Origin of the sequence: Paenibacillus terricola (assembly GCF_014779765.1) — a bacterium.
Classification (GTDB): domain Bacteria; phylum Bacillota; class Bacilli; order Paenibacillales; family Paenibacillaceae; genus Paenibacillus_T; species Paenibacillus_T terricola.
The window spans coordinates 1441786-1557128 of sequence record NZ_JACXZA010000001.1 but is presented as its reverse complement, the minus strand read 5'-3'; the positions used below and the strand labels follow the sequence as shown (position 1 = coordinate 1557128).

Below are 115343 nucleotides of genomic sequence, written 5' to 3'. Positions count from 1 at the left end.
TCATTGGTCATATTTGGTCTTCTATCGCTTCATGTGCTATAATGACAGGCAATTCTACTACCTGATTGCCGGAGGAAATTCATGCTTACTTTTGAACAAAAGTTGTCGATTATCGAGTCATTCCCACAACTGCAGCGTAATGATGTATCGCTGGGACGCATTAATTTCCAATACGAAGAAAGTGTCTATGATCGAAAAAATATCGTCTACCATCTTCACCCGAACGGAAATGGTTTCGTCTATGCCGGACTTCTGAACGATCCGCGCAAAGATGCCAAAGGGCTCGTCAACATTCGTGACCTCGATGCCGATGAGCTGCATGCGCTGCTCTCCCAGTCGATCGCATCGCTGAGCGAGTTGACGGATTCGCCTGAAGCGCTCGCCATCACGCCGAAGCCGCCTAAGAAGCCGAAGGAAGAGCCGGCTGCAACTGAACTGGATGCGCCGGATTCCTTGCAGCAGCTGTGGCAGGATAAGAAAGGCAATACGCTCGTCCTTCGCTACGAAGATGATGCAGAGCTGTGGTATATCTGGGCACTGGATGCGCTGGACTGTGCGTTCGAGACTGAAGCAGAATCGGTTGAGTATCTGACCGAGGAAGGCTTCCGCCGCGTCAAATAATAAGTTAGGGGTTGTCCCTTACGGTTCTATGAACCGTAGGAGACAACCCCTTGTTTGTTCGAAGCGAGTTGTACCCGCTTCCTATCCTAATAATACGTTGGCAATACGCAGACCGGCTGCGAAATCGACAAGCTGTTGCCTGTAAACGTCAGCTCGCCGCTGTCCCGATTGACGCGGAACACCGCGATGTTATTCGTGTCGCGATTAGCAGCAAGCAGATGGCTGCCGCTAGGTGTCAGAGCGAAGTGGCGCGGATGGCCGCCTTCGACCGAAATATATTGAATCGTCGACAGCTTGCCCGTTGCTGCATCAATCGCATACACAACGATGCTGTCGTGGCCGCGGTTCGAGCCGTAGACGAAACGTCCATCCTTCGAGACCGTGATCTCTGCGCAGGTGTTCTCGCCTTCAAAACCTTCAGGCGGCAGTGTCGACAGCGTCTGGATCTCAGTCAGAGCACCATTATCTGCATGATAGGTGAAAGCTGTTACCGTCGAATCCACTTCGTTGATGACATAAGCATAAGGAGCTGTCGGGTGGAATGCGATATGGCGCGGGCCGCCGCCCGGGTGAATAACCGTCTCGCCTTGCGGCACAAGCTTCTTCGCATCGCGATCGATCGAATAAATACGGATCCGATCAAGTCCAAGGTCCTGCACGTATAGGTATTTGCCGTCTGGGCTGAACATCGACGAGTGCGGATGCGGACGATCTTGACGTTCAGGATGAACGCTGCTGCCTGCATGCTGCTGCACATCAAGCTGCTCGCCAATACGACCATCTTCCGTTAGGGCGCTGAGGCCAACCATGCCGCCATGGTAGCTTGCTACCGTTATGTACTCACTATTGGCATCCCGTTGGATGTGGCAAGTAGGTGCACTTACTGTAAATTCGCGGTTCAGCTGTGTAAGCGAACCGTCCGCTGGCGAGATTGCGTATGCGACAGCCTCACCATTTTTGCTGCCATCGGCATTCTTGCCTTCCGTAATGGCGTAGAGACGATTACGAGCTGCATCAACGTTTAAGAACGTCGGATTCTTCAAGCCGCTGTAGCCATGCAGCTGAGTAAGCTGCTCCGAGCTTTCATCGAATTGAAGCACGTATACACCATTCGAATCCGCCTCTGCGTACGAGCCGACGAACACGAGCAGTCTGGATTGTTCATTCGTCATTATGTATTCTCCTCCTAATCCCTTAAAGCCAGTTAACTCTTATCTTCCTGATTATATAAGGAGACTCCATAAGAAACAAATGAAAGCGTGCGAAAGCTTCAATGTTTATACCCGTCATGATATGATAAGACGCGTATGAAACGGAGTCCAATTAACAGCTTTTAGGAGAGTTCAACGATTATGTCTAACAGCGATAATAAAGATACAGCTGCACGTTCTGTGAGAGTTCAACTTATTCTGGACGTTGGCGGTGTGCTTTTGTCAAATCTGACACCAACGTTCTGGACACAGCTTGTTGAACGTACTGGTGTGGATTATTCTGAAATCCGTTCACGATACAAAAGCGAAGTTCGCGATGACCTGTGGTCAGGCGCCGTAGAAGAACCGCAGTTCTGGAAGTGGATGAACCAATACTGCCCTTCTCTTACGGAGGAAGATGGTCGTACCATGATTATGGACAACCTCGTGCCGCTGCCTTCGCTGGAGCGGCTCGTACAATGGAAACAGCTCGCTGACTTACATATCCTGAGCAATCATCGGACAGAATGGCTGGATCCGAAGCTTGCCGATTACGCCCAGCATTTCACGAGCATGACGGTATCAAGCCGCGCCGGCTCCTTCAAACCGAATGTGAGCATCTATCAGCACGCAGTTGCTGCAATCGGCGACGCGGAAGGTCCGATTCTGTTCATTGATGATTCTGCGAATAATCTCCAGCAAGCCGAGTCTCTTGGCTGGTCTGTATTGCTTGCCGATCAAGCCGGCGAATGGATGGACAAAGTCGAATCCACTATGCAACATTTACTCGAAAATTATAAATCAGAATGACTTTGAACTCCGTTCAAAGATCCTGATGTCAGGAGGAGTAAAATGAACGACTATCGGAACCCCCGTAAATATACGATGACGTTCCTCATGACTGGCGTCGTATGCGCCGCATTGTTGTCTGGCTGCGGGAGCAGCGACAGCAAACATGCAGGTGAAGCTGTTGATGGAACAAAGGCAAGTCAACCCACTGAAACGCATGCTGGGCATGTACATACGGAGACGACGCAGCTTGCTAACGGCGATGTTCAGGAAACGACAGCATCGTTAGACGTACTCCCTTCTTTCCTCGATGGACAGTCGGAGAAAGTAGTGCTCGCCTATCAAGCAGCTGCGATTACGCGTGACACGCTTGCATGGATTCCATGCTATTGCGGCTGCGGCGGCAGTGCTGGACATGAAAGCAACTTGAACTGCTTCATTGCCGAAGTCAATGAAGATGGTTCCGTTGTCTGGGATGACCACGGGACGCGCTGTGATGTATGCGTGAATACCGTGCTGCAGACTGTTCAGATGAAGCAGGAAGGTAAGTCCGTGAAGGAGATTCGCACAGCTATCGATGATGCATACCGAGTCGGGTATGCGAAGCCGACGGCTACGCCGATGCCTGCGTAAGATTTTTCTACCCACCCAAACCCTCCCTGCAAGGGAGGGCCCCCAGGGTTTCCAACCCCGGGACCCCGGAAAGACTGGTCTATGTACAGTTGAGCATCTCCTCGCTTACGTCCCTGCGGGACACGCTTTACGTGCGAGGAATCTAGGAGTGGTTGGGCACGTGCATACTTGTTCGATGAGACCCATCAGGCGAGCTTATACCCGCTTTCGTCCCTGTGGGACACGCTCTCCTTTTCTGCTGATGATTTACTATTTGCTATGAGTGATAAGTTCCAACATGCGGCGCTTTCTCCTGTCCTACCCCCCCCCCCCAAACTCTCAAGAGCTCTACCCACCCAAACCCTCCCTGCAAGGGAGGGCCCCCGGGGTTTCCAACCCCGGGACCCCGGAAGGACTGGTCTATGTACGGTTGAGCGTATGCTCGCTTTCGTCCCTGCGGGACACGCTTTACGTATGCGGGTTCTAAGAATGGTTGTGCAATTGCCTACGTGTTCGTTGAGACCCATCATGCGAGCTTTTACCCGCTTTCGTCCCTGTGGGACACGCTCTCCTTTTCTGCTGACAAGTTACTTCAGGATAATTGGTGATAATGATAAACAAAAGCCTCCAGCTTGCTGCTCTACTTCAGAGCGAGCGGCACACTGGAGGCTTATTTAATGGTTGTGATGGTGGCGATTTCGGTATATTTGCTGCATTTGGAAAAGTAGCGGTTACAACCGTTGCAACCAAACGCCATACGGTATGCGGAATTTACGATGTTGGATCAAGCGTTTGACGAGTCAGTACTGGTCCGCTTCGGCTTCTGTTGCCTCGGCTTGACCGTGGACGGATGCGCTGCTCATCATCCGATAGTAGGCGCCTTGCTGCTCCAATAGCTGCTCGTGGCTGCCATGCTCGACGATATGGCCTTTATCGATGACCATGATTGTGTCTGCATCTCGAATGGTGTTCAGACGATGCGCAATAATGAAGCTCGTGCGGCCTTCCATCAACTTGGCCATCGCCTCTTGGATATGCAGCTCGGTACGCGTATCGATGGAACTCGTCGCTTCGTCCAAGATGAGCATCGAAGGCTTCGCCAGCATGACGCGCGCGATCGCGAGGAGCTGTCGTTGGCCTTGGCTCAAGTTGCCGCCGTTCTCGCTTAGCATTGTGTCGTACTTGTTCGGCAGTCGCTGGATGAACGGGTCAGCATTCGCGAGCTTCGCCGCTTCTCTCATCTCTGCATCGGTCGCGTCAGGGTTGCCATACTTTAGATTGTCACGAATGGTGCCCGTGAACAAATACGTATCCTGCAGGACGACGCCGAAGCTTCGGCGCAGGCTATCGCGCGTATATTGATCGATCTCGATCCCATCGATCGTGATTTTGCCTGCTGTAGGATCATAGAAGCGCGTCAGCAGCTGAATGATGGTCGTTTTGCCAGCACCCGTTGGACCAATGATCGCCGTAGAGCTTCCCGCTGGCGCGACGAAATTGATGTCTTTAATAATCGGTTCATCAGCCTTGTAGCCGAACTTAACATGCTCGAACTCCACTCGTCCCGCCGGACTATTCATCTCCACCGCTTGCGGGGAATTGGCTGGCTCCTCTTTCTCGTCCAACGCCTCGAATACCCGCTCAGCACCGGCAAGACCCGATTGCAGCACGTTATACGTTGCAGCCAGATCGTTCAGCGGCCGCACGAATTGGCGTGAATACGTAATGAAGCTGGCGATGACACCGACGGACAACATCCCTTTGACGCCAAGAATACCGCCTACAATAGCGACAGACGCGAACCCGATATTACTAATAACGCTAAGGAGCGGCATGAGCAGACCGGACCATACCTGCGCTTTGTAGCTCGTCTCCCGCAGCTTATCGTTAATTTCATTGAATTCTTCAATCGCACGCTGCTCCTGGTTGAACGCCTGCACGACTTGGACGCCAGAGATCGTCTCCTCGATATGCCCATTCAGCGCTCCGAGCTGCGTCTGCTGTGCTTTGAACAGATCTCTCGTTCTTCGTGTAATCATGCGAGTTAGCGTATAGACGAGCGGTACGGTGATGAGACTAGCCAGCGTCAGCGTCGGGCTGAGCACAAGCATCATGACGAGCGAGCCGCCAATGCCGAGTATGCCCGACATGAGCTGCGTCGTCGATTGCGAGATCGTATTGCTAACGTTGTCAATGTCGTTGGACAAACGACTCATCACATCACCATGACGGCGGCTGTCAAAATACGCAAGCGGCAGCTGCTGCAATTTCTCGTACAGCGTCCTTCTAAGCCGGACCACAATACGCTGCGCAACGCCCGCCATCCAGCGGCCTTGCACGAAGCCAAGACAAGCATCGGTTACATATGCAACCGCCATCGCGATCAAGAAATATCGCAGCAGATCGAAGTCGACGCTGCCGCCTTTCATCGTATCGATAGCGCGGCCGATCCAATAAGGGGTTAAGAGTCCGATCGCTGCAGAGATAATGACAAAACAGAAGATGAACGACAATCGCAATCGTTCAGGACCAACGAAGCTCCAAAGCCTACGAAGTACGCCGAACGCATTCTTGGGCTTGCCTCCTGGCCCCCGTCCTCTGCCAGCGAAGGCTCCGCCTGGAGGACGATGGCCACCCATCGGCATCACAACAGGTTCCGTCTTATTCGAATCAGATCGATTGGGCTGCTGCGGCATGCTGATCGGCCTCCTTCCCATACTGCGAACGATAAATTTCACGATACACTTCGCACTCTCGCATCAATTGGCCATGATCGCCAACGGCAACTAATTGGCCGTTATCCATCACAAGGATGCGATCTGCATCCATTACCGATGTAATCCGCTGCGCAATAAGAAGCGTTGTTACCTGTGCGCCAAGCGCCTTAAGCGATCCTTTGATGCGAGCCTCGGTCAGCACATCCAATGCGCTTGTAGAGTCGTCGAGAATTAATATTTCCGGCTTGCGAACCAGCGCCCTTGCAATAGACAGACGCTGCTTCTGTCCGCCGGAGAAATTGACGCCGCCCTGTCCAACAAGCGAGTCGTAGCCATTAGGCAGTGCCCGAATGAAGTCATCGGCTGCAGCAATTCGAGCTGCTTCAATGATCTGCTCTTCGGTCGCTTCCTCGTTGCCCCAGCGGATATTGTCCTTCACCGAACCCGTGAAGAGTACAGCCTGCTGCGGGACAATCGCGATTCGACTGCGTAATGATGTCGGATCAACTAATGCAACATTATGTCCGAGGACGGACACTGTTCCTCCCGTTGCGTCATAGAAACGCGGAATGAGGCTGACAAGCGTACTTTTGCCAGAGCCGGTAGATCCGATAATGCCAATCGTCTCTCCTTGTTTGCAATGGAAGGACAAATGATGAAGCACCTTCTCGCCAGCCACACCATCGTAGGAGAAGGAAACATTATCGAATTGAATGCAGAAGCCTTCGCGAGCGGCATCTGCTGCTCGTTCATTAGACATAACCGAGCCGCTTGGACGCTCATCCTGCTGGAAAACGCTTACGATTCGAGTCGTTGACGACTTCGCTCGCACGAACATATTGAATACCATTGTGATCGTCATAAGCGAGAACAGTATTTGGAGCATGTAGTTGATGAACGCAACGACATGGCCGGCCTGCATGTGGCCGCCGTCGATCCGAACGCCACCAATCCACAGAATGACGATAATGCCGATGTTCACCGTCAATGCGATGAGCGGGTTGAAGATCGCCATGGCCTTCATCGCATTCTCATTGGCCGAGCGATAGGAATCGTTAGCCGCCTCGAACTTCTGCGCTTCATCCTCGTACCGGTTGAAAGCTTTGACAACACGAATGCCGGACAAGAAATCCCTCGTATAACCATTGAGACGATCAAGCGACTGCTGAACACGTGCGAACCTCGGGAAACCAATTCGAAGATTGAGCACGATCAGAAACGCAACAATCGGTACAACAGCGAGCAGAATGACCGACATCGGCGGGTTAAGCCTTATTGCCATAATGACGGCACCGATGCCGAGCAAAGGCGCTTTGACGAATATACGCATTAAACCGTTCACAAAGTTCTGGATTTGCGTCACGTCGTTCGTCAGCCTCGTAATAAGCGAAGCTCGATCAAGCTTGTCGATAGCTGAGAAAGCAAGCGATTGGACTTTACGATACAGATCGGCTCGAAGCTCGGCCCCGAACTGCTGGGAGACACGGCTGGAGACGAGATTGCGAGTCGCCGCTGCGCCAGCGCCAAGCGCAGTTATCAACAGCATAATTGCGCCGTTGCGATATACCACATCTAGATCGCCAGCAACGACGCCTTGGTCGATAATCTTGGCGAGCATCGCCGGCTGCAGCAGGTCGCACAACGCCTCGAGCATCAGGAACACGATCGAAACAATGAAGCCTTTGCCATATCGCGCCCGATATTTGCGTAATAAATACATCCGATTCCTCCATTCTGAGCAAGCCTGCCACCGTATTATACAAAACCTAAACATCCGCGATGATTATAATGCAAACGTTAAGGAGCCACAACCCGTCCTTCAATAGGCAATCCACACCATTTAGGTGTAAAATGCACAAAACGGTCGGAAATCCCGACCGTTTTGCCCTATTATGCCTCTATTTGCGTTTTTCTACAATTACATAACTGTAACTGTAATAATGTCTCCGTCTCTCGCTTGTAACAGAAGGACATCGCCATCTTGTCCAGGCTCGTAAGCACTGCCGTTAAGCTGGAGCTTCCAACCGTTCTCGCCTTTCAAACAGAACGTTCCCGATTGCGTAAAACGCAGCTCCGCTTGTGCCAGACGGCTGTCCGACCAAGCGAGATCAACTTCTGCACCGCCGCGAACGCGTAGTCCCGTCACTTTGCCGGACGGCCATGCGCTAGGCAGCGCAGGCAGCAAACGGATCAGTCCTGCATGCGATTGGAGCAGCATCTCTGCTACGGCAGACGTGCCGCCGAAGTTCGCATCGATCTGGAACGGCGGATGATCGCCGAACAAGTTCGGATGGATCGACTTCGCAAGCAGCCCAGCCAGATTCGAATAAGCTTCCTCCGCGTCGAACAATCGCGCCCAGAAGTGAATGATCCATGCACGGCTCCAGCCTGTGTGGCCGCCGCCATGCGCCAGACGGCGATCGAGCGTTCGGCGTGCCGCTTCGGCCAGCACTGGGGTACCGTCAGGCGTAATCGCGTCGCCTGGATGCAGAGCGAACAGGTGCGAGATATGGCGATGGCCTGGTTCTGGCTCTTCATATTCTTCAGACCATTCCATCAGCGTACCGTTGCTTGCGATCCCCTGCTCTGGCATATGGGCAAGGCGATCGCGCAGCTCGTCCGCAATCGGATCATCAAGTCCGAGCGTATCAATCGACGTCAGACATGCCTCGAACAACATCCGGATCATCTGCGTATCCATCGAAGGACCAACGCATAGCGCCCCTTCATTGCCGTTCGGCAGACGATAGCTGTTCTCCGGCGAGACGGACGGTGCCGTTACCCATCGGCCTTGCGGATCCTGTACCATGAAATCCAAGAAGAACTCAGCGGACTCACGCATAGCCGGATAAGCGCGATCGCGAAGGAACGCTTTATCTCCACTGTACAGATAATGCTCCCACATGTGCAGCATCAGCCAAGCGCCGCCCATTGGCCAGAACATCGCAGGCAGCCAAGTCGATACAATCGCTGTATCCGCCCACAGATTGCTCGCATGGTGAACGCAGAAGCCTCTTGCCCCATACATGACTTTCGCGGTATGACGGCCGTTCTCGATAAGCTTATCTGTATAATCGAACAGCGGCTCATGGCATTCTGCAAGGTTCGTCACCTCTGCCGGCCAGTAGTTCATCTGAATATTAATGTTCGTATGATAATCCGATTCCCACGGCGGCGTCAGAAACTCGTTCCATACGCCCTGCAGGTTCGCCGGCAGACTGCCTCGTCTCGAGCTCGAGATGAGGAGGTAGCGTCCATATTGGAAGAAGAGCGAGATAAAGCCAGGATCCTCTTCACCATCGCGGAAGCGAGCGATACGCTCATCCGTCGGCAGCTTGCTAAGCTCTTCATTTGTATTGGCAACACCGTTCAATTCCAAGCTGACGCGGTTGAACAAAGCGCCATGCGCCTCGATATGATCGCGGCGTACAGCTTCGTAACCTTTTGATATAACAGCATTAATAACTGCAGCGCTTGCTGCAACTGGATCAGCTTGATTGTAAGTCGTCGCAGCTGCAACGTAGATGACAGCTGCATCGGCGCCTTTAACCGTGACGCGATTACCTTCTGCCGAGACTTCCCCGCCTACCGCTTCTACACGGAGCAATGCTGCGTAACGTACGCCATCATCTCCGCATTGGCCTGTCATAAGTACGCCATTCGTGCCTTGTGGTGCTGCGTTCCATGCTTCCAGCCGGCTCAAGTCTGCCACGAACGAAATCGAGCCTGAGCGATCTGCCGATAGACGATATGCAATGACAGCATCCGGTCCGCTCACGAACGATTCACGTTTGTATTGTACGCCGCCAGCCGTATAACCGACTGCCGCAAGACCTGTCGCCAAATCCAGTGCACGCGAATATGTACCCGCTTCCGGCGCATCGCCTTCAATGCTGAGCATAAGCTCGCCAAGCGTCTGATAAGGTCCCATGCCATCTGGTATGGACGTCATCGTACGGAAAGCAAGCTCCTGCGCTTTCTCCGGTTCGCCTGCGAACAACAGACGACGGATTTCTGGCAAATTCGGGAGCGCTTCCAAATTATCACGTTTCTGCGGGCCGCCAAGCCACACCGACTCTTCATTTAATTGAATGCGTTCTGCATCCGGACGACCGAACACCATCGCGCCAAGCTTGCCATTACCGATCGGGAATGCTTCCACCCACTGATCGGCAGGCTTCGTATACCATAAAGTTGTATTATTCATAATGAAGTTGTCTCCTCTACTTTGAGATACCGATAACTCTTCTAACTATAACATAGCTGTACAGGGGTGAAAAGCCGATTCCTGCATCGCTTAGAACATATATTGTGTATAGAATCCCTGTCTTCCAAACTGGTGGCTGTTCATAAGACAACCCATCTATTCATCACATTCAAGGGTTCGATCATTATACAGCTGGCTTAGCCTCCATCAACAATTCCACAGGCGGCGAAAGTTGATCGTCGGCTTTTATTATCTCTGCTCGGGGAGCATCCGACTGAATAAATACAAATTCGTAAGTGTCTAGCGAATTGTTGTCTCCAGGGATTGCACTGAATATCAGCTGGTAAGTCCCCTCATGAAGGTTTACTCCTTTACGATCAGCTATACTCGCGATTTCAATCCCACTAGTACCTACTTCAAAAGGCAACCTAATGATCCTGCTAGCATTTTCATTTAGCTCAATCGTGTCTGAAATCTTAACTACTACCTTGCATTCCGGTTCATCCGTTAATGTCCCGAAGGAGACAGAGGTAGCTCTCCATGCAAAACCTTGATTATAGTGCGTTTCGTTCCAATCATTGAAATCTTCGTGCGGTAAGATCACGGCGATGGTTGTATAAAGGATGCCCAAACGAAATTCTGCTATCTCCACGTCGAGTCACTCTCCGATCTCTATTTTCAAACCACTACTGTCTACTGTCATTCTCTGGATTAACTTCAATCATCATATAAGAATTGAACCTTCATTCATATGGTAATAACAGGTAAGTTTTACATAAACAGCAAAAAGACCGCCATCCTCCTGGACGAACAGGTAGAAAAGGCGATCTTTCTGAATTGCGGTTTGTTAGCAGACTAAGCGATATTGTTGTGCCGTTCTCGGTTTCATTCCATTGCGATCAAATTATATCGACGATTACATGAATCATTCACATTATCAATGCGCGAATGCTGCGATACGATTGCTGGTTTAAGTCCAAGGATCTTTCTTTTTCGGCTGGCGCTTGATTTTATTCTGCACCTTCGGCAGGTGGCGCATGCTTCTCATCATTGGCCCTTTGCACATCGGACAAGGTTGGCCTTCGCTGCCGAATTCTTCTCGGACCCACGCTTTGCATTCCGGGTTTTTGCACTTGTAGATTTTCGTCGGGATTAGTTCGGGTTTTGATTCCTGTTCATCAGACATGGTTCAAGCTCCTTCTGTATTCATTAACCCGACTATTATAGCCCCTCCCCGATTGAAAAATACAGTAACGACCGACCATAATCTCCAATATCCGACACCGATGGAACGATTGTTTCAAATGGCAGCGCTGCCATGAACCAAACCTTGTCGTTCCAATATCTTTATCTTTAAATGTTATCGTAAATCTAAACAATAAAACCCGAGACATCTTCTTTAAGATGCTCGGGCCTTGAGTATATATGGTACTACTCGAATACTTTCACACGCGTTTCGAGCGGCTGGAACTGCTTCTCATTCGGCTGCATAACCTGTTTGCCGAACGGCATTTGGGCAAGCAGCTTCCATGTTGATGGAATGTTCCATTCCTTCTGTACCGCCTCATCAATCAGCGGCTGATAGTGCTGCAGGGATGCGCCAAGTCCTTCTTGTTCGAATGCGGTCCACACAATATATTGCAGCATACCGGAAGATTGATAAGAATAAGGCTCGAAGGCTGCTGCATAGGATGGGAATTTGCTCTTGAGCTCTTCAACCACGGATTGATCTTCAAAGAACAACACGGTACCATAACCCGCGCTGAAGCCTTTCATGCGGTCTTCAGTTGCTTTGAACGAATCGCCGCCGCCTGTCTTTGCACGAAGAATCTCGGTCGTCAGTTCCCACAGCTTGTCCGAATGCTTGTCGAACAGAACCAGTACACGTGCACTCTGGGAGTTGAAGGCTGATGGGCTATATTTAACAGCCTCTTCAACGATTTGTTGAACGCGCGAATTCGGAATTACTTTCTCTTTGCTAATACCGTATATCGATCTACGATGACGGACTGCGTTAAGGAATTGTTCTGCGCTTGTTGCATTTGTTGTTGACGTTGACATATGCGTTAGCACCACCAGATGAATGTATTTGTAAGACGGACACCTTATAGTGTGCGTCTGGCGAAGTCGCGGGATGCGAGAGAAATGAAACCAGCATTAAGTTGACGTAGGAAATGTGATAATGCTGGCTTCGCCTTAAATAACGTTAGCTGTGCTCGGAAACACTGCGCGCACTCCCACTCTTCGCCATGGAAGGGGAGCTTGGGCGTTACAGCTTTAGATGTGCTGTAACGGCCCTTATGGAAAGACAAGATACTTTGAAAAGACTGATTACTTTTACGAGACTGATACCTTAATACTTACCTTACCTCAACACTTTCTCCATACAATAGAAAGGCTGTATACGTCTCGGGAACATAACTTGGCCGCGGTGTTCGTATCCGAGGCGCTCGTAAAAGGCGACAGCGTGCGGATTGCCGCTGTAGACATCAAGTCGGACCGATTGAATCTGCTGCTTGATGCAGGTTTCATGGACGAAATCCATAAGCCGCTTCGCGATGCCAAGGCGTTGGAACTCCGGGTGTACCGCCAGTCTATGAACGATGAGATACTTCCCGTCGTTCATAGACCAATCGACCGTGGTATATTCATCCATTTCTTGATCATCGAACGAAATGACGCCTGCGATCCGATCATCGACAACCGCAGCGTAAATCGTTTCATTATGAATATCGTCTCGTATGACCTCAATGTTAGGATATTGGTCATCCCATTGATGAATGTTTTGGGCGGATAGGTCCCGTCTGCAAGATGCGAAGATGTTACGTATCGTCTGAATGTCATCATGAAGAGGTTGAATAATAAGCATGGATAACCTCCCATTCTTACAGCGCAGCCCTATACCGACACAGTCCCCGACTGCGGTGGAATTGTTGCTGCTGTGACCGATTTGGCGAGCAGATGGCGGGTAATATCTGCGATGCTGCTCGTTTCACGTGTTCGTATGAGCCAAATAACCGATCGAAGCAGCCATCCTGGCGGCTTTAACAGTTCTTGTCCGAGCAATGTCGTCTCGGCATCTCTGTTCATCGTTAACTTGAAACGATCCACGCTGTCTGCTTGCGACAGACTGACCGCGAAGTGCCAGGCGAAGCTGCGCGCCTTCTTCATACTGAATCGGATAATGACGTCTGTCGCTCTGCCGCCTAAGCGATCAAGCCAACCTATCCAAGGGGAGACAGCAGCAAGATCCCCTTTCACCTCGTCGATAAGCGATGCAAGGATATCGTTGATTTCATTGAAATCATGATGAAGCGGTTCTAGGGCGGCACCTGGACATGTTTCAGCGGCGGCGATGCCGAGATCATAATTAATGTGCGCATTCATGCCGAGAAGCAAATGCTGCAGCACAAGCGGTTCCTGCCGCTGCGCAGCGTCGAAGGCGATGCGCCAGCATAGGCTGCATTTGTCCTTACGGGAATAAGCGTCATAGGCATCCAAGAAGCGGTTGGCAAATCGAACATCAAACCGCTCCATTCGCGGACCATCCTCGAAACGCCCGTTCAAGATCCCTTCCTTCACTTGCGCGGTAACCATTCGATACATCGCTGCGAAGTAACCGATCCGGCTGCCTCTTTCAATCGATGACTGAATAATGGAGTCCAATCTGTCCAGCACTTCGTCAATCGTACGCGCATTGCTCATACTGCCCGTTGACATTGCCGCCATCATCGTCCACCGCCCTTTCCTACACCTCGAATGTTTGAAGTGCCTGAATCCTTTCATTCAAATTATCAATGGTCCACTGGGTATGTTCATCCTGATAGTGACGGTAGGCGCATTCAATCCGAAGCACAAGGGACAGATATAGGTCATACAGCAGCCGGCGTTCCCGCGTATTCGAACTAGCTGAAGGCGATTCGACTCCGTAACCATCAAGGAATGGCGTACGATTCGAAAAGAAGCTAAAGAAATGCTCCATAAGCGGGTCCCCCCACAAAGCGCGTTCGTGATCGATAAGACCGGTAATACGGCCTTCATTCACGAACACATTGCCCTCCCACAGATCCCACAGAACGAGCTTAGGTGCTGTAACCTTATCCAAACATATCGCATGTGATTGCGCAATCGATGCAATCTCTTCGTATGAAAGCGGCAGAGTTATTCCCGCATCAATGCCATCCTGCAGGAGACCGTCGATCATTGCTGTGAACGCTTCTCGCCAATTCGAGCGGTGCGATTGCGGCAAGCCGAAATAACCGAATGATTCACCGGTAATCGTATTGATACGAGCATTGTATGTACCAAGCTCACGCTCAATTACTATCTGCTCTTCTTCGCTCAACTGGTCGCGCAATGTGTTGTAGGGCTTTCCTAGCAATCGCTCTTGAAAAAAGTATCTTCCCGGTACAAGCTCCCGAGAGTCGTCATACCCATAGACAGCAGGTATCGGCACATCCACCCCTGCAGCAAGAATAGTACGCATCGCAGCTATCTCTGCCTCCATCATGTTGACTTCGTATCGCAATGTGCGAACTTCATCTGAAGGCGATACTTTCAATACAACCCCGCGGCCATCATTCAAATCAATGGAATAAGCCGTATTGAACCAGCCGTCACTCAATTCTACCGCTTGCAGCACTTTAGTTCCGCTGCCGAATGTGCGCTTCACCATTTGACCAATAACATCACTAGTCAATCGTGTCTTCGTCACGCTTTCCATAAGACTCCCCCTCCGCCTGTAAACTATTTCCTACGTTAATTTTATTATAGTAATGTAAAGGAAAATAAACTATCATAAATTGGATTAGCTATAGAACGATTCTGATCTTATGTTCGTTATTCTCGTCTGCTGGATGAAAAAACGTACGTTCAGGCAAGCTAATTCTATACATACCTTATAGGGGGAGATATTCTTGCAACGCATTATTCAAGTGGAAGAACGTCCACCGCTGATGACTAGCATCCCGCTCAGTCTACAGCATCTGTTCGCGATGTTCGGTTCAACCGTTCTCGTGCCAGCTTTATTCCATGTCGATGCTTCCACAATTCTGCTCATGAACGGCATCGGCACCCTACTTTACTTGCTTATCTGTAAAGGTAAAATACCTGCCTATCTCGGTTCAAGCTTCGCCTTTATTTCACCTGTGCTTGCCGTATTAAACGATGATACAGCTGCCAACTATCCAAAAGCGCTTGGCGCATTCATCGTAGTCGGGATTATATTTACCTTGTTCGGCATATTGATCAAGTTCACCGGAACCCGCTGGCTGGACATCGTCTTCCCGCCTGCAGCAATGGGCGCAATCGTCGCCGTTATCGGTCTCGAGCTCATTCCTACCGCAGCGTCGATGGCTGGCTGGATCGCGCCAAGCAACACACCCGATTGGACGCCTGACGCCAAATCCATAACAGTATCCGTGGTCACGTTGCTCATCATTATGATCGGTTCCGTTGCTTTCCGCGGGTTTATGAAAATAATTCCGATCCTGACCGGTTTCGTAATCGGTTATTTGTTAGCATGGATCATGGGCATTCCCGATTTCTCGAACGTCTCCACTGCAAGCGTCATTGCTTCACCGACATTCACATGGCCTGAATTTGATTGGGCCGCGATCATCACTATTATGCCGGCAGCATTCGTTGTTATCGCTGAGCATATCGGCCACTTGATCGTGACGGAGAAGATCGTTGACCGTGACCTGACGCGCGACCCTGGCTTGCATCGTTCGCTGCTTGGCAACGGCATCTCGACGATCCTGTCCGGCTTCGTCGGCTCGACTCCGAACACGACCTATGGCGAGAACATCGGCGTCATGACGCTCACGCGCGTCTTCTCGGTATTCGTCATCGGCGGAGCAGCCGTGTTCGCGATTCTGCTCTCGTTCCTCGGCAAGCTATCCGCTATAATCGCGGCTGTTCCGAATGCCGTTCTAGGTGGCGTCTCACTGATGTTGTTCGGTGTAATCGCCGCAGCTGGCATTCGTATGTTGGTTGATACGAAAGTCGATTACGGTAATCCACGCAACATCGCGTTGACAACGATCGTTCTTGTACTCGGCATTAGCGGCACGACGCTGAAGTTCGGCGACTTCGAGTTGAAAGGCATGGTTCTTGCAACCGTCGCTGCCATTATACTCAGCCTGCTTTTCGCGATTTTCGAACAGATCAAGCTGATTCCAAGTGACGAGAAGAATGACGAGAAAAGCTCGAGTCATTAATCAACACAACAAAGCCGAAGCAGCACATCTCATGTGCCGCTTCGGCTTTGTTTACTTATCTGACAGTTTCTCGAACAACCGCTTAAGCATCGTCGCCTCCGCCCAGAGTGGAAGCGGATCGTTCAGTTTCATTTTCCACGACTTATCCGTTAACAATCCTTGCGTATACAGCCACTCCACCGCATCGATCCGCCATTGCGGCGTTCCAGCCGGGTAATCGGCGGTTACGTCTGGCACAGGCGTTGTTGGCGTTGGCACCTCAGGCTCTACTGGAACAGGCGTTTCCGGTACCTCAGCGAGCTGCATCGCTTGACCAATGCCTAATGCAATAGCGTCGCACAGCTTATCAATGACGGTTGGGTTATTGAGAAGCGCAGCATCAATGGCATTGTCAACGAACAGATTCTCAATGAGAATAGCCGGCATCTTCGTCTCGCGAATGACTGCAAAGTTCGCTTCCTTCTTGCCCCTATCGTTCACGCCAACGGTGCTCAGATAGTCCATAATTGCAGCATGCACAACAACTTGCTTCTTACCCGATTCCTTCAACCTTGTGCCCGTATACACATAGGATTCAAAACCTCGACCGCCTGCAGCATTGTGGTGAAGCGCGACAAAATAATCCGCTTTCCAATTGTTCGCCATATCGGCCCGCTCCTGAAGCGGAATGAAGATGTCCGTATCACGAGTCATCTTGACGTCCACGACATACTTCTTGACGAGACGGTCACGTACCTTGAGTGCGATAGCGAGCGCTTTGTCCTTCTCTACGATGCCGAAGCCTTGGGCGCCTGGATCGGTTCCGCCATGCCCGGCATCAAGCACAACGATTGGCCCCGCTGCAACGGGAGTGGTTATGGATGGAATGGAAGCGTACAGCTTCATAATATTTTGCCCATAGCTATCCCCTGCCTGCATCGCCACTGCCAGCGATCCGTACTTCGTCTTATCAAAGCCCGGAACTGCCCACACGCCAGCCAGGTCCTCCCAGTTCTTCGCGGAGCCACGCTTCACGAGCCCGAATCGCGTATCGATTACCGTCTCGCCGGTCGGAACAGGATTGTTGGAGGCATACGCGTACAAATGTTGAATTTGTGCCGTTACCCCTGCCGTTACCGTCGGAAAAGAATTGCCTGCCACGCCGCCTGTCGCACCAATTCCTGCGTAATTGTTCTGTTCCGGCTTCACATCGCCGCCGAATCGGAACCAGTTCGTCTCATGAATCGCCTGCGCGAACGCTACGTCGCCCCGCACCCCATACTTCGCCCCAACGCTAAGGAAAACGGCAGCAATCTCTTCTTTAAACGCGGGATTCACTTTCTTCACGAACTGAACGAGCTCTTCCTTCGTTCGCACACTTGTCCCTAATATTGAATTTCTAGCTGTCGAATCAACACCTGTCGGCATCCGTCATCACCTCTTGCAACTATACTATATTGCTAGAATATGTATGCAAGAGCGTATTCGGAACTACGAATTGGTGCACCGACTGTAAAATTTCAGACAAGCGTGATGGATGGAATGATACTGTTGTGGAACAAGTCGCGAGAGAGGATGCCGCTGCCTCTGCCCGACGGCTTCTTGCGGATCACAACGACAGCGTCCAGCTTCGGTGCAACAATCAAATATTGACCGCCATGCCCATAGGCAAAATAAAACGGACCGCTTGCCTCATCTCCTTCATCCACCCACCAGTGACCGCCGTACTCGCCATATATTCGCGGCTCATAATGCTTAAGCGCCTTATGATGCGATCTTGTCGTCTGCTCTACCCATCCTGTTGAGACAATCGACGTGCCATTCATCTGACCCCTCTGCAAGCAGAGCAAGCCTAACTTCGCAAGGTCCCGCGAACCAAGATGGAGGCCTGTGCCGCCTTCATTAATGCCATTGTTCGAGCTCCAAGCTGCATGACGAATCGCAAGCGGCTCGAATAGTCGAGTTGAGGCGTACTGCATCGCACTTTCCCCAGTCGCTTGGGTCAGAATCGCAGATAGCATATGCGAACCCCCGCTGTTGTAACAGAACACTTTGCCAGGATCATGAAGCATAGGAACGCCAGCTGAATAGGCAACCCAATCTTCGCTCTGACGCATCTCGCGATATGGCTTATCGAAATCAGCCCACTCTAAGCCAGCAGTCATCGTTAACAGATGACCAACCGTTATTTGATGAATTCGCGGGTCTTCCGATCGTTGCAAAGGTTCGATCCATTGGACAGCAGGTTCATCCCATCCACGCAGCAGCCCTTCATCCGCAGCAATTCCGATCAAAAGCGACAATACGCTCTTCGTACAGGAAAAAAGCGGCTCAACACGATCTTCGCCAAGGTCATGCCATTCCCACGCAAGGGCGCCGTCTTTCACCAGAACGATGCTCTTCATACCGAGTGAACGGAATGATCGGGAAGTCCGATGCAGACGTTCATGATCTATATTGGCTTCTGTCGCGCTCACGATAGGCAGAATCGTGCTGTCTGCATCCGTATATTCTGTTCGAGTTACTAACATCGTGTCCGTCTGCCTCCTCGCGGCTTTCTCATGCTTGAATTATTCTTCTTATCTTACCACTATAAAACCGATTGCCGCTGAATACCGGCCATATAGGCACGAATCATATAGAGGAAGCTTTCATCCCGGTCGACCGCCATATTGAAGCCTCCACTCAAGATCAGCGAAGTATAGCCGTGCAGAAGGCTGCGAAATCCCCTTACTGCATGGATAAGATCAGCTTCATCTGCTGATGGAAGAAAAGGCCGAAGCCCGTTCGAGACAAGGTCCACCAGCTCAGCGGCCTTCTGCTGGATCTCTTCAGAATGCTCTCTCGCGTTGATATTGATTGTTGCTTCATACAAACCTGGATGCTCTATAGCATACTTTGCATAGGCAATCGCCAATGCAGGGATAGCACCGGACTCCGGCTGTTTTTGTTTCGAGACTGCTTCATGCATTACCGCTTGCAAGCCTTGCAAGCCGAGCAGCGTCAGCTTATTCCGAATCTCCGGCAATCCATTAACATGATTGTACAAGGATGGCGGGCGAACGTTCAATTGCTTCGCCAGAGTGGCAAGTGTAACCGATTGGAGCCCCGTCTCATTCGCAATCGATGCCGCAGCCTGCATAATCCTGGCATCATCTAATCCGACCCTTGGGCTCATGATCCGATTCTCCCTTGTGCAGATGCTGCGCTTGGGAGCGCTTGTTCAGCCGCTTGGATCGCAGCTGCCATTGCTTGTGCGGGCTGATGCATCAATGCGCCATGGCCAACGGCCAGCACCTCAGGCTGCAGCGCGAGCAGCCGCTTCGCGCTTGCTACTGCTTCTTCTTTGCTCCATGTCGCCATGGCTGGGAATGGGAATCGCAGCTGCATTTTACCCGCTACCGCTATACCACCTTTAGTCTGCATTGCATCGCCAGCGATCAATATGCGGCTGCTCTCCTGCCACAACGCGATATGTCCAGGTGTATGTCCCGGTGTAGGGATTACCGTTAACGAGCCTACTTTATCGCCTGGCTGGAGATCAACGTCAGGAGTCGTGCGGATTGTGCCAGGTTTCGGCACGCTGCCTTTGATCGGCTGCTGCGGTTCATTCGAATCCAATGAGCGATCACCGCGCAAGAGCCGTGCGTCACGAGCAGAGATGTACACTTTCGCAGCTGGAAGCTGCTGCTTGAGTAAATCAAGAGCGCCAATATGGTCGCCATGCGCATGCGTTAACACAATGCGAGTAATTGGTTTGCCTATCTCTGTTGCTGCCTGCTGAATATGTTTCGCGCTGAAGCCCATCGCACAATCGATTAGTGTAAGTCCGTCCTCTTCCTCCAACAGATAGCAGTTCATTGGCATGAGATAAGGCAAGAAAGTCAGCTGCGTCAGAGCGCCAGTTGTCGTTGTTTTCATATCGTTATCCTCCCTCGATTCAGAAAACTAATACCATTAGTTTTATTATAACTAATACCATTAGTTTTGACAATAGGTGTTTGCCGGATTTTTCTTGGGGGCTTGTACGCGGAAAAACAAAAAGCCGCATCATCATGCGATGCGACTTCAGGAAAACTTCATTCGTCCCCTCTTCTCGTACATCTTCGTCCTACCTACATTATTTCGTATGCTTTAGGAACGAATATCCTTCATTTCTTGCTTCTATATCCGTGAGGATTCGGTCCTTATGAGTATTAATATAATTGGTCACTGTCGCTTTCCACCATGCGTCTTCATACGGATGGGACATCAGCGTTCTAGACTCCTTGATCAGTTCCTGAACGGGAACGGACCGTATTGAACCATTAAATGATTTGGAAGGATCGGGCAGGTTAATTTCCTCTACTTGCAAATCTTTAACTGGGTGATTCGGTATGCTTGCCTTACCTTGAAGCACCTCGTGCTGCAAGGAGGAATACGTGACGTCAACACTCTGGAAAGCATTATCTAATAGAATAATAGGAACGACTCTTTCGGCTGCATGGAAGGCCCCCATCCTAGAGTTGGCGGATTTGATATCAAGCGAAGCGAACGCATCAATGATGCGTTGGCGAATCGCGCGGAAATCGTTAACTGCCTGTTCACGCTGCGCATGAGTTGTTGCGGATTCCACCTTGTTCGCGTAGGTATTCAACTCCGTTGCGATCATGCTAAGTTCCAATACACCATCGATTTTCTTTCCGGTTTGTTTAATCACTTCAGCGGCTGCCTTGATCTGATTCTGCACACGTTCGGTAAGGATCTGGGTTTGTTCGCGATCGAGCTCGACCAAATTCAGCAACCCTGATGCCGCCTGATTCGGTGCATTCGCTACTGTTAGCAGCGCCTTGGCTGCGGCTCGGAACTGTTCGGCGGATTCGTGACGCATGGCCTGCAAGTTATAAGGCTTGTCGCTGTCGCCGCCTTGTTGGATGATCTGCCGTCCGCGCTGGAGAGACTCATTCGCCGCTTTCACGGTAGCGTGGCGAGTCTGGTGATAAAGCCCTTTAGCGGCATCTTCCTTCGGCCATGCGTTCCATTCGAAGTTGAATGGCTGCGTGGAGCCTCCCGATTGCTGTTCCCAAGCGGCCAACATTTTGTCCCGTAAACGCCTGACGGCTTCTACGGCAACCGCGAATGCCACCCCGAAGAACGGGCTGTTCGAGTGATCCTTGCTGATCTGGCTGTGACTCGGCCCAGCAATTACAGCGTTCGGCGTATCTAGCATTGCCTTAACATGCCGTTCCGCTGCGGCTTTCTTCTCGCCGGTTTTCTCTTTAGCCGTACGTTCATTGTCCGCTAGATACTGGATAAGAGAAGTATCCGCGACCCGCGCATCAAGTCCCTGCGCCTGGACACGCGCTGCTACAGGTTTAAGTACCTGCGAGATGGCATGCCTGATTCTGCGTTGAATCGGAAGTCGTACTTTGTCAGGGATATGGAACGGAAGATGCGTGAACGTGTATATGCCTGCGTATGGAGCATTCAATATGGCATCGATCACCAAATTAGGAACATGGTTCTGGCTAAGATCGTGACGAATGCCCGCAGACAATTCCGTATTGCCTCTCAGCTGACTTTCGGAATCCTTGATCATTGCCAAAGTAAACTTCTTCTGCGCTTCGCGCTCTGCATTGTTGGCCGGCTCCTCTTCCCATCCCTCGCGAAGAAAATGCTCAACCACGCTGGCGATCGATACTTTCGTATCTTCGCCGGTGAAAGTGCCGGTCGTAAGCACCGGGCGCATAGACGGCTTGGCTCCTGGTTTTGATATATTGACCTCTGTTGAGTAGTTAAAGATCTTACGCGCATCGCCTGTCAGCGACGGCAGCAGATTGGCCTGCGTGCTAAGCAGGTGACCGACCGCGATTTCCGCCCAATTGGAATGGGCAAACAAGTCCTGAATGGCATGCATCGCCGCGCCGAAGTGCATCATCCCTTCCGGATTCCTGCCCGTCAAAGCGGCGAGCTCCAACCGTCGCTCAACGTGCAAATTGGTACGCCGAATATGGGCCATGACCCCCGTCTGGTCGGCTGAAAACAACGGTTTTCCAAGAACATTGCCGCTAGGTTCTACCGACTCCTGAAGGGTATCGAAGGCAGCCGGCCGTGTCGTTGGCTGCGCTCCTGTTACGTTAGGGGGTTTAGGCAAGATATCGTCCTGGTTCGTCAATCCCCCCGGATTGTCGATATGCTCGGCCGGAATATAGTAGCCGAATTGCTCCGATGTCATATCGCGCCCGAAATGGTGCACCGCGAGATAGGAAACAATCGCCCAAACCGCGTTAGAGCTAAGAAATTCCTGGGCAGCAGGAACAAAGAACTGATTGATATCGCGCATCCAGTTGCCGAAATAGACGGCAGAGGTCTCCTCGACCGTGAACCCGCGTCCGCTGTTGATGATGTTGCCGGATCCGTCGGTCATTAAGCCTGTTCGTTCTGCTTCCTCATGGATGCCAGCTTCGAAGCGCTGTATGCTGGGAACGCCAAGTCTCTGCACATCGAAACGTCCTAATCCTCCCGTGGTCTGACTCTGCTGCACGACATGCGTAAGCTCGTGCGCGAGCAGCCGCTTGCCTTCTCCTGTATCCGGTGAATATTCGCCTGTCCCGAACACGATATCCCGTCCTGTCGTGAATGCCCGGGCGTTGATCGCCTGTGCGGTTTGAGCCGCTCGAGTGTCATCGTGAATGCGTACATGGGAGAAATCATATCCGAAACGGGGCTCGAAGAAAGCCCTCGCCGATTCGGAGAGAGGCGTTCCTCCGTTCTTCAACGCTCCGATGTCGGATTCGACGCGTGGCGTCACTTCTGGCGTTGCCGCCGTGGCTGCTTCGCGCTGGATGAACGAGATTTTTTCAGTTTGCGCGCTCTCGCTGCACGAACAGGATTGCAGATGCTCATCCGCAATTGGCATCCGCATGACCTGCTCGGCTACACGGTCCGCCTCTTGTTCATATACGTCCCCTGGCCGTCCTATTGTAAGCTTAGCTTGAATCATCCGAGCGAGCGCTCGGTTTCCTAATGACTGCTGAAGCTGCCGAATCGGATCGGCGGCATAAGCAGAGACTGGTTTCGTCTTATCCGATGCTTCGGTACGTCCACCCTTCGATGTTTCTTTGTTGGCGTGGCCGGCGTGTTCCATTAATATCACCTCGAACTATATAAACGTTTCATATACCATTATATTCTAGCAACTTTTGCATAATGGATTAAGTTTATCTAAAAATATTTATTCCTTCCTTTTCTACGGCGATCTTCCTCTTATTAAGGCGATATGCAGTCCACACAAACAGAAAAAGCCCGTCCCTAGGACGAGCTTTCAATCCAACTCTTATATAGTAACTTCCACACCGAGCAGCTTGCGCGTCATATCCTCGATCGTGCTTACTTCATGCGTAGGACGGTGATGCGATTCCGGTTGACGGCCGCGGTTGTTCAGCCACACACAGCTCCAGCCAGACTCACAAGAGCCAACGACGTCGTTACGCCAGTTATCGCCGATGTAGATGCAGTTCTCCGGCTTCGTGCCGGTACGGCGGTTCACTTCCGCGAACAATCTTGGATCCGGTTTCGCCATGCCAAGCGCATCGGAGACGAATACCCAGCCTTCATTCGCGAACCGTCTCACGCCGAGCGCCTCAATCTTGCGAGTCTGGTGTACGACCGGCCCGTTCGTAATAATGCCGATGTCATGACCTTTGGCGCGGATAGCCTCCAGCAGTGAAACGATGCCCGCCGATGGTTGGATGACGCGCTGTTCCGCTTCATATGCAAGCTGAAGCCGATCTGCGAGCTCATCCGATACTTTCATGTCATACTCGGCAAATGCAAGAATCAGTCGCAGCCGGCGTGTTTCCTCAAGCGTCATCTTGCCCGCAACATAATCATCCCACAGCTCATCGCTGTGGTGACGCACTCTTTTGAACAAATGGTCGAATTCCGCCCATTCTTTATCCGTCCACATGCCCTCGCGAATGAGCGACATGCGGAACGGCTCCATCTGATCATACAGCGTATCGTCCATATCAAAGAAAAAATGTTTAATTTCTTGCATATTCGTCCAGTCCCTCATCCATCTCTCATTTGTTCAAATACTTCACATGTTCAGCCGTTAAGCTGCCGTCATGTATCTTAAATATGCCGAACGCGTAATGCGTGGACCGTCTCCGATCCGTCGGCGATCCTGGATTGAATAGGAGAATACCTTCGCGCTGCTTGTGCAGCGGTATATGCGAATGGCCAAACACAATAACGTCCACCTCGCCAGGTTCGAACGCGCGGAATGCGCGTGTCTCCGTATCCTCCCGTTTCCCCTGTCCGTGACCGTGAACGATACCGATTCGTACCTCTTCAAGCGTTACGATGCGGCGCAACCCTAGCATCCGGACAAGCTCCGGGCCGTCGTTGTTGCCGCAAATGCCATGCACAGGCGCATACTTGCGAAGCATCGTTACAACCGACACATCCGTCCAATCCCCTGCATGCAGAATGACATCTGCCGTCTTCAACGCTTCGACGAGCCGATCCGGCAGCTTCTTCGCCATTCGCGGCATGTGGGTGTCGGACACAACGACTACCTTTAGCATGCGCCCACGCTCCTATTCGTCAGCTATGTTCAAGCTTCTGGCGCCGCTTCTGATTCTACAAGCTGAGCCTTCGCTTCGCCGATCAATCGGAAATACAAATCGTCATCGTCTTCGATCGCATCCTCCACAAGCTCGATCTGTTCCTCTGGACCCGAACCATCGAGGAAGAACAAGCTGTAGCCCCAATCGCGGCCTTTCTTACTCTGCAGCGCCATCTCGTACTTACGCGCATGGCCTTCAACTTCAAAATGGACGAAGCCGACATAGCCGTCCTCTACCGAGTGCGTCATTCCCGCTTTCAATACGTTCAAGTTCATTGCTGCTCGTACCCTCCATTGGACCGAAATTCGATCTTTCTCCTGTCCATCATACCACTGCCGATTACGCCGTCGCCAGCGCCTTGCATAAAATCATTTACGTCCTGAAAGAAATCCGTATAATAGCTTAAGGAGTCAGCATTGTAACGGATGGGGAGATTACAGGAACATGGGCGTTCTAGCACCACTATTATTCGCACTTACAGTAAGTATGGTCATCTGGCAGCCGCGCAAGCTCAATATCGGCTGGTCGGCCAGCGGCGGCGCTTTAATCGCAGTGCTGCTCGGGATCGTCGGATGGCATGACATCATCGAAGTAACCTCCATCGTATGGAACGCTACTTTTACGTTTATCGGCATAATTATTATTTCGATTGTATTGGATGAGATCGGATTCTTCGAATGGTCCGCGCTGCATATGGCTCGTCTAGCCCGCGGAAGCGGTCGACGATTGTTCGTTTATATGGTGCTGCTAGGCGCTGGCGTATCGGTCTTCTTCGCCAATGACGGAGCGGCGCTAATTCTAACGCCAATCGTACTCGCAACGGTACGTGCCTTGAATATGAAGGATCGCATGATTCTTCCGTTCGTGATGGCCTGCGGTTTCATCGCAGATACAGCGTCCGTTCCGCTCATTATAAGCAACCTCGTCAACATCGTCGCAGCCGATTTCTTCGGCGTTGGATTCGCCGAGTACGCTGGACGAATGATCGTACCAGGTTTATTCTCCATCGGGGCAAGCCTGCTCGTTGTATATCTATATTATCGCCGTTCGATCGGCACCCCATATACCGTATCCGATCTGCCGGAGCCGAATTCCGTCATTAAGGACATGCAATTGTTCAAATTGTCTTGGGTTGTATTAGCGGTATTAATGGCAGCTTATATGTCCAGCGAATGGCTGTCCGTTCCGGTATGCGTCATCGCCGGTTTCGCTTCTGCTGTACTGCTTCTTGCAGCTAGACGCAGCCCTCATATCAACACTGGCGAAATTATGAAACAGGCGCCGTGGTCGATTGTCGTATTCTCCATTGGCATGTACGTTGTCGTCTATGGACTGCGCAATGTCGGTTTAACCGATCATCTTGCAGATTTGCTGCAGTGGTTCGCTAATCAAGGATTGTTCGCTGCATCCGTAGGCGGCGGATTCGTTGCTGCGATATTATCCTCTGTGATGAACAACTTGCCGACCGTCATGATCGACGCGCTCGCAACGGCTGATACGGAAACAACTGGCGCGATTCGGGAGGCTCTTATTTATTCGAACATTATCGGATCGGATCTTGGTCCCAAAATGACGCCAATCGGCTCGCTTGCCACGCTCATCTGGCTTCATGTGCTAAGTCGCAAAGGCGTGTCGATTTCATGGGTTGATTATATGAAGACAGGTATCGCATTGACTATCCCAGTCTTATTCATTACACTATGCGGCTTGTATGTATGGCTGCTGATTCTGCACTAATATATCGAAGTAAAGGCCTTGCGAAGATCTCCAACTGGAGACGACGCAAGGCCTTTTGTGTATAAACAGGATGATATCATTCTTACACGGCAAAAATATGATTGCCGATCTTAACCGTCTGCTTACGCGACCAGATCCAACTCGATGTTGCGGTGTTCGGATTGAAGTAGTACAACGCATTGCCTGTAGGGTCAACGCCGCGAACAGCGTCCGTTGCCGCCTGGTAAGCCGTGCTATCCGGCGTCAGATTGAACTGGCCGTCATCAACGGCAGTGAAAGCGCCCGATTGAAGAATAACGTCTCGAACCGTATTCGGGAATCCTGACGCTTGGACACGATTCATTACGACTGCACCAACTGCGACTTGACCTTTATAGGATTCACCGCGCGCTTCCGCATAGATGATGCGAGCGAGCAGATCGAGTTCTTCCTTGTTGACCGAAACTTTCTTCAGCAGCGACCATGTTTTCGATCCGGCAACGCCATCTGACGTCAGACCGAAATCAGCTTGGAAACGTTCAACGGCATCTTGCGTCATCGAACCGTAATAGGTCGTTACCGTTGGGTTATTGAAATAGCCGAGCACTTTCAGACGGAATTGCAGGTCTGGTACATCCAGCGATGTAGTGCCATAGCTTAGTGTCGAAGGCGATGCCGCGTGTGCGGCTGGCAGAACAGCACTAAAAGCAATCATCATACTTATAACTGCAATCAGCCATTTGGGCATGTTTTTGTTCCTGGTATTGATAGTCATGTTGTTACTCATATTGTTGTGAGCTCCCCTTTTCCTTAGGATGCGAATTTGATTGTTCGTATCGGTCGTTATGGTCGGCTCGCTGCTTGGGACTGAGTGTAGCACAGCACAGTTACAGATTTGAACCCCTTTTGCATAATTACATGGATTTGGAAAAATGAATTTATATTAGAAAAACCGCCTCCAAACGCAGTGGTGACCACGATGGAAACGGTTTCTCAATTCAGCGTAAAAACATCGATAATGGCGCCAATTGCTGCTCACGAATTAGGTCTGCAACCAGTCCTGCGATGCCACGCCCACCGAATTCTTGGAAGTGGCACTTCAAGCTCGGCCGCAAGATGCTTCATAGCCGGTATGTAATCACCATGGCTATGAGCCAGTTTGCCATTCGGAAGAAACAATCGGCGTGAAGCAGGAGTAATTAGCACAGGATGAGCGCCTTTCTCACGAGCCAATTCTATCGAACTGCGGCCCGACATCGCTTCATTCGCTGCTGCAACATCTGCCTTGAACAAGAGCGGTTCGCTATGTACGATCAATTATTTGGGTTCCTCATGCGTCACGATCAGATTCCCGAATGGGTCTTGGAACTTCAGGAAACGTCGGCCTTCGCCGTCCGTTACGATGCCGTCGGTCTGTTTCACGCCCGATGCTTCCAATTTCAAGGAGAGAGCGTCCATATCGTCAACTTCAACACCAAACACTGGATACGCTTCGCCGCCCACGGTAAAGTTCGCAGTCGATACGTCTTCTGTCTTCCATAGAAACAGATTGACTTCGTTCCCGAATGTCACCGATGCAAAGACACCGAAGTTTCCTTCAAGCCTGCAGCCAAATATATTGCAGTACCATTCGACCGCCTGATCCAAATCAGTTACCGGAACTTGAACATGGCTGATTATAGGTTGCTTCATCTCAATGTTTCCCTCCATTATTATGGTGTATTGCCGTCCGTCGCAGCTACTTTTCCGAACGCTTCCACTACCTTGATTAGTTCGCCGTAAAACTGATCGTCCCCTCCAACGATATGGTAATAAACATCCTTTACGATCAGATCGCCCATAGCAAAACCAATGCCTAGTTCGTCGTTAATCATCCCTGAGTACAAATAGCCGGTATACGACTCAGGTGTTTTCACCTGTTTGTAACTTTTCGAGTTCAACAGACTCTGGAGCCCGTCGATCTTCTCCTTATCTTCCGTACGATACAAGTAGCCGCTCCCGCCGTCGCGAAACTCAACTTTGTTAATGACGCTTCCATCCATTAACGCATCGAAAGTTGTGCTATCGGACTTCTGGCATGCAGTCGCGAGTACGATGAGCAATAACAAAATCATCGTTTTTCCGATTCGTATTGAGGTCATTTTATTGTAATCTCTCCTGAATCAGTGAGATCATTGATCGTTTTGCGTACCACAATGTCTCCCTTTGCGTTAAACGCTTGGATTTCGAAAGGTGTGGTGAGTGATTCTGGAAGTAATGAAAGCCAGATCTTGTGTTCAGCTTGAGCGTCTATCAGTTTAGCAGCATATACATCGGCATTCTGACCTTCGGTAACGATGTTTATATTCGTAATCGATGGATTAAATACTTCCCCATATACCAATGGGAACGGGTTGTTGACGCCATTGATCTTCTGCATAACCATATAATCTAACGATGAGTTTGTGATTGAACCAATTGAAAAACCGCCGCCCCAACCCCATTTCCAGCCAAGCCACGTTTTTCGTACGAACTCAAGCTGCAGGTCAGTGCCTTCTTCCTTATTGAAACGTTTGATGAACAGTAGCATGCCTTCTTTGACTGATTCCTTATGAATAACCTGCATCGTCTTAAAATCTCGAAACTTAAGAACAGCATCCTCTGGGGTCTTTCCTAATGGTATTCGCATGGTGCCTTCTAACCCGGTTTTATGGGACAACTTTTGGTCTGCGAAACCACCTGGCAGATCTTTGACAAGTGTGTACGCGACAGTTAGGAACAGACAAATTATTAGGATACCGGCGCCAATCCAATAAAGCCGCTTACGATTGTTATGTTTCAGTATGTCCACCTCGAAATCATCTGTTTATTTCAATGGCTGAAGCCCTTCTAATCTGTGCGCCATCAGTTTGTTGGCTAACCGAACAGCATCCGTCCGATCCTTCGCTGGAGCTGTCAGCATCAGACCATCATCTCCACCCCAGTAACGGGACCCATCTTCTCGTTGATCATAAAGTGTAAGTGTTACTTGGGAAAAGTCATCATTCGCATACAGATCGCCTAATTGAAAGCTGTACATATTGCCTTCTCCATCATACCAGGGGTAGATTAAATGAAAGGCTTCACCCTTTCGGGCGCTAAATGTAAGGTTTTTCACTATTTCCTTCTTTACTGGGATTGACTCACCTTCAATTTCTACCGTGCCTCGAAACTCTCGTTTCCCGCTTAACGTCCGACGGACGGTACCTTCAATTTGAATAGTGGCAGGTTCGACCTCAGAAGCATTGATCGTACCGAGACGGTATTTGAGCCCCTCAAGTCGTACATCAACTTCACGCGCGGAGTACCTCCACAAGCCATAAGCTATAGCAGTTACTAATACCCCGATTATGAGCAGCCACAAGGCTTTTTTCCTCAATTAACGATATCCCCTTTCAACATCATGCGATAAAGAATCAGAGTTATTATCGGCCTCATTTCCTGCTCTTCTTAGAAGCCAGCCAGAAGACGAATATCACGATCGGGATTAGAATAAACCATGGAATCGTAATCGAACTTTGAGTTATGAATGCTAATATCAACATCCCTACGGAGCCAAGGATGAGCCAAAGGCAGCCTCTGCCGAACGTTTCCATAGCAGTGGATTCACCATCGTTAGACGAAGAGTGATGATCACTATAATAGCGAGAACCATGTGACTTTCGAGATACAACTGTCCCGCAATATTTACATGTTGAAGTTCCGTGGGCTAAACGTTCATTGCAATGCTGACATACTGTGGAATTTAAGTTTGGTTTTCCGGAGTAAACTTTATCGGCGTTTGGCGTTCCTTCTACTCGCGCATCTTTAAGCGAAGTACCGCAAATGACACATATTAATGAACCTTCGGCGTTGGATTCACCACAATTCGTACATATCTTTACTGCCATTATGCAAACCACCCTCCCTGGTGAACATCCGAATAAATGGATTCCTAGGTTCATTTTACTAATAAGACGCTTCGAAATAGACTAAAGTTGCGCAAACCTTGAGAACCCCACATGATCTCTCTTACTGAAAGGGTTCGTTGGGCACCCTAGGTAGGAAGCTCCTCGCCAGCGAGGTGGCAAACCTTGCATAGGCCCAGTTATCAAGGATATAATTATGGTTTGATGAAGGTTAGGTTACCTATCGCCCAGATGGAGGTCGTATATAGATGAGCGAATGGTCTACGGAATGGGACAAAGAACAGCGGCGTGTTGACGAAGTCATTGCTGCGTTCAAGAAACGAATTAAGGAATATGAGCCGCTCGTCGGCGAGCTGCGTAGTGAGGTCGTCGATTTTCGAACCAATTTCTGGGACGATGTGACGGTCAACTTAAGCAATGATGACGACGTTCTTGAGACATTCATGAGTATGAAACAGCAGGCACAGATTCTGTCCGAGCGCGAGCACAGCCACCGGCATCTGCTGAATCAGCTGAAGCGGACGCGCAGGCTGCTGCCTTCCCCTTATTTTGGACGTATTGATTTTCATGAGAAAGGTACGCCGGCAAGCGAGAAGCTGTACATCGGCGTCGCTTCGTTCCTTGCCGACGATGGCGAGACGTTCCTCGTATACGATTGGCGGACGCCAATTGCAAGCTTGTACTATGACTTCCCTCCCGGCCACGCTGCGTACAATACGCCTGGCGGAGAGATAAGCGGCACGATCGAGCTTAAACGCCAATTCGCCATCCGCGACGGGCACATTCGAACGATGTTCGATACCGGCATGACGATCGGGGATGAACTGCTGCAAAATGTGCTGAGCAAAGGCGCAGGCTCCCAAATGCAGTCCATCGTCGCTACGATTCAGCATGAGCAGAACCAAATCATTCGCAACGACAGCAGCCGTCTGCTCGTTGTGCAGGGCGCCGCAGGCAGCGGCAAAACATCGGCTGCGCTGCAGCGCGCCGCGTATCTTCTATATAAACATCGCGAGCGGTTGACTGCGGAGCAGATGGTGCTATTTTCGCCAAACCCGATGTTCAACAGCTATGTCGCAACCGTACTTCCTGAGCTTGGTGAAGATAATATTCAGCAGACGACGTTCCAGGAATATCTCAACCGCCGACTGGCTGGCACATTTGACGTGGAAGATCCGTTCGACCAGATGGAATATGTGCTGACGAAGCAGGATGATCCGGAATATGACGCTGTTATTGCAGGCATTGCCTTCAAGGCGTCCTCCCGCTTCCTCCATCTAATGCGCAGCTACCGGGACCGTCTGCTGACGGAGGGCATGAGATTCAAAGGCATTCGGTTCAAGGGCCGTACCGTACTGTCCCGACAAGCCATTGAAGCGCAATTCTACAATTCAAAGTCGGCTGCCTCCCTTTCCTATCGGGTCGACGAGCTCAAGGATTGGATTATGCAGCAGCTGCGTAAACTCGAGCGCGCCGAACGTTCGGCCGATTGGGTTAAGGAAGAGCTCGATTATTTGGATCAAGAGCAGTATCAAGATGCATTCAACCGGCTAGCCAAGCGCCAGCAGGCCAAAAACCCTGCGTTCGACGACGCGCAGCAGGAAGAAGAGCTTCTGCGTGAAGGGGTTGTGCGAACACATTTCCGTCCACTGTACCGGAAAGTGAAGGCGCTTCGTTTTGTCGATACGAAGGGATTGTACCGCCAGTTGTTCGAGAACGACTCGCTTGTTGCTTCGCTTATCGGCGATTCTGACGAAACTTCGAAGGATAGAGTCGGCTTCCCTGATGAGCAGCAATGGAAACAAATTTGTGCTCGTACCGTTGGGTTGATGGATGAAGGCAAACTCGCGGCTGAAGACGCGACACCGTACTTATATTTGAAGGAATTAATCGAAGGCTTCCAGATGAACGGCAATATCCGCTACGTCTTGATGGATGAAGCGCAGGATTACTCGGCATTCCAGTTTGAGTTCGTGAAACGGTTGTTCCCGCGGGCACGCATGACCGTACTCGGCGATTTCAACCAAGCGATATTCGCTCAGGCGAGCGATCTGCATGAACGAAGCGGCTCACCTCTGGAAGGACTGTACGGACCGGAAGATACGGCTTGGATGAATCTGACGCGCAGCTATCGTTCAACGCGTGAGATCGTCGATTTCACTCGTGCGATGCTCGCGGACGGTGACCGCATCGTACCGTTCGATCGATCCGGCGGTAAGCCGCTTGCCATACAGTGTACGGGAGAACAAGATCGGGATCGGCGCATTATCGAAGACATTGCTGCATTACAGGCGGAAGGCTTCGGCTCGATCGCGATCATTACGAAATCGCAAGCTGAAGCCAATGAGGCGTTCGAACGGCTTCGTGCTGTACCTGCTCTAGGTGAATCACTTCGTCTCGTGAACAAAACAACGCCGCAATTCGAGCATGGACTACTTATCATTCCTGCTTATCTTGCCAAAGGCGTCGAATTCGACGCGGTACTGATCTATGATGCATCCGCTCGCTGCTATGGCCGTGAATCCGAGCGTAAGTTGTTCTACACCGCTTGCACGCGTCCGATGCATCGGCTTCGTCTGTATAATCCGATCGAAGCAGCATGGTCGCCATTCGTGCTTGGCGTAAGCGAAGAGTTGTACGAACGGCAATAGCACGTCTTATGCTAGCTCAATACCGAAGACCCCTTTGCGGGGTCTTTGTTCTATCCAGATCGAGAATGATTCAAGGGGGTGCACGGGTATGAGATCGGAACAGGAAATGATGCGTTTGTTTCTCGATGTTGCCAGGGATGACGATCGTATTCGATTAGTCACTTTGGAAGGTTCACGAACGAACAGCAATATTATGCCGGATTCGTTTCAGGATTTTGATGTATCCTATTTTGTAATCGACCTGCCCTCCTTCAAGCAGAATGACGAGTGGCTCGAAGTGTTCGGAAAGCGACTTATGATGCAGAAACCCGAAGATATGGAGCTATTCCCAGCCGAGCTTGGCAGCTGGTATTCATACTTAATCATTTTGGAAGACGGGAATAAATTAGACCTGACGCTCATTCCAATCGAAGAGACGGATGATTACTACAAGAATAGCGATGGGCTTGTTGAAGTGCTTCTCGATAAGGATGCTCTAGCTCCTTATGAGGTCGTTACATCGGATCGCCACTATTGGATTCAGAAGTTCAGAAGCCGACAGCTAGACAATTCGATGATTGCTGCAATGAGTTCTGGATGGTATCCAACTATATAGTAAAAGGCTTGGCGCGGCATGAAATCTTGTTTGCGATCGACCATCTGAATGAAATTGCGCGGCCTAATTTGCTTCGCATGATGGCCTGGGCGATCGGATCCGAGCAAGGGTATACGTTCAGCATCGGAAAGAACTATAAATTCATCGACCGCTATCTCGTGGAGGAAGATTGGAATCAGCTGCTGGCTACCTACTCTCAAGGTGGGTATATCGAGATGTGGCAGTCTCTATTCACCTGCTACGGATTGTTCCGCAAATATGCCAACATTGTCACCGCTAACCTTGGTTATCCGTATCCCGATTATGATGAAGCGATATCGAAGTATACACTGACGATTTATGATTCGGTAAAATAATGAAAAGCCGTTCCAATTGTCAATTGGAGCGGCTTCTTGGTAAGCAAACTAGCGATTAACTTCTCGTTTCCTGCAAATGAATGCGCAGCACCGGAATCTCATGAAACAGATCGAATACGACATTCTCGACCGTTGTCATTTTCCCAATCGTAACCTTCCCGCTCTCTTCATCTCGCATGGTCAGCGGATAACAAACTTCACTGCTGTTGAACAGCGCATATACCGCAGCCTCATCGAATTCGTAAGGCTTAGGATTCGTCTGATGGGTATTACCGTCTAGATCTGTAAAATGGAAAAATACTTGAAGCATGCGACAACTCCCTACTCTTCATGCTATCTACTATATTCAGAGGTGCTACATACATTCCGATAGATGTTGTTCGATCTGGATAACCTAACGGTTCCCATAGTGGCTAATGAGCTATTTTTTATGCATTTTAACCCATAACGGTTCTGACAATGGCTATCATCGTGATCCAAGTAAATTCTCCCCCTCTATCGTGCAATAGGCACTATAGCAAAGGCACTATAGCAACCGTAAGAATCAGAAATAATCAATTTTGTATCGAATAGCCACTTTAGTAACCGTTACACTCATTCTACTTTATAGAAAACGAGCAATCTATGTTACAAAGCCATACAACCTTTAGAATTGTTTAACCTCTACTTAATTGTCTCAAAATGTATCCTCGTTATTCTATCAACGCACGCATAATAGAATTGGAGGAGAATAACAACATGTTACACCGCTTACATCACAAATGGGCCGGTTTCGTACTGGCAGCTGCTTTACTGTTGTCGAGTGTGCTCGGCTATGCGCCGAATGCCGCTTACGCTGCAAATGCTGATGGATCATGGACGGTTGCAGAAGCGATTGCAACGAATTCCGGAACCCATACGGTGGAAGGTTACATCGTTGGACATGCTACTGGATCGTTGACAGCAAGCTTTAAGTCGCCTTATGCCAATGACTTCAACATTCTGATTGCAGACTCCACGACAGAACGATCCAATGCGAAACTGCTGGATGTGCAATTAACGGCGGCCTATCGCGCGCTATTCGGTTTGCAAACGAACGCCGATGCGATCATTGGTCGTAAAGTGAAAGTAACAGGTACATTGGGTGCTTACAACAATTACGCAGGCGTGAAATCCCCTACTGCCCTCTCGTTCATTGATGATACAACGACGCCTGATCCTGGCACTGGTGGCGGTACGACGGATCCAGGAACTGGCGGCGGTGGAACGACGGATCCTGTTGTAACACCGCTTCCGGACGGCACGGGCAAAAAAGTATTGTTCGACCAATCCCATGGCCAGACGGCAGGTGCTGCAGACTGGGTCATTGACGGCGCATTCTCCGACTTCGCCGATGGTCTGCGCGGAGCTGGCTTCGCGGTAGAATCGCTTGACCGCGCTATTCCTTTTACATGGGGCGAGCAGGCGGTTACGTACGAGAAACTGAGCCAATATGATGTATTCATCATCGGCGAAGCACAAGTGCCGTACAAGCAGTCCGAGCAAGACGCAATGCTTCAATATGTGCAAAATGGCGGCAGCATTTTCTTCATCGCTGACCACTACAATGCAGACCGTAACAAAAATCGTTGGGACGCATCGGAAATTATGAACGGCTACCGCCGCGGTGCTTGGACTAACCCAACGAAAGGAATGACAGCTGAAGAAGCTGCCTCACCAGCTATGCAGGGCGTTCAAAGCTCGGACTGGCTCGCTGCGAACTTTGGTGTCCGCTTCCGCTACAACGCACTTGGCGATGTGGACAATATGACGGATGTGGTTGCACCTAACCAGGCATTCGGTATCACAACGGGTGTTGCATCCGTAGCGATGCACGCAGGTTCGACCGTTGCAATTCTCGACCCAGCGAAGGCCAAAGGGCTCGTATATGTGCCAACTAATGTGCCTGCATGGGCGAATGCAGTAGATAACGGCGTATACAGCGGCGGCGGCCGCGCTGAAGGTCCATTCGCAGCTGTATCGAAGGTTGGCGCAGGTAAAGCCGCATTTATCGGCGACTCCTCCCCTGTTGAGGATCCAACACCTAAATATCTTCGTGAAGAAAATGGCGCTAAGAAAACAACGTACGACGGTTTCAAAGGTGAAGCAAACGACGCAACGTTCCTCGTGAATACAGTCAAATGGCTTGCTAACCATGAGAGCTACACCAGCTTGTCGCAAGTAACTGGCCTGAAGCTTGACTCACCGACTCAGCTGCTGGCATCGGAAGCGCCTGCGGCATCGACAGAGCCGCAAGCTGAGCCATGGTCGGCACCAGACGTAGGTTACAAATGGTATGATCCAACGACGTTCAAGCCTGGCTCGTACGGTTCCACTACAGCACCAGCGGTTGAAGCGCAATATGCTCTCGTACATCAAGCAACGCTGCCTAACGCAGTTCCGTTCCAAATCCGCGTAACCGTGAACAACCTGCTTCCAGGTCAGACGGTTACGGGACTAACAGCCGGCGTCTACCTGACTGGCGGAACGCAAGTTGCCAAGGTACAAAATGCAGATGGCACCTGGCCGACATCGTACGGCTACAGCTCGACTTTCTCAGTAACAGCTGACTCAGCTGGACATGGTTATAAGGATCTGACTGTTCAAATAAATCCATCTACTAGCGGCAGTGCAAACCTGCGCCTGCGCGTGAATGGTAACAACATCATTACGGAAGCCATGACTGTTGGCAATGTAGCAGCTGAGCCGCTGCCACAAGACCAGACTCCTGTACCAGCGACGATCTCCATTGCAGATGCACGTGCGAAGGCGGACAATTCGGTCGTGACGGTTGAAGGTGTTATTACGTCTGAACCAGGCGTTTTCGGTGGACAAGGCTTCTATCTGCAAGACAGTACGGCTGGCATCTATGTATTCCAGAATGCTGCAGGGTATCATGTTGGTGACAAAATCAAAATTAGTGCAATCAAGACGGTGTATAACACAGAAGTTGAACTAAGCGACCCTGTTGCATTGGAGAAAACAGGTACAGGCTCGGTTCCAGCTGTTCGTCCTGTAACATTCCTTAGCGAAGACAATCAAGGGCAGCTCGTTCGACTCGACAACGTCATTATTCAAAATTATATTACGGGTACGCCTGCTGGCTCCTTCGAATTCGATGCAGTGAATGATTCCACTTCCACTCATATTCGCATCGATGTTCGTACGGGTATTAGTCAGGCTGATTTCCAAGCGCAATACCCTGCGGATACGACTGTGAGCATCGCTGGCGTCTCGTCGATTTTCAAAGGAATCTACCAACTCAAGCCACTCTCGCTTCAAGATCTAACGGTTATCGATACGATCGCGCCTACTGCGACGGTAGCGTATAGCACTACGGCTCCTACGAACCAAGACGTTATCGCAACGATTACGTCTAGCGAGCCTGTTACGATCACGAACAACGGCGGTTCGGCAAGTTATACGTTCACGGACAACGGCAACTTTATCTTCCAATTCGTTGATGCAGCGGGCAACGCAGGCAGTGCTGCGGCGACCGTAAGCAACATTGACCGGACAGCACCTACCGTCACGCTTACGGTCGACAAACCTGTCATTGACCAGAACAATCACAAGATGGTTCCTGTTAATGTGACAGTTAATGCTTCCGACTCTGGCTCGGGTATCGCCTCCATCAGCCTGACTTCCGTGACGTCGAACGAAGCTGACAACGGAACTGGCGACGGCAACACGGAAGATGACATTCAAGATGCAGCGATCGGAACGTATGATACGTCCATCAGCCTGCGCGCTGAGCGCTCCGGCAACGGTAACGGCCGGATCTACACCATTACGTACACGATCACTGACGTAGCGGGCAACACTACTACAGCTTCGGTTCAAGTTACAGTACCGAAGGGCAAGAAGTAAGCATTAGACAACCCGAACGCAAAGCAGCCATCGACATCGATCGATGGCTGCTTTTTTTGAAAGACGAAAGCTATAAGAGTACACCTAGAAAAATCATATATTGCTACCTTCGCGCACAAGCAGGAGAATGATATTGTAAAGCGAATCCATAACTTGCGAACATATTCCATATTATGGAGGTTACTGCTAATGAATGAAATAAGCGGCCGTTATTATTCAGGTGATTTGACCAACTCTACGATCGAGAATGCTAACTTAAGCGAAACAACCATCAAATATGCAAACATGAAGAACGCTCAGTTCCTTCATGTTGACCTTACTGGCACTACCGTTCGGGCGAGCAATCTATCCGACATGAAAGTAGAAGGCAATGCATGGTGGAATATGCGCATGAAGCAGTGTGATGTGTATGGGTTGAATTTTGAAGCCGGTACGTTGGAGAATGCTGCGGTCACGAATTCGCATCTTGTTAATGTTACGTTCGACAATTGTATGATCGAGGGCTTAGTGATCAATGGTGTTTCGATCAAAGAGTTGATTGAGAACCATCCCGACTATCGCTTGAACGCGGAGGATGTCCCCCACAAGACACAATATAACGAAGATGGCAATCGAACAGAATAATCACATGGGATAATTATCCTCCCGTCAGACAAAATAACAACATTGCACAACGAATGTGGAGGCCTACAAATGAAACGCATGTTGTTACTCACCACACTAACACTATTAGGAACGATGCTCATAAGTCCCGCCTCCGTTCACGCTGACCCAACAATGCCTTGCAGTCTCGTCTTGGAGCCTACTGATCCAAACGACACGAATGCCAAAGGGGCAGCGCTCATCTACAAGGTGAAATTGACGCCCAGCTTCCCTCGGACGCACATTAGTATTCATGCATCCCATCTCCCAGCACCTGCTTCATTCGGGGATTATGACCGTTATGAGGGATTTGCTTTTATTCCGAACGTCATTAGCTGGAGGTTTAACCTCTACCCTACTTCAGAGCAAGATCCCGATTGGGTGGGGCGAATCGATACGATCACAGCAGACTTGAACAATAGTCAATTCCAAGTTCGTCTGTCGAATAAGGCAGCGAATCGGTTAGGTCAAGCTGTACTGTCGGGCATGATTACGAATTGCAAATAGCTTATTGAATCTTAGAAGCCACAATTACGTGGCTTTTTAATTTGCGAAGAAGCGGTGTCGTTGCATATGTAAGATTAGATTGTATGATATAGTTTCTCATATAAAGTGATAGCAGATTAGGAGCATTAAGATATGACTACACCTACCAATTGGAAAAATGGCGCTTCCGGTCGCAAGTTCATTGCTTCGTTCAGTGGCGGCAAAGACAGTACACTCGCGCTTTACCTCTCGATGCAGGTTGGCCAAGCATTGGGACTTATCGTCATGCTCGAAGAGGAAGGCCAGCGCTCACGATCCCATGGACTCCCGCCAGCAATCATACGCGCGCAAGCAGAGGCAATCGGCTTGCCCGTCTACATGGCCGCAGCAAGCTGGGAAGCATACGAGGAAGTATTCGTTGGTCTGCTATCTGACGCGAAGCAGAACGGCGCAGAAGTACTCGTTACAGGTGATCTGGATATGCCCGAACATGGCTGCTGGCATGATAAAGTAACGCAGCAGGTCGGTTTGAGTCTCGGCATGCCGCTCTGGGAGATGAATCACCGCGAGGCGGTTGAGACATTCATCCGGCTTGGATTTGAGACGTTGATTGTAACGGTTAATCTCTCATTGGGTATGCGAGAAGAGGATCTTGGCCGGACGCTTACGCTAGACTATATTAACGAACTAGAGGCTCGCAGTATCGACCCATGCGGAGAAGGCGGCGAATTCCACACAACGGTCATTAACGGGCCACTATTCAAACATCCCATTCCTGTTCGCAAGGGTGAAATTGTAAGACACGGCGAGTATGCTTTTCTGCCTCTTGAGTTGGCATTGGTTTGAATAATAGAACTCCGAACGTCGATCCCGCTGCACACTATGAAGAGACTACTCGCGACCACAAAAAAAACCGCTCTTAATGAGCGGTTCATTGCGTTTATTGAACGAAATCATCCCAGTAGGCCACTAGGCAATCTACTGCCCTATAGCCGTTTATCGTTAGCCTGTAATCAGCGCCGTTATCGTATAACCGAATCGCCCCATACTTGCACCGCGAACGCGAGCGACTCCCGTTACGACCAGCCGCTTCGAGGTCTCATCAGGGGTTAGCTGGAGCCTGACTTCGCCATTGATGAGCGCGAACTCACTCGGATTCCGATTAAACGTATTGATGGAGTTCGGAGCCAACAAAATAGTCGAATTGATAAGCGTCGCATCTAAGCCGAACACGAGCTCCTCCCCGTCCTGCCGAAGGTTGAATTCCACGGGAACGATGACAAGACTATCTTCGCGTGATACCGCATTCAAACCAAGGTCGACGACCCCGCTTGCAGACAGCAGCCGCTTATTATCAGGTAAGTCAATGAAGAAAGCACGCGGACGCACTATATTCGTCGGTGGAATGACAAGCGGCGCATGCTCGATTATCGTCTGACTACTCGATCTGGTGCAGGCCGACGATCGCGATCGTCGGGTAACGGACGGCTTCGTGCGGTGCCGCTTGCGCGGTTTCCCTAATTTCGGCATTCCGGCATTCCCCTTCCAAGTCAAGATGGAATACTGTATGCAGACACGAATACATGCGATTGATCAGACTGCCTATGAAACTTCACTATTATGCTGATCACTTGACGGACCAAGGATGAATATTCTATAGCACCTTTTTCAATTGATATTTCTTTATTCCTTCAGGAAACCCCTCCAGAATACCATATATCTCATATCCGCATTTTACATAAAAGCCAGGAGCTTGATAACTGTATGTACATGTTTCAACAAGCATACATCCTTTTTCCTTTGCTATCTGCTCCACACCTGCAATAAGTCTTGAACCATAGTCTTGACCTCTGTACTTCTCATCAACCCACAACACATCAATGTACAAACAATACATGAACATATTACACATAATTCCGCCTACAACCTCATCATCTTCCGTCTTCAGGATAAGGTTAATCGTATCGCTCCATTGTTCATCTAGAGGCCGAGCGTTTCTTCTGTTATGTTTGATCAAACCGTCGCAGACAGCCTTCGTCTCTTCTTCAGTCCAATCTTTTGAAATTACTAAATGCTCTTGCATATTATCATTCATTAAATCGTCCCCCATCTTATGAGTCTTTCTTAAAGAAACCCGTAATCCCCAGAATTACTCCAGCAAGAACAAGATAAAATCTAACAATGCCAGCGGAATCGGGATTCATATACAATGCGACTAACACACACAATATACCTAAGCACATCAATTTGATTCCTTGCACCTATGTAAACCTCCTGTCAATTACGGAAAGTACGTTCCCACAGTTGTTTAGCTACACCCGGCGAATATTCCTGAGGATGTATGACAACCGCCAACACTACGCTTACTACTATGGCTGCAATCCACAACACACTCTTGAATGACATAGACTTGAAAAAACGTGTGGTTAATATAGTAAGAATTACGAGAATAACATTAAGAAATAATGTTGTAGGAATGCTCACTATTCTCCCAAGTCCGGTATTAGCGAATAACTTGATTAATAAAAACAGGGTTACAATACTTGGAATCATAGCTGCAAAGAGAATAGTTATTGACTTCCTCATGTGGTATTCACCTGAGTTTAGGATACTAAGGGCTCCTATATAAAGTTGGGATAGAACCACTGTATATCAAAGAAGAATTCCTCTAATTTCCCGAATCCATCACTTCCATCAAACACCCTTTTCCATTGTCTTTCCACCATATAAGTATCAATATATCTAAATTCCAATTTGTTACTTTCCAATTGTATTACTAATAATTTAGGCCCATCATACGGATATTTCACTTCATTAAGTACAATATATAAATCACAAACTGAGATCCATCCGTAAATATGATTTGAATATTTAGAATCTCTGATAGAAACCACCAAGTTGAATAAACTTAAGAACTTGTTATCTTTACTACTTAGTCGTTCATAAAATGCACAAATATCATTCCATTCTCTTATCATGACATCACTCCAAAATAAGCTCTCTCCAATTCACAAAATATGGCGGTCGATGCATTGTTTCTATGTCACGCCAACATTCTCCATTAATATAACTATAGTAGCACATTTTGGAGTTCATCTGAGTATCATGAGATATGTGACTACTTCAATCACAGAGAATCATCGCAACCAGAAATAATGAGCAACCTCAAGATTCGATAACCCAATACATTTAAATATTATTAAATCCTATCTGTTTAATCGGATTTGGTGTATAATGAGCTAAACACAACATTCTTCTAAACCTATTGGAGGATTGCTCATGACGACTGAACTGAAGTCATCCGATTACGATTGCATTGATGAAGTGCCGCTGCATCGGGTGCGCGGCAACCAGCTTGGCATTCTTATAAGCGTTATCGCAGCATTCATTACGCAGGAGCTGTGGATTCTCTTCATCCCACTAGCCGTTCAACTCATTAGTCGCACGTATGGCGTCAAATACAATCTGTTTGTTCGATTACTGTCCCCATTGTTCCCTAGGAGCTCAGTGACCGAAAGCCGCGAGCTGCTTCGTTTCAATCAGCTGTTGGCGATTCTGTTCCTGACGCTAGCGCTAATCGGATACGCCATCGGCAGCATCGTGTTCAGCTCTATCTTCCTTGGTTTCCTGACTGTTGCAGTTATCCTAGCATTGTTCGGCTATTGCCCAGGATGCTTTATTTACTTTCAATGGAAGCAATTCCTCTCCAGACGCAGAGCTTCCTAATCTCTCTTACATCAGAATGCATCGTCCGAACATGGGCGATGCGTTTTTTTGTATGCTAGCTCAAACTCCTACGACAGGTTAACCGGACGAACGTCTAAGCCCACCTTTGCATACGATATTGTACCGTACACCACGGGAGGGCGAATCGATATGGCTGTTGAATTAACGGCGCTTCACTGGGTCTATTTGGCGTTTATCGTCGGCATCATCGGCTTCATGCTCATGCGCCGCGACACGACAATCGTCTGTATAGCAGGCGTGTTTGTCATCGGTCTTCTTGCGACCGAAAGTTTAAGCGGTTCCATAAGCGGTATTTTTAACAGCTTCATCTATGCGATAAAAGAACTCATCGGCACCATTCTTATCATATCCGTCATCGTGTCGATGAGCCGTGTCTTAATTGCGGCGGGCATCAACGAAATCATGGTTGCTCCGCTTACACGGTTCTTGCGTTCACCAGCACTGGCTTATTGGGGAATCGGAATTATCATGATGGTCGCTTCTTGGTTTTTCTGGCCATCGCCAGGTGTTGCACTCATCGGTGCGGTACTTCTCCCTGTTGCGGTACGCGTCGGACTTCCGGCCCTTGGTGCCGCAATGGCAATGAACCTGTTCGGCCACGGCATCGCTCTGTCTGGCGATTATATTATCCAAGGTGCCCCTAAGCTCACAGCTGACGCAGCCGGCTTGCCAGTCTCCGACGTTATGCAAGCGAGTGTTCCACTAGTCATCGTCATGGGTCTCGTAACAACGATTGCAGCGTTCTGGTTCATGCGACGTGATATGCGACTTGGCAAATGGAGAGACGGTATAGTTGCAACAGCTGATCAGGCAAATGATGACTCGACTGTTCCAAGCACAAACAGCGGATCGGGTCCTACGATCCAACTCTCCCTCGGCGTACGTCGAATGTTTGCAGTCCTCATCCCGCTCCTATTCGCAGCCGACGTGGTTGCAATGTTCATGCTCGACCTGCAAGGCGGCGACGCAACGGCCCTTATTGGCGGTACCGCGATACTCATTCTGCTGCTCGTGTCCCTGTTCGCACATCGTAATGCTGGACTTGAGAAAACGACAAGCTATCTTATCGACGGGTTTATTTTTGGCTTCAAAGTATTCGGTCCCGTTATCCCGATCGCAGCCTTCTTCTACCTTGGCGACTCCGGTTTCACCGCTATTTTCGGCGATGCACTGCCACAGGGCTCGCAAGGCATCGTTAACGATCTCGGCTTGGCACTCGCCCATCAAGCTCCGATGAATAGCGCCGTCGCTTCCGCAACGCTCACAACCGTTGGCGCGATCACTGGCCTTGACGGCTCTGGCTTCTCGGGAATTTCGCTTGCGGGTTCCGTTGCGCATCTGTTCGCCGTTGCGCTTGGGCATGGCGCAGCAACCTTGACTTCGCTCGGCCAGATCGCTGCGATCTGGGTCGGCGGTGGTACGTTGGTGCCTTGGGCACTCATCCCGGCAGCCGCCATCTGCGGCGTCAGCCCATTCGAGCTGGCTCGCCGCAACTTGAAGCCCGTGCTCATCGGTCTAGTCGTCACCACCATCGTCGCCATGTTCCTTGTGTAATCGCAGCACCTTCTACCTCAAACAAGAAAAAAGGGGCCGAACGATTAACCGTTCGCCCCTATTATCATTCAAGGTGTATTGAAAGAGCCTTTCGATTTCATTGTAAGGGATCTCACTCGATTCATTATATTTTGGGAGATCGTTACCAGGCTGCTCGCTGTTGTCGCCCGTGTTAATCTATATACTTTGCTATTTTTTTATTATAGCTTTTCCATATACATACCATGTACGATTTCCTGAATCATCTGTCTTTGATTTTATTTGGATTACTGCAGTTTCTCCAGTTCCTTTAAGCCATGTAAGAATAGCACGATCCTTCTTTTCATTTAACAGCAACGCCGGCAAATGATCTCCAACAGAAAGATTATTTTTTCGTTCATCACTGAACAATGCGTCCTTGAAACTATTTGATTCGTCTTGTGAGAGGTAGTTCGTAAATTCAATATCAAAATCGGCACTTGGAATTATTGACCACTTTTCGGTTTTTACAGTGGCATCATCAGACAAAATTTCATTTATTGCTTTGTCTTTTGCATGTTCCCACTTCTTCATCGACTCATTATATAATTCAGGGGTTCTTCTTTCTTTATACGACTTGTGTTCAGAGATATAACTTGTGCTGGTAATTGGTGTTCCATTTACTGTTTCACTCGGTTTATCATCACTTTTCGCCCAAACAGCAAGCCCTGTGGCCGTTAGCAGTAAGGTTGCACTCATAGATAGAATGAATTTTTTAGTCATCTTCATTTCAAAAAACTCCCTTTACCAAGTACCTACACCATACAAGTCAAGTGCTCAATTTTTGCCGTTCGCCCCTATTTTCGATTGCCGCCAATCTTGAACCCGACTGCCGCTGATAGCACTGCTACGAATGCAAACGCCAGGAAGATATATCCCTGCGGCGTGGAATTCTCGCGCTCGTGTTTCTCATGCATGACTGTAACGACGCCACCCTCATGCGTTACATCTACCGGACGAAGCGCTTGCTGCGTTCCTACCTGTCGGCCATGGTCAAATATCCGTCCATCCGTACCTTGACGATCGTCCTGCGGATCATAGGGCTGAACGAGGTCATCCAGTTGCTTTGCGTTAAATTCCGTTAATGGCTGAGTCCCCGTACATAAACCCGTTCGGACAACGTCACTATCCTTATCAGCGAATACGAGATATGAGCTGCCAAGCGTGAACGTATAGCCACAGCTGACTTCATCCCGAACCGTTCGAACGACCGTTTCCTTCTCTATCGACCCTTTCCATACCTTCGACACTTCGAAAGTAACAAGTACCGGATCGGCCGAGCTTACGAGTCCATCGTTCCGACCTACCGTATCGATGCTCGACACTTCACCAGCGAACACAGCCGATCTCGAATCGAGCTCATTCCCAAGCTCCGGGTATGTCGCACATGAACACGCATATACACGTTCCGCACCCACTAAAGGAAATACGACCGTTATAATCACCATTGCGGCTAACATCAGAAGAATCGATCGTGATTTGTTTCTCATGGGAATCCCCTTCCTTCCTGTGTAAAAATACTGCAGAAAGCCTAACAATCCGCTTCTATGCCCCATCAACCCGAATCAACCGCTCAGGAGTAAACTTGTAACTGGCCGATTCGGTTTGATCAAACTCTTCCCAAGCATCGAGTGTCACTTGTATTAATCCATCTTCCACTGTTGCCGAATTGTAATATTGGTTTGTCAGCCTGAGAAGTTCTGTGACTGTAGGCGTTATTTCCAGCCTCGAATCGTTCCACCGGCCGAAACTCACATCAGGTGGATGCATATGCAGCCCTTGAAACTGAAACACAAGTTCCGATGTACCGTCATCATCCAGATCGCTTACAGATGGAAGTCCCCATTGTGTAAAGCTATACCAACAATCCTGCGCAACATCATATACATAGTAGGTCATCAAGCCAGGCCCATTAGCTCCGCTGTCCACCGCTCCAAGAATGATTATCGGGCCGGCTTCATCTGTTGACTTATAGTCAAGCAGTACCAATGATCCTCCTTGTTCAGGGTGGTCGGACTCCTCGAGGCTCGTATTGCCGCAATCCCTATTTGTATAGTGTTCTCCCATATAATCAAGCAGTACAACCCGCAAATAACTCTCGTAGCAGAAGGCTGTCTCGTCTTGTTCTTGGTAGACGGATAACGAGACCGATTCCCCATTGATATGTCCAAAATCCACCGTCTTCGTCAGCTTCCAGCTATCCTTAACCTTTACTTTCTCCAGTTCTCCCACCTCAACTGGCTGGTACGACAAGGCGATCTCAGCCTTCAGCAAATCTCTTGGAACAGGCGGAGTCGGCGTTTCGCTCTCCTGCTCCTCAGAGTCCACACTATCATTAGAAGCAGACTCCGTCTGCAAATTATGGTCCTTCAAATCCTCTTGTGGCAGCATTGTATTCCTATCACCGCAAGCGGTCAGCATACCTATTATGAGCACTCCAATGATCACAACAAACCTAACCCTCATCGTTCAACCTCCCATGCTCATCCTTCTCCCATAGACGTAAACAATTGGAAAAGGTTGCTGAAACACAAAAAAGCTGCATCCGGCCTAAGCCGAACGCAGCTCTCTTGAAGCATGCTCGATATCGATTACACGACGAGCAGGAATACCAATATAGCAAGAACGAAACGGTAGTAAGCAAACCAAGTCAGGCTTAGACGCTTAACGAGGTTCAAGAACGTTACGATTGCGATCATAGCTACGACGAACGACGTGAACAGACCCGCCAGGAACAATCCGGCATCACTCGCCACCAGCGCATCGTGGTTTTTCAGCAGATCGACACCGCTTGCGCCAAGCATGATCGGAACGGACATGAGGAACGTAAATTCCGCAGCCGCGGCCTTACTAACGCCGAAGAACATACCGCCAGCCATCGTCGAGCCCGAACGCGAGAAACCGGACCACAAGGACAATATTTGGAAACAGCCGATTCCCAAAGCCTGCCGATAGGTAATATCATCAAGCGTTTCTGCAGATGGTTTACGTCGAACCTTCTCGGCCCCGATCAGTAATAAACCACCGGCAATTAAGCTGACGACGACTGTTTTGGGACCAAACAAATAATCTTTAATGAAGTCATGCAGCAAGAGACCCAGAACGCTCGCAGGGAACATACCTATGATGATATGTAAAATATTAAGGCCTGGCGCTTTCAGATTGAAACTAAGCAGCTTCAAGAAACGCTTCCAGTACAACACCAATACGGCAAGCACGGCCCCCAACTGTACGACAACCTCGAATGTCGTTGCCCTGTTGCCCTCAGGGTCGCCTAAGAAGTCAAGAACGTTTCCTGTTACGATCATATGGCCCGTCGAGGATACTGGCAGAAACTCAGTAAGTCCTTCCACGATGCCCATGATGACCGCTTTGACAATATCAGTCATGAATGAACCTCCTACAACATGGATTACATTGTTACTCTTTCAACTCGTTCATCTTCATTCCTTCTGTGCAGGCACAATAATTACGCCTTCAATCCGTATACAAGCATTGTACGACCGTACTAACCATTTTGTATAGCCATCCCTTGTCCGAAAGCGCATATTCTGTTTACCCAAATCTGATTCTGCTGAATCGTCTATCTGTTCAGGCACTCGTATGCGATTATGTCGAATAAGGTTTCGGTTGATAGCTGAATCGAGGCTCACGCTCCGTATTATCAAACCCGCGGTGCCAGATTGGCGTCGCAGATGGTGACATCGGCGGAATCAGCCATGACCATCTGCCTGTGACCGATCGGCCTGCGGCAAGTTCCTGCTGTTCGAATCGGCCGAACTGCTCTGCGGCGGTATGATGATCCACAATGCTGACTCCGGCGCTTTTGTAGGAATGAAGTACTGCGGCGTTCAGCTCGACGAGTGCCCGATCTTTCCACAGTGACGTATTCGTCGTCATGTCGTATCCGAACAGCTCTGCAATTGGACGCAGCTTGTTGTATCTACTGACATCCGACAGATTCCGGGCACCAATCTCCGTCCCCATATACCAGCCATTGAATGGCGCAGCCGGATAACGGATGCCGCCAATCTCAAGTGCCATGTCCGATATGAAAGGTACAGCATACCATTGCAGCGCAAGCGCTGAGAAGCGCGGCTCGGTTGGATGTATAAGCGGCACCTGCAGCACCAGTTCCTCTGGAATCTCATACACCGCAGGCGTTCCATTAGAAGGACCAATCACGAGAGGGAGCACATCGAAAGGTGTTCCTTCGCCTTTCCAACCAAGCGACTCACAGACACGAGTAAAAGGTACCGAAAGCGGATCGCCAACGACCGTACCGTCCGGCTGCTCATAACCTGCATATCGTACAAGCTGATGATTCCAGATACGAAGATTGTTACTGCGTCCGCCACCGTGTTCCTGCTCTTGCGCGAATATTGTGATCGCCGGCCGAATTCGACCGTTATTCGTTGCAAACGCCATATGCTCGAATACGGCCTCTGCCGCCTCATCGGAAGACTCAACCTCACGTGCATCCAATACGGCAAGGGATTGCCAGAACAGCCTCCCAATACAGCGATTGCTATTGCGCCATGCAAGTCGAGCGCCATGAGTCAGTTCTTCTGTGGTATGTCGATAGGTACCCGAGTTAACAATTTGCTTCATTACCTCAGTCATTCTAAGTTCTGTCTGTGCTTCATCTATGGCAAGCTCTTGATAGCATTGACGGATGAAGGCAGCCGCTCGGTCCATGAGCTGCTGTTGTTCCATTGTAAGTTCAATCATCTTCCTGCTGCGCCTCCAACCTTGCACACTCCATGTATGCTTATCTTAGTACATTCGTAACAATCTGCGACCAAGATTCAAGCTTCGAGTAAATCGTCTCTTCCCGGAGCTGTTCTACTGTAATCCACTGACCCTCTAGCTGATCGGTCTCACGGACATTTACTTCCCCATCCGCGTCAATATCGAGAATGACGAGCAGTCCGATATGGACTTTGCCCACCTCATTCTCATCATCATTAATGAAGCCAACCGTCGTGAATGTACGGCTCGAGGACTTAATCTCCAGCTCTTCCTCCAGCTCGCGAGACAGATTATCCTGCAGAACAGCAGCGAAACTCGGCAGCTCTGGATTATCATTCATATGGCCGCCGGCGCCGATCGACAGCTTATCGAATAGACGAGCTTCGCCACCGCCTCCAAGTCTCCGATACATGTAGATATCGCTGTCTCTGCGAATGACGCAATATGGAATCGGCTGTTTGTACGCAGCATTCTCCTCCGCATCGCCGCGGCGCATCGTCGAGTAGTTGTCAGCGATATTGGCAGCCAACACATCGACATTATGCTTCTCCTGCTCTACGCCATGAAAGTGAAGCGTCTCATTCGCAAACAATTTCTCTCTTGGTACGACTAGGATGATCTCGTCCATTTTCCCCACAATATATGTCCACCTTTGGCTCAAATATGTATCTTGTATCGTATAACGCGACTTCAAGCATTTTACCATTCGACACGTTAACGTAACAAGTCCAGATGTGTGACGAAATAACGTAGATATCGTAAGGCACAAGCTTGCGTCCAGTAAACTTCAGATCAAATCCACAGTCCTATAAGCTTGCTAGACAATGGTCCAGCACATGTTCCTCCCACTTTCTGTTCATTGTTGCAACGTCTATCCCTACAAGTAAGAACGAAAGCTATGATCGCATTAGGGATAGCAGAATGTGGAAGAACAGAGTACAATAGAATCAAATACAAAAGTAAAACTCTGTTTTATCTAACGAAACTAACGAGGTGATTCTATGTTGTTCACATTCGCTGGCATTGATCATGTCCAATTGGCTGCCCCAGAAGGCTGTGAGACGAAGGCTCGCGCATTCTTCGGAGGTATTCTGGGCTGGCAGGAACTGCCGAAGCCTGAAGCGCTTCAAGCTCGCGGAGGTGTCTGGTACCGATGCGGTGCGCATCAGGTGCACATTGGCGTACAGAAGGATTTTACACCCGCAACCAAAGCTCACCCTGCCTTTCATGTGCACAATCTTGATTTGCTGCGGCAGCATGTCATTCAGCAAGGCGTAAACGTTACGGATGACGATGCGCGTACGGAAGAGAATATTCGAAGGTTCTTTGTGAACGATCCGTTCGGTAATCGAATCGAGTTTCTCGAGTGGTTATAAACATCATCTTCCGGACTTTGTCTTGCAGCTAATTATTCAGGGGGCTATCGTATGGCAGAGAAAGCATCATTATTTCATCGTCACACAGGTGTATATGGCATTTGCATCACGAACAATCGCATACTGGTCATTCGCAAAATACTCGGACCTTACTCAGGACGTTACGATCTTCCAGGCGGAAGGTTGGAAAATGAGGAATCATTGCAAGAGGGCGTGATTAGAGAGTTTCGCGAAGAAACGGGCTGTACCGTTCGTGAAATGAAGTCAATCGGCGTGTGCGACTTTGCTACGACCTGGTACTTCCGCAATGAGCTAGAGACCGTTCATCATATTGCGATGCTATATACGGTAACAGTTGAAACCGCGGAATTAAATGATGAGGTCGAAGCTTTCGACGAACAAGATTCAAATGGCGCACTCTGGGTGGCGCTCGATGAAGTGACGCCGGATAATGCCTCTCCTCTCGTCCTTCAAGCCGTTGAGTGGATTCGTACCGGCACGCTTCATGTGAATCGGCAGTCGTTTGATTTTATTAAGTAACGAGCCCTGTGGCTGTCTATACCCTCAATAAAAGCAAGAGACATTCCATCACAGGAATGCCTCTTGCTTATTTTGTATTCGTCGTTAGTGAGTACCAATATCTTATACTTGCGTCGTCACAGCCGCTTCTGTTGTAGAAACAGGCTTCACGAGCGCTTTGCTCTCCCATTTTCTGCTTCTCCAGCGGAGGAGCATCAGGACGCCGCGCAGCCATTCGTCAATGGCGAATGCAATCCAGATGCCAAGCAGTCCGAACCCGAAGTGAACCCCAAGCAGGTACGACAACGGAACGGAGACACCCCACATCGATACCACTCCCATAAGAACAGGGAAACGCGCATCTCCGGCGGCACGCAGCGAGTTGATGATTACGATGTTGAATGTCCGCCCTGGCTCCAGCACGATGGACAGCAGGAAGATCGTCGCGCCGACGGTGATAATATCTGGGTCATTCGTGAACAAACCGATAATTTCATGCCGGAACAGTGCGGCAATGCCAACGATGACGAATGTAATGAGGAAGCTGATCTTCACACTTTTCATCAGTCGCTTATAGGCCTCTTTCATCTCGCCCGCTCCAACCATTTGCCCAACAATAATTTCCGTCCCCGCACCTATCGCGAGCGCAAGCGCCATGAAATAGTTCGATACGTTCATGACATATACGTGTGTATTCAGTGCAGTGACACCAATCATGTTCACGAAGCTCACAACCATAAGGTATTGCGACTGCCACGACAAATGCTCACCGGCAGCTGGCAGACCAACACTCATAATTTGTTTCACATAAGAGCCGTTCCATGTTACATAATCCCTATTCTTGATTCGTGAAGGAAGGCTCCTGTAAAGAATGACGAATAGTACAATGATGCCAAGCAATCGGCTAACAACCGTCGAGATCGCTGCACCCGTCACTCCCCATTCTGGGAACCCGAAGTTACCGAAGATGAGCAGGTAGTTGCCGGTCATATGCACGATGTTTACGCCGAGCGTAACGAACATAACGCTCTTCGTATTGCCGTTCGATCGAATGACAGAAGATACGGCGTAAGAGAGCGCTTCGATCCAAATAAAGCCGCCGATGATTTTCAAATACTTGCTTGCAATATCAATCTGCTCCTGACTCAATTGCATCAACCGCATGAGCGGCTCGCCGAACGAGACGAGAGCGATACTGACGAGAATGCCGAAAGCGAGATTAATCGTAATTGCGAGCGCCGAAACCCGACTCGCTTCTTTCTCACGCCCCGCCCCAATATATTGGGACACGACGACGCTGGTGCCGATTCCTACGAAGCCAAACATCAGAATACAGAAGAAAATAATTTCGTTGGCCATCCCTACCGCCCCGGTAGTCTTATCCGAGATGCGGCTAAGCATGAATACATCGACTGTGCCTAACATCATCCGAAGAACGGAGTCGATGAATATTGGCCATGTCACGGCGAAGAGGCTTAACTTCTTCCAAGATGGAATGCGTTCTAAAGTTGTCACAGTATGAAAACTCCTATCTAGTCTATATACGTTACCTAGTGTAGTGGCTGCTTGTGGCCGCGTCTATAGCATAAGGAAGGAAGTTTCAGTCATCATGTCCGTTTTGCCAACTGACCATAGTTATTAGACAATCGAGCATAATAGAGATAGGCCTTTAAACATGAGACAAGAATTCAATATATTCGTTAGTCCAAATGATATTCCAGTTTAAAGAATATTTAAGGATTTACTTATTTTTAATTTAAGTCCCTGCTCTATACTGGTTTCAATGAAAGGCAGGGATGCATGATGAGAAGTACAAGTGCAGTAAGATCGATTCCGGTAACCGTATTGTTCGTTGTATATATGTACATTTTGGTGAAAATCATATTGTTCAAGTTCGGCCATGTGGATCTCATGTTTTTGTTGCGACAAGCCAAATGGGAATTAGCCGACCTAGACCGAATCCAATATCGAATGAACATGGCGAATCTTATCCCTTTCCAGACGATTTCGGAGAATCTGAACAGCCATTCGCTGTACGATTCGATTCAATTCTACGGTAATGTAGGCTTATTCATTCCATTCGGCATGTTTATTCCTTTCCTGATGAACGGCCGCAGGCTTGGCATCTGGATGTACGGATTCGTATTCGTGTTATCCTTCGCACTATGTTTGCTGCTGGAATGTACGCAGCTGATATGCAGCATCGGTACTTTTGACGTGGACGATCTGATTCTGAATACGACTGGCGGTATGCTGGGCTGCGTGCTCTTCCATTTGCTAGTGCAAATCGTAGGACCCGATAGAGCTGCAACTGCTATGAGCTGAAATAAGATGCGCAAATAAACGAAACCACTCCCATTTGAAATGCACCTCCAATGTTAGATCGTATCTAACCGTTGGGGTACCGTTCACATTGAAGAGTGGTTTCATTGGTCTTATTGGTTTTATTAATTTCATATACGTTTCACAGCTGTTCATATATTTATGCTTGAATCAGAACCAGAGCAGCTGAAATGACCGTGAGTAACAGCGCCGGCGCCGCTTGCCCAATTGGGTGCTTAACTCGAAAATGCAGCAGGAATGCCACCAACATCGTAATGCCAAGCCAAATACCTGCCCATGCGGCAATATCCCGATTCCAATACCCGATAACGAGTCCGACAGCGCCCGCTATCTGAACGACTCCCGTCACCACTCGGAACCATTGCGGCAGCTTAAGCGAATCAAAGATGTCCACCCAATTCTTAGAGCCTGTAATCTTAGTAACGCCTCCGAATCCCATCGCGACGAGCAGAAAACTTTGCAAAATAAGAAAAACGATATTCATTACCTTATTCCTCCCCTTATTTCTAATCTCGGTAATCAGACACCATTTGGTGTCGTTTTTATTATAGGACACCAAATAGTGTCATGTCAACAGAATTTATTCGTGCGAATACGAAAAAAACCTCAGCACTTTCATGCCGAGGCTTCACTTTAATCGATCCCAATTATTTCCCCTTCAGCTCTGTCAGGTAATAGAGGAAAGCAACGATGGGAAACGCCATGCCAATGATTAATACAACGCTCCAGCTGACATTGGCATAAGCCCAGCCTCCAACTGCAGAACCAACGGCTCCGCCCATGAAGAACATCGCCATGAACAGTCCATTCAAACGGCTGCGAATAGCAGGATTCAAGGAGAACAGCGTCCGCTGCGCCAGAACTAGGTTTGCCGATACCCCAGCATCCAACACAATTGCAGATATAACAAGAATGATGATTCCCCAAGTCGAGCCTACTTGGAATACGAGAGGCAGCACCATCGATATGATAACCGTTACGAGGGCAATTCCTGTTGCCGGTTTCGTCCACCCACGGTCCGCCAACCGTCCGCCAATTGGTGCTGCGATTGCTCCGGCAACGCCTACAAGAGCGAACAACGCGATTTCCTTTTGCGAGAAATGAAAGACTGAACTGGATAACCTGAGCGGGACAACTGTCCAGAACAAGCTGAAGGTTGCGAATACGCAGGCATGGTACGCTGCCCGGCGCCGCAAGATCGGAGTCGTTCGCAGTAAGTGCCACAAGGAACTAAGCAGTTCTGTATATCGAGTCGTTGAAGTCGGTTTTCTTGCGGGTAGCGCCTTCGATAGAACGACGGCCAATAGTAAAATCGCTACAGCCGATACAGCGAATACCGTGTGCCAACCAAACAGGTCAGCCAATAAGCTCGATAATGGACGCGCAAGCATAATGCCAAGCAGCAGCCCGCTCATCACATTGCCAACAACGCGGCCGCGTGACGCTTCATCCGCGAGGTACGATGCGAAAGGCACCAGCACCTGCGCTGCCACCGATCCCAATCCAATAACGAATGAAGCCGCCAGGAATGGCACCGATTGTTTCGATACAGCTGTAACCGCAAGTGCAGCGCTTGTAAGCAGCAGCGACACGACAACGAGCTTACGATTCTCAACGATATCTCCCATCGGTACGATAAATAGCAATCCCACTACATATCCGATCTGCGTCAACGTAACGATATACCCCGCGCTGCTCGCTGACAATCCAATGGAAGAACGTATGATGCCGATTAAAGGCTGGGCATAGTAGAGATTAGCGGCAATAATTCCGCATGCAGCGGCTAGAAGAAACATGAGCCATGTTGGAATCGTTACGGTCGCGCCAATTGCTTTTCTTTCTCTCTCACTCATATCCGACAACTCCTTATTTCTATAAAATGGGCCAAGCGATGTTACCGTTCACTCTTGGTGTCTTTGGACGACTTTTTCTTTCTGACTCATTTACTGAACGTGCCGTTTAGTAATTCGATATCCATATACTAAACTGATCGTTCAGTTTTGTAAATAGGCATTTTCGGTTTTATTTTCCGATCGGAGTTGATATACTAAACGTACAGTTTCTATTCAGTGACGATATGAATCGGCTGAACGAAAGGTGACGATACAGATGAGCGGCCACAGAGGCAGACCTCGTAACGTAGAAGCACAGAACGCTATTCTCTCCGCATCCTATGAACTATTATTGGAATCCGGCTTCCAAGCCGTCACAGTAGATAAAATTGCCGAACGAGCGCAAGTCAGCAAAGCCACCATCTACAAATGGTGGCCGAACAAAGCAGCGGTCATCATGGACGGCTTCCTCTATGCCGCGACTGCCCGATTACCCGTGCCGGATACGGATTCAGCTATTCAAGATATTGTCACGCATGCGACGAATTTGACTCGCTTCCTAACGAGTCAAGAAGGAACGATCATCAAGCAGCTATTGGGCGAGGGACAATTTGATTCTGGACTAGCCGAAGCATATCGGACGCGCTACTTCCGCCCCCGCCGTCTTGAAGCAAGGGGCTTGATCGAGAAAGCGATCCGGCTCGGGGAGTTTCAACAAGACCTCGACATCGAGGTCTGTATCGATCTCATTTACGGACCGATTATATACCGATTGCTTGTGACTGGCATGACACTGGACGATGAATATGTGCATCAGCTAGTTCATTACGCAATCGAAGGGATTCGTTCCCGGTGAGATGAGTTCCCTTGAGAACAAGCAAAATGCCGCCCGTCGGCGGCATTTTGTATACCATTCAATTTCATTCAACCTCTGATTCAGATTCATTCGACAAGCTCACTTCCGAATCATTCATCTATTTCCTTTTAAGTTCTCCAGGCCTCATCCGTAAAGTTCAACTTGTTCAATGTCTTCACGACAATATCATGCAGCTTAGGTTTATCCTGCAGTACATAATTGAGCTGAATGTCTCTTATTATGGCTAATCGCGAGGACATAGGCGCGTCACTCATGTAGATCTGAAATATATTCAAATCAGGCGCAGCAGATTTGGAAATCGGGAACGAGATGTGCTCTTCTCCATTAAGAAGAGGCGTCGTTACTCCGAGTCCATCTTGTGTTTGAACCGTAACCTTGCGCTCCCGCTCCAATCTAACGTTCTGAACGTATTGATACGGATTCGTAATTGTAGGCATTGGAATATGGTCTAACAGCCACGAATGTAGTCTTTCACGTGCATGCTTCTCTGCTTCAGCTGGCTGGTATGGCGATTGAGAGGCTTCAATGCTCCATCGTTGTCTCTTCGCTGCGTAAACCTGTTCACTATTGAACGAGTTATAAAACAGTTCTGCATCCGTCATATTCACAGTTTGATGCGAACCTATACCGTTTGCACCACCACATCCTTATACTTTCCAGCAGCTGGAAAGTTTCGTTGTCATAAGAAAAAGCCCTTAGTCACAGCGGAATAACCGACTGTAAATAAGAGCTCTTAACGAACAAATTGTTGCTCGAATGCGCGGATACACTTCCCGTCTTTCGAATCCAGAACAGCAAATCGAATCTCCGTGAAATATGTCCCATAACCCTCGTCGTTCAACAACTCGTGCCACCAACGGGCAATTGTCGCAGGATCATTGCGGAATACACCGCAGCCGTACGCTCCTAAGACAAGATGCTTGTTCCCAAAATGCGCAAAAATCGCTAATGCCAGTCGCATGCGGTTTTTCATGACTCGCTCTGCCAATTGACTGTCCTCGCCTTTAAGCAAGACTTGACCATAATTGACTGCCGGCAGCGTCAGCACCGAGGCAGCTACGGGCTTCTTAATCAGGTTAAATCTCTCATCCCGGAAGAAAACGACTTCAGGCGAGTAGATCGCATGATCCGTATACATCATAGAACGAAAAGCGCGATTACTATCATAATAGCTAGGGTGAGTCAGCAATGTCCCATACAGTCCACTGGATGCTGCCAAACTCTCCTCCTGCGCCATTGCGCCATTCAGAAACCCACCGCCGGGGTTCTTAGCGCTTGCAAAGTTCAGAACGCCAACTTGCCCGATACGATCATTCGCATAATTAAGGAGCGCTTTAACCGTCGCTTCGTTGGAAACTGCACATTGCGCTTGACTATTCTGTCCTGACGGTTGGAAATCTCTTAGCCAGTCATTCCCTTCTTCGGGAGTAATCAGTTGGCTATTGTGCTCCGAATATCGCTGCGACTCAGCAATATCAATTCGAAGCCCCTGATAGTCATAGTATCCTTGCTGTTGAATCCTCAAGGTTTCTTGCGCAATTTCTTTACGATTCATATCGATTCCACCTCACTAGCTAATAATAGTTGATCACGTATCTCGGTCAATGCAAAACCTAGCAAATTGGACCCCTTCCACTTCATTGGATTATTCGCATTCGGATCCGCTTCCCCCATCCCAATTCCCCAAATCCGGTCATAGGGGCTTGCTTCAACAAGTATAGCGCGTCTCGTCGAAATCAAATAATCTCTAAGGCTCGGGTTCTGCGAGAACTTCGCCAAGTTTCCTCGCTTCACGATCTCATAGCATTGGCGGTCCCAGACGTCGCTATTGAAATTTCGCACTGCACGACCAAGCGCCTTCATCTCTTTGGGATTAGAAGACTTCAGAATCGCCTTCATCACTTCGTTGTCTTTGAATAATCGTGCTTTTTCGGCCATCATATACTGCTCCGTACAGGAGTATCGGACTCCTTCCACTTCGAAAGGACTGTTCCACCACTGGCTGAAGCAGCTTTTGCCAATCCTTCCGTCTCTCGAAGGCGTATGCCCCCAAAATAATAGAAATGTATGCTTCTCTCCTGCGGTGTAAGCCTGACGCAATCGAGTAAGGTTATAAATCATTCACAACACCTCCATGTTCCTTCGATATAGGCGGGATGGACGGTGACCTGCATTCTCCGTATAATGGTCCGTCTCTATCACGAGATTGGCGACTTTGCGCCGGAAAGCAGCCTTCAACAGCTCTTTGCCCAATATGACCTCATACACCTGCTGCAAATCAGTTAACGTAAACAACTTCGGCATAAGATGAAGCGCAATATCGGTATCATTCACCTTGCCCCTCAATCGCTCGATAGCGAAAGCAATGATCTTAGCATGGTCGAACGCAAGTCCTTCATTAGATACAATGGCATACGTGGTCTTGGTCGACGTTTCCGTAACAGTCACAGTCCACTCTACGATTGCTTTTAATTCTGCATGATCTGAACTTAATCTCAGCTCTTGCTGCGATTTGTGAACGTATCCGCCATCCATTCGTTCCTTGTACTCCTTCAAGAGCCGATATGATACTTTGAACCAAGCCGCATTAGCCGCGTCATCTCCTGCTTGTACCTGCAATAAATCGCCAATAATCAATGCAAGGTAGGAACAGCTCATCACCCAGGTGCGCGGATCCCGGCCAATATCACTGAATGTATATAACTGCTCTAAATACACATTGTCCACGCCTGTTTCTTCTTTCAGTTCCCTTGCTGCTGCTTGCTCCGTTGTTTCGTTCGGTCTCACGAATCCGCCTGGCAGTGCCCATTGATCAAGGAACGGGTGACCGCCTCGTTGGATAAGCAAAATTCTCAATTCTTTCTCCGGCAGCTTGCGATAGTTATTCTCGTCTGACTCCGTAACCGCAAAGATCACCATGTCTACCGCAACCGATGGACGTTCATAATCTCCCACCTGATATCGTTCTAGAAATTCACGTTCCGTTAGTCCGTCCCGATCTAATGGTTCCATTCAAGTCCGCCCTTTATCTTAGTATTATTTTGATAATATCACTTTGTTACTATCAAATGCAACAAATTCATTACCAGAAATATAGCATTGATAAATTGGCGAAAGTTTCTTATTTTTAAGAGGCTTGCGTTTTTTTGCAGCGATACACGAAATTACTAGATTTGAACAACAAGACTAGAGGTGGATGATGAAAAGAACGATTATTGCTTTATTGTCGCTATTGCTCGTACTCTCTATTAATCTTCCGACTTCCCATGCTGCATCTCCAACGATCAAATTGTATCTTGATGGTCAGAAACTAAGCTCGTCGGTTGCTCCCCGTCTGATCAATCAGACGACGATGGTGCCTTTACGTGTCATCGCGGAAGGTCTAGGCGCTAACGTAAATTGGGATAAGAAAAGCCAGATTGCTACTGTCTCAGACGATACTACGACAATCGTACTGCCGATTAACGGTTCCTATGCGATTCTTAACGGAACAACGAAGTCGCTGGAGCAAGCCCCGATCGTCATTGATGGCGTAACGCTGCTTCCGATTCGTTTCGTTGCTGAAAACTTTGGTCTTATCGTGAAGTGGGATGCGTCGACATATGCAGTTAGTCTGTGGAGAACCAATAGCGATGTGTCCGGCAGCGATCCAGCCGTCGATCCGGATGTGCCTGAATTACCGCCAGATCAGTATCCAGCACTGCAATCGATTCAGATGATCAATAACCTATTGACGATTGCTACCGATGGGAGCTTCTCGCCTAGTGTGTCCGTCTTAACCAATCCAGATCGCCTAGTCATTGATCTGCCAGGGGTAACGTTTAATGGCGCTATCAGTCAGCCTATAGATAATACGGCGGGTGTCGTATCCGACATTGCTTCCAACAACCCGTATATTTCGAATATCAGTTACATAATGAATAATTCGGAATCCTCGACCATTCGAGTCATAGCGGATTTGAAACAGAAAGTGAGCTATCAGATCCAGAACACCGGCGATGCTTCCAAATTGGTCATTCGCTTGGCTTCGGCTGCATCCGACAACACGGCTTCGAAGTCAGCGATTTATATTTACCATTCGCATGATCAAGAATCGTGGATCCCCGAGTTACCGGGCGTGAAGAATTCTGATTATGCGTTCAATAAGACGACCAATGTCACGATGTTAGGGGCTCGATTGGCTGGTGTACTGCAAGCGATGGGCGCGGAGGTTTATCAGACCTCGTACGACTATGAATCGATCTATGGCAGCCAATTCAATTATGCGAAATCGTATATTTATTCCGAGAAATCCATCATCAATCAACTTGCTCTGCATCCGCAGATCAAATACTTGTTCGATATTCATCGCGATACGAGTTCAAGAAGCGCGACGACAGCCACCATTCGCGGCACGAGTTATGCCAAATTGTATTTCGTAATCGGGCTTGAGAATCCGAATTGGAAACAAAATGATGCCTTCGCCAAGAAGGTACAAGCATTGGTTACGGCCAAATACCCTGGACTATCCAGAGGAATTTACTATAAAGATAAAAGCGTGGGCAACGGATGGTATAACCAGAACTACTCATCTAACAGCGCATTAATCGAAGTTGGCGGAGCGGCTAATACGCTTGCGGAATCCAATCGAACGATGGATATTTTGGCGCAAGCGATTAATCAAATTCGTCTTGGTGGGTAGTCTTATCGTAGGCATGAAGAAAGCCGCTCAATTCTGAGCGGCTTTCGGCTTTTTGTGTCCCACATTCTCCTGCAAACCCACTCGCGAAATAACCTTCCTTCAAAGAACTTAATCAGAGTGGACATTGACCAAATTTCCGTCAGGATCGAAGCATTCAAACCATTGTCCGCACCCGTCGTCATAACGGTCATTAGTTCGGACACCATTTTCCCTAAGAAGAGCGTAAACCGCTTCAATATCATCGGTGTGGTAAGTAAACACAATGGACGATCTGCCGATGTTGTGAGAATCTCGTTTCTTAACAAGTATAATATTGGGACCGCCTTCTATACGAATAATGGCGTTGTCTTCGATGTCTTGATCCGGGTGAAATGGAGGGCGCACCAATTCAAAGCCTAGCATTTCGACATAGAAATGAAGGGACTTCTTCAAATCGGACACATGCATGTCGATGGTGATCATTGCTTTAATTCTCGCTTTTACGCGCTGGCTAAATTGATTATCCACTTTGTGCGTTGTCAGAACCTCTGCTGCCATCTCGAACAACCCCTTCTTCATTTTTAATTTGGCTCTTCTTAGCCGACTTTCAACTGTGTTGCTCGATATATCTAAGACTTCACTTATTTCTCTCGTGTTAAAACCACTAATAAAGTACATATAAACGACATTACGATGATTCTCATCAAGCTGGTTAAAAGCCTGATGCACCTTCTCCACTTTCTCATTACGAAGGACAGCATCTTCAACCGTATGCTCTGACCTCATGTCGACCAAGTCAGAATAGGAGTCGACTTGCTTCGTACGGTACTTGCGCAGCCAATCAAGAGATAGTCTTCTCGCAATCGTATAGAGCCAGTTACCGAGCGTTTCTTCGTTCTCTAATTGGGAGAGATTGTACCATGCTCGAACGAATGTTTCTTGTGCGATATCTTGAGCTAAATAATAATCCAACACCACTTGGTAGGAAGCGGCGTGCACTACGTTTGAATACGTTGAGACCAATACGGTAAAAGCTTCTACATCCCCTTCTTTCGCTGCTCGAACAAGCTTCTTATCGATCATCACGGCTTATCATTTCCTTCCAACAATATAGACGTGAACAGATACGAATTTCCGTGCAAGTTGGGTTAAAAAAAAGCTTAATCCCATATTTTTCCAAAAACCGTCCCTCTTGTCGTCCACCGATCAGTGAGTTGTTCCCCTGTAAGTATGAGACTGCCACCATCCACTTCGATGGTTACTGGAAGATCATTCAAGCCGAACTTCGTTGCCGATTTAGGCATGATCCGCTTTCTCCCACCTCCTGGTGTAATAAAGCAATCCCCCGCGATTTCAATCGTCTGATCGAGAACATCATTATAGTATTGCCCTTCTGGATACATGACATGATGTTGTTCGGATTGAACATAAGATATGTCCAAAAACTCGAGTAACGAAGATTCGTATTCCGACCAATTCCCCTCCGTGATTTCAACAGCGAGTTTTGGACAAGGTGAATTATCAAATAGCTTTTTGGCATATTCTCCGTAATCGCTCAGGAGCATCTTATAGCCTTCACTGCCAGCGGGCCGGTCTTTGTAATACGGACGATTTCGATCTCTCTCCCAGATACGCTCCAGAAAACGTATACCGCGCTCTCGAACTAGAAAGTCGATTGAGTCATTCGTATTTTCTCGATAATAATAAACAAGAGTTGGATGAAGAGGAGTAATGATATCGTACAGTTTCTGGATAAAATTGCGAAGTTCTTCATATGATTTCCCAGCTAACAGAAAGCTATAGATCTGAAATTGAAAGATGCTGCTGTCCAGAATAACAACTTCATCCGAACCTATCAGCTTACTAACGAAAGACACCCACTTTTCAACTGCAATCTGTGCGTATCGATCAATGGAATAATTCCAAACATCGTATTGCTTTAAGTTATGGAGGGCATCCTTCCCAACAACTTCAAGTTGATTCCACTCCAATTCTAATAAATCAATTCCATACAAACTGCCATATTTCATTACCCGTTGTCCCAGTATGGATGCCATATGAGGATAGCGTGAAATATATGTATTGTACTCCGTTTCATCTAGTGCCGCCTCGAAGAAAAAGAGTGTAGGATGTGGTCTGGCTACTTCGTGAACCCATCTCGCTCGATGACCGTTTCTCTCTAGTTTATCGATAATAAATCCCGCGTTTGTTGACTTTCCTGTAGAAGGCAGTCCTTCCATTAGGATTAGTTTCGTTTGTCTCATAAAGTTCCTCTTATGTGCTTCCTCTCAATGTAAAATAGAATAAACCATCCTTCAAATCCTTATCTTGATTAAAAGCCAGCTTCTTCAGCAGCTTCTGTGATTGTACATTCTCAATTTCAGTTGTTGCCTCGATATAATCTAATTTCATTAAATCAAACCCGAGACGAATCATTTCGTGTAAAGCCTCCTGCATAATTCCCCGCCCCCAATATGGAGGAGCCAAATCAAATCCTATCTCGGCTTTCGTTTCATCTTGATCCGTTGACCAACAATGAAACCCGCAAGTTCCAATGAACTTGTTGGTTTCTTTATCGAACAATCCATATCTGCAACCGGTATCATTGATATGAAATGCAATGATCTCTTCAGCTTCTTGTAGATCTTTACACACTTCAATATCCATAAATCTAACTACTTCCGGAATTGAGAAATGTTTATATACAGCTTCTATATCCTCTAGGGTTAGTTCTCTCATGTATAGTCGTTCTGTTTCGATAATTGGATAATTCATTTCATGTATCCACCTTTTGACTTATGTATATAAATGCACCTTAAGAAAGTTAACTAATTGTTTGAAAGCTAATTGAACTTGTGGTTCTGTAAAATGGTGATCAAATACATGATCTGCTCCTTCAATTGTAATTAGTTCAGTTTGGATCCCCATACTTTTGAGCTTCTCATACATGATGGTAGATTGCTTGTATGGCACATCAGTGTCCTGATTGCCATGAAGGAATAAAGTAGGCGGATATTCTTCTGTAATATTGTCGATTGGATTGTATTGTTTCAATTTCTCTTCATCCAATATCGGATCCATCTTTGTCACCTCTTGAACCCACTTACCTTGCTGCCGACAATAAACATAGTAGTCAAATCTATCCCATGTACCACTTGTAATTTCGACATTTCCAATTCGATTTATAGCGTTTGCCCTATCAACTAGTGGTTTCGCACAATAGAACTCACTTGGTTGCGCATACCAGTCACCTAGAATATCCCCATACCCGTAGAAAGAAACAATAACATTGGGCTTATAATCCATGGTTCCAGTTAATAGACTAAGATATCCGCCGGCAGAACCACCTATTACTGCAATTCTTTTAATGTCAAAATCGTACCATTGAGTCGCATCTGTACGTACCCAATGAATGGCATCCCTTATATCTTCAATAATCCATTCAAATTTAGTTTCCGGCGCAAGGCGGTAATCGATATTCACCAAGCTAAATCCACAACTAGTGAAATACTCAATCTGTTCGACTGGCAGCCATTCCCTTGTCCCAAAGATTAATGCACCGCTATGAATGTATATAATTACAGGGGTTCTGGGTCCTTGATAATAGATATCTGCTTGAATCGAACAAGTCCCTGTCTGCTTATAAACCCTAGTTTCTTTCATCAACATCCCCCTCTCAATCAGATGTAATGTTATCTAAGAAACGCTCACGAAAAAAACAATATATAAGCACGGATCACCTTAATGTTGTTTTCGATTGTCTCCATTCACTTTTGCCGGTTCACTTCTTTTTCCAATTGTGTTATCATATTTAGTAAAGAAGCCGAGTGCTGCTAACACCCGGCTTGACAATTGGCTTGGATGGGTTCTCCCTACTGAGCTGAATAGGATGACAAAACCCACCATCGGCGCTAACCTTCGGGTGGGTTTTTACTTTCTCTTGTTGTTGGAATTAATGTATGTTAAAAGTGCAAGGATAAACGATCCAAATAGAAACATGACCGTTAACGCATCCTTTACTTCCATGGTATCACCTCCTTTCGAAGGGAAACCATGACCACCCAAGATTCAATTGTCTTCCCTATTGTACCATCATCTACCAATAAATTATAGAACAAATGTTCGAAGTTAGTTCTTCAACAATAGAAATCAAAAATACTGAGTTATTTACTTCACAAAGACCCCTTTCAAGGGGTCTTTGCATTGTCGGCTAATGTATCACTTGTATGATTTATCTCGTTCGCATCGTAAGAAGAATTCGATATGATTCTATGCAGCAGACCAACTGCTTTCTCAGAGAAGGAGCTCGCTCCGAACAACGCTGCCGTTTGTTCTAGGTGACGTATAATACCTTGAATCATTTCGATATCGGAAGAAGTGAGCATGAGCGCAGGCAGCGAATAGGTGCGATCCTCGTATTGGTAGCCCCGCCGCTTCGGATTGTAGACCAATGGCGCGAGCAGCGAGTCCGTCAAATACTCAATATCTCTACAAGCCTGCCGTACCGATATTTCGAAACGTGCTGCCAAATGGTTGCTGTTCGGATATTTGCCAAACCTTACTTGTTCGTCAAACCAAAGAATCCGATGCATGTTTCCCATGCTGTTCACCACACATTCCCTGCGTCTATTGGTGATCGTCGTACTCTCTTGCGATTATGCGAAGCCGCTCTTCCACGTTGATGCGACTTTCGCGTAGAACCCATTCTTGGAAGATATCATTGTTCCAGTAGTCCCATAATCGAAGACTGGACACGTCGAAAGCGCCCAACCGTGCGTTTTCTAATGATGCTAGAAATGGTTGATATAACGAATCCGCTTGCTGCCCGCTTACTCCTGCGACTGTGCGTGAAACAGCAAGATTATGCTTCGCCCATTCTCTCCCCGCTTCTGTATGCGGTGAAGTCAGCTCCTGAAGGAATGTCCATGCTAACGGTACGTTCTGGCATTGCGCTGAAATACAATAGCCATAAACCTGCACGATATTGCGCAGCGGTTCCTCCCCCATGCGAGGCGGCATCACGACCCCGAACTGTTCGCGGTGCTCCCGAGCCATTGGTTTAATCGCCCAGCTCGCATCGTAATACATAGCCATCTTATGATGGATAAAACATGCGACCCACGTCTCAGCGCCCACATCCTCGAATGGCGTCACTTCAAGCGGGTGATACATTTCGAGATACCGTCTTATCGTTTCCGCTGTTTCCGGAGAATCTAGATACCCAGAAGCCTTCTCCCCATCCTCCGATAAAAATGCTCCGCCGCGGCTCCACACTAGCGGCTCCACTGGGAGCAGCCTCGGCACCAAATAGGCACCGTAACGAACCACTTCACCATCGGCGTCATAACTGTTCAGCATCTGTGCCTTCCTAACGAATTCATCCCAGGTCCAATTGTCCTTGGGGTAAGCTACACCCGCTTCATCAAACAATGCTTTGTTGTAGAAAACACCTGGCACTTCCGCCATAACTGGAATCGCGCCGATACGACCTTTATCTGATGCAGCGTTCAGAGCTGATGGATAGAAGTCCAACACATCGAACGCGCTATTGTCCATTAAGGAAGTTAGGTCCAGAATGATCCCCCGATCAAGAAGATCACCAATATTGCTGCCATCCCAATCGAGTAGATCAGGGGCGCTGCCTTCCCGTATTGAACGCTCGATGATCTCTCTAGGAAGCGTCACAATTTCGATCTCTACACCTGGGTGCTTCTCCTCAAACTGCTTCTTCGCCAGTTCTAGCACCTTCTGATTCTTGTCATCACTCGCCGCTACCGACAGTCTCATGCTCATACACTCCTTTCATCTACGTTGTCTATTATAAAATAACTGGTATGACACAAGATGTCATGGCAACGATTCCTATTTGCATAATACAAAAATCATCAGTTTTGTACACTATCAAACTGAGTTATTAGCTTAGCGATCCGATGCTCCATTCCTATCTTCCAAAATATCACAACATGTTACATAATAAAATATGGAATTTCTTCTTTAAACTGAACAAGCCCACCTATGTAATAAACGATTCATTTCAAGCAATGGAGGCTATGAAAAGCATGGATATTAAGTTAGCAGAACAACTGATAGAACAATGGGCATCGGATAACGCCGATACCCTTGGCTTAAACCGTGAAAAGATCAGAGTATCTTACATTCTAAACCCTGGAGGCTTCAGTAACTTATCCCTCCGTTTATCGGATGAGGATAAACAGCTTTACGTCAAGCTGGCTCCACCCTATAAAGCCGCTCGGCTTCAGCAATGGGCGGACGTCAGCAGCTACTTAACAGATCACTATACAGCGCCTAAGCTAGTTCAGGCGATTGATCACGAAGTAGTGCCGGGATATTCGTATGGCCTTGTTTTTGAATATATTAAGGATGCGACTCCACTTGAGAATACTGAAAACCCTGAAGCCGTGCTGCCCAGAATACTAGAGACCATAGCAAAACTCCACCATGACGATCAACTCCGCTCCATGCTGCCTACAGTCAATTCGGTTACATATGCGGACGCATTCGAGGAAGAGTACATTAATCGGCTCACGGAGGATCTTGAAGGAATACGAGAATCTCGTGAATTACTTAGAGATTTTGTCTCGGACGAGATGATTGCATGGTTCGGAGATGAGATCGCAAGATTGAATGCAATCGTTCGGCAGACTCCTGCATTTCTTCTGCCTGCTATTGATGTGGTTCACAATGACTTAAACGGTAATAATGTTCTGGCGTATGGACGCGACGGATTCCGTATCATCGACTGGGACGACATCTCGGGTCAAGGCGATGCAGCAATGGATTACTCCGTATTGTTATGGCCTTATAAGCATGACGAATCATGGTCAATATGGAGGGAGAAGAATCTCACAGGATCAGATGCGGCAACCTTGGAACGGTTAGAGCTATATTTTCGGGCAAAGCTGCTTGATGAGGTTATTGATGTACTCGCCGATTATATCGAAGCTGAGCGGGTACCGGAGCACCGGGAAGCATTTCAAAACAAGGCTAAATCGATCCATCTTCGAGCTTATCCGCAATATCTCGCTCAATACGGAAACGGGTAAACATCTATTAGAAGCTTTCTAACCATTTCAGAATCGTACCTACTGCTTCCTCATATCTCTGACCGATTAGAACACCAGTATGAGTGGTATGCCAGAGCCCTTTGTATTCAGCACGGAGGTGCTCGGCTGTCACTCTACCTCTACGATCGTCATCTTCACAGTTCACCGCATTGACATCAAGACATGGACAAGTAATCAAACTGCTGTCGATCGATATCCCTTTACTTTCCGGTGTGAGGATAAAAGCATTAAACGCCTTAGCTGACTCCATCGCCAGATACTTTCGTTGGAATGCTATGTCCTCTTCCGATTCATCAATGGTTGTAAGTTCTTCACGGGCAGGAGCAGGTGCGACTAGTCCTTGGAACAATTGGCCTGCTTGGTGGTAAGGAACAGCTTCATACACTTCCCGGCTAATGACAGAATCGATTAACACGAGCCCTGCAATCTCAACGGTTTCTGCCAGCTTCTCGCTTAGGATCCCTCCCATGCTGAATCCGATCATAATCGGTGGACTCCCGCACTCTTCAATAATCTCTTTAACATCCTCCAGATAGTCCTCGAATGTAATGTTCGTCATATCCATTAGCCTACTTTTATAGTGACTTCTCATGTTCATGACATAACATTTCCATCCTTCACGGATAAAGTGAGGAATGTATTTGCTCCACATCCAACTGCCTGTGTAAGCACCGTGAACCAAGAGCAATGGCGGCCTTTTTTCCGCAGCTTGCAAGAGTTTCTCCCCTTCATAGATCTCTAGAAACAAATCATTGTCGCCAACATACTTCTCTGTGTGGATAGGCAATTCTTTTACGAAATCTCTCATGTTATTCACTCCTTGATATTTGGTTTGATATCAAACTATATGGTTAAAAAAATTAAAAGTTAACATGAATCTTTTTAAGAATTTGCAGCAGACTTTCCTTCTCTGTTTCCGTAATGTTCATGTAGAACAGGTTTAACACTTCTTGGGATATCTGTTCAAAGATTGGTTCCAACTCCTGCCCCTTGTCGGTCAAAGCAACATAAACAACTCTAGTATCTTCAATATCCCTTTCTTTCGTCACATAGCCGAGCCGAACCAACTTCTCAACAAGCGCCGTGACTGTAGATTTATCCTTCTTGATTCGCTTCGCAATATCAGCCATCGTGAGCCTAGTGGACTTAAATAGCGAATAAAAAATATCGCCATGCGAAGTACCAATACCGTCTACTCCGCGCTTCACCATCTCGGCGACAATAAACCGGTTAACTTTCTCTCTAATATTCGAAATCAATGAAATCGCGTCTCTGGTTTCCATACGCTCATTATAGTTTGACGTCAAACCAAATTCAAGACGCTAAGTAAACTTTTCACCACCCTAATTTTATCTTCTACAACAAAAAGCCGGGGAATTTCCCACGGCTTTCTCATCCAATCACTTTAGAGCAATATACTCTTGTAGTTCCTTAGAAGGCACAGCTTGTATCTGATAGTATTCCGACTTTCTTCCTTCGTTATCCGTATAGGTTAGTTTGACATTCATCGTTGTATAAATTCGTTCCATACTGACATTGATCTTCTGTTTATCGAGTACGAATGCACGGGCTAAACTTATTCCGAGTGGCTCTTGACCAGGTATTAAATTTACGGGTGCTTCGTTGATTGCATTTGTCGTAAACACATCGCTTGTAAGTAAATGTTGCTGCATCCATTTATCCAGCGAGAAAGACATCACAATGTTTTTCATTGGTTCTTTGATTTTTTTATAAAATATTCATAGACAATTCGATCGGCATCTTCGTCTTTTCTCAGGCTAATAGTTGCTGTAAGCTCGTATTTAAGAGAGTACTTCGTTTGCATCCCGCCACTAGCTATCTTCTCTTCTAAATCGACCTTCTCACTAAAAGCAGTCGCTTTATCATCGGCCATATCGGACTGCTCGGTACAGCCCGTGATAGCGATAACCGCCAGAATGAATATAAATGCGATTCTGTATTTCATGCTGTATTCACTCCCATATGAAGTAGGGTACACAAACCATGGAGGTGTCAATGAATCTCCGTAAGCTCATTATAGTTTTGATGTCAATCCAGACTCAATCTATCTTTTTTACACAACAGATTCGACTAATTAGTCGAACCGTTTCTCTCCCGAATTGCTTCCCTCGCAACCTCACGATCGTCAAAATGAATCGTTTCATCTGTCGTAATCTGGTACGTCTCATGTCCTTTACCCGCGATTACGACGACGTCCCCCGGAGTCGCCATTGTGATTGCATGCAAGATTGCTGCAGCACGGTTCTCGATTAATACATACTGATCTGACGGATATAATTTCTCTCGCAGTCCTTCCTCGATGTCGGATAAAATACGCGTCGGATCCTCTGAACGAGGATTATCGGAAGTTACAATCACATAGTCGCTATATTCAGCCGAGATGCCGCCCATGATCGGTCGTTTCGTCCGGTCGCGATCGCCTCCGCATCCGAACACTGTAATTATTTTGTTCTCGGCGAATGCCTTTACTGCCCGAAGCACATTATCCAACCCATCTGGTGTATGGGCGTAATCAACGAGCACAAGAAATGGCTGACCCTCGTCTACAATCTCTAAGCGTCCTGGAACGCCAGGCAGCGAAGCGAGGCCATCGCGAATCGTTTCCAGAGTCAAACCCTCTGCAAGCGCAGTCGTAATTGCTGCAAGTGCATTATAAACGTTAAACGTTCCTACCATAGCCATCTGCATTTCAATAGTTCCTTTATAAGTGACAGCACGGAATGCCGTACCCTGTGCAGTCATACGAATATCCTCTGCCTTCACATCTGCGTCTGTTTGGATACCGTACGTAAGGATATGAGCCGCGGTCAGTTGCTTGAAAACGGCCGACGCTTGATCATCCGCATTTAATACCGCAAACTTGCAAGCATTAGGATCGGCAGAGAACCGATTGCCAAGTCGAGAGAAGAAATGCCCCTTAGCCGCAATATAATTATCCATCGTTCCGTGATAGTCCAGATGATCCTGTGTAATGTTCGTAAATACCGCAGTCCGAAAATCACAGCCCAGCACCCGACCGGCATCAATTCCCTGCGATGTCACTTCCATTACGGCATATGTACAGTTCGCATCAACCATTCGTCTGAGATTCGCCTGCAGTACTGGCGGTTCCTGCGTATTGATGTCCGTTGTGAAAGTCGTGTCTCCGATTCTCGTCCCTATATTCCCCATCAGGCCCGCGATGTTTCCGGCGTGCCGCAGAATCGCTTCGATCATGTGGGCTGTCGTTGTTTTGCCGTTCGTGCCTGTAACTCCAATCAACTTCAGTTCACTGCTCGGGTATCGGTGGAAATGCGCTGAAAGTACCGCGAGCGCATGCCGCGAATTCTTCACAAGAATCATTGGAACATCGACTTCTATAGGTCGTTCGGCAACAACAGCAGCCGCTCCCGCTTGAACAGCGTTAAGAGCGTAAGGGTGCCGATCTTCCTGGTAACCAGGGATCTCGGAAATACACACGAATAGATCACCGGGCTTCACACGCTGCGAATGATTAGAAACACCAGTAATCTCGATCTCTGTATCTCCTTGAATTACCGCATTAGGAATTAGTGCTGTCAATTCACGCAATTTCATCTAAGCAAACCTCCTCAAATTAATCAGTAGGTACAGGTCATATCGACTTTAATCCGGATTCCGTGCATTGATAGTGCTTGATTGCATTCCGTGTTTGAATATCAAATTGCACTCTATCAGCGTCATTGTTATTTAAGATATTCTCCACACCATATCCTTTCAAGCTTGTAGCTGTATATTCGTTTCTTATTGGATCTAATTCAGCTATTAACCCTTTAAGATAAGCATCCCCATTGTTACGGACAGCCCAGATTGTAGCAGTCGCTTCATACTCAAAGAAGTCCACTAGGTAAAAATCCGTATCTACCCATAATGCCCAGTCCGAACCTGCTAAGTAGTCTTGGCAATCTGCCGTTAATTTGATCTCCATCGACTCGATCATACGGTCTTTATCTGGCGAATTTCCAAAATGGGGATCTCGAGAGGGCTGTACTTGAAGCCAAAAAGTATCAATTACATCGTAATCACCTGTTGGCCAAGATCGCTTTGCCGGAGTCGTATGACCTGTGCAATATACGCTTCCATCCAATCGTTTAAATTGGAACAATGCATTATTCCAGATGTCTATGTTTGATTGTACGTATACTTTACGATCGCCAGAAGAGTCCGTGTATACTCTCACTTCAGCTGAAACCTGTTGTCCGATATAAGGCGCCGAATCTTCCGTTCGAGAATAATCTTGATTCGGATTAGACCACATTATGTAATTTATGCACTCATCGATCGCGCTCTCAATATTCGCCATCGTGTATCCTGCTGGCAATCGCTCGTTAGTACCTGAATTACTCTGTATACCTAAACTGCAGGAACTAAGGAGCAGAATGAAGCTTACTGCGAGCAATCGCAATACAATCTTATTAGTCATAATTTCAAACCTCTGTTTCGATGAATTACCAGAATAGAGATTAGTGCATCCAATTCAAACAATGGAAAAGCGGTTAATTGTAATAGTGATATTGTTTCCTTCATCACAAAGAGTTTGCATCAAAAAGGAGGGTATAATATGAGTTGGTGCACGATGCGATTATTACGGCTGGAGTTTATGTGAATTTGACGGACTTTTCCCATTTCAAGTGGGCCCTACAAAGAAAGGAACAACTCTGGGTGTCGTTAGATTAGGCGGGCGCAGAGAAAATGGCGAAACAGGATGGGAATGTGCCTCACGTGAGGTGTTCGAAGAAGCATCCATTGCATTAACAGCGCTTAAACCACCAGCTACATACTGGTTTGAATCATCGGACCAACCTTCTTTGAAGAAAATAGGCTGGCAAGTAGATGACGTTCAACCTATTCTTGTTGGGAAACGTAAGGATAGCCGCTATGTCACACCGATCTATTTGGCATACTCCCATGATACTCCACGACCAGCAGCCGAAACAAAAGGTCTATTGCTTCTCACCCCGACTGAAATTGCAACAATTACGTCGGGCAATTTATCCCTTGGGCATTTCCTAGAGAACGGCGGGAAAGCGATCGTCGAGCACAACCTTCCGCTAAATCTACCTTTGGAACCTTACCCGCACCTTAGACTTGTTCATACCCTGTTAAAAATCCATCCCGAGATCGCAAACTCAGTTCAATAAATATTAAGCTCGCCAAATTTCATGCATGCTTACGAACTACAAATTCATTCTAATAAGGATATCAGTTCGGTGAAATACTGATTGCAGGATAAATACAGGAGGTGATCCATCATATGAGCACAAAAACAAATCCTAATAAACACAAGCCGAAAAGCAACCCGTCTCGTTCCAACGATCCGAACGATCAAGGGAAACCAAATGTGCAGAAATAGTCCGAGGATCACTTTGCCTAAATTGCATTACCCTACCCGGTCATTATGATCGGGTTTATTGATGTAAGCTATAACAGCGCCGAGGTAATCATCCAAAGGCTGCGAAGTGTCCACTTTCATACATGGCAGATGGGCTGGCTTCTTCGCACGATTGATGACTTCCTGCCATCTTTCTTCAGGTATATCAACCGGACCAATCTGGGTCATCATTCGTTCACGCTTGGTCAACCTATTGTTGAGTTCATGAATATCGTTCAAAATACACTCCACATACTTATAATTTGCATCATGTTTCAGTGCCAATCCGGTACCTTTCTCAACCAGAACATCATACAAACATGGACTATCCAGAATAACGTTATGTCCTTGAGAGAGATAGAAATCGACTAATGACCATTCCAAATGGTAGGCAGCTCCGCCTGCACGTTTGGGATCTACATCGTGGACTCCCTCTAGCTCCAGTCCCTCTATTAAGCCTGATTTCACAATATCATGGTCTATAATAACGGCTTTCGTGATCTTCGCTATTTCCCTGGCGAGCGTTGATTTCCCCGAGCCAGGGAATCCAGACATTTGTAGAAAGAACATGATTGCTCCTTTCAAACTCGTACTTCCTTCACATTCAAGTAATTATGTATGTTCCCACGTTCGAGTGAATGCAGTCGAACTTCGCCATACCTCTTCCAATGATAGGGACTATGAAAGTGATCAAAATGCACTCCTTCATTCTCTATAATCGAGTGAGGTTCGAATTCGAACGATTCAATTTCACCGCGCAATTGATTCAATGCATCGTCGAATGAATCTGTAATATTCTTACCATTGTCAGACTTCACCAAAACACCTTGTGGATTCTTGCGAATACGAATCTCCCCAAAGGCTAGAAAAGATAATATTCCGCTAGGCTTAAGCAATCGTTTTATTACAGGATACATCTCGACCCTTGCGTTCGTATGAATCATATCGTAGATCATTATGAAATCGATGCTGCTGTCTGGAATATGAGCTAGGTCCAAATGATTGGCGCACAGTACTTCAACATTAGACAACTCAGCATCCTGGATGCGTTGATGGGCTGCTTTGAGCGGTTTCTTGTCTTTATCCACGGCAATGACGCGACCTTCCACTCCTACAGCTATAGCGGCGGGGATTGTATAATGAGCAAGACCACAGCCAAGATCCATAGCTGTCATCCCGTTTGCAAGACCACATCTGCGTAATGTTTGCACGGCCTCCGTCTTTTCCCAATGACATACCTCTTCATATGCGTTCACACGGATCCTCCTTTCATTTCATCCGCCTGTCCGATCATTAATGCATGATAGTTCACGACTCGCAGCCCTTTCGGAGTGGAATGCCGGGCAAATATGTCTTCCACTTCTCTTAAGCATTCATCCCATACAATCTTCTTCAGCGATTCCTTCTGACCAAAACATTTCTTAATCAATACATCCTCAGGGCTCGACAGAAATTCAACCTCTTCAAAGATTTGGAGGTCTATCCTCTTCAGATTGCTCTCAGAAAGTTGTCTATCATATCGAGACTGAATATCGGCTAGGTAATTGTCTGGAAGTGGTGTGTACAATCCTGGAAATAATCGTCTAAGTCCACCATCCGTACCACAGTGATATAAACCGAGCACAATTCCGCCAGGCTTTAAGATCCGATGTCCCTCATCTAACCCTCTGTGAAATAGCCATGGACCTTTCTTCGTATAGATGACATCAAAAGTATCATCAAGAAACGGCATCTTCCCGTCAGCATCTACAACAAGAAATCGAGTAGATTGACTGGCATTTCCATTTGCAGTCGATATGTACGCAGGAACGACGTCGATACCAATAACTTCTTGGGTTTTATCAGCAAAAGTCATCGTGAATTCGCCATGACCGCACCCGACGTCTAATACTCGCGTATCCTCATTGAGAAAAGCAGAGATTTTGTCTGCGAAAATGGTTTCTGCTCTCGGTTCATCAAACACGGATTTCCATGGGTATTTATAAACTCCACTTTCAAGCGCCACATTGGCGTGCCACTCTGCCGTTTGGGGTGGAATCCAATACGGATGCTGCATGGGGTCAAATAATGGTTTTTGCATTTCGACGGCTCCTTTGCATCAAGATCCTCCACATATTGCCAGGGTGTAATTTCACTATTGAATAGTTCTCCCATTAGTTTCATTCCCCATTAGAAATAAATTTTGGTCCATCACTTACTACGATTAAGCATATAAAGATCTTTAATTTATTCTTTAAATGGTTAAATTATCCTCCTTTTTTTAAATCTCTAGATTTGCCGCCAATCCCCGTATTTCTTCACTTAACCTTCGATTAACCGGATACACTTCTTCCAGGTAATTTAATATGCACAGCGCGGACTCGGGAACACGATCATACCCCTGCATCATCCCACTGATGCGTGTCGCAAAACGTGGAAATCGCTTCTCTAACCGTCTCTCATTCCCGAATGGGTCAGGATAGTAATCCACTTCTTGCTCCAACAGGTGGAGAACGGATAGAATACTGTCGATCGCGTAGCTTTGAACAAATCTCATTGCTGATAGACGCTCACCACGTGCAAAGCGACCCAGACCTACGTATAGATTCGTCAAAGCTTCGTTCAGTGGAAAGTCCAATGAATCCTTTCTTACACTAATAATTGGATTGGATGAGTTAGCGGGTATGAATTGACCATACACCGGATCCTTCCATACGATTCGTCCCCCTTTATAGGAGACGTTCGCCAACTCCCATTCTTCAAACACAGCATATTCGCCGTAAATACCGTCCTCGAACAATATTTTGTAACCATCATCCGTATTCTTAAACGAGTAGGCAAGCGGGTGAGTCTCTTCGAGCCAATCCAATTGATCGATATATCTGCTCTTCTCCCCTGGTTTCACAATGACAAAGAAATCCAAATCCGAATATTCATCTAATCGTTCCATTTCGATCCCTACAGAACCTACACCTAGTAATACAAACGCTCCCCCTTTGCGCTCAAGCGTCCTCCCAATTTCATTGAGCCGTTGAAGCAGCGATTCTGTTCTCTTCATCACGATTCCTCCTTGGGTTTGGAATGCAAAAAGGGCCCAACCCCACACTTCTCAGCGAGGTTGAACCCTAAGGTTACATTGCCTTTATATTCCTATTGCGAAAATAACACGTATTCGTTGATGCTGTCAATCGAATCGTTCCGACATCATTTACTTAAATCCTTTGCGATTCGCTTGCCTTGGATGCTGCGGCCAGTTCTTGCTCTACCTCTTGCGCATACTCTTGCTTCTGCTCATCGGAATATGCCAGATATTCAGCCATGAATTCGATCACAGCTGCTTTCCATTGTCTTGCCCACTCGATATCGAACAGAATAGCCCCTGTTCTCCGCATGAGGAAATCGACGGGTTTGACGGCCATCTCCTCTTCAATTGCATATAGCAGCTCCGCCCGCAGATCAAGCGGAAGATCAGACGAATTCGCTTTCCCCTTCGCACTCTGAATCAAATCATGAATAACATTTACGTTCGAACCATAACGGCGGGCAAGCTTCTCGGACAACTCCTTCGTCAGGCCGAGATTTACACCTGCCGTAGTCATTCGATTGACGAACGAGAGGAATTGGCGAGATCCGCCTACATCGCCTCCGGATATCGGCAGCGTCTTCGTGCTGCATGGTTTAAACGTTCTGCCATTGGATTCATGAAGCTTGGTTGCCAGTAGGTCGGTTACCGTTTCAGCCATTTTGCGATAGCCAGTCAATTTGCCGCCCGCGATTGTAATGAGTCCGGAAGGGGACACAAAAATCTCGTCACGTCTGGATACTTCCGACGGAGATTTGCCCTCTTCGTAAATCAGAGGTCGTAATCCTGCCCAGCTGGACTCCACATCCTCCGCCGTCAGATTCAGGTCTGGGAACATGCCATTCGCAGCACCCAGTATATAATCCCGATCCTCTTCGCTCATGCGCGGATGAACGGTGTCTCCTTTATAATCCGTATCCGTGGTGCCGACGTACGTTTTGCCATCGCGCGGAATAGCGAACACCATACGTCCGTCTGGCGTATCAAAGTAGATTGCCTGGCGCAGCGGGAACCGGCTTCCATCGAATACGAGATGAACGCCTTTCGTAAGTCGCAGCGTCTTGCCCTGTTTCGAACGATCCAGCTCGCGAAGCGTATCTACCCAAGGGCCTGTTGCATTAACGATCTGGCGCGCCTTGATTCGATACGTTGCCCCTGTAATCAAGTCTCGGGCGAGGACCCCAATGAGCTTGCCTCCATCATAGAGAAGCTCCTCCGCCTTCACATAGTTTGCAGCTTGCGCCCCCGCTTCTACGGCTTTCTTCATGACCTCGATGGTCAGACGAGCATCATCGGTCCTATATTCCACATAGTAACCGCCGCCCTTCAAGCCATCACGACGAAGCAGCGGTTCTTTAGCCAGCGTCGCTTCTTTGCTTAACATTTTGCGCCGTTCCTCACGCTTGACCCCAGCGAGGAAGTCGTATACACGCAGACCGATCGACGTGGAGAACGCCCCGAACGTACCTCCCTTGTAGAACGGCAGCAGCATCCACTCCGGCGTCGTCACATGCGGACCGTTCTCGTAGACAACGGCGCGCTCCTTGCCGACTTCGGCAACCATCTTCACCTCGAACTGCTTCAGATACCGCAGTCCGCCATGGACAAGCTTCGTCGAACGGCTTGAAGTTCCAGCTGCGAAATCCTGCATCTCGATCAATGCGGTGGACATGCCCCGTTTCCGAGCATCCAGTGCAATCCCTGCGCCTGTAATCCCACCACCGACAATAAGTACGTCAAAAGTTTCATTATCCAAATTAGAAAGCCGTTTTCTACGATCCGTTGCAAGGTTTCTATTCATCTGTTATCCCTCATTTGTATTATGTTATATAAAAAAGAACCACATTCATCCCGCCGCGCAAGCGCAGCGGGAACTTTCGTGGTTCTCCCGATCTCCTACCGAATATTAACTTGTGAAAGTGATGAATGCATTTTTTATACGATACTCTTTAGACGGCCTAGCCTACTATGGCTTGAATGCCATAGCAGCATGAACTGCTTTCTTCCAGCCTGCATATAACCGTTCCCGCTCATTCTCTGGCATTGTCGGCATAAACGTTCGATCCAGCTTCCAGCCTTCAGCGATCTCTTGCTTATCCGCCCAATAACCTACGGCTAGACCGGCTAGATAAGCCGCTCCCAGCGCAGTCGTCTCGTTAACGACAGGACGTTCGACCTCCGCTCCAAGAAGGTCGCTCTGGAACTGCATAAGAAAATCATTGCGTACCGCACCGCCATCTACCCGTAACCCTTTAATGGGAAGACCCGAATCGAGGGACATTACCTCTAACACGTCTCTGCTCTGATAAGCGAGCGATTCCAACGTTGCCCGTATGAAATGCTCCTTCGTCGTTCCCCGTGTGAGTCCGAATACAGCCCCACGTACATCGCTGTCCCAATAAGGGGTACCCATACCAACGAAAGCCGGCACAACATATACGCCGTCAGCGGAAGTTACTCGCTCCGCATATATCGCGCTATCCGAAGTTTGCTTCAACATCCGAAGTCCGTCACGCAGCCATTGGATGGCAGATCCTGCGACGAATACGCTGCCCTCCAGCGCATACTCTACCTTGCCATCGATTCCCCAGGCGATTGTCGTTAACAGACCATGTTCGGAACGGACGGCTTCTTCGCCTGTGTTCATGAGCATGAAGCAGCCTGTGCCGTACGTGTTTTTGGCCATCCCCTTCTCGAAGCAAGCTTGACCGAACAGCGCTGCCTGCTGGTCTCCCGCGATCCCTGCAATCGGCACCTTGCATCCGAAGAAGTGATGCTCAATCGTTTGTCCATATACCTCCGACGAAGGACGAACCTTCGGGAGCATGGACGCTGGAATGTCCAGAATGCCAAGCAATTCCTCATCCCAAGTCAGCTCATGAATATTATAGAGAAGCGTTCTAGACGCATTGGAATAGTCAGTGACATGTACCTTGCCCCCAGTCAACTTCCACACCAGCCATGAATCGATGGTACCGAATAGCAGATCACCATTCTCCGCTTTCTTACGGGCTCCTTCAACATGATCAAGCAGCCATTTGATCTTCGTCCCTGAGAAATAAGGATCAATCAACAGGCCTGTTTTCTCATGGAAACGTTGTTCGTGCCCTTGACGCTTCAGTTCTTCGCAAATGTCATGCGTCTGTCTAGACTGCCACACGATCGCATGATGGATTGGACGGCTTGTATGACGGTCCCATACTACTGCCGTCTCCCGCTGGTTCGTAATGCCGATTGCCTCGATCTGCTCGGGACGAATATCTGCCTTGGACAGCGAAGCAGCAATAACACTGAGTACCGATACCCATATTTCATTCGCGTCATGCTCAACCCAGCCCGGTTGTGGAAAATATTGCTTGATTTCCTGCTGCGCCGTGCTGACAATGTGACCCTGCCGATCGAAAATAATAGCCCGAGAGCTCGTCGTCCCTTGATCGATCGCCATAATGTATTTGTGAGACACGTTAGCGTTCCCCTTTCCGCCCTGTATGCTCAAAATGCTTCCACAGTTCATAGTTCGACGTTGTCACTGCTGATGCTCCAGCCTGGAGCGCCTGCTCGACGTCTTGCACTGTTCGGATCAAGCCGCCTGCGAAGATCGGAACTCCCGTCCGCTGCGCTACCTCGGTGATGATATGTGGTATGACTCCTGGAAGCACTTCAATAAAGTCCGGTTTTGTTCGTTCGAACATGGCATAGCTCTTCTCAAGGGCATTCGTATCGAGCAGAAACAGCCTCTGAATGGCAAGCAGTCCGTTCTGCTTCGTCTTTGCAATCACACCTGCTCGCGTGGATACGATGCCCGCCGGTTTGACAACTTGGCATAAGTACTCTGCCGCATACTCGTCATTCTTCAGCCCTTCGATCAGATCCGCGTGCAGAATCGGCTTCTTGCCATGCGATTTCGCCAGATCGACGATCGGCCGAATTTGGCTGATGTGAGTGTCCAATATGACGATATATTCATACGACAGCTTGATAAGCTTTTCTAGATCCTTCACTTTCCGGGCAGCAGGCAATATGCTCTGGTTATGGAAGCTCATGTTGTCCTCCCCTTCCGCTTCTCACGGATTGGCTCACTTATATGACAAAAAAGGAGAACGACGAACTGACCCTTAGGGCCTAATTCGCGTGTTCTCCTTGTCTCCGCCACATCTATTAACTTGGGTCCATTATAAACGATACGGAAAGGAGTGTCTACATGAGAACGAATTTTTGTGATATTGTTCCGTCTTGTTGTAAAGACAACTCAGATTTTCCTTATTATCCATCTTCGAACGATTTTTATTATTTTAGTTCTGTTATTGTTAAGTGTTGAAAAGACAGTCTCTTATAAAGCCGAGCGGTTTTCAAAAAAAGCTTTTGCTATTTTCTTTGGAGCAACGCACCCCCATGCATCTCGGATACAGTCCTTCACTTCAGCATCCTTCGCTGATTCAAGTTTGATATGCATATAATTCAGGTTGGAGAATGTATCCGGGATACTGTAGCTATCAGGGTCATTCTGGATATAGAAAGCTCTTTCTTCCTTGGTAGTTTTTACGGTAAGAGTCTTCTTATCGTCCTGGATCACAGCAAAGATCTTGTTATTCATTCGAAAAGAGGGTTTACCCCAGTGCTCCACCTCTTCGGCTCCAGGCATCGATAGAGCCAATTCACGAATTTCGGTTATTGATAACATTCAAGATCACCTCTATATAGTAGCTTCACGAGCTTTGAAGATTTTTGATTGTATGTAATACACACGTTCAATCTCAGATTCATAATATCCAACATTGAATTGAGCAGTATCAATAAGGTCAGAAAAGGTATTTGGAAGCTTACAATCCAATTTAAGAAAATCAAAGTTCGTTGGAAAATCGTCCGCACTAGGGTTTGGTGTGTGTAAGTAGACCGCATCTGCTCCCGTATCTTCATCATGAATACATACCCATGATTGATACGGCTTATTTAGTTGCTCAAGTTGTTTTAAAATTCTCGTATATAGTAAGATATGCGCTTTAATGTGTGCCCTTCTTATTTTTAAACTGTCATTTCCTAAACCCCAGAAGTCGAGATGTTTATGCCAATAATCATACCAAGAATCATCGTCAGCATGTGCCTGAAAATTCTCAACCGATGACCATAGTTTTCTGAAGTATCTTTTTTTACCACGAAACTTCTTCAAAAGAGGCACCTCCATTTGTTGACCGCATTGGATTCCGACACAAAGAGCAGCTGCCGCGGCAGCAAACTACTCCTGGGATTTTGAACTAAAGAGAATCACTCCCTCATTTTTTGTAATTATTTGGCATGCAAGGCCGCCTGATTAGTTCCGCTATTCAACTATCCCGCTCGTTACCTGCTCTACTTCAATGAAACAGGGAGCAACGCCGCCGCGGTTCGCTCCCTGTTTTTGTTTATTTTTTGAACTATCGTTTCCCTTGAGCGTAATGAGGACTGATTATGCATAAAAGGACACTTGGGAGAGTGCCCTTTCTGTTTATCAAGTTTCCTGCATTGACTTAAGTCAATGCAAAGAAAACATTCCCCGGATACAATGGTGATGTTCGAGCCAGTTAGGACCTTACTGAATTCTCTTCTTTATTCGACTTAGCGATTCCGGTGTAATGCCGAGATAACTGGCCAGTTGATGTTGCGGTACTCGGTTGATAAGAGAGGGGCGTTTCATTAGAAGTGTCTTGACGCGATCTTCAGGTGAAGAAGCGATAAAAGCAGCGAAGTCTTCTTGGACCTGACTAAAATTCTCCTCCATCATCCTGCGAGTCATGGATTCCAATTGAGGGTGTTTATTGTACATATCCCTTTCTTTATCCAGATCGCCAATGACCATTATCGAATCTTCTGCGCAAACAAAAGTGTAATCGGAAGAATTATCAAGCTTGTGGTGATTGAAAATCGCAATAGCCTGCTCTTCGGTGTAGAAATTAGACGTGACCTCTCTGCCATCCTCATCAATCGAGTATTGCCTTACGCAACCTTTTAAGATGAAATAACATGCGGCAGGGGTATCTCCTTGTTGAAAGAGAACCTCATCTTTCGCGAACTTTTCTACACGTAGTTCGTTCACTATGGTTTCCTGATCTTCCTTGGTAAGAGAAGTCCATCTCGACATGTATTTGTACAGAATGTCTTCCATTAACTCTTACCCTCGTCTCGTTGTCTGTCATTACGTTCCCTATCCATTTTCAAGCATGGGGAGGCCTCTTGTAAATAGCTTTAGCAGTGAAATTACCGTTAGGAGGAATGAAGTCAATGAGAGCAATGGTTCAACTATCGTATGGTTCACCTGAAGTGATTGTTATGCAAGAAGTTGCGAAACCGTCGCCTGGAAACAAGGAGCTTCTCATACGTATTAAAGCTGCCAAAGTAGGGCCGTCGGACTGCGCTTTTCGCAAGGGCAATCCGTTTATGATTAGGCTGTTATACGGATTGTCCAGACCGAAATTTGCAATAGGAGGAACCGAACTAGCTGGTGTTATTGAAGCGGTTGGAGAGGAAGTACAGCATTTCAAGCCAGGGGATCGCGTCCTGGGGATGAGTGTCAAAAATTTTGGGGCATTCGCCGAATATAAGTGTCTCTCCGCTGATAACCCTCTTGCGGTAATACCGGACAACATTACCTTTGAAGAAGCCGTTGGTGTCTGTGACGGTGGCGCCACCGCATTGACGTTCCTGCGAGATAAGGCACATTTACGAGAAGGACAGAAAATATTAATCTATGGGGCGTCAGGTTCGGTTGGTATCTACGCTGTGCAATTGGCCAGATACTATGGCGCTGAAGTAACCGGTGTATGCTCGGGTGCCAACGAAGGTCTGGTAAGAAATGCAGGTGCAAACTTCGTCCTTGACTACAAGAAGGAAGATTTTACGAAAGCAGGCAAAGCTTACGATATCATATTTGATGCTGTAGGCAAATGCTCATTCTCAGATTGTAGGCGCGTGCTTACCGACAAGGGCATGTTTCTGACTACCGCCCCCAGATTGTCTACCCTCATGCAAATGATGTGGACATCTATGTTTAAAGGCAAAAGAGCTGTTTTTACAACCGCCGGGCTTTTGCAAAACAAATCGAATTTGGACTTCCTCATGGATCTTACCAACAATGGCACTCTGCATGCCGTGATCGATCGTCGGTATCCTTTGGAGCGTCTGCCAGATGCCCACCAATATGTAGAGACCGAACGTAAAAGGGGTAACGTGATTATTCAACTCTGAAGCCAACGTCGTTCATCGTTAAGCATGCCGTTATCTATGACACGATTCATTATGCATGTTCTTAAAGTATGCTGCCCGATACTTCAACGAACAACGGCAGTCGATCATTTACTGACCGTCTGCCTGGTGTCTTTGTTACGGTATTGTTACCCGCTAGCTCAATGATACACTCTTCAAACACGTAGATTGTAGATATAGTTTCACTCGCTTAGTTTGCAGTTTCTAGTGAATCAATCACTTTGTGGCCTCTCCAAATCCGTCTCGTTCATAATCATCAGAAACTCCGTATCCTCATCGCCGCTCTTGGAAGAGCTGCCGAGCAGAGGTGCGTCATTGGCGTAGACGGGAAAGTACCCGACATACATCGTGGATGGCTGAGAATAAGACTGCATGAATAGATTATCCATGATATTGGCGGCAGGCGCCTTGTTCAGCTTCTCGTCCTCACGCATAATGCCTGCCCATTCATCAGGAAACGGCATTGCACCATAAGGATGCTCCGTGACATTGACGAGCATTTCCATTTGCACGCGCGGTACATAGTAATATACTCCATTCGACATACCGGCATTTCGATCCCGAATAAGGTAAAAGCGAAATTCCTTCACTTTCTCAAGAGGATTATTATTCCATACCACATAACGGCCGGATGGATCGGAATGATCGGTGATTCTTACTTCGGGCCTGCCGCTCATATCAACTCTGACCACGCTCCATTTCCGCTTCTCCCATTTCAGGAATCCCATCCCGTGAATACCTTGACTAGATACAAATGGGATAAAAACTTGTTGTTCAGTCAGCTTAACATTGTTGAGAACGACTGCCGCGTCGGCTTTAGAGTCGAACTCGTTTAACTCCGCCATAATTTCGTCCACATTCGGAAGCGGACCCGGCTTGCCGTCATAAGTACGGAAGAAGACGATCACCGCAGCCGCAATTATAAGGATTACGACTATTACCAATCTTCTTCTTCTCATTCTCTTACCTCCATTCTCAACATCAGCTTCTCAGAACGGTAGTAGTAATATCGATCCTTCGCAGCGAGCAATAACCCCTTTCCGTCAGCTTCCAAGTAAGCTGAGGCATGCAGACCGCTCCCCCAGCGAGCTTCTGCTCCGATCAGTGCATAAGGGAAACGTTCATGCTGATACTGAGTGCCGTCCTCTAATTTGGATTCACGGTACCAGTCCAGCGTACCCGACATATCGGATGCCTTTACCTCTGCCAACGACCTCGAGAACAGCTCTTTCTCGAAGGTTGCCTCCCTTGCTGACGGATGAATGACAACAAGCTTCGCTTTCTCCAAATGGGCCAAGTAAGTGGAGGGTCATTGCGGTCGTATAAGGAACCATAAATGAATCCAGCAAGCAGAGCTGTCGCTAGAAACAAGTAGTTTGCCGTGAAGCCAATCCAAGCAAATTTACGATAGTGGGGCCAGGAGCGATTTCGTAGAAAGAGGTACGCAGCCCAGAGACCAATCGGCAATAAGGCAATATTTACGATCTGCCCGAATAAATGGATTTTGAATGATAACGACAAAAAGCCGGCGAGTGTCACGAGAAGTATCTTCCAGATTGGGCGCTCAGTCTCTTGCTTCTGGCGTTGGCGGATTACCAGACCAAGCACAATGAGCCAACCTAGCAATCCTGCAGCAGCATCTACTACATTCCAGGAATAATGCCAGTCTATTTGCAATACAAAACACCTCAATTTGTCCAAATGTTGTTCATTGCCCTTCACTCTAAAACAAAGTACTAAGTAAAACTCTTTATCATCACTATATAGTTATGTATACTATTCCTTTTATTGGAATTTGTGTAAAATTACCCTTTAATTATGCAAACAGCATCCGTTCATAGTGAACGGATGCTTCACTTACTTATTATGCTAAAACCTTCTGTCAGTGCAAAAAAAGATCCGCTCACTTCGGCGGTTGTTCCAACACGAACGGCCGTGTCCGCGTCACGAACTGGAAGCCCTGCTTCCGCAGAATCGGCGCGGAAGTCGGCAGCGCGTCGACGAAAGCATGAGTCAGACCGCGGTCACGGGCCTCCTGCAGCCTCGAGGCGACCAGCGCGGTAAAATGGCCTTGTCGCCGGTGGGTGATCTTGGTGCGGCCCCCGGTCAGTTCGGCGTATGACCCGCCGGTTCGGAAGTAGACTCGCCCACAGGCGACGGGCTCGCCGTCCACGTAAGCGATGTGGATGCTCATCTCGTTCAGACTCCCCTTCAACTTTAGAGCCAGCGCCCGCCGCTCTTCCTCCACGTTTCGCCTGCCAATCTCGCGTGACACCTCGGCGTAGTCAGCCAGGTCGCGCTCGTCCCGGACGATTCTGATATCGTACCTATCGACATCCCCGAAGGTGGCTAGCGATGCCTCGTCCAGCAGCAGAACCAGTACCTCCTCCTCGTCGTCGGCCTCGAACCCGGCGGCGACGAGCCGCTCGGGCAGGTCTTCGGGCGTGTCGTGGCCGTAGTACTTCCACTCCAGACTATAGCCACCGGCTATAGCGGCGTCCCGCTCCCGGCGGATCAGTTCATCGATCCCGTCCGCTGGACAACTGGCGAACACAATCCTGCACTCCGATCCGTCCTCGGTACGCTCCACGACTACGTCACCGCTGGAAGACGTCGTGCCCATCGCCCGGCGCTCCGCATCCAGGCCCGCCAGGATGTCGGATCTCACGAATTGGCTCATGTCACAGCGCTCCTTTGCCGATCTTTGCTATTAAATTGGATTTCAACTTTTTGCAACTGTCTATATATTACCATATCTTGAAATTAACCTGACCGAATGTTATCAAGTTCTTGTCATTCGATTTTGACAAGAACTTGATAACATCAAACAAAAAAGCCGCAGTGAATGCTGCTTTCAATGTTACTATGTTCTTGTCACCCGACAGTAACCGCCGATAGACGCAAAAAAGCGCTGCAATCATCCATAAACGATGATGCAACGCTAATTTCGCAGGCACTTTTGTGTCAACCGGATACGGTATCTTTGCGACCGGCCCATCTCGTTCGCTTCATCAGCTCCGGAAACGCAACCGCTAGCAGTACCAACAAGACCCCAGCCCATTGGAGCAAGCTTACGTGCTCGTGTAGAACGATGGATGACAGCATAACTGCGACAGGCAACTCGGCGGCGCCGAGGATGCCTGTCAAACCTTCTCCAATGTGCGGAACTCCTATCGCGAACAATACTGGAGGCAAGAACGCGCCAAACAAGCCGAGCATTACCCCAAACGGAAGCAGTCCCTCCAAAAGCGCGTGGTTGAACAGGAAGCTGGGTGGGAACAAGAGAAATACAAATAACATCCCCCCTGTAACCATCCAGGCGCTTCGGTATGACGGATGCATGGATGGCACTGCTTTGCCACTGAACAGAATAAACAACGAATAGCTTATCGCGGACATAAAGCCCAATATGACTCCCTTCCAGTTAAACTCGGACAAACCTTGATTAAGTATGCCTGCCGCTAGTAATGTCCCACCAAACAGGACGGTCAGCGTGATCAACATGATGCCGTTCGGACGCCTCCTCTGTTCGACCGAATTGATCAAAACCCCCATCCATGTGAATTGGAATAGCAACAAAATGGCTAGCGAATTGGGAATATATCGCAGGGATTGGTAATACAACAAACCTGTTACAGCTGTAGGCACACCAGCGATCATCAGGATGACTCGATTCCTCCACGATAACTTTGTGGCAGCCGTCGCGGATGAAGACGCCGTCCTAACGTTTCCGCTCCATCTTCCCTTCCACGTCATGAATAGAACGAGAGTCCAAGCCAATACGAACCCTATCAACAATTGGCTTCCCACGACCTCTCCGAGCGTATAACCTTTTGCGTACGCCTTCGTAACGATCGTGGATAGAATGCCGTAACAGACTGCGCCTAACAAAACCAAAAATCTGTATTTCATCTTTATGATTCCTTCCTTGGGTTTTCTCCGCCTTATATTGGAAACAAAAAAACTTCCTTACTATCGAATATAGAATCGTTGAAACTCGATTCCATATTCGTAGCAAGGAAGTTAAGGCTTCCTGTAGAGACCCCCACCCTGTTTTTCGTGGGGTTATACGAATGTATTGATGATTTATCAAACTAAAGCAAAGCAACATAACAATAATATGGCGCTCGCTAGCACTTGTCAACTGATGTCGGCAGCAGCTGTGTCAATGTTCAACTAACGTTCTCCCGTTGGAATACCGCGAATAAGGTACTCAATCATGGGGACAGTCCCCTACGTGTGACAACAAAATCGCACGTAACTCCTCTATTTCGGTAATCACTGCTAGAGGGCGAGGCTCTTGAGGTACTTGATAATTCCTCTTATTTAACCATATGGCTTTCAACCCTAATTGTATTGGAGCCGCAACATCATTTGTCCAAGAGTCGCCCACGACAAGTACCTGTTCTGGTGGTAAAGAAGTTATACTTAGAACATAATGATAAATTTCTGGGCTTGGTTTTTCATAACCGATAACTTCGGATATGAAAACATACTCTTTTGGAATGATACCATCTAATCCGATTGCCTCCAATTTATCATCCTGCCACCCTTTGCTTCCATTCGTCAATACTCCTATTTGATAATAATTACTAAGATCCTTAATGGTTTTGTTTATCATCACATTAGGCTTCATATGCTTTTTACTTATTGATTGGTAGAACATTTCAAAGTTAATTGCCGTTTCTACATCCGTTGTTTTCCCCATTTGATCCATAGAATAGAGAAAACGTTTAGTCCGATATTCGTCAAAAGAAATTTGTTTGCTATCTAATTTCTTTACTAAGAATTGTTCTACATTACAAAAGACTTCAAATAAATCGTCACTATTCATTTCACTGGTGAAAAAATGATTTCTGAACGCGTCCTTAACACTATTTTCCCAATAGTCGTCAAATTGTAAGAGTGTATCATCTAGATCAAACAATACCATTTTAATTGGATACATAATACTCTCCCATCCATTTCCTGAATATTATTTTTTCCAATTCTATCCTTCAACTCAGATGCATGCAACACTTATACTTAAACATTCTTTCAATTTGTTACTACTCTAACAAGTTGAAGTTACCGATGGATACTGTAGCTCAACTCTTCTGCCCGTCCCTCGGCATCTCAAAAGTACTGTCACTCACTATCCTGCCCTTTAGTTGGACAGCGGCGGTTTTCTAAATGGGATCGCCACCAACACAAATAAAAACTTAAAAGAACCGTCGATAAAGCTCTCTCCGACGTTCGCAGTGGAGCTGTGCGTAGATTTGAGTGGTCGATGCTTTCTCATGACCGAGCATACCTTGAATGATTTAATAATCTGCAGGGGGCCAATTTATTAGTTTTCCATCGTTGCTGAATAACATATTTTTTTTTACACAAATTAAAGACGTGTAGGAGGTGAATATAATGTCTAATCAAACCAACAAACGAGATTCCCAAAATGTCTCGAAGAAAGTAAAGGATACCGCCGGGGCTGTATTTCATTCTGTTCATAAAGGGTTAGAAGCAACTGAAAATGCTGCAATGAATGCTGTTGATGCAACAACTGACACAATAAACAATTTAACAAACAATGACGAGCAGTAATACAACTAAATCAAGCAAAAAGTAAATAAGGTTCCATGAAGTACTTGGAAATCGATTGGGAGCTTTCTTATTGAACGATGCTGCCCGTTTGCACAGCGACGACAGCCGATCTTGCTGACCGGCTGCCGTCATTGTTTGTTGAGCTATCGTTCCGATGATAGCGCAACGATCGTTTTTATAATCTGATTTCTCTGTTATGTAGTAACCATTCTCTAAAGTCGTCATCATTATTAACCTTATCATTGATTACTGCATTATAGATATCAACACTAAAGAATTTTTTGCGATATAATGGATGATTATATACACTATTCTTTAAGTTCATAATAGCAATTCTTTGAACTACATCAATTTGAGATTTTAAATCATGAATTGCCTTCTCTTTTTCATTAATTCCTCTTGAGAAATCGCCCAAACATCAACCTTCCAAGCATTTGAATTAATGTCTGTGTAACATCCCCAATAGTATATTTTTGGCAAGTGTTCTTTACGCCCGATCAGTTCATTTCGATAATTCATTTTTGAAGGTTTAATACATAACGAAATATCCTTGCCTAATTCAAAAAAGTTTTTTCGTTCATTCTATCGTTGGTTAAATATATATCTAAATCTCTCCAAGGTCCAACAAGTAGCTTCCGCTTACAGATACTTTCCCATATCCCTCTAAAATTCTCAATAAACCATTTCCGTTCAGTATTTCATCTGCTTCTTTTTTTATCGAGGAATTAAGTACTTCCAAATCAGAATTCATCATCTATACCTCCATCAAGTTCATCTTGTAGTGACTTGCTTACCAAACACATCTCAACAAATAACTATCCTGCCCTTCACTAAAACAAAAGCTGCAGCTGATCCTCCGATCTACTGCAGCTTTATTGGTTGAACTATAGCCTCTCGTTAACTTAATGTTTTAGGTATGACACCACTTAGCCAAATGTCCAAATATTAATACGATTTCCGTCGAGATCGTATAGATGATAGATAGCCAGCGTATTGACATTGCCTTCTATCGATGAAACTTCAATGCCTTCGTTACGCAGCAACTCATGAGCAGCCAAGAACTGATTGCTGCTCTCGATGACGAAGAATGGTCGCACAGCCGGATCCTGTATGCCGTTGAAAGCATCAGCTGGTAATTTCTCCAACGTAATTACAGACCCCTCTTCGTTCTTCAAGAGTGCATATGTAGCGTCCTGCTGAATCGCCTCAAAACCAAGGTAATCGGCATACCATTGAATCGATTTCTGTAGATCTGACACGCCGATGCGAATCGAGTCCGACGCGAACAATGCATCAGGAAACCGATCTCGGATCACTTGGCGAGTATCTACAGCAGTCAAGCGCGTGTTGTCCAGATCGTAAAAGTCGAACGATTGCACGTAACCCGGACCTTCATAGATTTCAGATACGCGAGTTCCTGACCGTTTCACCGCATCGTAGGCATCTTGCAGTCGAAGCGTCTCGAAGCAAAAGCGTACGTTTGCCTCTGGAAGCACCGACTCACCGTCATTTAAGCCTTTCAGCGTGATTCCACCTTCTGTCGGGAAGTTGAGATGGGTCATTTTTTCCTCTGGTAAGTCCCAGCTTACTTTGAGTCCCAGTGTTATGCAGTACCATTCAATAGCTTCCTTGCGGTTACTTCCTACTTTGATCCAACCGCCATCGTAACGATTTACTCCAAGTTTGTTCATGCTATATCCTCCCAGGATGAATATCTATATTGTCTGAGATAACAATAAACGTTCAAGTAACCTGAAGGTCAATCTTTTTTTACAATAGGTATCATGAGTTCGTAGTAATCATCTAAATGGTCGTAATAGCGTTGAATTCTACTGCCTGCGGGAATAAATCCATTCTTTGAAATAAAAGAGAACACCCGTTGACAACTATGTTTGAGGGATTTGTGACTAGTTAACGATACCCACATCATGGGTTGCATGCTTTCGATACGCAAATCCATATTATTGAAATCAATCTTCATCACAGAGTTTTGCGATGCAATCTCGAATCCAACCTCACCTAACAACCATTCGTTCTCAAGATCATGAATAAGTGCATAGCCATGACTCACCACGTTGACGCCGAGTTTCTCTAATGAAAAGCGATGTTCATTCACTTTCTCTTTAAAAGGAAGCTCGCTAGCTGCCGGGATTTTATCACGAATCCATATAAATGTTTTGGGTTCGCTCCAATTCAACAAATGAAGGTCATTATACTCAGGCCGAAATTGGTTCAAATATTGCTTGGCCAGTTTTATCGTCAACAATTTCCGTTCCGTTTCCTCACGCCACGCTTCGATAATGGATTCCTGGCGATCACAATCGCTTTCAAGAAAGCCCGAAATATCCGATAAGCTGATTCCGGCTTGCCTTAAGCTGTTGATGAGTTTCGCGTCACTCATTTGCCCTAACGTGTAGACACGATATCCGTTGTTCAGCCTTTCCTGCGGACACAGCAAACCCTTATCATCATAGAATCGTAGCGTACTTTTGCTGATGCCAGTCAGATCGGAAAATTGATTGATGGATAACTTCATTGATCAAGAGCACCCCACAAGATCATTGTCATAAGTGATAAGTAATCATTCAAGAAAGTTGATTAATTCCTTTTTTAAAAACAATAACAGAAAACATTGTTTGCTCCGTTTTACTGCTCTTTAGCTTAATGAAAAATGGAGCAGTTGCCGCCGGCAAACTACTCCTGAATAAACGTTTAAGCCGTTAGTTTAAACTCTCCCGAGTTTATTATGAAATAAGTTCTTTATTTACAACTTGTCCACCAACGGTAATTTGATAGCCGTTGAGATCACGGAATGTAAACTCGCTCCAATGATTTGTGTAATTCGGATCTCTAATGATGGTTATATTTTTATCCATAACTTCTTTAGCTATTAAGTCAACGGCATCCGTATAACAAAATACATCAAAATATTGTTCCTCGTATCTGGAACTGATTGGTTTCACCTCGTCTTCTTGTTTAGCTTCAACAAGAATGAGAGTCAGCTTACCTCTCGAAACATGGTGGTGAGGTACCTTGTCACCGATCACTTCATAATTAAAGCCTAGATCGGAATAAAACTGAACTGTTTGTTCCAAATTTTTGACTAACAAGACGAAAGAAGAACCACCGATAATCTCTGACAAAGTGAACACTCCCAATATTAAGTTATGTTTCCCTCTAAGTATAAGGAACACTTGTTCCCATGTAAAGTTTTTCCTGTTGAGGCAATCTGCTTGTTGCTAATTTTGCTAATTACCCTGCCTCATACCAGGTGGCTGCCCATGATAATATCTTTAAGTTCAATTAGAGTTTTGATTCGATAGCTGGCCTGTGAGAAGTCATGTGTTTGTGTAAAGTCGTTATGGACAATAGCACAGTCGATACCAGCCGCCACGGCTGCGTTTAACCCTCTGTTTGAATCCTCCACAACCAAGGTCTCTTCTTTGGCAGCGCCGAAGCGCTTTAGGCCGGTCAAGTAAGGTTCCGGGTGCGGTTTGGTGCGCTCGTAGTCTTCGCGAACAAGGACGAATTCCATGAACTGTACAATCTGGCGGTTTTCGTGAATTAGTTGAAAATCCGCACGTTTTGCAGTCGTCACGATGGCCATGCGGACATACTTTGACAGTTCGGCTAGCGTTTCAACTACGCCTTCGATCTCTATGGCTTCTGTTCTTAGATATTCCTGATAATAGACGTTGCGTACCTCACGCTGCTTGTTGATGATCTGTTCATCAATACCTGCCACCCTAGCTTGGGACCAAGTTCCGAATGACTGAGTCATGTCGCGCATGTACTGATCTTTATCCAAGGTAAATCCAATGTCAGCCAGAGCCCGTTCTCCCGCTTTGTAATACCATCAACCAGCACCCCATCGTGATCGAAGAGAATGTACTTTTTCATTGTTGCGTTCTCCTTTCGCATCTGCGGCAACCATGAGCGTATTCAAGCTGTCTGCAAATTTGTGCAACGTAATTTCAAATTACGCCCTGTTTGGGAATTTCGCTTAGAAAAGATAGGCATGTAAATTCTTTTTAAGCCGATCTTTTATAGAATGCGTACTGTCGACCGAAAATTCCTTGCCGGTGATCATTTCGTAGAGGCGGATATAGCGATGCGATAGTTCGATAACAAGGTCATCAGGTGCGGCAGGCAGGATTTTATCTTTATAAGGGTCGCAGTGCTCCCTGAACCAAAGTCGCAGGAATTCTTTGTCGATATTCTCAGGTTCCTTGCCCTCGGCTAACCTCGATTCGTATGTCTCTTGCATCCAATAGCGGGAAGAGTCAGGTGTATGTATCTCGTCGATGAGTAGAATCTCTCCTTTGTCATCAATACCAAATTCATATTTGGTATCTACAAGGATTAATCCGTTTCTAGCTGCGATCTCTGTGCCCCTGGCAAATAGCGAGAATGCAATTTTCCGCAAATGCTCCCAGGTCTCTTGGTCAATTAGACCTTCTTCAACGATTTGGGCAGCCGAAATCGATTCGTCATGTGCTGCTGATTTCTTTGAAGGAGTCAGAATCGGTTCCTCGAACTTCTGATTTCTCTTCATTCCATCGGGTAGAATATTGCCGCATAGGTCTCGGATACCTTGTGAGTATTGGACCCATGCCGAGGTGTCAGTTGAACCCGTAAGATAGGCGCGCACTACGAATTCGACCGGAAATACCTTGCACTTTTTTCCTATAGTAACATTCGGGTCCGGGATATTTATAACGTGGTTACTTACTATATCCGAGGTATGTTCAAACCAAAATGCGCTAAGTTGGTTCAATACTTGCCCTTTAAACGGAATATTGGCAAGAACCCTGTCAAATGCGCTTTGGCGGTCTGTGGTGATCAGAATTAGAGAATCACCTAGATCATATGTGTCGCGAACTTTATCTCTCCTGAACCCGGGTACATTCAGAAATGAGGTATCATCGAGGCAGTTCGTTAGGTTTTCTTGAATAGTTTCTTTGGTTATCATGGAAGCCTCCTTGATTTATAATTCTTTGAATTATGCACATAAACCATTCGACAATTGAAACAAAAAAAGCATCTGATCTACGATCAAATACTTTGCCCAGGCGTACGGCTTATGAAATATGTGCTCCCCCGTAGTTAGCCTACGTTACGCCAGTCACACATATTTTGATTCAATTTAATAATATCAGACAATTCCAAAATTCCCAATACTGTTTTGTATATATTTTACATTGCGGCTATTTTATCTTCACTAACTTCTTAGGCGTAATAACTCTAATTCTTGAAGAACTTCCTTTGCATCACAGTCGGGATTTAAGATATTGATTATCTCTGCCGTAATGGGAACATTATCGTAAATTTGTGCAACAACATCTAATGATAGCGATAATTCATAATAATCTCTTGCAAATTCCACAAAATCGTCTGGTGTATGGAATATACAGCCCACTAAAAAATCAGAACCATCGCTTCCGCCTTCTGGAATCTCAACTTTTCCCTTGTGCCAGAATGTATCACTGTTTTCACGCCAAATACAAAAGGTCACATCGTCTTGTTCAATTGCATCGTCTTCAAGTAAAGAGATTAATTCCTTTGGAACGGCCTCATAAATCCCTTGCCATACTTTATGTTCATCCTGCGCATATGGGCTTAACTCGGATTCATGATCGAAACCTTTTATTATGGAGCCTTCAGGGGAAAACAATATAATTAGATGATCACCTGCTCCATTATCTATCTTCGCCATACAAACACCCTCATCCCAATCTTGAACATAGCTATGGTAACGAAGCCATTCATCTTGACAAAGAATAATATTAAGTGCTGCTTGGATTTTCATCAGCTTTTTTAAGATAATTGGATTTGGTAAACGTTCTACCACATTCACTTCCATGAATCCCCACCCTTTCATCGTTCCTTGCAAAAGTTCTCATAGTTCCTGACGACAGTCATCCACTCTTCTTTCAAAGTAAAGAAGCTGCTAATAAATCTTTGTCAGCAACTCCACAACCTCATCTAGCGTGAGTCCAAAAGATTTGTAGTATAAAGTGTCGCTTGTCATTTGCTTCAGAATCATCTCGTTCCGTATGCGCAGCATCTCATCAGATGAGAATTCAGCTACAAAACATCCCTTACCTGTTACGGTATTGATCAACCCGCTTCGTTCGAGTTCTTCCCAGGCCTTCTTTACGGTGATAACACTAACACCAAGCTCCAGGGCAGCTTGTCGAATGGGTGGCAAACAAAATCCGTTTTCTAACTCCCCCTTCAGAATTTGAGCACTGATTTGTTCAATAAGCTGCTGATAAATCGGTTTGTCTGATGTGTTTGAAATCGATACATTCATAGAATCTCCACTTTCATAAAACGTTTCACCGCAATTCGATAGGCAATGATCGTGCATGCAACAAATATCACGATTCCTGCTATGAGAATAGATAGTTGAAGCAGCGTATTGTCAGCGCCGGAACCATTGAAAATATCGGACACAAACGGACTCTGGATGCCAACCCATTGAGCAATCCCGGCAAAAAGAATCGTGGCCGTAATGGATGCGACCATTGCGCCACCGTATTTATAAGCAGTCTTGTAATACATAGGGATTAGCACAAGGTTGAAGATCGCGAGCATTACAAAACATAATCCCCAAAAACCCATATGCGGCGCGAAGAAATAATAGGTCAGATTCGGGTATAGGTAAAGTGTAAATATACCATATATCATTGCCGTTGCAAGGTGCAATAACTCCATGATACCAATTACGGTTACCCTTGCTTTCACAATGTCTTTCTTGGTAACGGGCATCATTGTTGTAAAAATCAAATCGTTCTGAGATCTAAATCCACCGAGCATGTTCGGCACCGTGATCCAGCAAAAATACAAAGGGAGAATAAAATAGATCCAACCAGGCACGAGCATTAGCGCATTTATGAAGAAAGGAAATACCAAGAACCAAGGATTTATTCCTAATTTCAAATCCTTCATCACCAAGTTATACATGCGCATCCACCTTTTTCGCGTAATAAATCATGATCTCCTCAAGACTCGGTGTAGCAGCTTTAATGTCGGAAGAAGGATCGAAGTCCTTGGCATGGATCAATCCTGTAAAGCCGAATGAATTGATTTTATAGGATATCAGGTGTTCTTTCACTTGCTCCAACTGGCTCTCGCTGCCACTAAGTAATCGGTAGGATTCCATAAAACCATGTTTCTCAGCGCTGGCGATGATTTGCCCGTTATCAATGAAGGTTATAAAATCAGCGCATTTCTCTAAATCAGATGTAATGTGAGTCGAGAATAAAATGCTGATCTCGCCATCAAGGACGAGCTCTTGAAAAATTTCTAGCAGATCGACCCTTGCGACCGGGTCAAGTCCACTAGTCGGTTCATCCAGGACAAGCAATTTAGCGCCATGAGATAAAGCAAGGGCTAAACTATACTTCACTTTCATCCCCGTGGACAATTCCGCAATTTTCTTGTTTTCATCCAATTTGAACCTTCTTAGATAGCTGCGGTAGGTCTCATCATTCCAATTCGTGTAGAATTTCTTAACAACATCGGTCAACGTCTTGAGCTTGCTGCGTGTATAGAAATCGCTCCCGCCGAATGCATAACCGATTTCTTGCTTCAATTCGATTTCGTGTTCAGCGATATTCTTGCCCAGAATGTGTACCTCGCCGCCATCGATATGAATCATATTCAGGATAGATTTAATCGTCGTTGTTTTCCCTGCGCCATTGGCGCCGATAAATCCCATAATGTACCCCTTCTCCAGCTGAAACGATACGTCTTTCAACTCAAAGTTAGGATATTTCTTATTTAAATTTCGAATATCCATTGCCAGCATACCGTACCTCCTCATCAAATTGTGCATGTTGTGCATACACAATGTACCACAGACGGTTTTTGGAAGTCAACTGGTTATTGGCCCAAAATTGGATACGTTAACCTAGCCTGCAGGGAATGCGGTATAATGGAACCATGGCTGCTGCGTATATTGGGCTAGGCTATGGACTTGCTGGTGAGCAAGCCGTTCGAACAACATGGCCTGAGGTTAGACGCATTAGTCTTAAAAATCGGAGGGTGGTGCATGGTGCATGAGATTTAGCGAGTATACATACGAGAGGCCGGATGTGAAGGCGTTCGAGGTGAAGTTCAAGGAGCTGTTGGGCGCATTCGCCTCAGCGGGCAGCTACGAGGAGCAGGACGCAGCGATGGCAGGCATGAACAAGCTCCGCAGCGAGTTCGACACGATGCAGACGATCGCAAGCATTCGCCACTCCATCGATACGAACGACGAATTCTACAAAGCCGAACAGGACTTCTTCGACGAGAACGGCCCGATTGTGCAGGAATTCTTGACAGACTATTACCGAGCCCTTGTCGGTTCGAAGTTCCGTTCCGAATTAGAGGACAAATGGGGACGACAGCTGTTCCGGCTAGCCGAACTGTCACTGAATACGTTCAGCCCAGAGGTTATCGAAGATCTCCAGCAGGAGAACAAATTAACGACGGAATATTCCAAGCTTATCGCTTCTGCAAAAATACGATTCGAAGGCGAAGAACGAACTCTCGCACAACTCGGTCCGTTCCAGCAATCGACCGACCGCGATATGCGCAGACGCGCTGCCGAAGCGTCCTCCGGCTTCATGGCGGAGAACGAAGCGACCTTCGACCGCATCTATGATGATCTGGTTAAGGTACGTACTCGCATCGCCAAGAAGCTCGGCTTCGACAACTTCATCGAGCTCGGCTACGCCCGTATGAGTCGGACCGACTACGACGCGAATATGATTGCGAACTTCCGCAAACAGGTACAGGACCATATTGTGCCGGCTGTGACGAATCTCAAGGAACGTCAGCGGAGCCGCATTGGGGTCGACAATCTGCTCTATTACGACGAGAACCTCGCCTTCCTGTCCGGCAACGCGACGCCGAAGGGCGACCCTGACTGGATCGTGGCCGGAGGCGCGAAGATGTACGCAGAGCTGTCGCCGGAGACGGGCGCGTTCTTCCGGTTCATGCAGGACAACGAGCTGATGGACCTTGTCGCCAAGAAGGGTAAGCAAGGCGGCGGTTACTGCACGTATATCAGCGAGCACAAGTCGCCGTACATTTTCTCGAACTTCAATGGCACCTCCGGCGATATCGACGTACTGACGCACGAGGCGGGGCATGCGTTCCAGGTGTACGAGAGCCGTGGCTACGCGGTGCCGGAGTATGCCTTCCCGACCTACGAAGCGTGCGAGATCCATTCCATGAGCATGGAGTTTCTAACTTGGCCGTGGATGGAACTGTTCTTCAAGGAGGACGCTGACAAATACCGATTCGACCATCTTGCCAGCTCGCTCATCTTCATTCCGTACGGCGTGACCGTGGATGAATTTCAACATTACGTGTATGCGAATCCGGATGCGACGCCAACCGAGCGGAAGCAGGCGTGGCGTGAAATCGAGAAGAAATACCTCCCCCATCGCGATTACGCGGACAACGCATACCTGTCGGCAGGCGGCTTCTGGCATAAGCAGGGACATATTTTCAACTCGCCGTTCTACTACATCGACTACACGCTGGCACAGATCTGTGCGTTCCAATTCTGGAAGAAGTCCCGCGAAGACCGCGAAGCCGCATGGAACGACTACCTCGGCCTATGTCGTCTCGGCGGCAGCCTCTCCTTCACGGAACTCGTCAGCGCAGCCGGCCTGATCTCGCCGTTCGAAGATAGCTGCTTATCCTCCGTCATCGGCACCATCGAGGATTGGCTGGAAAGCGTGGACGACAAGTCTCTGTGATGCGGTTCATGTAGATTATCTAGTATTAATCTAATGAATTCTGTCTTTTCACTAAAAACAAAGGAGCAGTTGCCACGGTGGCAACTGCTCCTTCTGTAGTTGAATGAATGTTCCTGTTCGTTAGAACATCAAGGTTGCCATAACTCGAACAGATTCCCTTCCAAATCAGTAAAACTAAAGATAGGTCCAACAGGTCCGTTTTCTGGAATCTCGGTTATGATATTGACCCCGTTTTCCTTAAAACGATTGTACATTTCTTGAATACGAGGAGTAATGAAACAAGCTAGTGGTTGTCGGTAACCGTTGTCATATGTAAAGCCATAACTCCCCGCTGCTTGCGTTGCCCCTCCTCCGCCTCCCATAAGAAAAATAGCGGGTACTGTTGACCTCATACCGGCTTCTTGGAACTGGCCATTCTGATCGGGAAATCTCAATATAGCAATTTCCATCCCAGGTTTCACTTCATTGTGGGCTGTTGGTTGACATCCGAAGTTCTGTTGATACCACTTAATAGACTCGTAAACATCATTCACCGGGACGTATATACATGTGATTCCGGTGATGTCCTCCATTCTTTCCTCCGGTTTAATATCTTCATTCGTTCGCATATTCTCATTCCTCCTTCTCATGAGCGCAACAACGCCGCTAGCTATTTGTATTAAACTTAACTTTATTTTTACTCCAATTATCAATTTCTTTTGTTACATCACTGAAACTAAATTCTCCAGAAAACAACTTCCAGCTATTGTCATGATAAAGCGGCAGATATTGTTTATGATAAACCGTATCCATTACAATCGGGTCCAAATAACCTATCGTATTGGAAAGTTTAATCGCCTCTACATTCTTCCCTTTCCAGTGGCTGATTTCATCGTAGTAATGATCCAGCTCTGGGTGACGAACAGTTGTCACTTTTGCCTCATCCGCTAGAAACTTTTGTGTTTCTAACTCATAGAAGAAGCTAATGAATTTGTAAGCCTCTTCTTTGTATTGCGAGGCTTGAAGTATTCCCATTGGTGTAATTTGATGCATGGTAGCTTGCTTCTTAGTCCCTCTCGGCATCGGCAATACGTCCCAGTCGAACTTCCAACTCGGATCTGGCGGGTACTCTGCGGCAAGTAACAATGTTTTCCCTTCAAAAAACGGCTGAATCGGAAAAGTGCCTATTAACTTCTCATTAATAATCACCTGGTGTTTGTTGACAAGATCGTAAAGCCATTGAAGGTCCGCAATGACTTCAGGTGTATCAATAACGCTTTCCGTCAAATCCCCGTTCATGAAGAAAGGATGTTCCGCATGACCATTCGCGATTGAATATAAACATTTGACATACCACGTGATAGGCGGACTAAAATCAAGACCGTATTGCTGTATCGAAACATCTGTCGCCTTAGTCGCAAGTTCAACCATTTCATCATATGTCCAATCGTTAGACGGCATCTGCAGATTTAATTTTTTCAACAAATCGGTATTCACATAAAACCAATACGTGTCTAAAAATACGGGAAGAGCATAGGTTTGTTCACCTATTCTGAAGGTCTCTGGATGGTAGACGGCTTTCAGAAATATCTAGATAAGTTCAATGCTCGTACAGCAAAATGTTAAGTGTGACGGGTTCTTTGTTCATCATAACCTCCGGTGATCAATCTACTGTTAACCTTTGAATATTAACTTCCAAAACCAATCTTATAACCATCTAAATCTTGAACGATAAATTCCTTCCAACCCGATTCCGATATATTAAGTTCTGAAGCAAAGACGGCTCCTTTTGCTTTGAATTCTTCATAAAGCTCTTCTTGAGAATTCGTGTAAACCAATATATCCCACGGCGGACCGCCGGCGATATTACTGATTGGCTTTACATCTCGATCATTATCCGCTTCGTACATTAATAGAAATAATCCTTCGCGTGTTGTATGACCACAATCATCATGCTGACATCCTAGAACCTCTTCATAATATCTTCTCGAATTAATCAAATTGGATACAAGCAACAAAGTTGGACCCGTGTTTATTTTCATCTTTACGTCTTGTTCAAGAGACTGCTCCATCAACGGAATCAACTCCTTTTTTTAGTTACTACATCTCAATCAACATTAATTTGTTTCCATCAGGGTCCTCGATAATGATGATGTTGTGCTCTAGTGCCTCATGATGAATGACAATGTCGTTTTCTTTCAAAAATTGAAGCGACTGCTGAATATCATCTGACTTGAAGAACATCAAAGGTTGAGGGCCAGGTGACGCACCGTGATTGGAATCCAACAGGATCTCCGTTCCATCGACAGGTAAGGAGTAAACCGTAGACAGCCGCTTCTCCAAATAATCATCGTTGAAAGGCAGTTCCAACACATGGCTATACCATTCCACTGATCTCTTCATATCCGAAACATGGATAAAAATCGAACCTACTCTTTTTTCAATCCTGCTGCCCGTCCGACCAAAGGTACCCACTTCATCATTCAAACGTTCCATGTTAATGCCCCCTTATTAGGTGTAGGTCTAGCATTAAATATTGATGGACATATAGTTCTTGCCTTCAATAAACCCAAGACCTTCATATACCGGTTTAGCCATGTCTGACGAATGCAGCAGAATCTTTCTTATCCCTTGCATCTTCAAATCCCCTATTGCTTCACTAATAAGCTTGGATGCTATGCCTTGACGACGAAAGTCCGGTAAAGTGTAAACATTACTCATGTATGCAACTATTCCAGAAGGGTTATCAAACCGTGGCATCAATCGGCATAGGGAAAAACATACGGTTGAAATAACAACCCCTTTATCATCAGCAACCCATGCAACAAGTGACCCATCTGATAATCCCGATTGAAAATGGCTTCTGAATGCTTCATCCATACCATTGTTGTCTTCCCCGCCCAACAGTAACTTACGAAAATAAATAAACTGCGTGATATCATTCGTAACCGCTTGTCGTATCAGCATATGGACCTATTATTCACTAGTAGACTTGGCATTCTGCCATATCCCCAACCTTCCTTTATAATCGGAATTATTTTCCTTATTTTAGATTAATTATTTGTATCACACTGGTCAACTAAAATTTTACATGAAGGGTCGTTGAATCTTCACACTATCTTTTACGGCAAATAGGGCACCCACAGGGTACCCTAAGATGACCAAATATATAGTTGCATCTTTATAATACGGAAGCTTGTCGGCTTAAAAATTGTCGAACGGACCTATCGGTGCTAAGTCCAATCGCACGGCTATAGGCAGCAAGGGCAACCTCGTTGCGATTCATCTGCTTGTACAGATGACCGGAAAGCGCCCAATAGGGCTGATAGTTCACCACATCTTCAAACGGTATAGCTTCTAACAAGGTAACTCCGTGTTCGGGTCCGTAAGCTTCCGCGACCGCAGCTGCCCGACCGACCATCGCTCCCAGTGTGGGGTGATTACGAACGAGGCCCTCGTACAACTGCGCAATGGCAGCCCACTCGATACACCCCGTCCATGAACGATGTGCATGTACCGATTGGATCGCAGCCATAAGTTGAAAACGGCCAATCCGACCGCCTTGAGAAGCGGTATGTAGATAATGCTCTGCCTCCATGATGAGACGTTGATCCCATCGCGTGCAATCTTGCTCGGAGAGGGGAATATAGTTCCCCTCATCGTCATGCCGCGCCGCACGGCGAGCCTCACAGTGCAGCATAAGAGCCAGAAGACCGTAAACTTCAGGTTCGCGAGGTGCGAATCCAAGAAGCAGCTTTCCTAGATAAATAGCTTCCTCCGTCAATCCCTTACGAGGGGAATCAGCAATTGTTGCCTCATCCCACCCGCTCCCATAAGCAGCATAGATAGCCTCCAATACAGGCTCGAGACGATCTGGAATCTCTTCTGCATCAGGCATTTCAAAAGTGAGGCGTTCGGCACGGATTTTGGCTTTTGCCCGGGTAAGTCGCTGACTCATGGTGGAAGGCTTAGTGACGAATGCGGACGCGATTCGAGCTGCATCAATGCCGAGCACCGTCTGCAGCATAAGAGGCGTTCGCATCACAGCATCAATAGTTGGATGCGTGCACAGAAACATCATCTTCAGCCGTTCGTCTGGAAAAGCCGCGTTAGACGAAGTCAGATACTGAGCATCCTCCGACATGGCATGGAGTGTCGGCAGCGCATTCTCAGATATACGAGCTCGTCGCGCTCGGTCGATTAACCTCCTATGGGCGGCAGTAACGAGCCATGCTTCCGGCTTATCAGGAATACCGACCTTAGGCCAAGTTTCTAGCGCGGCGAGAAAAGCATCCCCGATCGCATCCTCAACAGCCTGAAGATCCCGCCAATTAACGGCCATATAAGAGAGCAATCGGCCATAAGCATCACGCGCTGTTTTCTCAATGACCTGATTAATTTCCATAGCCTATTTACTTCAACTGTGGAATGTTCTGTCTAACCTCAACCGTAGCGACAGGTGCTCGAGCCGCCCACTCTAATGCAGTGTCTATGTCTGGAACATCAATCACCATAATTCCGCCGAGCTGTTCTTTCGTCTCAGCGAACGGACCGTCCTGAACGACCGTCTCGCCGCCATGCCGCTTCATCGTTGCAGCTGTTTCTGGCGCGTAGAGACCTGCACCATACACGACAATTCCAGCCTCCTGCATAGCACGTGTATAATGCCTCCATCCTGCCAAATATTGTTCCTGCCTTGCCGGATCCTTTCTTGCCTCAAAATCTTCATGGCTCTCGAACAACATCAACGTGTAACTCATACAAATTCCTCCTTAAAGTTATAACTTGATTGTGGTTACACTATGATGTCGTTTCAGATGGACCGATTTCTACATTGGTAGAAAATATTTTTCCTTCCTCTGGTGACGGATCACGACTTGAATCTTACATACGCCCCATTGTATTGATCACTAGTCTCTAGATGTTTAACTTGATATCTAAAATTATGGTTATCTTTGATAGAATATCATACCTGATGCTACCTCGAATACGAGTACAGGGTGCCCTTCTTTCTTTTTCATCTTCTCAGAATGCCATCTAAGTCATGTACGTTTGTTGGATCGCCATCCCTTCGGGCAGGAAATGAATGCTGCCTAACGAATATTTGAAATCATGGAAAGCCAGATGAATGTACCGGACCTACTTCGAACGCATCCTTCACCTTATACTTAATCTAGTCAAACATATAGCCGATAAGGAGCTGGTAACGCTGGGCATTGACGATTCTACGAAGTTGTTCAACGATATGCTTTCTCTGACCGTGCAGCTCTTCTATGAGCGCGAGCGTTCGCTGGTCCTGCATGAGCCGCTTCAAGTTGCTTCGTCCGTACTCGATATTGGCTGCGGAAACGGTGCCTATTTGGAGGCGGTCAAACAGGACTACCCGCACTTAAGTTGCATCGGTCTCGAGAAGGACGAACGCATTTACCGTTTTGCTGCGGCAAGAACCGCACCAGGCCTGCAATTTGTTAATTCGGATTATCGGGAACGGACGCCATGGGCCGAGCCGTTCGATGTCGTCATCGCTAGGCTGGTCGCCCTACATCTCCCTGACTTCGGGCATTTTCTGACTTGGCTGCGAACCGTTACCCATGCCGATTCCTTGATCATCGTCATCGATTTGGACGACGACGCAACCGGTCCCTTGCCCGCTGACTGCCTGCCTCGATTCGAATCGTTATTCCGGGCTTCGCGCAAGCCGCTGCTGGATCGCTTCCCGAAGCCAGTCGGCAATCGGCTGGTTGAATTAACGGCGGCCTTCGGTGGCTGGCGAACGAAGCTGCAGCCTTATCGCATCCTGGCTGAAGACGGCGAAACGAAGCGGCTGATGCACCGCTACATGGAAACTGTGACCCGGATCATGCAAAGCGATCATCTGTCCGATGAGCGAAAGCAGGAATTGAACCACTGGCTTAGAGAGAAGTCTTTCTCCTATGGGGCCGGCATGTTCGCCTTATCGTTTCAACGCATTTGATTATCCATCAGGGAGGACCAGGATACGATGTCATGGAGATCCGATTACGAACATGAACTTGCCCACGTGTTCCGGGAAGCGGAACGGCTGATCGATGCCTTCCCGGCACCGCTAAATGACAAAGGGCGCGAATATTTGCAAGCCTTCAACCCGCTGAATCCTTCCGGAACGAAGAACCATATCTGCTACTTGCTTCCGTTTTGGATGCAGCCCATTACAGAGTTGGATTCACGGTGTTATCGCGATTTGTCGCTCGCCAACGTATTCGTCATGCTATATTTTTTCATCCAGGACGATCTCATGGATACCGCCCCGTCCGATTGGAAAGAACAGCTGGCACTTGGTAATTTGTTTCATCTAAGCATGCTGGACCTGTACCGCGCGATGTTTGAAAGCAGCTCCCCTTTTTGGAACTATTACCGCTCTTACGTGACGGACTGGTCCATTGAAGTTGCCTATGAGAGTACTTCCGTCAGCCTATCTCCGGCCAAGCTCGCGCAAAAGGCGGCGCCCGTCAAATTGGCGAGCACCGGCGCCTTGCTTCTCGCCGGTCGCCGCGAGCTTGAACCCGCCGTTTCCGAGGCAGTCGATCTTGTATTGGCTACGCTGCAACTGTCTGACGATTGGGCCGATTGGGAAGAGGACTTCGACTTGCATAACGCCAACAGCCTGATCGGCATGATTGCTTCCGAGAAAGCGGTGTCCCCTTCCCTGATTACTAGAACCGATATCAGGAATGCCATCTACATCGACAACGCCTTAAGCCGTTACTCGCAGATTACGCAAGCGAATGGCGAGGCTTTTGTTAGACTGGAGCTTTCTCTTCCCCATTTGGCCGCGTTCCATTCTCATTTAGCTGACAAGCTGACGGAGGCGGGCGATCATTTAAGCCAAATGAAGTTACAACTGCTCGGTGGCGGATTTACGTACTGGCTTTCGCAAAATAAACCTTCCATTTCCGGCAATTAACATGCTAAATAACGATGTTGAAAATTTGCCGGAAAAGTGGCATTGGATGATGACAACAGCACGATCGGCAGCGGAGGTTTCCGTCAAATTTCCCTTTTTTCAGCGCAATAATTGTCACATTCTAGCGATTCATGGTAGATTTGTCCTAATAATAGTGATAAACTTTTTCATGGTAGTATATTCCTATTAAAGAGGTGCAGCCCGATGTCTGAACAAGAGTTGCAGCAACAGATTATCGAGAAAGCATGGTCCGACGAATCTTTCAAAGCCAAATTGCTGGCGGACCCCAAAGCAGCGTTGAAAGAAGCTTTCAATCTGACTTTGCCGGAAGACGTGGAACTGGTCGTCATCGAAGAAACGCCTTCCAAGCTCGCGCTCGTCATCCCTCCGAATCCGGGTGACACCGCTACAACGGAAAGCGAACTCAGTACTTGGTAATGCTCAGTGGAAGACGAGACAATTGTGCTGTCCTTTAGCGGCGCGGTGAGTTCCTTTAAAGCCAGGCTATCAGCATACGTGATCGTTTTGTTACAGTCTAATATTCATACAAACAAACGCGAAGGTCATATAGAGACCTTCGCGTTTGTTTCTATATAGCGCGCAGCCGGGAAACGAATCATCGCTTCGGTGCCGACGCCCTTCTGACTCTTGAATTTTATCGTCCCCTGCATGACCTCGATGATCCTGAACGTCACCATGAGCCCAAGACCGGTTCCCTTGGTTTTGTTGGTGAAATATGGTTCCCCCAACCTTTCGAGTATACGCTCATCCATCCCGGCGCCACTGTCCGCAATATGAATGACGACCTGTTCGCGTTCCTCGTATGCCCAAATCTTCACGACGCCGGAGCCTTCCAGCGCTTCGATGCTATTCTTAATGATGTTAATCAATGCCTGCTTCAACTTCGAGGAATTACCTATGATCCGCAGCGAACGAGGCACGCTCATCTCCAAGCGGCCGCCCTGAAGGTTGGCCAGGGGGACGATAATGCCTTCCACGTGCTTGAATTCATCCGCTAAATCCAATTCGTGCACCTGTTCCATCTGCGGCTTCGCAAAGGTAAGGAAATCGGTAATGATCGTCGAAGCTCGGTCAAGCTCGTCGATGGCAAGCTTGTAAAAGTTTTCGGTATTCGGCGCGATGACGTGGCGTTTCTCGAGTATTTGCAGCATGCCGCGCGTGACCTGAAGCGGGTTGCGGACCTCGTGCGCTACGGAAGCCGCTAGCTGGCTGATAATCTCCATTTTCTCCGAACGCTGCAGCTCGGAGTTGTAATTTTCCAAATCCCGCGAGTAGGTAATGATCAATTTATGTTGATAGGAGATTCGACGCCCGAGCAGCACGATGAGCGATAGCACGAAGGCAACCAGCCCCCATTTCCACCACGACAGGTCGTACGTCTTGGAAGACGCGTAGAATTTCAACAATTCCGCCACGCTGACCGATGCAAAAATAGCCAATCCGATAGAGAGGATAATCGAATCGATATTACGATTCCACAGTTGCCTGACCAGAATGATGATTATCAGGATAAATTGGGCCAGCATGATCATGCCGATAAACGTAACCGATACGAAAAAGTAAAAGTGCTGAAACGCATAAACCGACGCCCAGTTGACGGTCAACGCAATGATTCCAAAGCTGGAATAGGCGATCTGGAGCCGGCGGAAATGCTTGACGATGCCTCGATAGCCGCTTCCGAACAACAGCTCAAAAAATATCATCAAGGACGGCAAGAACAAGTATAAAGACAGATCGAACATCCCTTGATAAATGAAACCGTACTCTCCGTAGAAGGTGTACAGGAACGGCGAGTACCCGATCAATAACCCGCCGATCGGCAGAATGATAAAGCACAGCGCGAGCCAGATCTTCAACAGATTCCGATCGAGAAAAACCGAGCATACGAGCATGACAAAGGCGATGAATACAAAAGCGCTGCCCAAGATGATGTCGAGTAAATCGAATTTCGCGTACAAACGCATGAGATCCTGGTAATCCGAGATATTAATTCCGCGTCCGAGGCCCAATCTGTCCGTTTGGCTTTCCAGATGCATGACTAGCTCTTGGCCGGTATTATAATTCTCAAGCGGAATCAAAACGCGGTTCAGATCGAACCAATGTTTGCGTTCCGAATGAAAGACCTCTTCCCCACCCAGAAAAACGGTGATGTTCTGCGCATAAATCGAATGAAAGAACACCCCTTGGTTCTTTCCGAATTCGGGAAGCTTGATTCGGATCCATGCGGACACCGCATGTTCCGGTTTGGATACTGCCGGCTCCGATGCCTGTATGTCCTGCCACCCATCAGCTTTCAACGCCTGATCGGGCACTGCAAGCCGATCCGCTTTCGTCTCCCATTTGATCTGCCAGGATGAGATTGAAGAATCTGCCGAAGCCGGGTATGCTCCCGCGGGATTCGGCAAGATCAGGAAGATAGTCGCTATGATCAGAAAAATCCGGATGAATATGTTTAAACTCATTCCTGCCGACACCTCAACACCTAGGTAAATTTAACTACGCCCGCCTTCTATAATTCGACTATATTCCAAGGTTTGCCTGCCTGATATTCGACATAAAAATAAATATCTTTCATTCTTATTCTCGTACAGGTCAATTTTACCTCAATGAGGCTCTGAACAGCATAAAAAAACCGCGAATTGCGGCTTTTTTTGTCAAATCGGGCAATAGAATGACTATTGTTCCAGTAAACCTCAGTCTTATATCTCCTTGTACCTCCCCGAAATCAATCTTTAGAAGCGCTCGAAAGGCGAAACAGTAAGGAGTTGAAACCTTCTGAGCGCTTGGTTTTGTGTCCGTAGTCATCATCAATATTGATATGTAAAAGGCGCCCTCTCAATGGAGAGAACGCCTTTTTTAAATTGATTTAGAACTTCCAGTCAAAATGCGTCTTCAGTAACTCTTTAAACATTTCATCATTAACCTCTTGTTTATGTTCGATACCATCTATCCACTGCGTAAAGGAAGAATTCGTTAACGTAATAGTCCCTCGATCTGTTCGTTTAGTCAATAAGGGTTTCTTGTTAAAGCGTGATTGCGGATGGTGAGTGATTATGCTCTGTACGTCATCTAATTCTGACAAGTCCTTTATCTCCTTGGTTGAATCAAATGCATATCCTACATTCCAATCATCATGTTTATGCTTCAACTTCATATGCAGCAGGCAATCTCCGTGCTCATTGTTTACTTTTTCCACTCTAAATTCGCCGTTGTCCGATACAACGACATCCCCATTTAAAGGAACCGGTTTTAAAGGGAGGTTCCCTCCAAATCCAGAGTCGACAATATACGGTTGCCCATTGTGTTCAATTAAATTGATGATATGCGTTCTTCCACTAGCGCTCCATTGGTTTTCATTATGGTCATAGGTGATACCTCTAATCATCGTTGCATGAAATCCGTTCTCGCATAGGAAGTAATAAAGAACCGTATTCAGTTCATAGCACAAGCCTCCCTCTTTACGAAGGATCATTTTGTTATATAGATTGTCCATAGTGATAGGAGTGTTTCGATTCTCAATAATGCTCAGATTTTCAAAGGGTATTTCTTTGGCCATCTTGATTAAGACATCATCTAATTTCTCGAACGTAATTGGTTCATTTTCTGGAATTCCTAGTCTTTGACGAAGGATTGGACGAATTAATTTGTTCATAAGTCAATTACCTCTTCGAGTAAAATACGTCACTATGCATATGCTTGATTTTGTCCCAGTTACCAGGATTCATCGTGTCTGGAGAGTTGTGCTCCAGAATGGCCTGATATAGTAGGGTTTTTTGTTCCAAATGGGCAACGTGCTGTTTGGCTTCTTCAAGCCTAGCGATCGCCTCCTTTTTATGCTCCATCATGAGTGAATAACGTTGTGAGAGGGTCGTATCCCCTTCAAGACAGAGATCAACGTACATTTTGATAACTTCAATCGGCATCCCGGATTGCTTGAGGCATTTGATGCCATGCAGCCAGTTGATCGATTCATCATCAAACATCCGAATATTGTTTTTATTACGTTGTACGCTTGGCACCAGACCTTTATCCGTGTAAAAGCGTACTGCGTGCTCGGTGAGTCCCGTTATTTGAACGGCTTCTTTGACTGTATACATGTGAATCCCCCCTTGGAAAATAAATATTATAATAGCTTGACTTCGTGTTACACGAAGGTTCTAAGCTTAGTGTAACGCAAACGGGTCGTAACTGGAACCCCCGCTACAGCGTCCGATTTAGGGGGAACGCCGTTTGCTGTTATACATTTGAACACTGGGAGGAATTACAATGCAATCCGTAACATTAAACAATGGTGTGAAAATGCCGATCATCGGCTTCGGTGTTTACCAAGTTCCTGATGCTGAAGAATGCGAGAAGGCCGTATATGAAGCGCTGGTAGCTGGTTACCGCTTAATCGATACTGCCTCCGGTTATCTGAATGAGGAAGCGGTGGGTCGTGCGATCAAGCGCAGCGGTATACCACGTGAGGAGCTGTTCATCACAACCAAGCTTTGGGTTCAGGATGCCAACTACGAGAGTGCCAAGCTGGCGTTTGCCAAATCCCTGAAGAAACTCCAGCTCGACTATCTGGATTTATACCTTATTCACCAGCCTTTCGGCGATTACTATGGCGCTTGGCGTGCAATGGAAGAGCTGTACCGTGAAGGCAAAATCAAGGCAATCGGGGTCAGCAATTTCCTGCCCGACCGTTTGATGGACCTTATCGTGCATAACGAAATCGTGCCCGCCGTCAATCAAATCGAAACGCACCCGTTCTATCATCAGATCGAGAGCACCGCTTTTATGAAAGAGCAGGGAGTGCAGCACCAGTCATGGGCACCATTCGCTGAAGGACTTAACAACTTGTTTGGGAACGAAGTGCTGGCCTCAATTGCAGAAAAACACAACAAGTCCGTCGCCCAAGTTGTGCTTCGCTGGCTTGTTCAGCGTGGAGTCGTTGTAATCCCGAAGTCGGTGAAAAAAGAAAGGATCGTCGAGAACTTTAACATTTTCGATTTTGAATTGAGCAAGGACGACATCGAACAAATTTCCACTCTCGATACGCGGAAAAGTCTTTTCTTATCGTACCATGACCCGGAAGTCGCCAAGATGATGGGGAACTGGAAAATCGATCTGTAAACTTGATTAAGCTCTAATGTTGATTTTTAAGCATAAGAAAACCGCCTTGATGTATAAGGCGGTTTATGGCGCTAATGGCTTAATAAATCATATTTTATGTAAGGCCTTGTTTAATTTTACCGACAATAGTTTTTTTATCCAAATCAACAAAAACTACAAGGTTCCCTGAAGAATTATTTTCAGTGTGTTTAAAAGTAACGGAGTATACTTCTTCTTTATTATATTTTTTATCAATCACAGCTTTTATTTCGTCATTCACCGTTACTTTATTTACAATAGAATCTTTAGGGCTTACAGGTATTAATTCCGATTCTTCATCAGTAAGAGCAGCATATGCTACCATCTCAATAGGGGTTTCTTGTTTAGATTCAATTAAACCACAGCTCGTCATAGTCAATACTAAAAAAAGTAGTATTGTAGTCTTTCTCAAGCTATCCCTCCAGTAAATTCCCATTTTATAAAATCATGACGTAAAAAGACTCTGAAAAGTTACGTTATCAAGGGCAGAGCTTACGCGTCGTGGCTGATCCGCTCCTTCTGTTCGGCAATCGAATACTCTCCTATATAAAAAGGAAAATGATCCACGAATCCCGTGGATTATTTTCCTTTTTACCAAACTTCCTTGAAGCCGATTATTTCGCGAATAGATGTTGAAGCACCTATTTGCAGAAATCATCTTAATAATGTAAGTATTTCCTTTACCGAATTATCAACAAACAATCGTTCTGGACGAGATTTCATAAACACTGTAAGTCCTATCAAAGAAACGACTAATGTTTGTGCTAAACGCTTAGCGTTTATACCGCTTTCAAGCTCCCCTGAGCGCAAACCTCGCTCAATCGTTTCTTGAAATATTACCGATAGATACATCTGATGTTCCCTTGTTAGGATTTCAAATTTCTCATCATGTGGCGAGAGTTCCACCATCGAATTGATGCAAAAACAACCCCAGTTTGGACTTTTTCCATATTCCTTTGCCACTATATTTTCAAAAAAAGCACGGAATGCCTCTTTAACAGAAGAATTATTCTGAAGATTGGCGCGAACATATGCAGCATGGGCGCTTGTATATTTGCGCAAAGCAGCTTCGAATAGTCCTTTTTTGTCTCCAAAGGTGGAGTATATGCTTGGTCTCTGAATGCCCATTCTTGATGTTAAGTCGCTTAAAGAGGCAGCTTCAAACCCTTTTTCCCAAAATAGATGCATAGCTGCATCCAATGCCTTTTCCCTATCAAATTCGCGTTGTCGAGCCATATCGTCCCCCTCTTTTCATACTTATTGGTATAATATTATTTTATGAAAATAAGACAAACCTGTCAATTAAATTAAGCTTATACAGTTTACACCCTGGTCTATATAGGAATTTGTTGACAGAAATCTTTTTTGGAGTTATATTTGCCAAACATAATTTCATACCAATCAGTATGTTATAACAGGAAATCTAAGGAGGCGTTATGTTTGGAAAAGGTTGTTGAAGAACCAGCTATCATTACCATGGATGACAAAGACAATCATGTTGACCTAGCTCAAGACACGCTAATAGCATCAGGATCAATGCCCGTATCTTTAATGTCTCGTAAAATGGCATTCTTATTTGCAATCGCCTGCGGACTGGCAGTCGCCAACATATATTATGCGCAACCGCTGCTGGACGCTATTTCAAACGAATTTGGCATTACTCATTCATCCGTCGGCATTGTTGTTACAATCACTCAAGCTTGTTACGCAATTGGACTGCTATTGCTAGTGCCACTCGGTGATTTATTAAATCGACGTTGGCTAATAGCTGGACAGATGCTAGTGTCTGTGGTGGCTTTAATTGTCGTTGGCACCGCCCCCAACAACATAGTGTTATTCATAGGTATAGCTGCGATTGGATTGCTTGCTGTAGTGACACAGACGCTCGTTGCATTCGCGGCAACTTTAGCTGCCCCATCCGAACGTGGGCGTACTGTAGGAGTTGTGACAAGTGGCATCGTAATTGGTATTCTACTGGCGCGAACTTTCGCTGGAATATTAACGGATTTAGCCGGCTGGCGTTCTGTCTACCTTGTCTCTGCGCTATTAACGCTAATCATGGCATGTGTATTGTTTCGGGTGCTGCCGCATGATGAGCGCAGCAAAGAATCATTGTCCTACCTGCAGTTACTTCGTTCACTGCTCACGTTGTTCGCACAAGAACGAATCCTGAGAATCCGTGCTGCATTATGTCTTATGATTTTTACCGCTTTCAGTATATTATGGACTTCCCTAGTGCTGCCTCTCAGCACTCCACCGCTCTCTCTTTCACATACTGCGATTGGAGCGTTTGGTCTCGCTGGAGTTACAGGGGCACTAGCAGCAGCACGAGCAGGTCGCCTTGCCGATCGAGGTTTAGGGCAAAGGACAACAGGCGTGGCATTGATACTATTGCTTATATCATGGTTGCCAATAAGTTATACTCAACATTCGCTGCTCGCATTAATCATCGGTATTGTCCTTCTTGACTTGGCAGTACAGGCCGTACATGTCACTAACCAGAGCATGATCCTTCCGTTAGTTCCCGAGGCACGCAGCAGGCTTACTGCTGGTTACATGATTTTCTATTCTATTGGCAGCGCCACCGGGTCAATCGCATCTACCAGTGTCTATGCTTACACAGGTTGGAACGGAGTGTGCTTGTTAGGCGCAATTGTCAGTGCTTCGGCTCTTCTATTCTGGGCATTAACCCGCCGCCTCAAATGACTAAATTCGAAATGAATCTATATGCAAGTAAGAACGTAGAACCCACTAACTCGAATCAACTATTTACAACGGCTGCCGAGGTATGTTATTCTTGTTTCCATAAATTTCGAAATACATTTGCAAAGGCGGTGAGAACCCATGGTCGAGGATAACGAGGAAATCAAACAAGCAGTGAAAGTGTACAAAGCACTCGGAGAGCCGACCCGGATCAAAATAGCGATGCTTCTTAAGGAAGAAACGAGTCTCTGTTGTTCCGACATCGGTAATAAACTTGATTCCGTTCCAAATTCAACGCTGTCTCATCACTTGAAACAGCTCACAGAATGCGGCCTTCTCTCGCTGCGAAAAGACGGTACGTATATTTATTACAGTGTCAATAAAGAAATTGCTCTGAAGTATGCCCCTTATCTTCTGGGATAGCCCTTTTTGCATTCATTATTTCGATATATTTAGAAATACGAAATTATTATGAAGAGAAATACGGATAAGGAACCGTAGTCTTATGGGATATGCGTTTATCGTTTGCAGTTTATTTCTATATATCTAGAAATATAAAATTATTATTTTAAAAAGAGATAAGGATAAGGAGTTGGAACGTTTGTCTTACAATTTGAAAATATATATGCTGGCTTTAGTCAGCTTTCTGGTCGGCACATCAGAATTCATTATTGCCGGCATTCTGGATAAAGTATCCGACGATATCGGTGTCTCGGTTTCTGCGGCAGGACAGCTAATCACCGTCTTCTCCCTTGCTTACGGGTTCGGGACGCCATTCCTGATGGCAGCCGCCGCCAAAGTCGACCGCAAAAAGCTGATGCTATACGCGCTCTCGGTATTTATCGTTGGCAACGTCGCGGCTTACTTTTTCTCCGGCTTCGCCGCCCTCATCGTTTCCCGCGTTATCGTAGCGCTCAGCAGTGGCGTATTTGTCGTCACTGCACTCACGGTCGCTTCGAAGCTCGCCCCAGCGGAGAAGCAGGGCAGCGCCATCGCCACGCTCGTCATGGGCTTCAGTACCGCGCTGATCGTCGGCGTACCCCTCGGCAGACTAGTCGCTTCTGCTTATGACTGGAAACTGGTTTTCGGCGGCATCGGATTTCTCGGACTGTTAGCGCTTCTGCTCATCGTCTTTGCGATTCCGAGGACGGATGGTGAGCAGCCTGTACCGCTGCGCGACCAACTCAAGCTACTCAAGAATCCGAAAATCGCCGTCGCACTTGGCATTACATTTTTCTGGCTCGGCGGTTACTCCATCACTTATACGTACATTTCTCCCTTCCTGCTTGATATTACTGGAATGAGCGAGAAACTCGTAAGCATCGCACTGCTTGCGTTCGGAATCGCCAGTCTGATCGGCTCCAAGCTGGGCGGCTTTAGTACCGACCGTTGGGGATTCAAGCGTACTCTCGTGACCGGCATGCTGTTCCATTCAGTCTGGCTAGTCGTGATTTCGTTTGCCGCGCATTCGCCGTCGCTGATGTTCCCCCTGCTCATGCTCTGGTCACTATCCGCCTGGTCGTCTGGCCCGACGCAACAGTA

Annotated in this window: 121 protein-coding genes, 2 pseudogenes and 2 riboswitches (1 of these 125 running past the window's edge); of the genes and pseudogenes, 30 read left to right on the top strand and 93 right to left on the bottom strand. The window is 47.3% G+C overall.

Annotated elements, in window-relative coordinates; genetic code table 11:
- Positions 1-81: 81 nt before the first annotated feature.
- Positions 82-621, top strand: coding sequence for a hypothetical protein (locus H8B09_RS06970; RefSeq protein WP_191202677.1), 540 nt, complete (start codon positions 82-84; stop codon positions 619-621).
- An 86-nt stretch (positions 622-707) separates the two neighbouring features.
- On the opposite strand, the gene H8B09_RS06965 is transcribed toward H8B09_RS06970, so the two are convergent.
- Positions 708-1793, bottom strand: coding sequence for a lactonase family protein (locus H8B09_RS06965; protein ID WP_191202676.1), 1086 nt, complete (start codon positions 1791-1793; stop codon positions 708-710).
- Positions 1794-1973: 180 nt separating this feature from the next.
- Here H8B09_RS06965 and H8B09_RS06960 point away from each other — a divergent pair, with 180 nt between their 5' ends.
- Together H8B09_RS06960 and H8B09_RS06955 are read left to right on the top strand one after the other, a co-directional pair.
- Positions 1974-2621 (top strand): HAD-IA family hydrolase, encoded by a 648-nt coding sequence (locus tag H8B09_RS06960; RefSeq protein WP_191202675.1) that lies wholly within the window; start codon positions 1974-1976, stop codon positions 2619-2621.
- A gap of 42 nt (positions 2622-2663) precedes the next feature.
- A complete protein-coding gene (locus H8B09_RS06955; protein ID WP_224753289.1) occupies positions 2664-3233 on the top strand; it encodes a PCYCGC motif-containing (lipo)protein in 570 nt (189 codons plus the stop codon).
- Between the two features lie 779 nt (positions 3234-4012).
- Here the strand turns inward: H8B09_RS06955 and H8B09_RS06950 are convergent.
- The 9 genes from H8B09_RS06950 to H8B09_RS06910 all read right to left on the bottom strand — a co-directional run bounded on the left by H8B09_RS06950 (position 4013) and on the right by H8B09_RS06910 (position 14859).
- Positions 4013-5908: an ABC transporter ATP-binding protein gene (locus H8B09_RS06950; protein ID WP_191202674.1), complete on the bottom strand. Its 1896-nt coding sequence runs from the start codon at positions 5906-5908 to the stop codon at positions 4013-4015.
- Positions 5883-7649 carry an ABC transporter ATP-binding protein gene (locus H8B09_RS06945; protein ID WP_191202673.1) on the bottom strand — a complete coding sequence of 589 codons (1767 nt, stop codon included), beginning with the start codon at positions 7647-7649 and terminating at the stop codon, positions 5883-5885. The genes H8B09_RS06950 and H8B09_RS06945 overlap by 26 nt, the downstream gene beginning before the upstream one ends.
- 198 nt (positions 7650-7847) lie before the next feature.
- The gene (locus H8B09_RS06940; protein ID WP_191202672.1) at positions 7848-10136 is read right to left on the bottom strand and encodes a glycoside hydrolase family 95 protein; all 2289 of its coding nucleotides are present in this window, start codon (positions 10134-10136) and stop codon (positions 7848-7850) included.
- A gap of 184 nt (positions 10137-10320) precedes the next feature.
- Positions 10321-10788, bottom strand: coding sequence for a competence protein ComJ (gene comJ / locus H8B09_RS06935; RefSeq protein ID WP_191202671.1), 468 nt, complete (start codon positions 10786-10788; stop codon positions 10321-10323).
- 318 nt (positions 10789-11106) lie between these two features.
- On the bottom strand, positions 11107-11322 hold the full coding sequence (locus H8B09_RS06930; protein WP_191202670.1) for a cold-inducible protein YdjO-related protein: 216 nt from the start codon (positions 11320-11322) through the stop codon (positions 11107-11109).
- 245 nt (positions 11323-11567) lie between these two features.
- A complete protein-coding gene (locus H8B09_RS06925) occupies positions 11568-12197 on the bottom strand; it encodes a nitroreductase family protein (RefSeq protein WP_191202669.1) in 630 nt (209 codons plus the stop codon).
- 304 nt (positions 12198-12501) lie between these two features.
- Positions 12502-13005, bottom strand: a complete 504-nt coding sequence (locus H8B09_RS06920; RefSeq protein WP_191202668.1) for a GNAT family N-acetyltransferase — start codon at positions 13003-13005, stop codon at positions 12502-12504.
- 29 nt (positions 13006-13034) lie between these two features.
- The gene (locus tag H8B09_RS06915) at positions 13035-13868 is read right to left on the bottom strand and encodes a DUF5995 family protein (RefSeq protein WP_224753288.1); all 834 of its coding nucleotides are present in this window, start codon (positions 13866-13868) and stop codon (positions 13035-13037) included.
- A 16-nt stretch (positions 13869-13884) separates the two neighbouring features.
- Positions 13885-14859 (bottom strand): phosphotransferase family protein, encoded by a 975-nt coding sequence (locus H8B09_RS06910; protein WP_191202666.1) that lies wholly within the window; start codon positions 14857-14859, stop codon positions 13885-13887.
- A 193-nt stretch (positions 14860-15052) separates the two neighbouring features.
- On the opposite strand from H8B09_RS06910, the gene uraA reads away from it, so the two are divergent.
- Entirely contained in the window at positions 15053-16357 is a 1305-nt protein-coding gene (gene uraA, locus H8B09_RS06905; protein ID WP_191202665.1) for a uracil permease, read from the top strand.
- Positions 16358-16408: 51 nt separating this feature from the next.
- Here uraA and H8B09_RS06900 read toward each other — a convergent pair whose 3' ends face one another.
- From H8B09_RS06900 to H8B09_RS06865, 8 genes are all read right to left on the bottom strand, one after another.
- Positions 16409-17764 (bottom strand): N-acetylmuramoyl-L-alanine amidase, encoded by a 1356-nt coding sequence (locus tag H8B09_RS06900; RefSeq protein ID WP_191202664.1) that lies wholly within the window; start codon positions 17762-17764, stop codon positions 16409-16411.
- A 92-nt stretch (positions 17765-17856) separates the two neighbouring features.
- Positions 17857-18867, bottom strand: coding sequence for a serine hydrolase domain-containing protein (locus H8B09_RS06895; protein WP_191202663.1), 1011 nt, complete (start codon positions 18865-18867; stop codon positions 17857-17859).
- Positions 18868-18926: 59 nt separating this feature from the next.
- The gene (locus tag H8B09_RS06890) at positions 18927-19514 is read right to left on the bottom strand and encodes a TetR/AcrR family transcriptional regulator (RefSeq protein WP_191202662.1); all 588 of its coding nucleotides are present in this window, start codon (positions 19512-19514) and stop codon (positions 18927-18929) included.
- A complete protein-coding gene (locus H8B09_RS06885; protein WP_191202661.1) occupies positions 19511-20257 on the bottom strand; it encodes an MBL fold metallo-hydrolase in 747 nt (248 codons plus the stop codon). Before H8B09_RS06885 ends, H8B09_RS06890 begins: the two co-directional genes overlap by 4 nt.
- A 199-nt stretch (positions 20258-20456) precedes the next feature.
- Positions 20457-23462: an eCIS core domain-containing protein gene (locus H8B09_RS06880; protein ID WP_191202660.1), complete on the bottom strand. Its 3006-nt coding sequence runs from the start codon at positions 23460-23462 to the stop codon at positions 20457-20459.
- A 189-nt stretch (positions 23463-23651) separates the two neighbouring features.
- Positions 23652-24374, bottom strand: a complete 723-nt coding sequence (locus H8B09_RS06875; RefSeq protein WP_191202659.1) for an HAD family hydrolase — start codon at positions 24372-24374, stop codon at positions 23652-23654.
- Positions 24375-24399: 25 nt separating this feature from the next.
- Positions 24400-24906 (bottom strand): metallophosphoesterase family protein, encoded by a 507-nt coding sequence (locus H8B09_RS06870; protein ID WP_191202658.1) that lies wholly within the window; start codon positions 24904-24906, stop codon positions 24400-24402.
- Between the two features lie 29 nt (positions 24907-24935).
- Positions 24936-25223 carry a hypothetical protein gene (locus H8B09_RS06865; RefSeq protein ID WP_191202657.1) on the bottom strand — a complete coding sequence of 96 codons (288 nt, stop codon included), beginning with the start codon at positions 25221-25223 and terminating at the stop codon, positions 24936-24938.
- 169 nt (positions 25224-25392) lie between these two features.
- On the opposite strand from H8B09_RS06865, the gene H8B09_RS06860 reads away from it, so the two are divergent.
- Positions 25393-26685, top strand: a complete 1293-nt coding sequence (locus H8B09_RS06860) for an arsenic transporter (RefSeq protein WP_191202656.1) — start codon at positions 25393-25395, stop codon at positions 26683-26685.
- 82 nt (positions 26686-26767) lie between these two features.
- On the opposite strand, the gene H8B09_RS06855 is transcribed toward H8B09_RS06860, so the two are convergent.
- The 7 genes and pseudogenes from H8B09_RS06855 to H8B09_RS31185 all read right to left on the bottom strand — a co-directional run.
- A complete protein-coding gene (locus tag H8B09_RS06855) occupies positions 26768-27412 on the bottom strand; it encodes a cell wall hydrolase (protein WP_191202655.1) in 645 nt (214 codons plus the stop codon).
- 287 nt (positions 27413-27699) lie between these two features.
- On the bottom strand, positions 27700-27981 hold the full coding sequence (locus tag H8B09_RS06850) for an SGNH/GDSL hydrolase family protein (protein ID WP_191202654.1): 282 nt from the start codon (positions 27979-27981) through the stop codon (positions 27700-27702).
- Entirely contained in the window at positions 27982-28356 is a 375-nt protein-coding gene (locus H8B09_RS06845) for a VOC family protein (protein WP_191202653.1), read from the bottom strand.
- 20 nt (positions 28357-28376) lie between these two features.
- Positions 28377-28805: a hypothetical protein gene (locus H8B09_RS06840; protein WP_224753287.1), complete on the bottom strand. Its 429-nt coding sequence runs from the start codon at positions 28803-28805 to the stop codon at positions 28377-28379.
- Positions 28802-29494 (bottom strand): hypothetical protein, encoded by a 693-nt coding sequence (locus H8B09_RS06835; RefSeq protein ID WP_191202651.1) that lies wholly within the window; start codon positions 29492-29494, stop codon positions 28802-28804. The genes H8B09_RS06840 and H8B09_RS06835 overlap by 4 nt, the downstream gene beginning before the upstream one ends.
- A 15-nt stretch (positions 29495-29509) precedes the next feature.
- Positions 29510-30061 (bottom strand): hypothetical protein, encoded by a 552-nt coding sequence (locus tag H8B09_RS06830; RefSeq protein ID WP_191202650.1) that lies wholly within the window; start codon positions 30059-30061, stop codon positions 29510-29512.
- Between the two features lie 310 nt (positions 30062-30371).
- Positions 30372-30572: pseudogene (locus tag H8B09_RS31185) on the bottom strand (double zinc ribbon domain-containing protein); the annotation flags it as partial.
- A gap of 266 nt (positions 30573-30838) precedes the next feature.
- On the opposite strand from H8B09_RS31185, the gene helD reads away from it, so the two are divergent.
- Positions 30839-33241, top strand: a complete 2403-nt coding sequence (gene helD, locus H8B09_RS06820; protein ID WP_191202648.1) for an RNA polymerase recycling motor HelD — start codon at positions 30839-30841, stop codon at positions 33239-33241.
- Between the two features lie 88 nt (positions 33242-33329).
- A pseudogene (ant(6), locus tag H8B09_RS06815) lies at positions 33330-34192 on the top strand (aminoglycoside 6-adenylyltransferase).
- Positions 34193-34247: 55 nt separating this feature from the next.
- On the opposite strand, the gene H8B09_RS06810 reads toward ant(6), so the two are convergent.
- Positions 34248-34502 (bottom strand): hypothetical protein, encoded by a 255-nt coding sequence (locus H8B09_RS06810; protein ID WP_191202647.1) that lies wholly within the window; start codon positions 34500-34502, stop codon positions 34248-34250.
- A gap of 428 nt (positions 34503-34930) precedes the next feature.
- Here H8B09_RS06810 and H8B09_RS30360 point away from each other — a divergent pair, with 428 nt between their 5' ends.
- The 4 genes from H8B09_RS30360 to H8B09_RS06790 all read left to right on the top strand — a co-directional run bounded on the left by H8B09_RS30360 (position 34931) and on the right by H8B09_RS06790 (position 40054).
- A complete protein-coding gene (locus H8B09_RS30360; protein ID WP_224753286.1) occupies positions 34931-38080 on the top strand; it encodes a DUF6359 domain-containing protein in 3150 nt (1049 codons plus the stop codon).
- Positions 38081-38269: 189 nt separating this feature from the next.
- Entirely contained in the window at positions 38270-38704 is a 435-nt protein-coding gene (locus H8B09_RS06800) for a pentapeptide repeat-containing protein (protein WP_191202646.1), read from the top strand.
- 69 nt (positions 38705-38773) lie between these two features.
- Positions 38774-39229: a YoqH family protein gene (locus H8B09_RS06795; RefSeq protein WP_191202645.1), complete on the top strand. Its 456-nt coding sequence runs from the start codon at positions 38774-38776 to the stop codon at positions 39227-39229.
- Positions 39230-39361: 132 nt separating this feature from the next.
- Positions 39362-40054 carry a Dph6-related ATP pyrophosphatase gene (locus tag H8B09_RS06790; protein ID WP_191202644.1) on the top strand — a complete coding sequence of 231 codons (693 nt, stop codon included), beginning with the start codon at positions 39362-39364 and terminating at the stop codon, positions 40052-40054.
- A 156-nt stretch (positions 40055-40210) separates the two neighbouring features.
- On the opposite strand, the gene H8B09_RS06785 is transcribed toward H8B09_RS06790, so the two are convergent.
- The 3 genes from H8B09_RS06785 to H8B09_RS06775 all read right to left on the bottom strand — a co-directional run bounded on the left by H8B09_RS06785 (position 40211) and on the right by H8B09_RS06775 (position 42186).
- Positions 40211-40738: a hypothetical protein gene (locus tag H8B09_RS06785; protein WP_191202643.1), complete on the bottom strand. Its 528-nt coding sequence runs from the start codon at positions 40736-40738 to the stop codon at positions 40211-40213.
- A 124-nt stretch (positions 40739-40862) separates the two neighbouring features.
- On the bottom strand, positions 40863-41303 hold the full coding sequence (locus H8B09_RS06780) for a GNAT family N-acetyltransferase (protein ID WP_191202642.1): 441 nt from the start codon (positions 41301-41303) through the stop codon (positions 40863-40865).
- A gap of 526 nt (positions 41304-41829) precedes the next feature.
- Entirely contained in the window at positions 41830-42186 is a 357-nt protein-coding gene (locus H8B09_RS06775) for a hypothetical protein (RefSeq protein ID WP_191202641.1), read from the bottom strand.
- A gap of 301 nt (positions 42187-42487) precedes the next feature.
- On the opposite strand from H8B09_RS06775, the gene H8B09_RS06770 reads away from it, so the two are divergent.
- Positions 42488-42934 carry a DUF4395 domain-containing protein gene (locus tag H8B09_RS06770; RefSeq protein WP_191202640.1) on the top strand — a complete coding sequence of 149 codons (447 nt, stop codon included), beginning with the start codon at positions 42488-42490 and terminating at the stop codon, positions 42932-42934.
- A gap of 150 nt (positions 42935-43084) precedes the next feature.
- On the top strand, positions 43085-44509 hold the full coding sequence (locus H8B09_RS06765) for a hypothetical protein (RefSeq protein WP_191202639.1): 1425 nt from the start codon (positions 43085-43087) through the stop codon (positions 44507-44509).
- A gap of 189 nt (positions 44510-44698) precedes the next feature.
- On the opposite strand, the gene H8B09_RS06760 is transcribed toward H8B09_RS06765, so the two are convergent.
- From H8B09_RS06760 to H8B09_RS06735, 6 genes are all read right to left on the bottom strand, one after another.
- The gene (locus H8B09_RS06760; protein ID WP_191202638.1) at positions 44699-45256 is read right to left on the bottom strand and encodes a hypothetical protein; all 558 of its coding nucleotides are present in this window, start codon (positions 45254-45256) and stop codon (positions 44699-44701) included.
- Positions 45257-45324: 68 nt separating this feature from the next.
- Positions 45325-46017, bottom strand: a complete 693-nt coding sequence (locus H8B09_RS06755; RefSeq protein ID WP_191202637.1) for a hypothetical protein — start codon at positions 46015-46017, stop codon at positions 45325-45327.
- A 55-nt stretch (positions 46018-46072) separates the two neighbouring features.
- Entirely contained in the window at positions 46073-46993 is a 921-nt protein-coding gene (locus H8B09_RS06750; RefSeq protein WP_191202636.1) for a hypothetical protein, read from the bottom strand.
- 125 nt (positions 46994-47118) lie between these two features.
- Complete coding sequence (locus tag H8B09_RS06745; RefSeq protein WP_191202635.1) at positions 47119-47916, bottom strand: undecaprenyl-diphosphate phosphatase; 798 nt, start codon at positions 47914-47916, stop codon at positions 47119-47121.
- 220 nt (positions 47917-48136) lie between these two features.
- On the bottom strand, positions 48137-49258 hold the full coding sequence (locus H8B09_RS06740) for a nitric oxide synthase oxygenase (RefSeq protein ID WP_318152544.1): 1122 nt from the start codon (positions 49256-49258) through the stop codon (positions 48137-48139).
- A gap of 40 nt (positions 49259-49298) precedes the next feature.
- A complete protein-coding gene (locus tag H8B09_RS06735) occupies positions 49299-49916 on the bottom strand; it encodes a hypothetical protein (protein WP_191202633.1) in 618 nt (205 codons plus the stop codon).
- A gap of 364 nt (positions 49917-50280) precedes the next feature.
- On the opposite strand from H8B09_RS06735, the gene H8B09_RS06730 reads away from it, so the two are divergent.
- A complete protein-coding gene (locus tag H8B09_RS06730) occupies positions 50281-50655 on the top strand; it encodes a VOC family protein (protein ID WP_191202632.1) in 375 nt (124 codons plus the stop codon).
- A 51-nt stretch (positions 50656-50706) separates the two neighbouring features.
- Positions 50707-51195 carry an NUDIX hydrolase gene (locus H8B09_RS06725; RefSeq protein ID WP_191202631.1) on the top strand — a complete coding sequence of 163 codons (489 nt, stop codon included), beginning with the start codon at positions 50707-50709 and terminating at the stop codon, positions 51193-51195.
- Between the two features lie 102 nt (positions 51196-51297).
- Here H8B09_RS06725 and H8B09_RS06720 read toward each other — a convergent pair whose 3' ends face one another.
- Positions 51298-52689 (bottom strand): MATE family efflux transporter, encoded by a 1392-nt coding sequence (locus tag H8B09_RS06720; protein ID WP_191202630.1) that lies wholly within the window; start codon positions 52687-52689, stop codon positions 51298-51300.
- A gap of 285 nt (positions 52690-52974) precedes the next feature.
- Here H8B09_RS06720 and H8B09_RS06715 point away from each other — a divergent pair, with 285 nt between their 5' ends.
- On the top strand, positions 52975-53499 hold the full coding sequence (locus H8B09_RS06715; RefSeq protein WP_224753285.1) for a VanZ family protein: 525 nt from the start codon (positions 52975-52977) through the stop codon (positions 53497-53499).
- Between the two features lie 157 nt (positions 53500-53656).
- Here H8B09_RS06715 and H8B09_RS06710 read toward each other — a convergent pair whose 3' ends face one another.
- Together H8B09_RS06710 and H8B09_RS06705 are read right to left on the bottom strand one after the other, a co-directional pair.
- Positions 53657-54001 (bottom strand): DoxX family protein, encoded by a 345-nt coding sequence (locus H8B09_RS06710; RefSeq protein ID WP_191202628.1) that lies wholly within the window; start codon positions 53999-54001, stop codon positions 53657-53659.
- A 163-nt stretch (positions 54002-54164) separates the two neighbouring features.
- A complete protein-coding gene (locus H8B09_RS06705) occupies positions 54165-55370 on the bottom strand; it encodes an MFS transporter (RefSeq protein WP_191202627.1) in 1206 nt (401 codons plus the stop codon).
- A 256-nt stretch (positions 55371-55626) separates the two neighbouring features.
- On the opposite strand from H8B09_RS06705, the gene H8B09_RS06700 reads away from it, so the two are divergent.
- On the top strand, positions 55627-56205 hold the full coding sequence (locus H8B09_RS06700; protein WP_191202626.1) for a TetR/AcrR family transcriptional regulator: 579 nt from the start codon (positions 55627-55629) through the stop codon (positions 56203-56205).
- A gap of 128 nt (positions 56206-56333) precedes the next feature.
- Here the strand turns inward: H8B09_RS06700 and H8B09_RS06695 are convergent, their stop codons facing one another.
- The 4 genes from H8B09_RS06695 to H8B09_RS06680 all read right to left on the bottom strand — a co-directional run bounded on the left by H8B09_RS06695 (position 56334) and on the right by H8B09_RS06680 (position 59238).
- Entirely contained in the window at positions 56334-56834 is a 501-nt protein-coding gene (locus tag H8B09_RS06695) for a hypothetical protein (protein WP_224753284.1), read from the bottom strand.
- Positions 56835-56959: 125 nt separating this feature from the next.
- A complete protein-coding gene (locus tag H8B09_RS06690) occupies positions 56960-57781 on the bottom strand; it encodes a TIGR02452 family protein (protein WP_191202624.1) in 822 nt (273 codons plus the stop codon).
- Entirely contained in the window at positions 57778-58347 is a 570-nt protein-coding gene (gene ybiA, locus H8B09_RS06685) for a riboflavin biosynthesis intermediates N-glycosidase (protein ID WP_191202623.1), read from the bottom strand. The genes H8B09_RS06690 and ybiA overlap by 4 nt, the downstream gene beginning before the upstream one ends.
- On the bottom strand, positions 58348-59238 hold the full coding sequence (locus tag H8B09_RS06680) for an NUDIX hydrolase (protein WP_191202622.1): 891 nt from the start codon (positions 59236-59238) through the stop codon (positions 58348-58350).
- Positions 59239-59422: 184 nt separating this feature from the next.
- On the opposite strand from H8B09_RS06680, the gene spoIIP reads away from it, so the two are divergent.
- Positions 59423-60907, top strand: a complete 1485-nt coding sequence (spoIIP, locus tag H8B09_RS06675) for a stage II sporulation protein P (protein WP_224753283.1) — start codon at positions 59423-59425, stop codon at positions 60905-60907.
- Positions 60908-61015: 108 nt separating this feature from the next.
- Here spoIIP and H8B09_RS06670 read toward each other — a convergent pair whose 3' ends face one another.
- The 7 genes from H8B09_RS06670 to H8B09_RS06645 form a co-directional block, all read right to left on the bottom strand.
- Positions 61016-61969, bottom strand: a complete 954-nt coding sequence (locus H8B09_RS06670) for a sigma-70 family RNA polymerase sigma factor (RefSeq protein WP_191202620.1) — start codon at positions 61967-61969, stop codon at positions 61016-61018.
- 77 nt (positions 61970-62046) lie between these two features.
- Positions 62047-63150, bottom strand: a complete 1104-nt coding sequence (locus tag H8B09_RS06665) for a P-loop NTPase family protein (RefSeq protein ID WP_191202619.1) — start codon at positions 63148-63150, stop codon at positions 62047-62049.
- Between the two features lie 10 nt (positions 63151-63160).
- On the bottom strand, positions 63161-63661 hold the full coding sequence (locus H8B09_RS06660) for a GNAT family N-acetyltransferase (RefSeq protein ID WP_191202618.1): 501 nt from the start codon (positions 63659-63661) through the stop codon (positions 63161-63163).
- 21 nt (positions 63662-63682) lie between these two features.
- A complete protein-coding gene (locus H8B09_RS06655; protein ID WP_191202617.1) occupies positions 63683-64549 on the bottom strand; it encodes an alpha/beta hydrolase in 867 nt (288 codons plus the stop codon).
- Positions 64550-64816: 267 nt separating this feature from the next.
- A complete protein-coding gene (gene comI / locus H8B09_RS30355; RefSeq protein WP_224753282.1) occupies positions 64817-64912 on the bottom strand; it encodes a competence inhibitor ComI in 96 nt (31 codons plus the stop codon).
- Between the two features lie 161 nt (positions 64913-65073).
- Entirely contained in the window at positions 65074-65478 is a 405-nt protein-coding gene (locus H8B09_RS06650) for a hypothetical protein (protein WP_191202616.1), read from the bottom strand.
- Between the two features lie 34 nt (positions 65479-65512).
- Positions 65513-66673 (bottom strand): ABC transporter substrate-binding protein, encoded by a 1161-nt coding sequence (locus tag H8B09_RS06645; protein WP_191202615.1) that lies wholly within the window; start codon positions 66671-66673, stop codon positions 65513-65515.
- 263 nt (positions 66674-66936) lie between these two features.
- On the opposite strand from H8B09_RS06645, the gene H8B09_RS06640 reads away from it, so the two are divergent.
- Positions 66937-67950: an aminoglycoside phosphotransferase family protein gene (locus tag H8B09_RS06640; RefSeq protein WP_224753281.1), complete on the top strand. Its 1014-nt coding sequence runs from the start codon at positions 66937-66939 to the stop codon at positions 67948-67950.
- 7 nt (positions 67951-67957) lie between these two features.
- Here H8B09_RS06640 and H8B09_RS06635 read toward each other — a convergent pair whose 3' ends face one another.
- From H8B09_RS06635 to H8B09_RS06610, 6 genes are all read right to left on the bottom strand, one after another.
- On the bottom strand, positions 67958-68779 hold the full coding sequence (locus H8B09_RS06635) for an alpha/beta fold hydrolase (protein WP_191202614.1): 822 nt from the start codon (positions 68777-68779) through the stop codon (positions 67958-67960).
- 52 nt (positions 68780-68831) lie between these two features.
- Positions 68832-69254, bottom strand: coding sequence for a MarR family winged helix-turn-helix transcriptional regulator (locus H8B09_RS06630; protein ID WP_191202613.1), 423 nt, complete (start codon positions 69252-69254; stop codon positions 68832-68834).
- Positions 69255-69371: 117 nt separating this feature from the next.
- On the bottom strand, positions 69372-69683 hold the full coding sequence (locus H8B09_RS06625) for a hypothetical protein (RefSeq protein WP_191202612.1): 312 nt from the start codon (positions 69681-69683) through the stop codon (positions 69372-69374).
- Positions 69680-69937, bottom strand: a complete 258-nt coding sequence (locus tag H8B09_RS06620) for a hypothetical protein (RefSeq protein WP_191202611.1) — start codon at positions 69935-69937, stop codon at positions 69680-69682. Before H8B09_RS06620 ends, H8B09_RS06625 begins: the two co-directional genes overlap by 4 nt.
- A gap of 125 nt (positions 69938-70062) precedes the next feature.
- Positions 70063-71568, bottom strand: a complete 1506-nt coding sequence (locus H8B09_RS06615; protein ID WP_191202610.1) for a UDP-N-acetylmuramoyl-L-alanyl-D-glutamate--2,6-diaminopimelate ligase — start codon at positions 71566-71568, stop codon at positions 70063-70065.
- Positions 71569-71605: 37 nt separating this feature from the next.
- On the bottom strand, positions 71606-72313 hold the full coding sequence (locus tag H8B09_RS06610) for a hypothetical protein (protein ID WP_191202609.1): 708 nt from the start codon (positions 72311-72313) through the stop codon (positions 71606-71608).
- Between the two features lie 424 nt (positions 72314-72737).
- Here H8B09_RS06610 and H8B09_RS06605 point away from each other — a divergent pair, with 424 nt between their 5' ends.
- Positions 72738-73151, top strand: a complete 414-nt coding sequence (locus tag H8B09_RS06605) for a hypothetical protein (RefSeq protein WP_502572608.1) — start codon at positions 72738-72740, stop codon at positions 73149-73151.
- Positions 73152-73390: 239 nt separating this feature from the next.
- Here H8B09_RS06605 and H8B09_RS06600 read toward each other — a convergent pair whose 3' ends face one another.
- From H8B09_RS06600 to H8B09_RS06555, 10 genes are all read right to left on the bottom strand, one after another.
- Positions 73391-73951, bottom strand: a complete 561-nt coding sequence (locus H8B09_RS06600) for a P-loop nucleotide/nucleoside kinase family protein (protein ID WP_191202842.1) — start codon at positions 73949-73951, stop codon at positions 73391-73393.
- Between the two features lie 11 nt (positions 73952-73962).
- Positions 73963-74637 carry a class I SAM-dependent methyltransferase gene (locus H8B09_RS06595; protein WP_191202607.1) on the bottom strand — a complete coding sequence of 225 codons (675 nt, stop codon included), beginning with the start codon at positions 74635-74637 and terminating at the stop codon, positions 73963-73965.
- Positions 74634-75461 (bottom strand): class I SAM-dependent methyltransferase, encoded by an 828-nt coding sequence (locus H8B09_RS06590; RefSeq protein ID WP_191202606.1) that lies wholly within the window; start codon positions 75459-75461, stop codon positions 74634-74636. The genes H8B09_RS06595 and H8B09_RS06590 overlap by 4 nt, the downstream gene beginning before the upstream one ends.
- Positions 75462-75641: 180 nt before the next feature.
- Positions 75642-76418, bottom strand: a complete 777-nt coding sequence (locus tag H8B09_RS06585) for a hypothetical protein (protein ID WP_191202605.1) — start codon at positions 76416-76418, stop codon at positions 75642-75644.
- A 154-nt stretch (positions 76419-76572) separates the two neighbouring features.
- The gene (locus H8B09_RS06580) at positions 76573-78243 is read right to left on the bottom strand and encodes a glycerol-3-phosphate dehydrogenase/oxidase (protein WP_191202604.1); all 1671 of its coding nucleotides are present in this window, start codon (positions 78241-78243) and stop codon (positions 76573-76575) included.
- Positions 78244-78408: 165 nt separating this feature from the next.
- Entirely contained in the window at positions 78409-79905 is a 1497-nt protein-coding gene (gene glpK / locus H8B09_RS06575; protein ID WP_318152543.1) for a glycerol kinase GlpK, read from the bottom strand.
- A gap of 1 nt (position 79906) precedes the next feature.
- On the bottom strand, positions 79907-80485 hold the full coding sequence (locus tag H8B09_RS06570) for a glycerol-3-phosphate responsive antiterminator (RefSeq protein WP_191202602.1): 579 nt from the start codon (positions 80483-80485) through the stop codon (positions 79907-79909).
- A gap of 287 nt (positions 80486-80772) precedes the next feature.
- Positions 80773-81123: an MmcQ/YjbR family DNA-binding protein gene (locus H8B09_RS06565; protein WP_191202601.1), complete on the bottom strand. Its 351-nt coding sequence runs from the start codon at positions 81121-81123 to the stop codon at positions 80773-80775.
- A gap of 12 nt (positions 81124-81135) precedes the next feature.
- On the bottom strand, positions 81136-81609 hold the full coding sequence (locus H8B09_RS06560; RefSeq protein ID WP_191202600.1) for a hypothetical protein: 474 nt from the start codon (positions 81607-81609) through the stop codon (positions 81136-81138).
- 399 nt (positions 81610-82008) lie between these two features.
- Positions 82009-82581, bottom strand: coding sequence for a Crp/Fnr family transcriptional regulator (locus H8B09_RS06555; protein ID WP_191202599.1), 573 nt, complete (start codon positions 82579-82581; stop codon positions 82009-82011).
- A gap of 116 nt (positions 82582-82697) precedes the next feature.
- On the opposite strand from H8B09_RS06555, the gene H8B09_RS06550 reads away from it, so the two are divergent.
- Positions 82698-83660 carry an NAD(P)-dependent alcohol dehydrogenase gene (locus tag H8B09_RS06550; protein WP_191202598.1) on the top strand — a complete coding sequence of 321 codons (963 nt, stop codon included), beginning with the start codon at positions 82698-82700 and terminating at the stop codon, positions 83658-83660.
- Between the two features lie 230 nt (positions 83661-83890).
- Here the strand turns inward: H8B09_RS06550 and H8B09_RS06545 are convergent, their stop codons facing one another.
- The 5 genes from H8B09_RS06545 to H8B09_RS06525 form a co-directional block, all read right to left on the bottom strand.
- Entirely contained in the window at positions 83891-84637 is a 747-nt protein-coding gene (locus H8B09_RS06545) for a hypothetical protein (protein WP_191202597.1), read from the bottom strand.
- Entirely contained in the window at positions 84634-84975 is a 342-nt protein-coding gene (locus H8B09_RS06540; protein WP_191202596.1) for a hypothetical protein, read from the bottom strand. Before H8B09_RS06540 ends, H8B09_RS06545 begins: the two co-directional genes overlap by 4 nt.
- A gap of 606 nt (positions 84976-85581) precedes the next feature.
- Positions 85582-86358 carry a GNAT family N-acetyltransferase gene (locus H8B09_RS06535; protein WP_224753280.1) on the bottom strand — a complete coding sequence of 259 codons (777 nt, stop codon included), beginning with the start codon at positions 86356-86358 and terminating at the stop codon, positions 85582-85584.
- 284 nt (positions 86359-86642) lie between these two features.
- Complete coding sequence (locus tag H8B09_RS06530; protein ID WP_191202595.1) at positions 86643-87590, bottom strand: EamA family transporter; 948 nt, start codon at positions 87588-87590, stop codon at positions 86643-86645.
- Between the two features lie 80 nt (positions 87591-87670).
- A riboswitch (purine riboswitch) is annotated at positions 87671-87771 on the bottom strand.
- 120 nt (positions 87772-87891) lie between these two features.
- Positions 87892-88626 (bottom strand): HAD family hydrolase, encoded by a 735-nt coding sequence (locus H8B09_RS06525; RefSeq protein WP_191202594.1) that lies wholly within the window; start codon positions 88624-88626, stop codon positions 87892-87894.
- Between the two features lie 452 nt (positions 88627-89078).
- Between H8B09_RS06525 and H8B09_RS06520 the strand changes: the two genes are divergently transcribed.
- Positions 89079-89258, top strand: coding sequence for a hypothetical protein (locus H8B09_RS06520; RefSeq protein ID WP_191202593.1), 180 nt, complete (start codon positions 89079-89081; stop codon positions 89256-89258).
- 175 nt (positions 89259-89433) lie between these two features.
- Here H8B09_RS06520 and H8B09_RS06515 read toward each other — a convergent pair whose 3' ends face one another.
- From H8B09_RS06515 to H8B09_RS06465, 11 genes are all read right to left on the bottom strand, one after another.
- Positions 89434-89673, bottom strand: a complete 240-nt coding sequence (locus H8B09_RS06515; RefSeq protein ID WP_191202592.1) for a hypothetical protein — start codon at positions 89671-89673, stop codon at positions 89434-89436.
- Positions 89674-89862: 189 nt separating this feature from the next.
- Positions 89863-90012: a hypothetical protein gene (locus tag H8B09_RS06510; RefSeq protein ID WP_191202591.1), complete on the bottom strand. Its 150-nt coding sequence runs from the start codon at positions 90010-90012 to the stop codon at positions 89863-89865.
- 172 nt (positions 90013-90184) lie between these two features.
- Positions 90185-90949 (bottom strand): VOC family protein, encoded by a 765-nt coding sequence (locus H8B09_RS06505; protein WP_191202590.1) that lies wholly within the window; start codon positions 90947-90949, stop codon positions 90185-90187.
- A gap of 68 nt (positions 90950-91017) precedes the next feature.
- Positions 91018-91794: a MerR family transcriptional regulator gene (locus tag H8B09_RS06500; RefSeq protein ID WP_191202589.1), complete on the bottom strand. Its 777-nt coding sequence runs from the start codon at positions 91792-91794 to the stop codon at positions 91018-91020.
- Positions 91795-92002: 208 nt separating this feature from the next.
- On the bottom strand, positions 92003-92401 hold the full coding sequence (locus H8B09_RS06495; RefSeq protein ID WP_224753279.1) for a VOC family protein: 399 nt from the start codon (positions 92399-92401) through the stop codon (positions 92003-92005).
- A 119-nt stretch (positions 92402-92520) separates the two neighbouring features.
- Positions 92521-93048 (bottom strand): HAD family hydrolase, encoded by a 528-nt coding sequence (locus H8B09_RS06490; protein WP_224753278.1) that lies wholly within the window; start codon positions 93046-93048, stop codon positions 92521-92523.
- 213 nt (positions 93049-93261) lie between these two features.
- Complete coding sequence (locus H8B09_RS06485) at positions 93262-94230, bottom strand: phosphoribosylaminoimidazolesuccinocarboxamide synthase (protein ID WP_191202587.1); 969 nt, start codon at positions 94228-94230, stop codon at positions 93262-93264.
- 87 nt (positions 94231-94317) lie between these two features.
- Positions 94318-94397: riboswitch (ZMP/ZTP riboswitch) on the bottom strand.
- A gap of 82 nt (positions 94398-94479) precedes the next feature.
- On the bottom strand, positions 94480-95121 hold the full coding sequence (locus H8B09_RS06480; protein ID WP_191202586.1) for a hypothetical protein: 642 nt from the start codon (positions 95119-95121) through the stop codon (positions 94480-94482).
- A gap of 87 nt (positions 95122-95208) precedes the next feature.
- Complete coding sequence (locus tag H8B09_RS06475) at positions 95209-95574, bottom strand: GntR family transcriptional regulator (protein ID WP_191202585.1); 366 nt, start codon at positions 95572-95574, stop codon at positions 95209-95211.
- On the bottom strand, positions 95571-96227 hold the full coding sequence (locus H8B09_RS06470; protein ID WP_191202584.1) for an ABC-2 transporter permease: 657 nt from the start codon (positions 96225-96227) through the stop codon (positions 95571-95573). The genes H8B09_RS06475 and H8B09_RS06470 overlap by 4 nt, the downstream gene beginning before the upstream one ends.
- Positions 96220-97074 carry an ABC transporter ATP-binding protein gene (locus H8B09_RS06465; RefSeq protein ID WP_191202583.1) on the bottom strand — a complete coding sequence of 285 codons (855 nt, stop codon included), beginning with the start codon at positions 97072-97074 and terminating at the stop codon, positions 96220-96222. The genes H8B09_RS06470 and H8B09_RS06465 overlap by 8 nt, the downstream gene beginning before the upstream one ends.
- Before the next feature lie 250 nt (positions 97075-97324).
- Between H8B09_RS06465 and H8B09_RS06460 the strand changes: the two genes are divergently transcribed.
- On the top strand, positions 97325-99019 hold the full coding sequence (locus tag H8B09_RS06460; protein WP_191202582.1) for a M3 family oligoendopeptidase: 1695 nt from the start codon (positions 97325-97327) through the stop codon (positions 99017-99019).
- A 128-nt stretch (positions 99020-99147) separates the two neighbouring features.
- On the opposite strand, the gene H8B09_RS06455 is transcribed toward H8B09_RS06460, so the two are convergent.
- The 7 genes from H8B09_RS06455 to H8B09_RS06425 all read right to left on the bottom strand — a co-directional run bounded on the left by H8B09_RS06455 (position 99148) and on the right by H8B09_RS06425 (position 103758).
- Entirely contained in the window at positions 99148-99627 is a 480-nt protein-coding gene (locus tag H8B09_RS06455) for a VOC family protein (protein WP_191202581.1), read from the bottom strand.
- A gap of 37 nt (positions 99628-99664) precedes the next feature.
- Positions 99665-100582, bottom strand: a complete 918-nt coding sequence (locus H8B09_RS06450) for an extracellular solute-binding protein (protein WP_224753377.1) — start codon at positions 100580-100582, stop codon at positions 99665-99667.
- A gap of 104 nt (positions 100583-100686) precedes the next feature.
- A complete protein-coding gene (locus tag H8B09_RS06445) occupies positions 100687-101073 on the bottom strand; it encodes a VOC family protein (RefSeq protein WP_191202580.1) in 387 nt (128 codons plus the stop codon).
- Positions 101074-101098: 25 nt separating this feature from the next.
- Positions 101099-101494, bottom strand: a complete 396-nt coding sequence (locus H8B09_RS06440; protein ID WP_191202579.1) for a VOC family protein — start codon at positions 101492-101494, stop codon at positions 101099-101101.
- Between the two features lie 33 nt (positions 101495-101527).
- Complete coding sequence (locus H8B09_RS06435; protein WP_191202578.1) at positions 101528-101965, bottom strand: GNAT family N-acetyltransferase; 438 nt, start codon at positions 101963-101965, stop codon at positions 101528-101530.
- Between the two features lie 214 nt (positions 101966-102179).
- Positions 102180-103403, bottom strand: a complete 1224-nt coding sequence (locus H8B09_RS06430; RefSeq protein ID WP_191202577.1) for an RNA polymerase sigma factor — start codon at positions 103401-103403, stop codon at positions 102180-102182.
- 7 nt (positions 103404-103410) lie between these two features.
- Positions 103411-103758 (bottom strand): YciI family protein, encoded by a 348-nt coding sequence (locus tag H8B09_RS06425; protein WP_191202576.1) that lies wholly within the window; start codon positions 103756-103758, stop codon positions 103411-103413.
- A gap of 368 nt (positions 103759-104126) precedes the next feature.
- Between H8B09_RS06425 and H8B09_RS06420 the strand changes: the two genes are divergently transcribed.
- The 3 genes from H8B09_RS06420 to H8B09_RS06410 all read left to right on the top strand — a co-directional run bounded on the left by H8B09_RS06420 (position 104127) and on the right by H8B09_RS06410 (position 106379).
- The gene (locus H8B09_RS06420) at positions 104127-104972 is read left to right on the top strand and encodes a class I SAM-dependent methyltransferase (RefSeq protein ID WP_191202575.1); all 846 of its coding nucleotides are present in this window, start codon (positions 104127-104129) and stop codon (positions 104970-104972) included.
- 27 nt (positions 104973-104999) lie between these two features.
- A complete protein-coding gene (locus tag H8B09_RS06415; protein WP_191202574.1) occupies positions 105000-105941 on the top strand; it encodes a hypothetical protein in 942 nt (313 codons plus the stop codon).
- A gap of 204 nt (positions 105942-106145) precedes the next feature.
- Positions 106146-106379: an NHLP leader peptide family RiPP precursor gene (locus tag H8B09_RS06410; RefSeq protein ID WP_191202573.1), complete on the top strand. Its 234-nt coding sequence runs from the start codon at positions 106146-106148 to the stop codon at positions 106377-106379.
- A 125-nt stretch (positions 106380-106504) separates the two neighbouring features.
- Here the strand turns inward: H8B09_RS06410 and H8B09_RS06405 are convergent, their stop codons facing one another.
- From H8B09_RS06405 to H8B09_RS06395, 3 genes are all read right to left on the bottom strand, one after another.
- A complete protein-coding gene (locus H8B09_RS06405) occupies positions 106505-108424 on the bottom strand; it encodes an ATP-binding protein (protein ID WP_191202572.1) in 1920 nt (639 codons plus the stop codon).
- A gap of 404 nt (positions 108425-108828) precedes the next feature.
- Complete coding sequence (locus H8B09_RS06400; protein ID WP_191202571.1) at positions 108829-109614, bottom strand: arylamine N-acetyltransferase family protein; 786 nt, start codon at positions 109612-109614, stop codon at positions 108829-108831.
- A gap of 7 nt (positions 109615-109621) precedes the next feature.
- Positions 109622-110059 carry a MerR family transcriptional regulator gene (locus H8B09_RS06395; RefSeq protein ID WP_191202570.1) on the bottom strand — a complete coding sequence of 146 codons (438 nt, stop codon included), beginning with the start codon at positions 110057-110059 and terminating at the stop codon, positions 109622-109624.
- Positions 110060-110228: 169 nt separating this feature from the next.
- Between H8B09_RS06395 and H8B09_RS06390 the strand changes: the two genes are divergently transcribed.
- Positions 110229-111080: an aldo/keto reductase gene (locus tag H8B09_RS06390; protein WP_191202569.1), complete on the top strand. Its 852-nt coding sequence runs from the start codon at positions 110229-110231 to the stop codon at positions 111078-111080.
- Between the two features lie 94 nt (positions 111081-111174).
- Here the strand turns inward: H8B09_RS06390 and H8B09_RS06385 are convergent, their stop codons facing one another.
- Together H8B09_RS06385 and H8B09_RS06380 are read right to left on the bottom strand one after the other, a co-directional pair.
- Positions 111175-111510: a hypothetical protein gene (locus tag H8B09_RS06385; protein ID WP_224753277.1), complete on the bottom strand. Its 336-nt coding sequence runs from the start codon at positions 111508-111510 to the stop codon at positions 111175-111177.
- 242 nt (positions 111511-111752) lie between these two features.
- Entirely contained in the window at positions 111753-112334 is a 582-nt protein-coding gene (locus H8B09_RS06380; protein WP_191202567.1) for a TetR/AcrR family transcriptional regulator, read from the bottom strand.
- A gap of 300 nt (positions 112335-112634) precedes the next feature.
- On the opposite strand from H8B09_RS06380, the gene H8B09_RS06375 reads away from it, so the two are divergent.
- The 3 genes from H8B09_RS06375 to H8B09_RS06365 all read left to right on the top strand — a co-directional run.
- Positions 112635-113804, top strand: a complete 1170-nt coding sequence (locus tag H8B09_RS06375) for an MFS transporter (RefSeq protein ID WP_224753376.1) — start codon at positions 112635-112637, stop codon at positions 113802-113804.
- 138 nt (positions 113805-113942) lie between these two features.
- The gene (locus H8B09_RS06370) at positions 113943-114224 is read left to right on the top strand and encodes an ArsR/SmtB family transcription factor (protein WP_191202566.1); all 282 of its coding nucleotides are present in this window, start codon (positions 113943-113945) and stop codon (positions 114222-114224) included.
- A 178-nt stretch (positions 114225-114402) separates the two neighbouring features.
- Positions 114403-115343, top strand: partial view of an MFS transporter gene (locus H8B09_RS06365; protein WP_191202565.1) — the 5' portion only. It continues 271 nt past the right edge of the window; 941 of the gene's 1212 nt are visible here — the first part of the coding sequence; its start codon is at positions 114403-114405; its stop codon lies off the right edge, out of view.

Bases quoted from the DNA above. Each gene is read 5' to 3' on its own strand.
- H8B09_RS06800 (WP_191202646.1), top strand. From the start codon at position 38,270: ATGAATGAAATAAGCGGCCGTTATTATTCAGGTGATTTGACCAACTCT.
- spoIIP (WP_224753283.1), top strand. From the start codon at position 59,423: ATGATGAAAAGAACGATTATTGCTTTATTGTCGCTATTGCTCGTACTC.
- H8B09_RS06715 (WP_224753285.1), top strand. From the start codon at position 52,975: ATGATGAGAAGTACAAGTGCAGTAAGATCGATTCCGGTAACCGTATTG.
- H8B09_RS06580 (WP_191202604.1), bottom strand. From the start codon at position 78,243: ATGAATAGAAACCTTGCAACGGATCGTAGAAAACGGCTTTCTAATTTG.
- H8B09_RS06760 (WP_191202638.1), bottom strand. From the start codon at position 45,256: ATGAAGATGACTAAAAAATTCATTCTATCTATGAGTGCAACCTTACTG.
- H8B09_RS06490 (WP_224753278.1), bottom strand. From the start codon at position 93,048: ATGCGCGACATGACTCAGTCATTCGGAACTTGGTCCCAAGCTAGGGTG.
- H8B09_RS06550 (WP_191202598.1), top strand. From the start codon at position 82,698: ATGAGAGCAATGGTTCAACTATCGTATGGTTCACCTGAAGTGATTGTT.
- H8B09_RS06915 (WP_224753288.1), bottom strand. From the start codon at position 13,868: ATGATGGCGGCAATGTCAACGGGCAGTATGAGCAATGCGCGTACGATT.
- H8B09_RS06470 (WP_191202584.1), bottom strand. From the start codon at position 96,227: ATGTATAACTTGGTGATGAAGGATTTGAAATTAGGAATAAATCCTTGG.
- H8B09_RS06705 (WP_191202627.1), bottom strand. From the start codon at position 55,370: ATGAGTGAGAGAGAAAGAAAAGCAATTGGCGCGACCGTAACGATTCCA.
- H8B09_RS06375 (WP_224753376.1), top strand. From the start codon at position 112,635: ATGCCCGTATCTTTAATGTCTCGTAAAATGGCATTCTTATTTGCAATC.
- H8B09_RS06480 (WP_191202586.1), bottom strand. From the start codon at position 95,121: ATGGAAGTGAATGTGGTAGAACGTTTACCAAATCCAATTATCTTAAAA.
- H8B09_RS06510 (WP_191202591.1), bottom strand. From the start codon at position 90,012: ATGATGAATTCTGATTTGGAAGTACTTAATTCCTCGATAAAAAAAGAA.
- H8B09_RS06600 (WP_191202842.1), bottom strand. From the start codon at position 73,951: ATGTTCTTTCTACAAATGTCTGGATTCCCTGGCTCGGGGAAATCAACG.
- H8B09_RS06505 (WP_191202590.1), bottom strand. From the start codon at position 90,949: ATGAACAAACTTGGAGTAAATCGTTACGATGGCGGTTGGATCAAAGTA.
- H8B09_RS06665 (WP_191202619.1), bottom strand. From the start codon at position 63,150: ATGAGACAAACGAAACTAATCCTAATGGAAGGACTGCCTTCTACAGGA.
- H8B09_RS06500 (WP_191202589.1), bottom strand. From the start codon at position 91,794: ATGAAGTTATCCATCAATCAATTTTCCGATCTGACTGGCATCAGCAAA.
- H8B09_RS06640 (WP_224753281.1), top strand. From the start codon at position 66,937: ATGAAAAGCATGGATATTAAGTTAGCAGAACAACTGATAGAACAATGG.
- H8B09_RS06400 (WP_191202571.1), bottom strand. From the start codon at position 109,614: ATGAACAAATTAATTCGTCCAATCCTTCGTCAAAGACTAGGAATTCCA.
- H8B09_RS06415 (WP_191202574.1), top strand. From the start codon at position 105,000: ATGTCATGGAGATCCGATTACGAACATGAACTTGCCCACGTGTTCCGG.
- H8B09_RS06590 (WP_191202606.1), bottom strand. From the start codon at position 75,461: ATGCAAAAACCATTATTTGACCCCATGCAGCATCCGTATTGGATTCCA.
- H8B09_RS06750 (WP_191202636.1), bottom strand. From the start codon at position 46,993: ATGAGGGTTAGGTTTGTTGTGATCATTGGAGTGCTCATAATAGGTATG.
- H8B09_RS06845 (WP_191202653.1), bottom strand. From the start codon at position 28,356: ATGAAGCAACCTATAATCAGCCATGTTCAAGTTCCGGTAACTGATTTG.
- H8B09_RS06740 (WP_318152544.1), bottom strand. From the start codon at position 49,258: ATGATTGAACTTACAATGGAACAACAGCAGCTCATGGACCGAGCGGCT.
- H8B09_RS06370 (WP_191202566.1), top strand. From the start codon at position 113,943: ATGGTCGAGGATAACGAGGAAATCAAACAAGCAGTGAAAGTGTACAAA.
- H8B09_RS06625 (WP_191202612.1), bottom strand. From the start codon at position 69,683: ATGAAAAACATTGTGATGTCTTTCTCGCTGGATAAATGGATGCAGCAA.
- H8B09_RS06570 (WP_191202602.1), bottom strand. From the start codon at position 80,485: ATGAGCTTCCATAACCAGAGCATATTGCCTGCTGCCCGGAAAGTGAAG.
- H8B09_RS06545 (WP_191202597.1), bottom strand. From the start codon at position 84,637: ATGAGAAGAAGAAGATTGGTAATAGTCGTAATCCTTATAATTGCGGCT.
- H8B09_RS06620 (WP_191202611.1), bottom strand. From the start codon at position 69,937: ATGAAATACAGAATCGCATTTATATTCATTCTGGCGGTTATCGCTATC.
- H8B09_RS06940 (WP_191202672.1), bottom strand. From the start codon at position 10,136: ATGAATAATACAACTTTATGGTATACGAAGCCTGCCGATCAGTGGGTG.
- H8B09_RS06565 (WP_191202601.1), bottom strand. From the start codon at position 81,123: ATGTTATCAATAACCGAAATTCGTGAATTGGCTCTATCGATGCCTGGA.
- H8B09_RS06865 (WP_191202657.1), bottom strand. From the start codon at position 25,223: ATGAACTTGAACGTATTGAAAGCGGGAATGACGCACTCGGTAGAGGAC.
- H8B09_RS06435 (WP_191202578.1), bottom strand. From the start codon at position 101,965: ATGCTGATACGACAAGCGGTTACGAATGATATCACGCAGTTTATTTAT.
- H8B09_RS06650 (WP_191202616.1), bottom strand. From the start codon at position 65,478: ATGCATCGGATTCTTTGGTTTGACGAACAAGTAAGGTTTGGCAAATAT.
- H8B09_RS06970 (WP_191202677.1), top strand. From the start codon at position 82: ATGCTTACTTTTGAACAAAAGTTGTCGATTATCGAGTCATTCCCACAA.
- H8B09_RS06655 (WP_191202617.1), bottom strand. From the start codon at position 64,549: ATGAAAGAAACTAGGGTTTATAAGCAGACAGGGACTTGTTCGATTCAA.
- H8B09_RS06900 (WP_191202664.1), bottom strand. From the start codon at position 17,764: ATGCCGACAGGTGTTGATTCGACAGCTAGAAATTCAATATTAGGGACA.
- H8B09_RS06585 (WP_191202605.1), bottom strand. From the start codon at position 76,418: ATGAAGAGAACAGAATCGCTGCTTCAACGGCTCAATGAAATTGGGAGG.
- H8B09_RS06950 (WP_191202674.1), bottom strand. From the start codon at position 5,908: ATGCCGCAGCAGCCCAATCGATCTGATTCGAATAAGACGGAACCTGTT.
- H8B09_RS06440 (WP_191202579.1), bottom strand. From the start codon at position 101,494: ATGGAACGTTTGAATGATGAAGTGGGTACCTTTGGTCGGACGGGCAGC.
- helD (WP_191202648.1), top strand. From the start codon at position 30,839: ATGAGCGAATGGTCTACGGAATGGGACAAAGAACAGCGGCGTGTTGAC.
- comI (WP_224753282.1), bottom strand. From the start codon at position 64,912: ATGGAAGTAAAGGATGCGTTAACGGTCATGTTTCTATTTGGATCGTTT.
- H8B09_RS06465 (WP_191202583.1), bottom strand. From the start codon at position 97,074: ATGCTGGCAATGGATATTCGAAATTTAAATAAGAAATATCCTAACTTT.
- H8B09_RS06875 (WP_191202659.1), bottom strand. From the start codon at position 24,374: ATGCAAGAAATTAAACATTTTTTCTTTGATATGGACGATACGCTGTAT.
- H8B09_RS06700 (WP_191202626.1), top strand. From the start codon at position 55,627: ATGAGCGGCCACAGAGGCAGACCTCGTAACGTAGAAGCACAGAACGCT.
- H8B09_RS06615 (WP_191202610.1), bottom strand. From the start codon at position 71,568: ATGAAATTGCGTGAATTGACAGCACTAATTCCTAATGCGGTAATTCAA.
- H8B09_RS06530 (WP_191202595.1), bottom strand. From the start codon at position 87,590: ATGAAATACAGATTTTTGGTTTTGTTAGGCGCAGTCTGTTACGGCATT.
- H8B09_RS06870 (WP_191202658.1), bottom strand. From the start codon at position 24,906: ATGCTAAAGGTAGTCGTTGTGTCCGACACCCACATGCCGCGAATGGCG.
- H8B09_RS06730 (WP_191202632.1), top strand. From the start codon at position 50,281: ATGTTGTTCACATTCGCTGGCATTGATCATGTCCAATTGGCTGCCCCA.
- H8B09_RS06895 (WP_191202663.1), bottom strand. From the start codon at position 18,867: ATGTTAGTAACTCGAACAGAATATACGGATGCAGACAGCACGATTCTG.
- H8B09_RS06670 (WP_191202620.1), bottom strand. From the start codon at position 61,969: ATGATCGATAAGAAGCTTGTTCGAGCAGCGAAAGAAGGGGATGTAGAA.
- H8B09_RS06460 (WP_191202582.1), top strand. From the start codon at position 97,325: ATGAGATTTAGCGAGTATACATACGAGAGGCCGGATGTGAAGGCGTTC.
- H8B09_RS06395 (WP_191202570.1), bottom strand. From the start codon at position 110,059: ATGTATACAGTCAAAGAAGCCGTTCAAATAACGGGACTCACCGAGCAC.
- H8B09_RS06635 (WP_191202614.1), bottom strand. From the start codon at position 68,779: ATGAGAGATTTCGTAAAAGAATTGCCTATCCACACAGAGAAGTATGTT.
- H8B09_RS06725 (WP_191202631.1), top strand. From the start codon at position 50,707: ATGGCAGAGAAAGCATCATTATTTCATCGTCACACAGGTGTATATGGC.
- H8B09_RS06770 (WP_191202640.1), top strand. From the start codon at position 42,488: ATGACGACTGAACTGAAGTCATCCGATTACGATTGCATTGATGAAGTG.
- H8B09_RS06775 (WP_191202641.1), bottom strand. From the start codon at position 42,186: ATGATAAGAGAATGGAATGATATTTGTGCATTTTATGAACGACTAAGT.
- H8B09_RS06890 (WP_191202662.1), bottom strand. From the start codon at position 19,514: ATGAGCCCAAGGGTCGGATTAGATGATGCCAGGATTATGCAGGCTGCG.
- H8B09_RS06755 (WP_191202637.1), bottom strand. From the start codon at position 46,017: ATGAGAAACAAATCACGATCGATTCTTCTGATGTTAGCCGCAATGGTG.
- H8B09_RS06555 (WP_191202599.1), bottom strand. From the start codon at position 82,581: ATGGAAGACATTCTGTACAAATACATGTCGAGATGGACTTCTCTTACC.
- H8B09_RS06790 (WP_191202644.1), top strand. From the start codon at position 39,362: ATGACTACACCTACCAATTGGAAAAATGGCGCTTCCGGTCGCAAGTTC.
- H8B09_RS30360 (WP_224753286.1), top strand. From the start codon at position 34,931: ATGTTACACCGCTTACATCACAAATGGGCCGGTTTCGTACTGGCAGCT.
- H8B09_RS06380 (WP_191202567.1), bottom strand. From the start codon at position 112,334: ATGGCTCGACAACGCGAATTTGATAGGGAAAAGGCATTGGATGCAGCT.
- H8B09_RS06390 (WP_191202569.1), top strand. From the start codon at position 110,229: ATGCAATCCGTAACATTAAACAATGGTGTGAAAATGCCGATCATCGGC.
- H8B09_RS06860 (WP_191202656.1), top strand. From the start codon at position 25,393: ATGGGCGTTCTAGCACCACTATTATTCGCACTTACAGTAAGTATGGTC.
- H8B09_RS06910 (WP_191202666.1), bottom strand. From the start codon at position 14,859: ATGGAAAGCGTGACGAAGACACGATTGACTAGTGATGTTATTGGTCAA.
- H8B09_RS06885 (WP_191202661.1), bottom strand. From the start codon at position 20,257: ATGAAAACAACGACAACTGGCGCTCTGACGCAGCTGACTTTCTTGCCT.
- H8B09_RS06630 (WP_191202613.1), bottom strand. From the start codon at position 69,254: ATGGAAACCAGAGACGCGATTTCATTGATTTCGAATATTAGAGAGAAA.
- H8B09_RS06455 (WP_191202581.1), bottom strand. From the start codon at position 99,627: ATGCGAACGAATGAAGATATTAAACCGGAGGAAAGAATGGAGGACATC.
- H8B09_RS06965 (WP_191202676.1), bottom strand. From the start codon at position 1,793: ATGACGAATGAACAATCCAGACTGCTCGTGTTCGTCGGCTCGTACGCA.
- ybiA (WP_191202623.1), bottom strand. From the start codon at position 58,347: ATGATTTATAACCTTACTCGATTGCGTCAGGCTTACACCGCAGGAGAG.
- H8B09_RS06930 (WP_191202670.1), bottom strand. From the start codon at position 11,322: ATGTCTGATGAACAGGAATCAAAACCCGAACTAATCCCGACGAAAATC.
- H8B09_RS06855 (WP_191202655.1), bottom strand. From the start codon at position 27,412: ATGCCCAAATGGCTGATTGCAGTTATAAGTATGATGATTGCTTTTAGT.
- H8B09_RS06925 (WP_191202669.1), bottom strand. From the start codon at position 12,197: ATGTCAACGTCAACAACAAATGCAACAAGCGCAGAACAATTCCTTAAC.
- H8B09_RS06645 (WP_191202615.1), bottom strand. From the start codon at position 66,673: ATGAGACTGTCGGTAGCGGCGAGTGATGACAAGAATCAGAAGGTGCTA.
- H8B09_RS06765 (WP_191202639.1), top strand. From the start codon at position 43,085: ATGGCTGTTGAATTAACGGCGCTTCACTGGGTCTATTTGGCGTTTATC.
- H8B09_RS06485 (WP_191202587.1), bottom strand. From the start codon at position 94,230: ATGATAACCAAAGAAACTATTCAAGAAAACCTAACGAACTGCCTCGAT.
- H8B09_RS06525 (WP_191202594.1), bottom strand. From the start codon at position 88,626: ATGTATCCAATTAAAATGGTATTGTTTGATCTAGATGATACACTCTTA.
- H8B09_RS06840 (WP_224753287.1), bottom strand. From the start codon at position 28,805: ATGACCTCAATACGAATCGGAAAAACGATGATTTTGTTATTGCTCATC.
- H8B09_RS06690 (WP_191202624.1), bottom strand. From the start codon at position 57,781: ATGAATCGTAAAGAAATTGCGCAAGAAACCTTGAGGATTCAACAGCAA.
- H8B09_RS06710 (WP_191202628.1), bottom strand. From the start codon at position 54,001: ATGAATATCGTTTTTCTTATTTTGCAAAGTTTTCTGCTCGTCGCGATG.
- H8B09_RS06425 (WP_191202576.1), bottom strand. From the start codon at position 103,758: ATGAGTTACACGTTGATGTTGTTCGAGAGCCATGAAGATTTTGAGGCA.
- H8B09_RS06410 (WP_191202573.1), top strand. From the start codon at position 106,146: ATGTCTGAACAAGAGTTGCAGCAACAGATTATCGAGAAAGCATGGTCC.
- H8B09_RS06610 (WP_191202609.1), bottom strand. From the start codon at position 72,313: ATGGCGAATATTGAGAGCGCGATCGATGAGTGCATAAATTACATAATG.
- H8B09_RS06880 (WP_191202660.1), bottom strand. From the start codon at position 23,462: ATGGAACACGCCGGCCACGCCAACAAAGAAACATCGAAGGGTGGACGT.
- H8B09_RS06955 (WP_224753289.1), top strand. From the start codon at position 2,664: ATGAACGACTATCGGAACCCCCGTAAATATACGATGACGTTCCTCATG.
- H8B09_RS06920 (WP_191202668.1), bottom strand. From the start codon at position 13,005: ATGCTTATTATTCAACCTCTTCATGATGACATTCAGACGATACGTAAC.
- H8B09_RS06945 (WP_191202673.1), bottom strand. From the start codon at position 7,649: ATGTATTTATTACGCAAATATCGGGCGCGATATGGCAAAGGCTTCATT.
- H8B09_RS06785 (WP_191202643.1), bottom strand. From the start codon at position 40,738: ATGCCGAAATTAGGGAAACCGCGCAAGCGGCACCGCACGAAGCCGTCC.
- H8B09_RS06810 (WP_191202647.1), bottom strand. From the start codon at position 34,502: ATGCTTCAAGTATTTTTCCATTTTACAGATCTAGACGGTAATACCCAT.
- H8B09_RS06680 (WP_191202622.1), bottom strand. From the start codon at position 59,238: ATGGAACCATTAGATCGGGACGGACTAACGGAACGTGAATTTCTAGAA.
- H8B09_RS06520 (WP_191202593.1), top strand. From the start codon at position 89,079: ATGTCTAATCAAACCAACAAACGAGATTCCCAAAATGTCTCGAAGAAA.
- H8B09_RS06660 (WP_191202618.1), bottom strand. From the start codon at position 63,661: ATGAATTATCCAATTATCGAAACAGAACGACTATACATGAGAGAACTA.
- H8B09_RS06745 (WP_191202635.1), bottom strand. From the start codon at position 47,916: ATGACTGATATTGTCAAAGCGGTCATCATGGGCATCGTGGAAGGACTT.
- H8B09_RS06430 (WP_191202577.1), bottom strand. From the start codon at position 103,403: ATGGAAATTAATCAGGTCATTGAGAAAACAGCGCGTGATGCTTATGGC.
- H8B09_RS06405 (WP_191202572.1), bottom strand. From the start codon at position 108,424: ATGAGTTTAAACATATTCATCCGGATTTTTCTGATCATAGCGACTATC.
- H8B09_RS06475 (WP_191202585.1), bottom strand. From the start codon at position 95,574: ATGAATGTATCGATTTCAAACACATCAGACAAACCGATTTATCAGCAG.
- H8B09_RS06420 (WP_191202575.1), top strand. From the start codon at position 104,127: ATGTACCGGACCTACTTCGAACGCATCCTTCACCTTATACTTAATCTA.
- H8B09_RS06780 (WP_191202642.1), bottom strand. From the start codon at position 41,303: ATGAATGATAATATGCAAGAGCATTTAGTAATTTCAAAAGATTGGACT.
- H8B09_RS06960 (WP_191202675.1), top strand. From the start codon at position 1,974: ATGTCTAACAGCGATAATAAAGATACAGCTGCACGTTCTGTGAGAGTT.
- H8B09_RS06795 (WP_191202645.1), top strand. From the start codon at position 38,774: ATGAAACGCATGTTGTTACTCACCACACTAACACTATTAGGAACGATG.
- H8B09_RS06535 (WP_224753280.1), bottom strand. From the start codon at position 86,358: ATGAGCCAATTCGTGAGATCCGACATCCTGGCGGGCCTGGATGCGGAG.